This is a genomic window from Mesorhizobium sp. M0960, from assembly GCF_040319055.1.
In the GTDB taxonomy this organism is placed as follows: domain Bacteria; phylum Pseudomonadota; class Alphaproteobacteria; order Rhizobiales; family Rhizobiaceae; genus Mesorhizobium.
Map to the genome: position 1 here is coordinate 56,518 of NZ_JAMYNN010000005.1, position 115,343 is coordinate 171,860.

At 60.4% G+C, this 115,343-nt stretch carries 103 protein-coding genes and 3 pseudogenes (2 of these 106 only partly in view); 66 read left to right on the forward strand and 40 right to left on the reverse strand.

The window, feature by feature from the left end:
* From NKH63_RS12680 to NKH63_RS12695, 4 genes are all read right to left on the reverse strand, one after another.
* Window positions 1-317 carry the beginning of a PAN domain-containing protein gene (locus NKH63_RS12680; RefSeq protein WP_023680065.1) on the reverse strand. It extends 886 nt beyond the left edge of the window, so the window shows 317 of its 1,203 coding nt (coding positions 1-317); the start codon lies at window positions 315-317; its stop codon lies beyond the left edge, outside the window.
* Window positions 301-1,887, reverse strand: coding sequence for a hypothetical protein (locus NKH63_RS12685; protein ID WP_352797376.1), 1,587 nt, complete (start codon window positions 1,885-1,887; stop codon window positions 301-303). Before NKH63_RS12685 ends, NKH63_RS12680 begins: the two co-directional genes overlap by 17 nt.
* A 237-nt stretch (window positions 1,888-2,124) precedes the next feature.
* The gene (locus tag NKH63_RS12690) at window positions 2,125-2,823 is read right to left on the reverse strand and encodes a thermonuclease family protein (protein WP_352810641.1); all 699 of its coding nucleotides are present in this window, start codon (window positions 2,821-2,823) and stop codon (window positions 2,125-2,127) included.
* A gap of 123 nt (window positions 2,824-2,946) precedes the next feature.
* Window positions 2,947-3,219 carry a hypothetical protein gene (locus NKH63_RS12695; RefSeq protein ID WP_352517225.1) on the reverse strand — a complete coding sequence of 91 codons (273 nt, stop codon included), beginning with the start codon at window positions 3,217-3,219 and terminating at the stop codon, window positions 2,947-2,949.
* A 923-nt stretch (window positions 3,220-4,142) separates the two neighbouring features.
* Between NKH63_RS12695 and NKH63_RS12700 the strand changes: the two are divergent.
* Window positions 4,143-4,421 (forward strand): annotated as a pseudogene (locus NKH63_RS12700) (integrase core domain-containing protein); the annotation flags it as partial.
* A gap of 124 nt (window positions 4,422-4,545) precedes the next feature.
* Here NKH63_RS12700 and gmd read toward each other — a convergent pair.
* The 3 genes and pseudogenes from gmd to NKH63_RS12715 form a co-directional block, all read right to left on the reverse strand.
* Window positions 4,546-5,616, reverse strand: coding sequence for a GDP-mannose 4,6-dehydratase (gene gmd, locus NKH63_RS12705; protein WP_352479096.1), 1,071 nt, complete (start codon window positions 5,614-5,616; stop codon window positions 4,546-4,548).
* Between the two features lie 131 nt (window positions 5,617-5,747).
* Window positions 5,748-6,064 (reverse strand): annotated as a pseudogene (locus NKH63_RS12710) (nodulation factor ABC transporter ATP-binding protein NodI); the annotation flags it as partial.
* A 437-nt stretch (window positions 6,065-6,501) separates the two neighbouring features.
* On the reverse strand, window positions 6,502-6,906 hold the full coding sequence (locus NKH63_RS12715) for a hypothetical protein (RefSeq protein WP_352479097.1): 405 nt from the start codon (window positions 6,904-6,906) through the stop codon (window positions 6,502-6,504).
* 247 nt (window positions 6,907-7,153) lie between these two features.
* Here NKH63_RS12715 and NKH63_RS12720 point away from each other — a divergent pair, with 247 nt between their 5' ends.
* The 7 genes from NKH63_RS12720 (at window position 7,154) to NKH63_RS12750 (ending at window position 14,327) form a co-directional block, all read left to right on the forward strand.
* Window positions 7,154-7,309 (forward strand): hypothetical protein, encoded by a 156-nt coding sequence (locus NKH63_RS12720; RefSeq protein WP_352483792.1) that lies wholly within the window; start codon window positions 7,154-7,156, stop codon window positions 7,307-7,309.
* Window positions 7,310-7,702: 393 nt separating this feature from the next.
* The gene (locus NKH63_RS12725; RefSeq protein ID WP_352910875.1) at window positions 7,703-8,692 is read left to right on the forward strand and encodes a nodulation protein NodZ; all 990 of its coding nucleotides are present in this window, start codon (window positions 7,703-7,705) and stop codon (window positions 8,690-8,692) included.
* A 152-nt stretch (window positions 8,693-8,844) separates the two neighbouring features.
* Window positions 8,845-9,006, forward strand: a complete 162-nt coding sequence (locus tag NKH63_RS12730) for a hypothetical protein (protein WP_352479197.1) — start codon at window positions 8,845-8,847, stop codon at window positions 9,004-9,006.
* 55 nt (window positions 9,007-9,061) lie between these two features.
* Window positions 9,062-10,477: a mannose-1-phosphate guanylyltransferase/mannose-6-phosphate isomerase gene (locus NKH63_RS12735; protein ID WP_352479100.1), complete on the forward strand. Its 1,416-nt coding sequence runs from the start codon at window positions 9,062-9,064 to the stop codon at window positions 10,475-10,477.
* A 665-nt stretch (window positions 10,478-11,142) separates the two neighbouring features.
* Window positions 11,143-11,316, forward strand: a complete 174-nt coding sequence (locus NKH63_RS12740; protein ID WP_352479198.1) for a hypothetical protein — start codon at window positions 11,143-11,145, stop codon at window positions 11,314-11,316.
* A 347-nt stretch (window positions 11,317-11,663) separates the two neighbouring features.
* Complete coding sequence (locus NKH63_RS12745; RefSeq protein ID WP_352467057.1) at window positions 11,664-12,122, forward strand: (2Fe-2S)-binding protein; 459 nt, start codon at window positions 11,664-11,666, stop codon at window positions 12,120-12,122.
* A 3-nt stretch (window positions 12,123-12,125) separates the two neighbouring features.
* A complete protein-coding gene (locus NKH63_RS12750) occupies window positions 12,126-14,327 on the forward strand; it encodes a xanthine dehydrogenase family protein molybdopterin-binding subunit (protein WP_352910874.1) in 2,202 nt (733 codons plus the stop codon).
* 243 nt (window positions 14,328-14,570) lie between these two features.
* Here NKH63_RS12750 and NKH63_RS12755 read toward each other — a convergent pair whose 3' ends face one another.
* The 3 genes from NKH63_RS12755 to NKH63_RS12765 are packed head-to-tail and all read right to left on the reverse strand — an operon-like array spanning window position 14,571 to window position 16,256.
* Window positions 14,571-15,218 (reverse strand): hypothetical protein, encoded by a 648-nt coding sequence (locus NKH63_RS12755; RefSeq protein ID WP_352917938.1) that lies wholly within the window; start codon window positions 15,216-15,218, stop codon window positions 14,571-14,573.
* Window positions 15,219-15,231: 13 nt separating this feature from the next.
* Window positions 15,232-15,420, reverse strand: a complete 189-nt coding sequence (locus NKH63_RS12760; RefSeq protein ID WP_352483195.1) for a hypothetical protein — start codon at window positions 15,418-15,420, stop codon at window positions 15,232-15,234.
* On the reverse strand, window positions 15,417-16,256 hold the full coding sequence (locus NKH63_RS12765) for a helix-turn-helix transcriptional regulator (RefSeq protein ID WP_352483196.1): 840 nt from the start codon (window positions 16,254-16,256) through the stop codon (window positions 15,417-15,419). Before NKH63_RS12765 ends, NKH63_RS12760 begins: the two co-directional genes overlap by 4 nt.
* 148 nt (window positions 16,257-16,404) lie before the next feature.
* Between NKH63_RS12765 and NKH63_RS12770 the strand changes: the two genes are divergently transcribed.
* Both NKH63_RS12770 and NKH63_RS12775 read left to right on the forward strand, forming a co-directional pair.
* Window positions 16,405-17,463: a sugar phosphate isomerase/epimerase family protein gene (locus tag NKH63_RS12770; RefSeq protein ID WP_352483197.1), complete on the forward strand. Its 1,059-nt coding sequence runs from the start codon at window positions 16,405-16,407 to the stop codon at window positions 17,461-17,463.
* 9 nt (window positions 17,464-17,472) lie between these two features.
* The gene (locus NKH63_RS12775) at window positions 17,473-18,354 is read left to right on the forward strand and encodes an alpha/beta fold hydrolase (RefSeq protein ID WP_352483198.1); all 882 of its coding nucleotides are present in this window, start codon (window positions 17,473-17,475) and stop codon (window positions 18,352-18,354) included.
* Between the two features lie 114 nt (window positions 18,355-18,468).
* Here the strand turns inward: NKH63_RS12775 and NKH63_RS12780 are convergent.
* Window positions 18,469-18,672, reverse strand: a pseudogene (locus NKH63_RS12780) (FAD-dependent oxidoreductase); the annotation flags it as partial.
* Window positions 18,673-18,733: 61 nt separating this feature from the next.
* Window positions 18,734-19,546: a class I SAM-dependent methyltransferase gene (locus NKH63_RS12785; RefSeq protein ID WP_352483199.1), complete on the reverse strand. Its 813-nt coding sequence runs from the start codon at window positions 19,544-19,546 to the stop codon at window positions 18,734-18,736.
* 143 nt (window positions 19,547-19,689) lie between these two features.
* Between NKH63_RS12785 and NKH63_RS12790 the strand changes: the two genes are divergently transcribed.
* Genes NKH63_RS12790 through NKH63_RS12800 form a run of 3 tightly spaced genes read left to right on the forward strand, consistent with a single transcriptional unit; the run spans window position 19,690 to window position 22,701 of the window.
* A complete protein-coding gene (locus tag NKH63_RS12790) occupies window positions 19,690-20,799 on the forward strand; it encodes an ABC transporter substrate-binding protein (protein ID WP_352483218.1) in 1,110 nt (369 codons plus the stop codon).
* A complete protein-coding gene (locus NKH63_RS12795; RefSeq protein ID WP_352483200.1) occupies window positions 20,789-21,868 on the forward strand; it encodes a FecCD family ABC transporter permease in 1,080 nt (359 codons plus the stop codon). Before NKH63_RS12790 ends, NKH63_RS12795 begins: the two co-directional genes overlap by 11 nt.
* Complete coding sequence (locus NKH63_RS12800) at window positions 21,862-22,701, forward strand: ABC transporter ATP-binding protein (RefSeq protein WP_023718607.1); 840 nt, start codon at window positions 21,862-21,864, stop codon at window positions 22,699-22,701. Before NKH63_RS12795 ends, NKH63_RS12800 begins: the two co-directional genes overlap by 7 nt.
* Window positions 22,702-22,791: 90 nt before the next feature.
* Here the strand turns inward: NKH63_RS12800 and NKH63_RS12805 are convergent, their stop codons facing one another.
* Entirely contained in the window at window positions 22,792-23,670 is an 879-nt protein-coding gene (locus NKH63_RS12805; protein WP_023718606.1) for a GNAT family N-acetyltransferase, read from the reverse strand.
* A 238-nt stretch (window positions 23,671-23,908) separates the two neighbouring features.
* On the opposite strand from NKH63_RS12805, the gene argE reads away from it, so the two are divergent.
* The 5 genes from argE to NKH63_RS12830 all read left to right on the forward strand — a co-directional run bounded on the left by argE (window position 23,909) and on the right by NKH63_RS12830 (window position 29,056).
* Window positions 23,909-25,033 (forward strand): acetylornithine deacetylase, encoded by a 1,125-nt coding sequence (gene argE / locus NKH63_RS12810; protein ID WP_352483201.1) that lies wholly within the window; start codon window positions 23,909-23,911, stop codon window positions 25,031-25,033.
* A gap of 17 nt (window positions 25,034-25,050) precedes the next feature.
* A complete protein-coding gene (locus NKH63_RS12815; protein ID WP_352483202.1) occupies window positions 25,051-25,974 on the forward strand; it encodes a 2-hydroxyacid dehydrogenase in 924 nt (307 codons plus the stop codon).
* Window positions 25,975-25,988: 14 nt separating this feature from the next.
* Entirely contained in the window at window positions 25,989-26,345 is a 357-nt protein-coding gene (locus NKH63_RS12820; protein WP_023718603.1) for a cupin domain-containing protein, read from the forward strand.
* 173 nt (window positions 26,346-26,518) lie between these two features.
* Complete coding sequence (locus NKH63_RS12825; protein WP_023718602.1) at window positions 26,519-27,562, forward strand: tartrate dehydrogenase; 1,044 nt, start codon at window positions 26,519-26,521, stop codon at window positions 27,560-27,562.
* A gap of 18 nt (window positions 27,563-27,580) precedes the next feature.
* The gene (locus tag NKH63_RS12830; RefSeq protein ID WP_352483203.1) at window positions 27,581-29,056 is read left to right on the forward strand and encodes an NAD-dependent succinate-semialdehyde dehydrogenase; all 1,476 of its coding nucleotides are present in this window, start codon (window positions 27,581-27,583) and stop codon (window positions 29,054-29,056) included.
* A 156-nt stretch (window positions 29,057-29,212) separates the two neighbouring features.
* Here NKH63_RS12830 and NKH63_RS12835 read toward each other — a convergent pair whose 3' ends face one another.
* A complete protein-coding gene (locus tag NKH63_RS12835; protein ID WP_352483204.1) occupies window positions 29,213-29,902 on the reverse strand; it encodes a haloacid dehalogenase type II in 690 nt (229 codons plus the stop codon).
* Between the two features lie 322 nt (window positions 29,903-30,224).
* Between NKH63_RS12835 and NKH63_RS12840 the strand changes: the two genes are divergently transcribed.
* Both NKH63_RS12840 and NKH63_RS12845 read left to right on the forward strand, forming a co-directional pair.
* Complete coding sequence (locus tag NKH63_RS12840; protein WP_023718599.1) at window positions 30,225-30,461, forward strand: hypothetical protein; 237 nt, start codon at window positions 30,225-30,227, stop codon at window positions 30,459-30,461.
* Window positions 30,462-30,557: 96 nt separating this feature from the next.
* Window positions 30,558-31,934: an aspartate aminotransferase family protein gene (locus NKH63_RS12845; protein WP_352483205.1), complete on the forward strand. Its 1,377-nt coding sequence runs from the start codon at window positions 30,558-30,560 to the stop codon at window positions 31,932-31,934.
* A 326-nt stretch (window positions 31,935-32,260) separates the two neighbouring features.
* Here NKH63_RS12845 and NKH63_RS12850 read toward each other — a convergent pair whose 3' ends face one another.
* Complete coding sequence (locus tag NKH63_RS12850) at window positions 32,261-32,737, reverse strand: Lrp/AsnC family transcriptional regulator (RefSeq protein WP_023718597.1); 477 nt, start codon at window positions 32,735-32,737, stop codon at window positions 32,261-32,263.
* A 10-nt stretch (window positions 32,738-32,747) separates the two neighbouring features.
* Entirely contained in the window at window positions 32,748-33,821 is a 1,074-nt protein-coding gene (locus tag NKH63_RS12855; RefSeq protein WP_352483206.1) for a tartrate dehydrogenase, read from the reverse strand.
* An 846-nt stretch (window positions 33,822-34,667) separates the two neighbouring features.
* Here NKH63_RS12855 and NKH63_RS12860 point away from each other — a divergent pair.
* The 5 genes from NKH63_RS12860 (at window position 34,668) to NKH63_RS12880 (ending at window position 41,329) form a co-directional block, all read left to right on the forward strand.
* Complete coding sequence (locus NKH63_RS12860) at window positions 34,668-36,332, forward strand: ABC transporter ATP-binding protein (protein WP_352483207.1); 1,665 nt, start codon at window positions 34,668-34,670, stop codon at window positions 36,330-36,332.
* Window positions 36,333-36,355: 23 nt separating this feature from the next.
* Window positions 36,356-38,026 (forward strand): peptide ABC transporter substrate-binding protein, encoded by a 1,671-nt coding sequence (locus NKH63_RS12865; protein WP_031193878.1) that lies wholly within the window; start codon window positions 36,356-36,358, stop codon window positions 38,024-38,026.
* A gap of 78 nt (window positions 38,027-38,104) precedes the next feature.
* Window positions 38,105-39,055 carry an ABC transporter permease gene (locus tag NKH63_RS12870; protein WP_023718593.1) on the forward strand — a complete coding sequence of 317 codons (951 nt, stop codon included), beginning with the start codon at window positions 38,105-38,107 and terminating at the stop codon, window positions 39,053-39,055.
* A gap of 32 nt (window positions 39,056-39,087) precedes the next feature.
* On the forward strand, window positions 39,088-39,966 hold the full coding sequence (locus tag NKH63_RS12875) for an ABC transporter permease (protein ID WP_031193877.1): 879 nt from the start codon (window positions 39,088-39,090) through the stop codon (window positions 39,964-39,966).
* 112 nt (window positions 39,967-40,078) lie between these two features.
* Window positions 40,079-41,329 (forward strand): NAD(P)/FAD-dependent oxidoreductase, encoded by a 1,251-nt coding sequence (locus tag NKH63_RS12880; protein WP_502896329.1) that lies wholly within the window; start codon window positions 40,079-40,081, stop codon window positions 41,327-41,329.
* A gap of 278 nt (window positions 41,330-41,607) precedes the next feature.
* Here the strand turns inward: NKH63_RS12880 and NKH63_RS12885 are convergent, their stop codons facing one another.
* Window positions 41,608-42,546 (reverse strand): ornithine cyclodeaminase family protein, encoded by a 939-nt coding sequence (locus tag NKH63_RS12885; protein ID WP_352483209.1) that lies wholly within the window; start codon window positions 42,544-42,546, stop codon window positions 41,608-41,610.
* A gap of 121 nt (window positions 42,547-42,667) precedes the next feature.
* On the opposite strand from NKH63_RS12885, the gene NKH63_RS12890 reads away from it, so the two are divergent.
* The 13 genes from NKH63_RS12890 (at window position 42,668) to NKH63_RS12950 (ending at window position 55,518) form a co-directional block, all read left to right on the forward strand.
* Window positions 42,668-43,705 (forward strand): GNAT family N-acetyltransferase, encoded by a 1,038-nt coding sequence (locus NKH63_RS12890; RefSeq protein WP_352483210.1) that lies wholly within the window; start codon window positions 42,668-42,670, stop codon window positions 43,703-43,705.
* A gap of 11 nt (window positions 43,706-43,716) precedes the next feature.
* Window positions 43,717-44,895: an alanine racemase gene (locus tag NKH63_RS12895; protein WP_352483211.1), complete on the forward strand. Its 1,179-nt coding sequence runs from the start codon at window positions 43,717-43,719 to the stop codon at window positions 44,893-44,895.
* Between the two features lie 59 nt (window positions 44,896-44,954).
* Entirely contained in the window at window positions 44,955-46,226 is a 1,272-nt protein-coding gene (locus NKH63_RS12900; protein ID WP_352483212.1) for an NAD(P)/FAD-dependent oxidoreductase, read from the forward strand.
* Window positions 46,223-47,677, forward strand: coding sequence for an aldehyde dehydrogenase family protein (locus tag NKH63_RS12905; protein ID WP_352483213.1), 1,455 nt, complete (start codon window positions 46,223-46,225; stop codon window positions 47,675-47,677). Before NKH63_RS12900 ends, NKH63_RS12905 begins: the two co-directional genes overlap by 4 nt.
* A 492-nt stretch (window positions 47,678-48,169) precedes the next feature.
* Window positions 48,170-49,492 (forward strand): NAD(P)/FAD-dependent oxidoreductase, encoded by a 1,323-nt coding sequence (locus tag NKH63_RS12910; protein ID WP_352483219.1) that lies wholly within the window; start codon window positions 48,170-48,172, stop codon window positions 49,490-49,492.
* A complete protein-coding gene (locus NKH63_RS12915; protein WP_023718583.1) occupies window positions 49,492-49,695 on the forward strand; it encodes a hypothetical protein in 204 nt (67 codons plus the stop codon). The genes NKH63_RS12910 and NKH63_RS12915 overlap by 1 nt, the downstream gene beginning before the upstream one ends.
* 297 nt (window positions 49,696-49,992) lie before the next feature.
* A complete protein-coding gene (locus tag NKH63_RS12920; RefSeq protein WP_023718582.1) occupies window positions 49,993-50,637 on the forward strand; it encodes an NADPH-dependent F420 reductase in 645 nt (214 codons plus the stop codon).
* Window positions 50,630-52,129, forward strand: a complete 1,500-nt coding sequence (locus NKH63_RS12925) for an aldehyde dehydrogenase family protein (RefSeq protein ID WP_352483214.1) — start codon at window positions 50,630-50,632, stop codon at window positions 52,127-52,129. Before NKH63_RS12920 ends, NKH63_RS12925 begins: the two co-directional genes overlap by 8 nt.
* Complete coding sequence (locus NKH63_RS12930) at window positions 52,126-52,896, forward strand: type 1 glutamine amidotransferase domain-containing protein (RefSeq protein ID WP_031193870.1); 771 nt, start codon at window positions 52,126-52,128, stop codon at window positions 52,894-52,896. Before NKH63_RS12925 ends, NKH63_RS12930 begins: the two co-directional genes overlap by 4 nt.
* Before the next feature lie 144 nt (window positions 52,897-53,040).
* A complete protein-coding gene (locus NKH63_RS12935) occupies window positions 53,041-53,385 on the forward strand; it encodes a hypothetical protein (RefSeq protein WP_023718579.1) in 345 nt (114 codons plus the stop codon).
* 75 nt (window positions 53,386-53,460) lie between these two features.
* A complete protein-coding gene (locus tag NKH63_RS12940; protein WP_023718578.1) occupies window positions 53,461-54,255 on the forward strand; it encodes a helix-turn-helix domain-containing protein in 795 nt (264 codons plus the stop codon).
* Window positions 54,256-54,301: 46 nt separating this feature from the next.
* Entirely contained in the window at window positions 54,302-54,517 is a 216-nt protein-coding gene (locus NKH63_RS12945; RefSeq protein ID WP_036244599.1) for a YdeI/OmpD-associated family protein, read from the forward strand.
* 185 nt (window positions 54,518-54,702) lie between these two features.
* Entirely contained in the window at window positions 54,703-55,518 is an 816-nt protein-coding gene (locus NKH63_RS12950; RefSeq protein WP_031193864.1) for an MBL fold metallo-hydrolase, read from the forward strand.
* 82 nt (window positions 55,519-55,600) lie between these two features.
* On the opposite strand, the gene NKH63_RS31340 is transcribed toward NKH63_RS12950, so the two are convergent.
* Window positions 55,601-55,702 carry a DUF2274 domain-containing protein gene (locus NKH63_RS31340; protein ID WP_156948055.1) on the reverse strand — a complete coding sequence of 34 codons (102 nt, stop codon included), beginning with the start codon at window positions 55,700-55,702 and terminating at the stop codon, window positions 55,601-55,603.
* A gap of 98 nt (window positions 55,703-55,800) precedes the next feature.
* Complete coding sequence (locus tag NKH63_RS12955) at window positions 55,801-56,670, reverse strand: LysR family transcriptional regulator (RefSeq protein ID WP_031193862.1); 870 nt, start codon at window positions 56,668-56,670, stop codon at window positions 55,801-55,803.
* A 235-nt stretch (window positions 56,671-56,905) separates the two neighbouring features.
* On the opposite strand from NKH63_RS12955, the gene NKH63_RS12960 reads away from it, so the two are divergent.
* Window positions 56,906-57,061, forward strand: coding sequence for a YjiS-like domain-containing protein (locus tag NKH63_RS12960; RefSeq protein WP_084642594.1), 156 nt, complete (start codon window positions 56,906-56,908; stop codon window positions 57,059-57,061).
* 10 nt (window positions 57,062-57,071) lie between these two features.
* Complete coding sequence (locus NKH63_RS12965) at window positions 57,072-58,055, forward strand: aldo/keto reductase (RefSeq protein ID WP_031193861.1); 984 nt, start codon at window positions 57,072-57,074, stop codon at window positions 58,053-58,055.
* 167 nt (window positions 58,056-58,222) lie between these two features.
* On the opposite strand, the gene NKH63_RS12970 is transcribed toward NKH63_RS12965, so the two are convergent.
* From NKH63_RS12970 to NKH63_RS12980, 3 genes are all read right to left on the reverse strand, one after another.
* The gene (locus NKH63_RS12970; RefSeq protein WP_352917939.1) at window positions 58,223-60,292 is read right to left on the reverse strand and encodes a serine-rich family protein; all 2,070 of its coding nucleotides are present in this window, start codon (window positions 60,290-60,292) and stop codon (window positions 58,223-58,225) included.
* Window positions 60,293-60,673: 381 nt separating this feature from the next.
* Window positions 60,674-61,783, reverse strand: a complete 1,110-nt coding sequence (locus NKH63_RS12975) for an acyltransferase family protein (RefSeq protein WP_352484581.1) — start codon at window positions 61,781-61,783, stop codon at window positions 60,674-60,676.
* A 64-nt stretch (window positions 61,784-61,847) separates the two neighbouring features.
* Window positions 61,848-62,696, reverse strand: a complete 849-nt coding sequence (locus tag NKH63_RS12980) for a class I SAM-dependent methyltransferase (protein WP_352484582.1) — start codon at window positions 62,694-62,696, stop codon at window positions 61,848-61,850.
* 426 nt (window positions 62,697-63,122) lie between these two features.
* Here NKH63_RS12980 and NKH63_RS12985 point away from each other — a divergent pair, with 426 nt between their 5' ends.
* From NKH63_RS12985 to NKH63_RS13020, 8 genes are all read left to right on the forward strand, one after another.
* Entirely contained in the window at window positions 63,123-63,833 is a 711-nt protein-coding gene (locus NKH63_RS12985) for an AAA family ATPase (RefSeq protein ID WP_023718570.1), read from the forward strand.
* An 89-nt stretch (window positions 63,834-63,922) separates the two neighbouring features.
* Window positions 63,923-65,203, forward strand: a complete 1,281-nt coding sequence (locus NKH63_RS12990; RefSeq protein WP_352494504.1) for a hypothetical protein — start codon at window positions 63,923-63,925, stop codon at window positions 65,201-65,203.
* Window positions 65,204-65,481: 278 nt separating this feature from the next.
* Window positions 65,482-65,715: a Trm112 family protein gene (locus tag NKH63_RS12995; RefSeq protein WP_084642590.1), complete on the forward strand. Its 234-nt coding sequence runs from the start codon at window positions 65,482-65,484 to the stop codon at window positions 65,713-65,715.
* A 337-nt stretch (window positions 65,716-66,052) separates the two neighbouring features.
* Window positions 66,053-67,276 (forward strand): glycosyltransferase family 4 protein, encoded by a 1,224-nt coding sequence (locus NKH63_RS13000; protein WP_352484586.1) that lies wholly within the window; start codon window positions 66,053-66,055, stop codon window positions 67,274-67,276.
* Window positions 67,273-68,529 (forward strand): O-antigen ligase family protein, encoded by a 1,257-nt coding sequence (locus tag NKH63_RS13005; RefSeq protein WP_023718567.1) that lies wholly within the window; start codon window positions 67,273-67,275, stop codon window positions 68,527-68,529. Before NKH63_RS13000 ends, NKH63_RS13005 begins: the two co-directional genes overlap by 4 nt.
* 4 nt (window positions 68,530-68,533) lie before the next feature.
* Complete coding sequence (asnB, locus tag NKH63_RS13010; RefSeq protein ID WP_352484587.1) at window positions 68,534-70,531, forward strand: asparagine synthase (glutamine-hydrolyzing); 1,998 nt, start codon at window positions 68,534-68,536, stop codon at window positions 70,529-70,531.
* Between the two features lies 1 nt (window position 70,532).
* Window positions 70,533-72,755: a GumC family protein gene (locus NKH63_RS13015; protein WP_352917940.1), complete on the forward strand. Its 2,223-nt coding sequence runs from the start codon at window positions 70,533-70,535 to the stop codon at window positions 72,753-72,755.
* A complete protein-coding gene (locus NKH63_RS13020; RefSeq protein WP_352484590.1) occupies window positions 72,752-74,293 on the forward strand; it encodes a lipopolysaccharide biosynthesis protein in 1,542 nt (513 codons plus the stop codon). Before NKH63_RS13015 ends, NKH63_RS13020 begins: the two co-directional genes overlap by 4 nt.
* 182 nt (window positions 74,294-74,475) lie before the next feature.
* On the opposite strand, the gene NKH63_RS13025 is transcribed toward NKH63_RS13020, so the two are convergent.
* Together NKH63_RS13025 and NKH63_RS13030 are read right to left on the reverse strand one after the other, a co-directional pair.
* Window positions 74,476-75,558, reverse strand: coding sequence for an NAD-dependent epimerase (locus tag NKH63_RS13025; RefSeq protein WP_352484612.1), 1,083 nt, complete (start codon window positions 75,556-75,558; stop codon window positions 74,476-74,478).
* A gap of 305 nt (window positions 75,559-75,863) precedes the next feature.
* Complete coding sequence (locus NKH63_RS13030) at window positions 75,864-76,574, reverse strand: helix-turn-helix transcriptional regulator (protein ID WP_031193850.1); 711 nt, start codon at window positions 76,572-76,574, stop codon at window positions 75,864-75,866.
* 289 nt (window positions 76,575-76,863) lie between these two features.
* On the opposite strand from NKH63_RS13030, the gene NKH63_RS13035 reads away from it, so the two are divergent.
* Window positions 76,864-78,603, forward strand: coding sequence for a sensor histidine kinase (locus tag NKH63_RS13035; protein ID WP_352484592.1), 1,740 nt, complete (start codon window positions 76,864-76,866; stop codon window positions 78,601-78,603).
* A gap of 182 nt (window positions 78,604-78,785) precedes the next feature.
* Here NKH63_RS13035 and NKH63_RS13040 read toward each other — a convergent pair whose 3' ends face one another.
* A complete protein-coding gene (locus tag NKH63_RS13040; RefSeq protein WP_352484593.1) occupies window positions 78,786-79,460 on the reverse strand; it encodes a LuxR C-terminal-related transcriptional regulator in 675 nt (224 codons plus the stop codon).
* 511 nt (window positions 79,461-79,971) lie between these two features.
* On the opposite strand from NKH63_RS13040, the gene NKH63_RS13045 reads away from it, so the two are divergent.
* From NKH63_RS13045 to NKH63_RS13065, 5 genes are all read left to right on the forward strand, one after another.
* Complete coding sequence (locus NKH63_RS13045; RefSeq protein WP_031193847.1) at window positions 79,972-80,694, forward strand: nucleotidyltransferase family protein; 723 nt, start codon at window positions 79,972-79,974, stop codon at window positions 80,692-80,694.
* Window positions 80,695-80,741: 47 nt separating this feature from the next.
* Window positions 80,742-81,878 (forward strand): DegT/DnrJ/EryC1/StrS family aminotransferase, encoded by a 1,137-nt coding sequence (locus NKH63_RS13050; RefSeq protein ID WP_023718557.1) that lies wholly within the window; start codon window positions 80,742-80,744, stop codon window positions 81,876-81,878.
* On the forward strand, window positions 81,875-82,549 hold the full coding sequence (locus tag NKH63_RS13055; RefSeq protein ID WP_031193846.1) for a sugar transferase: 675 nt from the start codon (window positions 81,875-81,877) through the stop codon (window positions 82,547-82,549). The genes NKH63_RS13050 and NKH63_RS13055 overlap by 4 nt, the downstream gene beginning before the upstream one ends.
* A gap of 74 nt (window positions 82,550-82,623) precedes the next feature.
* On the forward strand, window positions 82,624-83,628 hold the full coding sequence (locus NKH63_RS13060) for an SDR family NAD(P)-dependent oxidoreductase (protein WP_023718555.1): 1,005 nt from the start codon (window positions 82,624-82,626) through the stop codon (window positions 83,626-83,628).
* A 66-nt stretch (window positions 83,629-83,694) separates the two neighbouring features.
* Window positions 83,695-84,957 carry a polysaccharide biosynthesis/export family protein gene (locus NKH63_RS13065; protein WP_023718554.1) on the forward strand — a complete coding sequence of 421 codons (1,263 nt, stop codon included), beginning with the start codon at window positions 83,695-83,697 and terminating at the stop codon, window positions 84,955-84,957.
* A 47-nt stretch (window positions 84,958-85,004) separates the two neighbouring features.
* Here the strand turns inward: NKH63_RS13065 and NKH63_RS13070 are convergent, their stop codons facing one another.
* Complete coding sequence (locus NKH63_RS13070; protein WP_245278562.1) at window positions 85,005-86,303, reverse strand: HlyD family type I secretion periplasmic adaptor subunit; 1,299 nt, start codon at window positions 86,301-86,303, stop codon at window positions 85,005-85,007.
* 242 nt (window positions 86,304-86,545) lie between these two features.
* The gene (locus NKH63_RS13075; RefSeq protein WP_023718552.1) at window positions 86,546-88,297 is read right to left on the reverse strand and encodes a type I secretion system permease/ATPase; all 1,752 of its coding nucleotides are present in this window, start codon (window positions 88,295-88,297) and stop codon (window positions 86,546-86,548) included.
* 408 nt (window positions 88,298-88,705) lie between these two features.
* Here NKH63_RS13075 and NKH63_RS13080 point away from each other — a divergent pair, with 408 nt between their 5' ends.
* Window positions 88,706-89,398: a N5-glutamine methyltransferase family protein gene (locus tag NKH63_RS13080; RefSeq protein ID WP_023718551.1), complete on the forward strand. Its 693-nt coding sequence runs from the start codon at window positions 88,706-88,708 to the stop codon at window positions 89,396-89,398.
* An 87-nt stretch (window positions 89,399-89,485) separates the two neighbouring features.
* Here NKH63_RS13080 and NKH63_RS13085 read toward each other — a convergent pair whose 3' ends face one another.
* From NKH63_RS13085 to NKH63_RS13125, 9 genes are all read right to left on the reverse strand, one after another.
* Window positions 89,486-89,752, reverse strand: a complete 267-nt coding sequence (locus NKH63_RS13085; RefSeq protein ID WP_023718550.1) for an acyl carrier protein — start codon at window positions 89,750-89,752, stop codon at window positions 89,486-89,488.
* 56 nt (window positions 89,753-89,808) lie between these two features.
* Window positions 89,809-91,365: a class I adenylate-forming enzyme family protein gene (locus tag NKH63_RS13090; protein WP_023718549.1), complete on the reverse strand. Its 1,557-nt coding sequence runs from the start codon at window positions 91,363-91,365 to the stop codon at window positions 89,809-89,811.
* Window positions 91,362-93,383, reverse strand: coding sequence for an asparagine synthase (glutamine-hydrolyzing) (asnB, locus tag NKH63_RS13095; RefSeq protein WP_023718548.1), 2,022 nt, complete (start codon window positions 93,381-93,383; stop codon window positions 91,362-91,364). Before asnB (NKH63_RS13095) ends, NKH63_RS13090 begins: the two co-directional genes overlap by 4 nt.
* Before the next feature lie 3 nt (window positions 93,384-93,386).
* Complete coding sequence (nadE, locus tag NKH63_RS13100) at window positions 93,387-94,370, reverse strand: NAD(+) synthase (protein WP_031193946.1); 984 nt, start codon at window positions 94,368-94,370, stop codon at window positions 93,387-93,389.
* On the reverse strand, window positions 94,367-97,105 hold the full coding sequence (locus tag NKH63_RS13105; protein WP_502896326.1) for an AMP-binding protein: 2,739 nt from the start codon (window positions 97,103-97,105) through the stop codon (window positions 94,367-94,369). Before NKH63_RS13105 ends, nadE begins: the two co-directional genes overlap by 4 nt.
* A gap of 268 nt (window positions 97,106-97,373) precedes the next feature.
* On the reverse strand, window positions 97,374-97,622 hold the full coding sequence (locus NKH63_RS13110) for a hypothetical protein (RefSeq protein ID WP_023718545.1): 249 nt from the start codon (window positions 97,620-97,622) through the stop codon (window positions 97,374-97,376).
* A gap of 12 nt (window positions 97,623-97,634) precedes the next feature.
* Window positions 97,635-98,066: a hypothetical protein gene (locus tag NKH63_RS13115; protein WP_352494498.1), complete on the reverse strand. Its 432-nt coding sequence runs from the start codon at window positions 98,064-98,066 to the stop codon at window positions 97,635-97,637.
* A 98-nt stretch (window positions 98,067-98,164) separates the two neighbouring features.
* A complete protein-coding gene (locus NKH63_RS13120) occupies window positions 98,165-99,064 on the reverse strand; it encodes a proline iminopeptidase-family hydrolase (RefSeq protein ID WP_352917941.1) in 900 nt (299 codons plus the stop codon).
* A 172-nt stretch (window positions 99,065-99,236) separates the two neighbouring features.
* On the reverse strand, window positions 99,237-99,962 hold the full coding sequence (locus NKH63_RS13125; protein WP_023718543.1) for a LuxR family transcriptional regulator: 726 nt from the start codon (window positions 99,960-99,962) through the stop codon (window positions 99,237-99,239).
* Window positions 99,963-100,264: 302 nt separating this feature from the next.
* Here NKH63_RS13125 and NKH63_RS13130 point away from each other — a divergent pair, with 302 nt between their 5' ends.
* The 10 genes from NKH63_RS13130 to NKH63_RS13175 all read left to right on the forward strand — a co-directional run bounded on the left by NKH63_RS13130 (window position 100,265) and on the right by NKH63_RS13175 (window position 110,959).
* Window positions 100,265-101,938, forward strand: a complete 1,674-nt coding sequence (locus NKH63_RS13130; RefSeq protein WP_352917942.1) for an ABC transporter substrate-binding protein — start codon at window positions 100,265-100,267, stop codon at window positions 101,936-101,938.
* A gap of 107 nt (window positions 101,939-102,045) precedes the next feature.
* A complete protein-coding gene (locus NKH63_RS13135) occupies window positions 102,046-103,074 on the forward strand; it encodes an ABC transporter permease (protein WP_023718541.1) in 1,029 nt (342 codons plus the stop codon).
* A complete protein-coding gene (locus tag NKH63_RS13140) occupies window positions 103,074-104,048 on the forward strand; it encodes an ABC transporter permease (protein WP_352917943.1) in 975 nt (324 codons plus the stop codon). The genes NKH63_RS13135 and NKH63_RS13140 overlap by 1 nt, the downstream gene beginning before the upstream one ends.
* A complete protein-coding gene (locus NKH63_RS13145) occupies window positions 104,038-105,030 on the forward strand; it encodes an ABC transporter ATP-binding protein (RefSeq protein WP_352917944.1) in 993 nt (330 codons plus the stop codon). The genes NKH63_RS13140 and NKH63_RS13145 overlap by 11 nt, the downstream gene beginning before the upstream one ends.
* A 26-nt stretch (window positions 105,031-105,056) precedes the next feature.
* Window positions 105,057-106,043, forward strand: a complete 987-nt coding sequence (locus tag NKH63_RS13150) for an ABC transporter ATP-binding protein (protein ID WP_023718538.1) — start codon at window positions 105,057-105,059, stop codon at window positions 106,041-106,043.
* A gap of 345 nt (window positions 106,044-106,388) precedes the next feature.
* Window positions 106,389-107,597, forward strand: a complete 1,209-nt coding sequence (locus tag NKH63_RS13155) for an ABC transporter substrate-binding protein (protein WP_352484604.1) — start codon at window positions 106,389-106,391, stop codon at window positions 107,595-107,597.
* A gap of 11 nt (window positions 107,598-107,608) precedes the next feature.
* Window positions 107,609-108,382: an ABC transporter ATP-binding protein gene (locus tag NKH63_RS13160; protein ID WP_023718535.1), complete on the forward strand. Its 774-nt coding sequence runs from the start codon at window positions 107,609-107,611 to the stop codon at window positions 108,380-108,382.
* Window positions 108,375-109,085, forward strand: a complete 711-nt coding sequence (locus tag NKH63_RS13165) for an ABC transporter ATP-binding protein (RefSeq protein WP_352484605.1) — start codon at window positions 108,375-108,377, stop codon at window positions 109,083-109,085. Before NKH63_RS13160 ends, NKH63_RS13165 begins: the two co-directional genes overlap by 8 nt.
* 7 nt (window positions 109,086-109,092) lie before the next feature.
* The gene (locus NKH63_RS13170; RefSeq protein ID WP_031193840.1) at window positions 109,093-109,980 is read left to right on the forward strand and encodes a branched-chain amino acid ABC transporter permease; all 888 of its coding nucleotides are present in this window, start codon (window positions 109,093-109,095) and stop codon (window positions 109,978-109,980) included.
* A 1-nt stretch (window position 109,981) separates the two neighbouring features.
* A complete protein-coding gene (locus NKH63_RS13175) occupies window positions 109,982-110,959 on the forward strand; it encodes a branched-chain amino acid ABC transporter permease (protein WP_352484608.1) in 978 nt (325 codons plus the stop codon).
* A gap of 19 nt (window positions 110,960-110,978) precedes the next feature.
* On the opposite strand, the gene NKH63_RS13180 is transcribed toward NKH63_RS13175, so the two are convergent.
* From NKH63_RS13180 to NKH63_RS13195, 4 genes are read right to left on the reverse strand one after another with little or no spacing between them, the layout of a single operon-like run.
* Window positions 110,979-112,151 (reverse strand): ABC transporter ATP-binding protein, encoded by a 1,173-nt coding sequence (locus tag NKH63_RS13180; protein ID WP_023718531.1) that lies wholly within the window; start codon window positions 112,149-112,151, stop codon window positions 110,979-110,981.
* Window positions 112,144-113,286 (reverse strand): extracellular solute-binding protein, encoded by a 1,143-nt coding sequence (locus NKH63_RS13185; protein WP_352484610.1) that lies wholly within the window; start codon window positions 113,284-113,286, stop codon window positions 112,144-112,146. The genes NKH63_RS13180 and NKH63_RS13185 overlap by 8 nt, the downstream gene beginning before the upstream one ends.
* A 22-nt stretch (window positions 113,287-113,308) precedes the next feature.
* On the reverse strand, window positions 113,309-114,130 hold the full coding sequence (locus NKH63_RS13190) for an ABC transporter permease (protein WP_023718529.1): 822 nt from the start codon (window positions 114,128-114,130) through the stop codon (window positions 113,309-113,311).
* Complete coding sequence (locus tag NKH63_RS13195) at window positions 114,127-115,005, reverse strand: ABC transporter permease (RefSeq protein ID WP_023718528.1); 879 nt, start codon at window positions 115,003-115,005, stop codon at window positions 114,127-114,129. Before NKH63_RS13195 ends, NKH63_RS13190 begins: the two co-directional genes overlap by 4 nt.
* Window positions 115,006-115,252: 247 nt before the next feature.
* Between NKH63_RS13195 and NKH63_RS13200 the strand changes: the two genes are divergently transcribed.
* A protein-coding gene (locus tag NKH63_RS13200) for an ArsR/SmtB family transcription factor (protein ID WP_352494491.1) crosses the window boundary here: on the forward strand, window positions 115,253-115,343 show its beginning. The gene runs 836 nt beyond the window's last position; 91 of the gene's 927 nt are visible here — the first part of the coding sequence; its start codon is at window positions 115,253-115,255; the stop codon falls past the right edge of the window.

The following is a 115,343-nucleotide window of genomic DNA, read 5'->3' on the forward strand; positions in this document are numbered from 1 at the left end:
TGCTCCTGAGTTGGCTTTGGAGTTGGAACAGGAATAGGCGGCTCATCTTTTGGGGAGGTGAGATCGCTTGGCTGCTCTATGGTCGGCAAAGCCGCCGGCTCCGGCAAGGTTTTGTCCCATAGACCAAGATTGATGCCTAGCCCAATCCCGACCGCCGCCACTGCAATGGCTCCGCCAGTCGCCATTCGGCGAAAGGCGGTCGCCCGGGCTGTCTTCTCTTGGGCCGCGGCTTGAGCCTGCAAGGTTGGAATCGCTGACCTTTTGACGGCGAGATCGACGGCTTGCTCGAGCAGGGTGGTGTTATGCCGGACGAGCACTTTTGCGACCCTTCATTGATACCGTCACGAGGTCTGAGACCTCAGGCGGCAAATCCTGGTCGAGGGCCTTGCGAAGGACTTCGGGATCATCGGTGAAGAGCGGAACATAGAGGATCTCTTTGACCACCTTTTCCACAGGCACCTCAACCCGCTTCTCAACCTCTTTCTCGACCATAACTTCGACTGGTACCTTAATCGTTCGAATTCGGCGCCACCGCCAACTCAGAAGCATTCTGCGGAGCAGCCTGGAAGTCTTGCTGTCTGAATTGTCCTCTTCTCGGGCGGCAATGCGCTGGAGCGCTAGAGCGACCATTGCCGTAATTGGTCCCGCGAGCGCGGCAATGAGCGCGAGCGAGCCGAACCAAATCACAGAGATTATTCCGGCCTGTGCCTCAGTCACCAGTTCAGGTTTGCTGCCGTACCACCGTGAGGCAATACGGCGGACCTGATCTGTCCGCGCCATTGGGATCCGCTCCTTGGCCAAGGCGCTGAGGGCTTTGGCAATCTGGTCCTGTCTGACCTGGTTTTGCGCCGAGGTGTTTGCCTTGTTGGCTTCTGCCGCCTGGGCATCTGCGAGCCGTTTGCCCGCTTCATCCAATCGACGCTGCCAAGCCGCGGCATCACTATCGCGCGTTTGCTCCAGAGACGAACGCCTATCGACAAGCTTCTGCCTCTGGTCAGTAGTCATAGGAGGGCTATTTGCCCGCAAACGATCGAAATTTTCGCGCAGCGCGGCAATCTCTTGATCGAGCGGGTCAATCTGAGTGTCGAACTTGGTGATAATTTTCGTGCGGGGGTTCGCAAGTTTAGCCACTTCCGATTCTAGCCTGCGTGCCGAGTCGCTGTCCCCTGAATCGCGCGCCATCTTGATACGTTCAACAAAGCTGTCGCGTTGGCGCTCAAACTGATCGACAGCCTCTTTAACTTCGCGATCACGCTGTTGAATCAGCGCCGATCGAACCGCGTTTTTCTCCTCCACTTGATCGCGAACACGCGAGGCTTCTGGGGTAAGGGCTGTCGTTCCCTCCAATTCCGCATTGGCCTCGGCAATTTGCGACTGAAAGGTCGCACGCGATTTTTCCGCAAGAGAAGTCAGCTGCTCAATTTCGGAACGGGCTTGATCGACCTGATCGGCTCTTCGACCAAGTTCGTCAGCAGAGGCGAGCTTTGTCGCTTCCTGCTCAAGGGCATCAATCTTGTTTACGAGCTCCTCATAACGCAGCTGACGCAATGCGCCTGCCCTCTCCATTCCCATAAAGACAGTTTCGAAAGTGATGCCTGCAAGAACCAGGAGGAAGACCAAGATTATGGGCTTCCAGAGCCAAGACGCGCTGAAAAGCAGTGTAGCTATCGGTATCTTGGTGAGCTCCGCGATTGCCACCATGAGAAAGGGTGCACTGGCGAGCGTCAAATCCATTGCAGTGACAGACTCGCTTGCAGAAAACGCTTGTACGCCTAATGCTACACCTGTCGTAAGACCAATCGCTGCGGCCGCAATCTCTAGGGCCCAGGCACCACGGTAGGTCCACTGGCCATAGCTTGCCAGCTTTTGACTCATCACAGTCTGCATTTTACTCGCCCCCCCCGACAGGGCGACATCACGCCTTGATCGCCTGGCAGCATACACTTAACGGTTTTGAAAGTCTTAGTTAAGGCGTCTTCTCTCTATTGTCGCAATAACTTTTTCTGCCCTTCAGATATAGAATACCTCGTCAAAAAATGGGGTTAGCAGACCGCGCCGCCCATGCATGGTCTTCGTTAGATCGGTGTAAGCGGAAAGCCGAACAGGCCGTAGCGCGCATTTCAGCTAGCAGAGTGTTTCGCATGGGATCCCATCCTTGTCGCGATCGAGTTTTCCGCCCCATGAGCAGTTTTGCAGGTACCAGTTGGCTTCGTCGCAGGAACCGATCTGCTTGCACGTTCTCCGCGGCTCGCAAGAATAGCCGCTCTGCGCGACCAGCTTACGGCTGATGATGCCCAGTGGGCGGCTCGACGGCGCCGCGCCGTCGGCGTGCGCAGCGCGCCATTCCCAGGGTGCCTGAAACGTCCCGGCCCACAGGCCGATCTTTGAGGCTTGGGCTTGCGCCTGCTGCCCCGCATAGGCGCCCTGACTGTAGTGAGGCCAATCCAGCGCCTGGCCGTGCTGGACCATCCAGGCGGCCACGCCCGCGCCGTCGGCGCGCCGACAATCGCCGACAAAGCGGTGGTAGCGATCCCACGTCACGAATGTGCATTCGAGCGGCCTCGACGCGGCCAGGAAAGTGTCCAGCGCTTCGGCCGATCGCCGGCCGCAAGGATACTCGGCGCCATTCGCATCGCGGCACAGCTGTCGGCTCTCTGGCGCGTCGATGCCGTTGAAGCGGACGCGCTGGCCGTGGATTTCGATCGTATCGCCGTCAATGACGGATGCGACACCGGTAAGCAAGGCGGGCGCCGCCCTTCGTGGGCTGGCCTTTGATGCATCGTCGCTGCGTTGCGCGCCCGACGGCGCCAGGAAGGCAGCCACTGCCGCCGCTGCCGTAAGACTGAGCATTGCCGGCACGCTCGCAAGTTTGCGCCGCCACAGCTTGGCACCGGTGGGTCTCTGCCACCGATTGGATCGATATTTGCGGTATGGCCTGCTCATCCGCTACGCCGACCAGCCCGGCCATGCGCTGTCGACCATGGGCAGGCCGGCGCAATAGTAATCGTCAACGAACCGCCCGGTGGACCGGTCGCGGCAGCGCCAGATAACGCTGTAGTTCTGGCCATAGAATTGGTCCCACGCGACGCCATAGATTTGTGGTGGCGGTGGCCGGTAATATGTTCCGCCTCCATAGCCGTTGTTGGCAGCGACACCCACAGCTGCGCCGCCGACAGCCGCGACCGCTATTCCTGTCGCGACAGCATTGTCGGTTTTCACAAGCCTGGTGCACTTCTCTGCTGTTGCGCGCCTGCGCACTAGAAGGGCCGCTACCCGACTACGATACTGTTCGTCCGTGCTGCTGGCGAGAACGTGACATAGCGCAACGGTATTCATTGCCGTGAGATCGCTGTCCGACACGACAGTGCTCGTAGAGCAGCCGCTGACGCACAGGGCTGCACTTGCGATGAGTGCTCCAATTTTCATGTGAATTCCCCCAAACAAATATTGGGGCGAGTCCGACCTAGAAGTCCAGAGTTTTGTTTTTCACATTGCTACGATTCACAGCATGCTGCGGCTAGCTGGCATCCACTGCAACCAACTCTTCCGCCGGTCGCTGACTGATGCTGGGTTGATCTCAGCCACTCCAGAACTTGCCCGCTGGCTCAAAACCGGCGGGCTTTTTTTCCGCGACGCCGGAAGGCTCTATCTCGCCGCATGTTGTGGTACATCGGCACGCCGTCATCGGGCCGTGCCGTTGACCAAGGTGGCCCCTCCGCCATGGTCGGCCGGCGCAGCCTTGACCGTCCGCGCGGGCTATCCCAATCAAGCCCGCTGGCTTCGGTCGGCGGCTTTTTATTTGATCCCCGGCGCCGTCGGCTTGGATCTAGATCCTCGCCAGTGCCGGATTTGAAGGTAAGCTGCGGCGGTATGATCGCACTTCGCGCGGGACGGACCATTGGTGTGCAGCAAGAGCGCCGAGTTCATTCGGCCAAGATTCTGCACTAGGCCGAGGTAGGTGAAGGCAGATAGCTATCCGGTAATCGCTGAGATATTGGAGATAATGTTCCCCCATGGAGGTGTGTACCAGTATTATAAGTTTCCAAACTTCATGTAGGAACGCCGTGGACGAGCTGCTGTGTGCGCTTGCCGTAAATCGCTTCCGCGAGTTCACAGTCGGAGGTTGGCTAGGACCCTAACGCGAGAGCTTCAACGGCCCCCTTCGCGATGAACTCCTCAACGAGACGCGGTTCACGTCCCTGGCCCAGGCCCGCGCGAGGCTCAATGTATGGCGCGCCGATTACAACGGCGCGCGTCCGCACTCGCACATCGGATGGCAGACACCCAACGAATGTGCATCGACCTTCAACCCGCGACGGTCGCTCGCGCTGCGCAACGTGAAACGCTCCGCGCCAGCACCCGTCGCGTCCACTGGCCATCAGGGCAAATCCACCCGCGGAAACGAACTCAAGACTGGATAAAATTTGGGGGAAACGTCAGGGCGGCCATAACTTTGCAGTCTTCAGACGCGAGGCGGCCTACAACAGCGCTGCCCACCATGCTTGTGGCCCGCGACCCACACGGCTTTTCCCTTCAGATCGTACATTATGCTTCCTTCATGATTACCGATGTCTGCATGACCTTGAGGTCTTCCCGCACCATTTCCGCGGCGAGCTCGCGCACGGATGTCTCATGCACCCAGCCGAGCTTCTCCTTCGCCTTGGTGGCATCGCCCAGGAGAAGATCGACTTCCGTGGGGCGGAAGTAGCGTGGGTCTACCTGGACTAGGCATCTGCCGGTCTCGACATCATAGCCCTTTTCGTCGACTCCCTCACCACGCCATTCGAGCTCGACGCCGACATCTTTGAAAACCCATTCGACGAATTGGCGGACAGGGGTCGTCTTGCCCGTCGCCAGCACGTAATCATCCGGTTGATCCTGCTGCATCATCATCCACATACCACGCACGTACTCACGCGCATGGCCCCAATCGCGTTGAGCATCGAGATTGCCGAGATAAAGCTTGTCCTGCTTGCCGAGGTAGATAGCAGCGGCGGCGCGGGTGATCTTGCGCGTCACAAAAGTTTCGCCGCGCAGTGGGCTTTCATGATTGAAGAGAATGCCGTTGGAAGCATGGATACCATAGGCCTCGCGATAGTTGACCACGATCCAGTAGGCGTAGAGCTTGGCGGCGGCGTAAGGGCTGCGCGGATAAAAGGGCGTTGTTTCGTTCTGCGGTACGGATTGCACGAGGCCGTAGAGCTCTGAAGTCGAGGCCTGATAGAAGCGGGTCTTGTCCTTCAGACCGAGAAGGCGGATCGCCTCAAGAAGTCGCAATGTTCCGATACCGTCGGCGTTTGCTGTGTATTCCGGCGTTTCGAACGACACCTGGACATGGCTCTGAGCGGCCAAGTTGTAAATCTCGTCTGGCTGGGATTCCTGAACTACTCGGATGAGATTAGTCGCATCAGTGAGGTCACCGTAATGCAAAATTAGGCGCGGATCGGGATCGTGCGGGTCTTGGTAGATGTCTTCGATGCGACCCGTGTTGAAGGAAGAGGAACGTCGCTTAATCCCATGAACGACGTAGCCTTTTTCCAGCAGAAGACGCGTGAGATAGGCACCATCCTGTCCCGTTATGCCCGTAACCAGAGCAACTTTCCTGTTCTCGCCCATTTTCTTCCTGCTCTATGGTAGTTGAAGTTTCGAATCTGGCTCGCCACACCGGCGGCCCGCCTCATACCCTATGGTAGGATTTCGACAGATGCGGCGCGGAGCTCGTCATTGACAGTGTCAGCCAGCGAGCACACCTGCTCCTGCTTCGAGGCATAGCAAAACAGAGTCTCGCCGCTAACCTGCCTAAGTCGCACATGCGGCCTGAGTGCCGAACTCAGCTCACGGGGTGAGCGACATAGATTTCAATCACGTCGCACCCGATTTGCTCATCAATCAGCGAGTTAGGACGCCCTTCTGGGATTCTACATCCGTTCTCAAGCACGCACAGTCGGTTGCCCAGCCGCTCCGCTTCTTCCACGAAGTGGGTGGCCAGTGGAATCGTATTGCCCTGCGCCAACAGGGCACGTAGCAGTTCCCAGATAAAATGGCGAGCATGTGGGTCCAACCCACACTAGAACTCCACCATCCCTCTTTTGCGCTGACCAAGTAATCTTTGCCTGCTTCAGCGTCTTCTAATGGAAATTGTTTTGATCAGTGAAATCGATTGTTTGGATGAGGTGCATCCATAAAATGGATTGTTTGACAGGGCAGCGCGGCACCATCGGCGGCACAAAGTCGTGGGCGCGAGGTTTCGCTCCGCGCGAAGACAAAGTTCGTGGCAGTCGGGGGCTTGGGCGAACCGCACATCTGAGACGGCGGCGAAAAGCCGGGTAGGGCATTACGTATTGACCTCAAGGAATTTCGGGCGCGCTAGCCCGAAAACGGTGGCTGGGCTTCAACGATGGGCGGGACGAGGCGACCATCAAACTGTGATTCATACTGTAGGCGATCGCAGTGCGGCGAATTTGAACGGCCGCCTTTGCCAGCCCTCGCCATCGCATCCGGCTACAGGTGCCGAAGATCTTCTCGATCCGAGTACAAATTCTGTGGATCGGTTGGTTCCAGGCGTCGAGCTTTCGGCCTCGTCGCGCCCCCACATAGCGGTTGCGACGATGCGCGGCCTTCGACCCTTGGCGCGCACCGCGTCGCCGAGATGATTGCCTCGGTAGGCGCTGTCGGCAAACACTTCGCCGGGATTGTCGGGCAGAGCATCAGGAACGGCGTTGCCGTCCTCGGTGTGGGCGCCGTGACGGCGATCTCCTCGACAAGGGCCGTATCGGCGTAGGCACCGAAATGGGCTTTGAAGCAATGAAACGCTGGTCGGCGCTTGTACTTGACCCAATGGCCCTCTTCATCATCTTCGCTGGCCGAGGCGATGATCGCCGCATCGACAGGCGTGCCGATCTTCACCTGGATCGCTGAACTGGCGGGTGATCTCGGCGAACAACAGGGTCATGAACCTCAAGGGCCTGTCGAAAACGGACGAGAGCGGGTTCGCACAGGTGTCCGCTCTGACACCGAGAACCCGCAGAACCGTCGGAACGATCCTCCACATGGCTGCAGACGCCAAAATTCCTCTCCCGGCCATCGTCGCACAGCATCGCGTGCCAGTCGCTCAGTCCAGCCGGCTCGAAAGCTATCCGGCAGGAGTTGCGCCATGTTGGCGCACTTGAAAGCGTCAGAGGGCGCCGTGTCGCATCTTTCGATGGGACCGGACGCCATGATGGCCATAAATGACGTGGATGGCCTGCGCCTGACATTCGACGGCTGGCGGGTCCTGCACATCCGTCCTTCAGGAAACGCCCGCAAATGACATGTTACGTTGAGGCAGTTAAGAATTGGACTTGAAAAAGGGACTTTGTGGACTGCCTCGACCGGCTGTTTCGCTTAGCAAAGCGCGGCCCCACGTCAGCAGAGGCTCATGGTCAAGGAACGCCTTAGTATCCATCACATGGATGGGCCACATTCACGCAATCAATTTTACACATGTCGCCGGGCGCATTAGAGAACGCTGAATTTAAACCGGAAGCGAGTGTACCCGGCGTCAAGATTTGCGAGCGTCACAGAGATAAGGATAGGCAGTGCTGAGGAGCTCTTCTGCCCCACGCGCAGCCTCTACCAAATCGCCCGGCGTAACGGTCGACTAGTATCGATTAAGAGATCCCAAGTCAGATGCAACCTCGTCTCTGAAACGAGATTTCCGAAAATGCAGGTCAGTGGATTGGTAAAGCGCAGGTTCGTCGTCTCTCAGAGGCGTACGGGGTTCGGTGATTGTCTGTGGTCGCTGGCGGCCGCTTGGCGCTACGCTCAGCGGTCGGGACGAACGCTAGCCGTCGACTGGCGCGGGTCCTGCTATCTCGACCAACCCTTCACAAATGCCTTTCCGGTGTTCTTCCAACCGATCAATGACATCGCTGGCGTACCGGCTATTTGCGACGACCGGATCAACGACTTTTCCTTCCCGGGTCCATTCTTCCCGGAGTGGTGGAATAGGCCAGCGATCGACTGCCTTTACCGCCCAGATGAGCAGATTTTCCAAGAGCGCGACGAGTTGGGCGAGCTCTTTCAGGCCGAACACGATGTCGAAGCGAACACAGTAGTGTGTGACGCTTGCTTGATGTGGCGCTGCGATGAGGATGCCGAGCGGCAGGTCTTCCAGAGTGTCAAGCCTCGGTCTGAAATTCAAACACGCATAGATGCCATTTACCAAGAATGTTTTGTGGGGCACAGCATCATCGGGGTTCATGTTCGACATGGTAACGGTGAAGACATCATGGACCATGCGCCCTACTGGGCCGATCCGGAGTTCGCCGTTCGACAAGTGTGCACTGCGGTTGATAAGGCTAAAGCGTTGCCGCACCCCAAGCCTGTGCGGCTGTTCTTGTGCACGGACAGCGCGCAAATCCTGGATCATCTCTCGGCCAAGTTTCCCGATCTTCTCACCGTCCCCAAGCATTTCCGATCCGATCAAGACGGCCCCTTACACACTGCAGCACTTGGGATGGACGGCGCAATTTCCGCCCTCGTTGAGATGTATCTTCTCGGGCGCTGCGATACTGTAGTTCGGTTTCCTCCGACGAGCGCCTTTACACGATATGCACGCCTTTTCGTACCGCGGGTAATTGAGTTCGATCTGAAGGACCCAAGTCGTTTGATTTTGATAGAAGGCAGCCAAAGAGTCTCTCATCTTGATTAAGACCGCTACCTGGGCAATTCGGCAAATGGAACGAACAGGCATAGAGACATCGACCGCAATCCACGAGAGGCGGGCCATGGCATACGCTAAATGTCCCGCAGCTGCTCAGCTTGATCCGCAGGCTTGAGGATCCGGACACACTGCAGCAGTTCTTGGCTCCATTCGGGACTGTTGCCGACGTCGATGAAACCAACGGCCTTAGGGCACGAATACAGAATGACGAGATCATTCATCTGCGGCCGTCCGGCAACGCGCCAGAACTTCGCTGTTACTCGGAGCGCCGCAAGACCATCCTAGAGCGACGGCGGTCGTGACGCTGACGCTAAGGGCGCGGGCAATGACGTCCAGAGACGAAATCGAGGTTGTTTAATGAAAGTGGTTCCCGTCATCATCAGCGGTGGAGCCGGATCGCGGCTATGGCCCGCTTCGAGGCAATCGCACCCCAAACCTTTCCTTAAAGTAGCAGATGGACATTCTCTCATTCAGCACACTGTGCTGCGCGTCGGTTCGATAAAGGGCGTAGTGGAACTCGTCGCCGTGACATCTGGGGAACACCTCTTCCTTACCAAGGACGAGTTCGACGAACTAGATTCCGTGGTCCTGCCACGCACCTTTTTGCTCGAGCCTGAAGGCCGGGATACGGCCGCAGCCGTTGCGGCAGCCGCCATCCATGCCAAGGCAACGCAAGGCCCTGACGCGATTCTATGCGTCTTCCCAGCCGATCACATGGTTGGCAACCTGCCTGCATTTTTAGACGTCATGTGCCGGGCCATCGAACATGCGAAGCTCGGGCGGATCGCCACATTGGGCATCACCCCAACCAGACCGGACACGGCATTCGGCTATATCGAAGCGGATGGTGAGAAAGTCGTCCGTTTCGTTGAAAAACCGGATCTGGACACAGCCAAAGCCTATGTCGCGTCCAAGCGCTTCTTCTGGAACGCCGGCATTTTCTGCTTTAGCGCACAAACCATGCTCGACGAGATGGCATCGCATTGCCCCGCGGTGATCCAGGCCGCCTCCGACAGCTACGAGAACGGGCGCTTCAGTCAAGGCGAAGGCTTTGCCAAAATCGAACTCGCGCCTGAGCATTTCGGCTCCGCCCCGCGAATCTCGCTCGACCACGCTGTCATGGAGAAGACGAACAAACTTGCCGTGGTTGCCTGCGACATGGATTGGAACGACATCGGATCCTGGAACGCAATGGCCGATTTGATCGCCCCCGACGAAAGCGGGAACAGGATACGCGGCGATGTGCATATGGTCGACACGACCGGCAGCTATGTGAGCTCCGACAAGCGCGTCATCGGCACGGTCGGTGTCAGCGATCTGGTGATCGTCGATTCCCCGGACGCTTTGCTTGTCGCATCCCGCGACCGCGTTCAGGACGTCAAGAAGCTGTTCGAGGGCCTCAAGGCTTCAGGACATGAAGCTCACCTGGTCCATAGCACGGTACACCGGCCGTGGGGTACCTACACGGTTCTTGAGGAAGGCGAGCGCTTCAAGATCAAACGCATCGAGGTGAAGCCCGGTCGGCGGCTGAGCCTGCAGATGCACTATCATCGTTCGGAGCACTGGGTCGTGGTCAGCGGCTCCGCGAAAATCGTCAATGGCGAGCAGGAGTTGTTCCTGGCGACAAACCAATCAGCCTACATCCCCTGCGGCCATAAGCATCGGCTGGAGAACCCAGGCAGAATTGACCTGGTGATCATTGAAGTGCAGAGCGGCGATTATCTCGGCGAGGATGATATCGTTCGCTTCGACGACGTATATGGTCGAACGTAGATTTCACCCGCATGACGAGAACGGTCAACGTGTCGCTGACTAATTACCACTAGGAAGGCCGTCTGCCCACTCAGGACCGGATGCTTGTGGAATCGGGAATTGACCAAGGCAGCGGCGAATGACCGCAATCGGCATCAGGGTGGGACAAATCAACCGGAAAAGACCGGAGAGCATAGTAACGCAACACAGTCCCACTGTCGAATAGCCTTTGATATTCTGACTTTCCAAGCACCCTCAGGGCCCACCAAAATTATATCAATGGCTTATGGCCGACTTCGCTCTGAAGTGGGCCAAATCGACCTCGCTATCCCCGCAGCACTCAGTTCGATTGTTTTCTCATGAAAACGAGCAAGGACCGGGGGAGGGCGATCTTGTGCTGGCTTCTATGTCCAATCTTGCTCCTGTTCGTCGTCAGGTTGTGTGCAGCCACATAGCGCGGCTATCGCGAGGCTGGAAGGCCTCCGATCGATAGGTGCGGCGAACGGCGGCAACGAGGTGCGAATAGGATGGCTGAGCGTATGATCGAGAATACCGCAGTTGCGGTCTAGCGCGAAATGCAGCGTCTGTGACTCATCGGTCATTGCAGCGGGAAATCATGACCCTAAGCCGCCCTTCATCAGCCCACCAGCGCCCAGAAGAAGGCGAAGATCCGTCACAATGCCTACCTGTACCAAGGCTTCAAGCAGTTCACCGCGAATGTGAAGACCGCCAGCCATTGCTTCTTCATTTTCGGCCATTCGCTCGCTACGAATGACGACCACATCCTTAACCGCATAGCGCGTGGCAAGTTTCTGGCATCTATGGTGAACCAGCATCCGCGGATAACCAGCGGATCATGAACCACGCGAACGAGCTAGCGGTGCAGCGCAACGAAAAACCGCCGCTTGATGTCGTCTTTTATGATGCTGCTACAGTTCATGTCTGGGGTTTAGGCTTAGAAGCGGAATGACTGCCAACCAGGTCATCGAGCCGGAAACTGACCGGCCGGTCGGCCCAAAAATGACATTCAGTTGCCTCCAGCCTTTCGACACGAGCCACTTCACGATCTCGCGATTGCCAGCTAGCGGCTTGTTGCTCGAGCTGCGCGATCCTAGTCTGTGGTCGCTATGCCTCAGCAAGAAGAGTCCGGTTCCTAGCCGGGCGGAGGCGCAACGAGATAGCCAGCTCAGGACAAGGAGAGCAAGCCATGGTCGCTTTTACCCTCAATGGCGAGGCGCGAACACTCGACGTCGATCCAGAGATGCCGCTGCTCTGGGCGATCCGTGACGGCATCGGACTCACAGGAACGAAATTCGGTTGCGGCCTTGCCCAGTGCGGCGCTTGCACGGTTCACGTTAACGGCATGCCGACGCGCTCGTGCCAGACCGCAGTCGGCGACATCGAAGGAGCCTCGATCACCACCATTGAGGGCGTGTCGGGCAAGATCGGCGAAACGGTCCAGGCCGTGTGGGCCGAGTTCGACGTACCTCAATGCGGCTATTGCCAGTCTGGCCAGATCATGTCGGCCGTGGCCCTCCTGACCGAGACGCCGAAGCCGACGGACGATGATATTGATTCGGCGATGAGCGGCAATCTCTGCCGCTGCGCCACCTATCATCGCATCCGCGCGGCCATCCACGAGACCGCCAACCGGCTGGAGACTTGAGGCATGTTGCAGTTTCTCCCGAAGCATAATGCCGTGGGGCCCACGCGCCGCCAGTTCCTCCTCGGCACGGCCGTCACCACCGCGGGCCTCGCCGTGGGTTACCGGCTAATGATGGCCGCGCCCGCCAACGCACAACCGACGCCTGCAGCGGTCCAGGCGAACCCCTTCCAGACCTATGTCGAGATCACACCGGAGAACCGAATCGTCATCCACTCGTCGCAGTTCGAGATGGGACAAGGCTCCTATTTCGGCATCGCCACCCTGGTTATGGAAGAGCTCGACGGCGCCTGGGCGCAGGTCCACGTGGTCGGCGGATATGGCAATACCGCGCTCTACGGCAATCTCGCCTGGGGCGGGGCCGCGCAGGGAACCGGTGGCTCCACGTCGATGAGTTCGTCGTGGGAGCGCTACCGCAAGGCGGGTGCTGCCGCACGGGCCATGCTGGTGGCGGCCGCGGCGCAGCGGTGGGACGTGCCAGCCGGCGAGATCACAGTCGCTTCCGGGGTCGTGTCGCACGCCTCAGGGATGCAGGCGCGCTTCGGTGACCTGGCTGAAGCCGCAGCGGGAATGCCGGTTCCCGACGATGTGCCGCTAAAGCCGCGCGACAAGTGGGCCCAGATCGGATCGGACAGCCTCAAGCGCTACGATTCCGCCGGCAAGACCAATGGCGCGCAGACCTACACGATCGACCTGAAGATGGATGGACTCAATACGGCCGTTATGATCCATCCGCCGAAGTTCGGCGCTGAGATCGAGAGCTTCGACGCCTCCAAAGCCAAGGCACTCGACGGCATTGTCGATGTCGTCCAGACGCCGCGCGGCATTGCCGTGGTCGGCAGGGACATGTGGACGGCGCTCAAGGGCCGCGATCTCGTGGAGGTGACCTGGAACGAAGAGAAGGCCGAAAGGCGCGGCACGGCCGAGATCATGGCCGAATACACTAAGGCAGCAGACGATCCGGGCGCGGCCACCGCGCGCGACGACGGTAACACTCCCGCAGCGTTGGCCAGTGCTGAGAAAGTCATCCAAGGGCACTACGAATTCCCCTATCTTGTCCATGCTTCGATCGAGCCACTCAACGCGGCCGCCCGAATCAACGAAGACGGCACCATCGACGTCTGGGGCGGACACCAGATGCCCGACCTTTATCAGGCGGCTGCCGCTCAAGTAGGCGGCACCACGCCGGACAAGGTGAGGCTGCACGTGATGAAGACCGGCGGCAGCTTCGGCCGCCGAGCGGTCTCGGACGCAGATCTCATTATCGAAGCTGTTTCCACAGCGCGTGCACTGGGACCCGGCAAGCCAGTGAAGGTGCAGTGGACCCGCGAGAACGACATGCGGGGTGGGCGGTACCGGCCGGCCTATGTGCACGCAGTCGAGGCGGGGCTCGACAAGGAAGGCAATGTCGTCGCTCTCCATGACCACATCGTGGGCCAATCGATCGCGGGCGGTTCGCCCTTTGCGGCGATGATCGAGAACGGCATCGATCCGACCTCCGTAGAGGGCGCCACCAACCTGCCCTATGCGATCCCGAACCTGAAGGTCGAGCTGACCACCACGGACGTGAAAATCCCAGTGCTGTGGTGGCGTTCGGTAGGCTCCACCCACACCGCTTACGCAATGGAAACCCTGATCGATGAGCTCGCCGCCGCTGCGAACCGTGATCCGGTCGACTTCCGCTTGTCGATGCTCGGTCACCATCCACGGCATGCCGGCGTGCTGAAATTGGCTGCTGAGAAGGCAGGCTGGGATAAGCCTCTGCCGGAAGGCCGTTTCCGCGGCGTGGCCCTGCATGAAAGCCTCTCGACTTATGTCGCCGAGGTGGTCGAGATCACCTTCAACGATGGAAATGATTTCAAAGTCGACCGCGTCGTCTGCGCGGTAGATTGCGGCACCGCGATAAATCCTGACCAGATCCGCGCTCAGATGGAGGGCGGTATCGGCTTCGGGCTAGGCGCGATCCTCCAGGAGGAGCTGACCCTGACGGGCGGTGTCGTAGACCAAGAGAACTACGACACCTATATGCCGCTCAGGATCGAGCAGATGCCGCGCGTCGAGGTGCACATTGTGCCGTCCGACGAGCCGCCCACGGGCGTTGGCGAGCCGGGTGTGCCGCCGATCGGCCCGGCCGTCGCCAACGCGCTACGGGCGGCGACGGGCAAGACGATCCGCAAGCTGCCGATCATAAAGAACTTGTCGGCATAGCCGGGAATGACACCATGAAAACGGCCGCGATGAAGATCGCGGTCGTAGGTCGTTTTTGAACGCCTCCTGACATGCGATCACCTCCATTCGATCAATTTCCGGCGGCTGCCCGGTCCAATATACGGTTTAGAGACGGTAACCCGTGTTCTGAACGACCGCAGACGGTCGTTGGTGCTGGTAGCACTAAAGATCCGCTTTCGAGACGGGCCCCATAACAGGACATTGATGTCTTCGCGCTGAGCGTCAGCAGTTGGCGCAAATGCCGCACGCAAATGACGCAAGGCGAAAGGAAGATCGCGTCGGTGTGCAGCCTTCCTGAGAAAGGTCGCGGTAGCCGCTTCTTGGCGCGAGAAGCGGCCGGTCCTCTGACGCGCAAACCTCCCTTCCGAGTGAGGCGTTCAGTGCGTCGGCTTGGTGGACTGAGGCACTTCTGAGTGGGACAACAACATTGAAAAACATTGGAAAAGATTTGAATGCTCTGAAGTCCCACTGATCTCTTACCAATTGATTTTTATGGCTTTCTGAATACCCTCCGGGCCCACCAAAGTCCATAATGGTGCCGACACGCTCGTCGTCGCGCCAGATCACCTCATTGCCGATCAGAATTGGCGCGCTATCGGCGCCGCCAAGAGAGAGAACTGAAGCAGGCGCGAGCGCGGCGCCTTGCCTCGCTGGGGCCTCCACGATATGGCGCCCTATGAAATCGTCTGGCTTGCTCCAACCGACAGCCAAGCCCAGGCCGGCCTCGATTGGGGTGTCCTCGGCGCCGATATCGATGCCCATAAGACGATAACCGCGCTCCAAGCGGCATGCGGCGACGGCATGAAGGCCGGCATAGCGGAGAGCGAATTGGTCGCCTGCCGATACGAGCAAGTCGTGCAGTAGCCGCACATCTCACATGGCCCTATACGTGGATCCCCTCTGCGAGAGGCAGGGTCTCGGGATCCAATGCGGCAATGCGCTCCAGCGAGGGCAGCGCCAGAGCCGTCCCCGCGATGTCCTGGACAATTCCTCCCAGATCGCGAATTCGCCCTTCCCGATCCAGCAGTCCGGGACGTTCGGCGCCGGCAGGCCCGTAGCGAAGCAGTTTCATGCATGTGTCTCGATTGTCACTCGTTTCTTACTGGAAATCGCTTGCCGCATTGCGCGGCGGTACTGCTTCGGCGCTACGCCGGTTTGCTGGCGGAAGAATCGTGAAAAATTCCCTTGGGCATCGAAGCCCAGATCGCCGGCTAGCCGGGTGAGGTTCGTTCCTTGCTGTCTCATGATCGAAATAGCGTGCTCGATGCGCAAGGTGTTCCAGTACGTACCTGGTGTGAGATCCATGTGGTCGCGGAACATCGAAAAGAAACGGGCCCGCGACATCCCGGCGTGGCGAGCGATCTCGTTAAGCGAATGCTCGCGGGCGATATCGCCCTGCATCAAGCGGATGGCCTTTGACAGGCGAAAATCGAGCGGGGGCCTTCCGTCGGCACTGTCTCGTCCGCCCTTCGCGGCGCCAAGCAAGCCGAGCAGCAGTGCTTCCATACGTGCGTCGATCTGGAGACCGTTGCCGCCGGCGAGGTCGCGCCCAATCCCGGCGGCAAGGGCCTGGCTTGTCCGGTCGAGCTTCAGTTCGACCGTCGTAAAACGGCTCGTCGGATCGGCCCCAGCGAGAATGGTCCCCAGCCAGCGCCGGTCAAGATAGAATGACAGCGTCTTAGCGCGGCCTCCCTGAGGTAGCGAGACGCTATGAGATACAAACGGCGCGATGAGCGTAGCCCGATCTTGATCGAACCCGCCGCGTTTCGACGCTACACTTAGCTCGACCGGGTCCCCTTCGAGCCAGACGCTGAGATTGGCCATCGAGTGCGCGTGCTCGGCTAGCGGATCCGAAAGCTCCAATACGCTCACATGGCCGAACGAGCCGTAGTGAAGCTCATAGATCAAGGACACGGCTTCCTCCCAAAGCGTGACCAATTGCTTCGCAATCAATCTATTCGTCTATTCTTGAGCGAGCGACCAATAATAGGATTGACTCGGCAGCGCAAGTGATTGTTTATCGATCGACAAACAAAGTGCACGAGGAGACCATGATATGAACACGATGAAGGGGCCTGGCCTGATGCTCGCCCAATTCAGTGCCGATGCCGCACCATTCAACAGCCTCGAGGGCATTGCCGACTGGTGCGCCAATCTCGGCTTCAAGGGTGTCCAAATACCGGCTTGGGATCGGAGGCTGTTCGACGTGGAAAAGGCGGCGGAAAGCCAGGCCTATTGCGACGACATCAAGGGTATGCTCGCTGAGCGTGGCATCGTCATCACGGAACTCGCGACCCATCTTTTTGGGCAACTCGTCGCCGTGCACCCGGCCTATGACGCGATGTGCGACGGCTTTGCCCCAGAAGCTCTGCGCGGGAAGCCCAACGAGCGAAGCGCGTGGGCCGTGCAGCAGGTGAACCTAGCGGCAAGGGCTTCGAGGAGGCTCGGGCTTAGCGCGATGGGAACATTCTCGGGAGCGCTACTGTGGCCCTATTTTTTCCCTTTTCCTCAGCGTCCGGAAGGGATCGTAGACATTGCATTCGAAGAATTGGCGAAGCGATGGTTGCCAATCCTGGAGGCTTGCGAGGAATCAGGCATCGACCTCTGCTACGAAATTCACCCGAGCGAAGACCTGCATGACGGCGAAACCTTCGAAATGTTCCTCGGTAAGGTCGGAGGCCATCGGCGCTGCAACATCCTCTACGATCCGAGCCACCTGCTGCTGCAACAACTGAAATACCTGGACTACATCGACATTTACCACGAGCGCATCCGGATGTTTCACGTCAAGGACGCGGAGTTCAATCCGACCGGTCGACAAGGCGTCTACGGCGGATATCGGGGCTGGACTGACCGGGCGGGCCGCTTCCGCTCGCTGGGAGATGGCCAGGTCGCGTTCCGACCGATCTTCTCAAAACTCGCGCAATACGGGTTCGAAGGCTGGGCGGTTCTGGAATGGGAATGCTGCCTGAAGAATCAGGAAGATGGAGCTGCCGAAGGTGCTGCGTTCATCCGTGACCACATCATCAGGGTCACCGACAAGGTCTTCGACGACTTCGCCGGAACGGGTGCCGATCGGGATGCCAATCGCTGGATGCTCGGGCTGGGCGTGTAGGAGGAAGTCATGCAACGCACAACTGTAGAGAATGACTCTGAGGCCGGCTTCGTTCACGGCTACAGCGAGGTCGGCGACGTTCGCCTGCACCATGTTTCGGTCGGCGATGGACTGCCGGTCCTGCTCATCCCCGGCTGGCCCCAGACCTGGTATGTCTGGCGGCATGTCATGAAAGGCCTCGCCGAGGCGGGTTTCAAGACTATCGCGGTCGATCCCCGCGGCATCGGGCAGTCGAGCCGGCCGGCTCGAGGATATGATACCGCGACCGCAGCGGCGGATCTGCACGGCTTGATGCGTTTGCTCGGATATGCGCGGTTTCAGGTCGTTGGCCACGACATCGGCAAGTGGATCGGCTACGCGCTCGCAGCCGATTTCCCGGATGCGGTGGAGCGCGTCGCTCTCATGGATGCGAGCATTCCGGGGATCGCCCCAAATGCCGAAATCTTCGGCCCTGTCGAGAAACTCAAGTTCCGCTGGCATTTCATGTTCAACCAGCTCTCTGACCTCCCAGAGATGCTGATCCAGGGTCGCGAGGCGCAATATCTCACCTGGATGTTCGAACAGTGGTCGGTTCAGCGCGAGGCGGTCGCGGTTGACACCTACATCGCCGCCTATTCAAGCCCGGGCGCCCTCAGGGCGGGCTTTTCATACTATCGAGCTATCCCGGAAACGATCGCCCAGAACACGGAGCGCCGGAAAACTCGACTGAAGATGCCGGTTCTGGCGATGGGCGGGGAGTTTTCCGCCGGCGACGGATCGCGCGCGATCCTCGTCGACGTGACAGAACAACTGCGCGGCGTCGTCGTGAAAGGTAGTGGCCACATCGGTCCGGAAGAGGCGCCGGAAGCCGTGCTTCGCGATCTTGTTCCATTCCTTGCGGGTACCGACTGAAATCTTGGGAATCTCTTTGGAGTCCCTTGAGGCCGGTCAAGAGCGAGAGGTGCCGATACGATGAATCCTTCTGTTGGCCGTGTCGGTCGGCCATATTGGGGCCTCTCGATGGAATCAAGTTAGCATGTCCTTTAGCCGATAATAGGTGCCTACCATCGGCAGGAACCACGGCCTGCCGGTATGCAGCGGGACTGCATTCCAGTGCATGCCATCGATTGGATTGGTATCCGTGCGGCCCATTGCAATGTCTGCTAAAACACTTCCGATCAGCGTCGATAATTGCGCGCCATGCCCCGAATAGCCCATGCCGTAGATCAGGCGGCACCGAGTAGCTGGGGGCTGGCGCCACCGGCCTCCGGAGCACGATGCCCGATGCTGGTCAGCATGTCGGCGAACCCATGCGCAAGGCCGGCTTCGTCACGCCGATCGCGTAGCGATGTTGCATCGACCGTTCCAGGACCTTGAAGAAGTTCATGTGCCGCGCCTGCGCGCGATGAATCGCGCCGAGCCGGGTGTCGACCACAGGTATTTCGAAGCCAGCCTCGACGAGAAGCGCGCAGACCTCGTCCGCTTTGGCGCCGTGCGAAAAGTGGAGCCGTGACAGGATGCTGCGATGGCGGCCCACCATCGCCTGATCCACTCCGTGGACTGGCCCGACTGTCCGGCCAACAGCCCTTTCCAGGACTTGTCGCAGAGGGGTAACCCAGGTCCTACTGACGAAATCACCATCAATGATCAGCAGCCGTCCGCCAGGCTTGAGCAGCGAGAACCATTCGGCGAACGCCGCTCGCGGATCCACCAACGTCCAGACGAGATGACGGGTGACGAGGACGTCGTAGCTTTCTCCTTTTTCAAGGGTGCGCTCGGCGTCGCCGATCAGAAACCGGATGCCGCTTTCCCTCTGCGTCGCCTTTGCACGCGCGCGGGCAAGCATGGCCTCTGACCAATCGAGCCCGGTCACGGCATAACCCAGGTCGTGCATGAGATGGGATACAACCCCGGTGCCGCAAGCGAGGTCGAGCGCGCGACGCCCATCCCCGGGGCCCAAGTGCTTGAGCATCAGCCTGTGCCAGGCCATGCGTTCCCGCTGTGAGAAGATTTCATGCCCCACCGAAAGGTCGAATGTTTCGGCGCGCGTCGACCAATAGTCGCGTATCTCGTCCCGCAGCGAATAATTGGGCTCGCCCGCCATTCCAGACCCCTTGTCGTCGTACCAGTCTGGAATTGCTCTAAAAGATATTTCTTGAGAATTGAAGTCATCTTTTATAAGGCACCTCTGGCTAATCCACTTCAAGAGAGGGCGCGATGAATTTCGGAAAGGTCCCAGCAGGGACGATGGCGGCCGCTATCGTCGCCCTGTCGATGACGCTGGCCGCCAGGGCCGAAATGGTTGCAGTGACTGACATCACGGGCCGCCAGGTCGAGGTGAACGTCCCGGTCGAGAGGGTAATCCTAGGTGAGGGCCGGCAGGTCTATCTCGTCGCGGCGCTCGACACCGAGGACCCGTTCAAGCGCATCGCTGGCTGGCGCGAGGATTTTAGCCAAGCGGATCCGGACAACTACGCCGCCTATCTCGAAAAATTCCCCAGGATGGCGGAGATCCCCACCTTCGGCGGTTTCAAGGACGGCACTTTCGACGTCGAGCAGGCGGTGTCGCTCAAGCCCGACGTCATCCTGATGAACATCGAGTCGAAGCAGGCCACGGAAGACGCCAAATATATCGAGAAGCTCGCCGCCGCCGGCATTCCGTTGGTCTATGTCGATTTCCGCGAGCGTCCCTTTACCAACACCGAACCCAGCACGCGCCTGTTCGGCAAGCTGTTCGGCAAGGAGGAGCGCGCCGAGGAATTCATCACCTGGCGCGCCGCCGAGATCGCGCGCGTTACCGACGTCATCGAGAAGGCCAAGCCGGAAAGGCCCAAGGTCTTCATCGAACGCGCCGGCGGCTATTCGGACGATTGCTGCATGAGCTTCGGCGACGACAATTTCGGCAAGTTCGTCGAGATGGCGGGCGGCGACAACATCGCCAATGACATCATCCCCGGCACGTTCGGCACACTCAATCCCGAACAGATCATCGCCTCCGACCCGGATCAGATCATCGTCACCGGCGGCTCGTGGGAAGCCTATGTGCCGGGCGGTGCCTGGGTCGGCGTCGGCCCCGGCCGTGATGAGGCAGAGGCGCTGCGCAAGCTGAAGGCGCTGACCGAGCGGCCGGCGCTGACCGGCGTGAAGGCCGTCGAGGACGGCGCCGTGCATGCCATCTGGCATCAGTTCTACAACAGCCCCTATCAGTTCGTCGCCATCCAGCAGATGGCGAAGTGGCTGCATCCGGATCTTTTCGCCGATCTCGATCCCGAGGCGACCTTCAGGGAGTTGCAGGAGAAATTCCTGCCCGTCGCATACAGGCCCGGCCACTGGGTCTCGCTGACCGATGTCGATTGAATCGACGGCCATCAGCACCGCGCTCGACAGCACCGATGGACGAGGGCGTTACCGCGCTCTCGTCTGGCGGCGGCAGTTGATCCTTGCCGGCCTCGGCGCTGCCCTGCTCTTCAGCCTGTCCGTCGACCTTGCGGTCGGTCCCGCCCGCTACGGACTTGCCGAGGTCGTGCGGGCGCTTGTGTTTCCCGACACGGTGCCGCAGCAGGTGCGCGTGGTGCTCTGGGACATCCGCATGCCGGTAGCCCTGATGGCCATCGTCGTCGGGGCGGCGCTCGCCGTGGCCGGCGCACAGATGCAGACCATCCTCAACAACCCGCTGGCGAGCCCCTTCACGCTCGGCATATCCGCCGCCGCGAGCTTCGGCGCCGCGCTTGCACTTGCCTTCGGGGTGAGGCTTATCCCCGCCGCAGTCGAATATGTAGTGCCGATCAACGCCTTTGTGATGGCGATGCTGGCGGCCTTCCTCATTCACGTGCTGAGCGTAAAGCGCGGCGTCACCGCGGAGACCATCGTGCTGCTCGGCATCGCGCTGGTTTTCACCTTCAATGCGCTGCTCGCGCTCGTCCAGTTTTTCGCGTCGGCGGAAGCGCTGGCGGCGGTCGTCTTCTGGACAATGGGCAGCCTCACCAAGGCCACCTGGCCCAAGCTTGCAGTCACCACATTCATTCTCCTCGCAGTCTTACCCATTTTCGCCCGGCGCACCTGGGCGCTGACGGCGTTGAGGCTTGGTGAGGACAAGGCGGCCAGCTTCGGCGTCAAGGTCGGCCGCCTGCGGCTTGAGACGCTGATTCTGGTGAGCCTTCTCGCCGCCATCCCCGTTGCCTTCGTCGGCACCATAGGCTTTATCGGACTTGTGGGCCCGCACATCGCGCGCATGGTCATCGGCGAGGACCAACGCTTCTTCCTGCCCGCCTCGGCCCTGTCGGGTGCGCTCATCCTGTCGGCCAGTTCGGTCGTCAGCAAGTCGCTTATCCCGGGGACGGTCTTCCCGATCGGCATCGTCACCTCACTCATTGGCATCCCGTTCTTCATCTCGCTCATCCTGTCTAGCACGAGGCGCTCATGGTGACGATCCGGCTCGAGGCGCTCGGCGCGCGCTACGGCACGAGCCTCCGGCTTCGGGATGTGACGACGCCAGCGTTCGAGGGCGGAGACATCGTGGCGGTGATCGGTCCGAATGCCGCCGGGAAGTCGACGCTCTTCAGGCGCATCGCCGGCCTCCTGCACGGACCGGGAGCAATGCATGTCGAGGGGGCCATTCGCGGGAAGAGCGGCATCTGCTACATGCCACAGGAAACGTCCGCCAACGCGGTGCTCACCGTCTATGAGTCAGTGTTGCTCGCCCGCAAGCAGGGTATGGGCTGGTCTGTGAGCGACGATGATCTGGCTCGCATCGACGAGACCCTGGCGGCGCTCGGCATCGCCGATATCGCTTTCCGCAACATCGGCGAGCTTTCCGGCGGCCAGCGGCAACTCGCCAGCCTGGCACAAACGCTTGTGCGTGAGCCCGAGGTCCTGCTGATGGACGAACCGACATCAGCACTCGATCTGTCGCGGCAGGTGGAAGTGCTCGGTCTCATGCGGGAACTTGCTCAGGCGCGAGGCATGGTCGTGCTGATCGCCCTGCACGACCTCAATCACGCCCTGCGCTTCAGCGATCAGACAATGGTCATCGCGGACGGCCGGCTGGTCGCATGCGGGTCATCGCCGGACGTCATCACATCCGATCTGCTGCGGGACATTTATCACCTCAACGCGCGCATTGAGCCCTGCTCGCGCGGCATCGGCCATGTCATCGTGGATGGCGTGGCGGATGGGCGTCGGACGGTCATAATGCCGGCAGCGGAAACCGAATCGGGGATTAGGAGCAGATTCGAAGCGGCAGCCGTTCCGGCCGCGTGATACGGCAACCGAATTATGCCGGTTGATCGACGCGCGCACTGATCGACCTGATCCTCTGGCCGCTGGTTGAAGGCGACAGTGTGCTTGCATTCAACTCAAGGCGTGGCCGGCCAATCCATAGACCCAAGGCCCATTGTCTTCCCGGTTCAGAAAGCGGTGCCCTTTGGACATGGTCGTAACGGTCTCGGCGATGCCGAGGCCGCACTGCTGGAGAAACGCGGCAAACACGCCATCCTTCTCGCGCGTATCGACGCGGGCGAACCGTCCTGCCAGTTCCTTCAGATGCACGGCTGTGAGATGGACCGCGTCTAGATCGTTGCGCGCGACCATGGGGCCGATCACGTGGCCACGCCCGAACTCGCGACACATGGAATAGCCGACGATCTCGCCGCCACGGCTCAAAGTGCAGATTGAGGCATCGGCCGCGAGCAACGCGAGCAGCCTCTCGCGGTTTGTCCCAAACGCGCGCGTATCCAACGCCGTGATCTCCTTCAGCCTGTCGCTCGATAGCGCCTGCAATTGACCGTCCAGGGCCGGCATTGTTGGGGGTGTCTGTGGGACCTCCCCCTGGCGCATGTATACGATCGCCTCGGTCGTGAAACCGAGTGAGACATAAAGAGGATAGGCAGCATGGGTAGCATTGAGTGCCAAGTTGCGATCGCCGCATTGCTCGAGCACCAAGTCCATGAGCCATCGGCCGCCTCCTTGCGCTTGCGTGCGCGGCGTTGTGATCACTACGCCGATGGTGGCGAAATCGTCCCCGTGGGGAAACCACATCGCGCTCCCGAAAACGCGTCCAATACCATCAACGGCAACAATGCCGCGGCCGGCGCGGCGCAGAAAGTCCCAATCCTTCGGCCGATGAGGCCAGCGGACTGAGATCGACAGCGCGTGCAGTAGCTTGACGTCGACATCATCAATGTCCCGCGCGACCAGTTCGAAGGATTTCAGGCGTACTGATCTCTGCATCTCAGTCGATCCGGTCCTTCAACGAATGCGCAAGGCACGCGGTGCTAAGGCTCCGATTGCCATGTTTGCGACAGGCCTCTTTTGCAGCATCTTTACAGGGGAAAGCCAGCAGGTTTCGCTGGTTTGAGGTGCTTTTTCGCAATCTTCGGCCAAAGCACGGCGCGATTCGGCAGGGAACACTTCTCCATACGGGTAGGCTGGTCGCGACCGGTGATAGTGTGCAAGCAGAGCGACCGCCATGAACGTGGAAGAAATCCTCGCGACTCTGGTTGCATTTCCCTCTGTTGTGGGCACGCCAAACAGCGCGATCGTCGATTGGATCCGCGACTACTGTCAGGCGGCAGGAGCCGAGGTGACAGTTCTCCCCGGACCCGAGGGTGACCGGTCCAACCTCTTCGTCACGATCGGCCCGCGCCAGGCTCGGGGCTATATCATCTCTGGACATATGGATGTCGTGCCGGCCGGCGAGCCGGAATGGAGCTCGGATCCGTTTGTCCTGCGCCGCGAGGGCGGCAGGCTTTACGGCCGCGGCACCACCGACATGAAGGGCTTTCTCGCCTGCGCATTGGCCGTGCTTCCCGAACTTTTGGCGATGAATCTGCGACAGCCAGTTCATCTCGCGTTCTCCTATGACGAAGAGGCGGGTTGCCGTGGCGTGCCGCACCTCTTAGCGGCGTTGCCGAGCTTATGCGAGAAGCCGCTTGGCGCGATTATCGGCGAGCCGAGCCGGATGCAGCCTGTGCGCGCGCACAAGGGGAAGGCGGCCGCACGGCTCGAGGTGATCGGGCGATCCGGCCATTCGTCACGCCCCGATCTCGGACTCAATGCGGTGCACGCCATGGCCGGTGTCATCACGCACGTCGTGGCCTATGGCCAATCCCTCGCCGACGGGCCGTTCGATGATAATTTCGAGCCCCCATATTCTTCCTTGCAGGTGGGCGTCATCGCCGGTGGACAAGCCGTCAACATCATCCCCGACCGTTGCACCGCTGACGTCGAGGTGCGTGCCGTGCCCGGCGTTTCTCCATCCTCCCTGCTTGAGCCGGTCAAGGCCCGGCTTTTCGATCTGCGCGACAGTGGCTTCGATGTGGCGTGGCACGAGTTGAGTTCCTATCCCGCCCTTGCGCCCGCGAATGGGAGGGATCTAGCGGCCGTTATGACGGAGCTGACGGGGCAGGAGCCGCTGACAGCCGTCAGCTTCGGTACGGAGGCCGGGCTTTATCAGCAGGCCGGAATCGATGCGGTCATTTGCGGCCCCGGCGATATCGGCCGTGCCCATCGTGCCGACGAATATATCGAGATCGGTGAACTCGCCGCTTGCCGGAAGATGATCGAGGGGCTCGGCGCGCTTCTTGCGGCCTGAAGGAAGGGGCGGTCACCATGGCGTTTCTTTTCAATTCCGATGCCGCGCGTGCCGCGGTCTTCCGCGAGATATTTGCGCGCCAGATCCCGGATCTGGAATTCCTCCATTCCGGCGATGAAATGGAGCCAGAGAAGGTGCGCTATCTCATTACCTGGACGGTGCCGGACGAGATTTCGCGCTACCGCAATCTGGAAGTGCTGTTTTCCACCGGCGCGGGCGTCGACCAGTTCAAGCAGGACGTGGTGCCAAGCCATGTGAAGCTGGTGCGCATGGTCGAGGATGGCATCATACGCATGATGCAGGAATACGTCGCGCTCGGCGTGTTGGCGCTCCACCGGCAGATGCCCGCCTATCTCGAGCAGCAGAAAAGGTGCCTCTGGCAACCGATTGCCGGTCGACAGGCGGCCGAACGCCGGGTTGGCTTCCTCGGCCTTGGCATGCTGGCCCGCGCGGCTATCGAGCGCTTGAAGCCGTTCCAGTTTCCGCTTGCCGGGTGGAGCCGCAGCGAAAAGCGGATAGAGGACGTCGCCTGTTTTCACGGCAGGGACCAACTCGCGGGCTTTCTGAAGCAAACGGATATTCTCGTCTGCCTGCTCCCGCTCACGGAACAAACGCACGGCATGCTCGATGCAGAGTTCTTCGACTTACTGCCCGTCGGGGCGCAGCTGCTGCATGTCGGCAGAGGTCCGCAACTAGACCAGGCCGCGCTGATCAACGCGCTCGACATCGGTCATGTATCTGCGGCGATGCTTGATGTCACTGATCCAGAACCGCTCCCGGAAGACCATCCGCTCTGGTCGCATCCGAAGGTGATGATAACGCCGCATATCGCCTCGGTGACGCAACCGCATACGGCGGCACAATCCGTCGTGGACAATATCCGGCGCCACCGCGCCGGAGAAGAACTGATCGGCCTCGTCGATCGGACACTCGGCTACTAACCAAGAAACATCACATGTCACTTCTGATCACGATCGACACAGTTCCAGACTTCGCGCCGAAGGAGGCATTACCGGCTCCGGAGCGGCTCATTTCCGGCACTCCATCCTTCAAGACCTGGGCGCAGGATGCCTCAAAAGGTGAGAAAGTTCTGACCGGCGTCTGGGAAGCGACGCCCGGCGAGACGCATTCGATCAAGGGAACTATCTACGAGTTCTGCCACATCGTTTCGGGTCTCGTCGAAATCGAGGAGAAGGGCGGTGAGACCAAGACCTACCGCGCCGGCGACAGTTTCGTGATGAAGCCGGGTTTCGTCGGCGTCTGGCGCACGATCGAGACCGTACGCAAGATCTACGTCAGCGTTTATGACTGAGTTCAGTGCTCAAGGTCCGGCCGAATAGAGCGCGCGGCGGTTCCAGAACAATCGGCTTTCCAAGTTCCGCCTGACGCGATTCGACGCCGTCGGGCGGCTCATCCTCGACCGAAAATGCGGCGGGCGATCCACTATTGTTCCGATGACGCTAGTGCGAACGAGGACCTCCATCAATGAAGACCTACAAGATAGCGCTCATCCCCGGCGACGGCATCGGCAAGAACGTGACGCAGGCGGCATGGCAGGTGCTGCAGGCGGCGGCTAAGCGGGGCGGTTTCGCCCTTGCTGACACAAGATTCCCATGGTCGTGCGCCTACTACCTGGAGACCGGTGCAATGATGCCGTCAGACGGCATCGAGACACTTCGAAAATTCGATGCGATCTATCTCGGCGCTGTGGGCTGGTCCGCAGAAGTGCCCGACTCAGTATCGCTTCACGGATTGCTCCTGCCGATCCGCAAAGGGTTCACGCAGTACGCCAACATACGACCGCACCGGCTGTTGCCGGGCGTTCAGGGGCCCCTCCGCTCCGATGGTTTCGACATCCTGTGCATCCGCGAGAATACGGAAGGCGAATATTCCGGCGCCGGCGGGCGCGTCCATTCCGGCACAGCCAATGAGGTCGCGATTGAGACAGCAATCTTCACGCGTGCGGGTGTCGAACGGATCATGCGTTTCGGTTTCGAACAGGCGCGGGCGCGCCGCAAGAAGCTGGCATCTGTCACCAAATCCAACGCGCAGAAACATTCTATGGTTTTCTGGGATGAGGTCACGCGCGAGATAGCGAAAGACTATTCCGATGTAGAGGTCTCGCACTACCACATCGACGCCATGGCTGCCCGCATGGTGCTGGCGCCGGAAAGCCTCGACGTAATCGTCGCCTCGAACCTGTTTGGCGACATCCTCACTGATATTGGAGCGGCCATCCAGGGCGGGCTGGGTTATGCCGCCTCTGCCAATATCAATCCCGATCGCAGCGCGCCTTCCATGTTCGAGCCGGTCCATGGTTCGGCGCCCGACATCGCGCATCTCGGCGTCGCCAATCCGATCGCCGCGATCTGGTCCGGTGCGATGATGCTCGGGCATCTGGGTGAGGGGCAGGCTGCGGCAGAAGTGATGTCGGCGATCGAGTCCGCAACCGCGCGGGGGATTGGCACGATCGCAGGCAAGGACAGGACTGAAACAATCACGCAGGCCGTGCTGGCAGGATTAACCTGAAAGAGCAGAGGAAAGACCATGAATGCGATGACGAAGATTGGTATGTTCAACGATTCCGACCTTTTCCGCCAGCAGGCGCTGATTGGCGGTGTCTGGTGGGATGCGGAAACGAAGGGCGTGGTCGATGTCATTGACCCTGCCAGCCAAAGTGTTCTCGGCACCGTTCCCGAAATGGCGGAGAACGAGACGAGAGCCGCAATCGACGCTGCGGCTGAGGCCTTCAAAGGCTGGAAGAAAAGGACCCATGCCGAGCGTGCAGGATTTCTGGAGCGCTGGCACGACCTCATCCGCCAGCACGAACAGGATCTCGCGCTCCTGCTGACGCTGGAACAAGGCAAGCCGCTTGCCGAGGCGTTGGCGGAAATCCGCTACGGCGCATCTTTTGTGAAATGGTTTGCGGAGGAGGCGCGCCGGATCGGTGGCTCGACCATTCCGTCACCCACGGCCGATCGCCGCATTCTGGTGCTGAAAGAACCCGTCGGCGTCTGCGCCATCATCACGCCGTGGAATTTCCCCAACGCGATGATCACGCGCAAAGTAGCACCGGCGCTGGCCGCAGGTTGCACGGTTGTCATCAAGCCGTCGGAATTTACGCCATTCTCGGCGCTCGCGCTCGGCGTCCTGGCGGACCGAGCCGGCATCCCGGCAGGCGTTATCAACATCGTAACCGGCATGCCGGCGGAGATCGGCAAAGAGCTGATGGCCAACGAGACGGTGCGCAAGATCTCGTTCACCGGTTCGACCCGCGTCGGTGCGCTGCTCATGCGTGGCGCGGCCGATAGCATCAAGCGGCTGAGCCTGGAGCTTGGCGGCAACGCGCCCTTCATCGTCTTTGACGACGCCGATCTGGATAAGGCAATTGAAGGGGTGATCGCATCCAAGTTCCGCAATGGCGGTCAAACCTGCGTTTGCGCGAACCGGATTCTCGTGCAGGAAGGCGTTTACGCCGCTTTCGCCGAAAAGCTGAGCCAGCGCGTCACGCGGATGAGGGTTGGCGCAGGGACCGACGAGGGCACTGAGATCGGCCCGATGATCAACGCGGCCGCGATCGACAAGATCGAGCGTCACATCGCGGATGCACAGGCGAAAGGTGCGCAGATCATCGCCCAGAGCGAGACGGTGCCGGAGGGCAAGCAATATGCACGGCCCGTCGTGCTGGGAGAGGCTACTACCGAGATGCTCCTGGCATCGGAAGAGACGTTCGGTCCGGTGGCGCCGCTTTTTCGCTTCGAGACGGAGGAAGAGGCCATCGCCATCGCGAACGGTACGCCGTTCGGCCTTGCCGCCTACTTCTACACCGACAACCTCCAACGGTCATGGCGTGTTGCCGAGGCGCTGGAGTTCGGTATGGTCGGGCTCAACACAGGCATGATCTCGACCGAGGTTGCGCCTTTCGGCGGTGTCAAGCAGTCAGGAGTGGGGCGCGAAGGATCGCAGCTCGGCATCGAGGAATATCTCGAGGTCAAGACGCTTCATGTTGGCGGGCTTAACTAGTTATCTTGCAAGCAGGTGGAAACACTTGCAGCCCCTAAAGCGTTGGAACAACAAAGAAAGGGGCGGTGAAAACCGCCCCTTTCTCTATTGCGACCAGTGATTATCAACGTTTTGGGAGCACCTCAGTCTGGCGCGACTGCGCCAGCAAACAGACGTTCAGGCGAATTCCCGAACGGGCTCCAGTCCGATGGCGCCGGCCAGACCGCCGATATCCTTGATTTCGGTATATTCGTAGAAGGGGTTTGCAGGCTCGTGGCCGCGGTTCACCCAGACCTTGCTCTTGATACCGAGATCATAGGCGGTCATGAGATCATAGCGAAATGAGGACGACACGTGCGTAATGTCCTCCGGGCCGCAGCCGAGCTTCTCGAACATATATTCGAAGCCCTTCATCAAAGGCTTGTAGGCGCCGGTCTCCTCGGCCGTGATGACCATGTGGAACGGCGCGCCGAGTTTTTCCACGTTCGACATGATCAGGCTCTTCATGGAGTTCGACAGGATCACCAGCGGGATTTCCTTGGCGACCTTGGCCAGGCCCGCCGGGACATCCGGGTGCGGACCCCATGTCGGCACTTCCGCATAGATGCGCTGGGCATCCTCGGGCCGGAATGCGACGCCGTTGCGTTTGCAGGTCCGTTCCACAGAATTGTGCACGACCTCGCTGTACGGCTTCCAGGCGCCAAGAACCTCATCGAGGCGATAGGCCGAGAAATCCCTGATGAACTGCGCCATCCCAGCTGGAGAGAGCTGCGCGCCGTATACGCGTCTCGCCGCGCCCGCCATGTCGAAGTTGGTCAGTGTACCGTAGCAGTCGAAGGTGATGTATTTCGGTCTGAACTGGGTCATGAGCGTCGATCCTTCCAATCCTGTCGGCACAGCGTGCCTTTAACAGCAAGGATCATAGTGAGAACCGAGAAGACTAGTCGCCGCATTCGATGTGCCCTGAAGCAGATTGTTTTGTATTGCGTGAGAGCTTTGGCAGAGAGTTGCGCCTGAGTTCGTTTCGAGCTTCGGCGGGAGCGCGACCTTTCAGCCGTGCGTCGGCATAAGATACGGCGCCAGCGGCAAAGGAAAGTCAAAACGCCTATCGCTCAGGTTCTGGTCGGGAGGAACTGCTGTCCGCGGCAGCCTATCTTGGGCCTAGGAGAATTCAGGCCCGGAATGAACCATGACCGCGCAGCAGATCACGCTGGAAACGATGACAATGGCGCATCTGAGCGGTGTTGTCGAACTGTCGCGGCAGGTTGGTGGGCCGGTGGTGGCGAGAAGCAATTCCGAAGCACCGAACCTGATCGACTTCCTGCTGGCCGACAGTGCGGGCGAGTTTGTCCGTATCGACACCGAATCTACAGATATCGGCGAATGGCTCACCCGTCCTGCCTGGCTCACGTCGTCGGTGGCATAATGATGCGACGAACCGCAGATGAGCTGAAGGACGAAACCACACCACACCGGACTTATGCTCTCGTCAGTCAGGCACTACGCTGAATCGGAGGAAGAAATGCTGGCAAACTCACTGATCGAACTCGATCGCGCAAATCTGGTTCACCCGTTTTCATGCTATCGGAGCCACGAGGAGACGGGCGTGCGGGTGCTCAAATCCGCCAAGGGCGCAACAGTGACCGATGCAAGCGGGAAAACCCTGCTGGACGGATTCGCCGGTCTATGGTGTGTAAACATCGGATACGGCCAGGAAAGCGTCGTTGAAGCAGCCGCAAAGCAGCTAAGAGAGCTTCCCTATGCGACGGGATATTTCGGGCTGGGATCCGAGCCTGCCATTCGCCTTGCTGCCAGGCTTGCCGAACTGGCGCCCGGCGATTTGAACCATGTCTATTTCACGCTTGGCGGCTCCGACGCGATAGACAGTACGATCCGCTTCATTCGCTATTACTACCATGCCACGGGTACGCCGCAAAAGGACCAGTTCATCTCGGTCGAGTATGGCTACCATGGATCCTCGACGGCAGGGTCAGGTCTGACCGCGATCCCGGCTTTCCATGCGGGTTTCGGCGTGCCATACGACTGGCAGCACAAAATTCCTTCGCACTACGCCTATCGCAATCCCGTCGGTTCCGACCCGCAGGCGATCATCGATGCATCGGTCGCGGCCCTGCGGGCCAAAATCGCGGAACTCGGCGCGGGCCGCGTTGCGGCCTTCTACGCCGAACCCATCCAGGGTTCGGGCGGTGTCCTCGTTCCACCAACGGGTTGGCTGAAGGCTCTGCACGCCGTGTGCAAGGAACACGACATTCTGTTCGTTGTCGACGAAGTTATCACTGCCTTTGGCCGTACCGGCCCCCTCTTCGCCTGTGAGGAAGACGAGGTCGTGCCGGATTTCATAACCACGGCGAAGGGACTGACCTCGGGCTACGTGCCGATGGGCGCCGTCTTCATGTCGGACCACGTCTACAATACCATCGCGGACGGAGCCGGCAAAGCGGCTGTCGGCCATGGCTATACTTATTCGGCCCATCCCGTGAGCGCGGCGGTCGGGCTCGAATGCCTCCGTCTCTATGAAGACAGCTTGCTCGAGAATGGGCGCAAGGCCGGGAAGCGCCTGATGGACGGCCTTCGCTCGCTCACCAACCACCCGCTGGTTGGCGACATCCGCGGTCGCGGCATGCTGGCAGCAATTGAGTTGGTCACCGACAAGGAGCGCAAAACGCCGCTGCCGGCGGCGGCCGATCCGGGGCGCCGCATCTTCGAGCGCGCGTGGGCGAACGGCCTTGTCATCCGCTCCTTCAACAGCGGCATCCTCGGCTTTGCGCCGCCGCTCTGCTGCACCGAGGACGATATTGATGGAATCCTCGAACGTACCCGAATGACGCTGGATCAAACCCTCGAAGACAAGGACGTTCGGTCAGCGATGAAGGGATGATCATTGCCATCGCCGAAGCGACCTCGGTCACTGCGGTAGACGCCTAATGCATGTCGCGCAAAAGTGTGCAGCGGTTTTGCGATAACGACATGCATCAAAACAAGAACCTAAAGAAAACAAGAACCTAAAGCGCGTCGCACGAGGCCGGTCGAACGCGACGCGCGTTAGCGGCCCCAAAGCAAATCCTCAGGTGATGCCGCCGTCTGCCAAGTGCAAAGCAATTTGCCGGTATGTGGATTCTCTTGCCGTTGCACAAGCGCAGCGAAAACAGCAACAGGGAGCGCTGGCGCGCGGCTCTCCAGGTCCAAGACTGCGGAGCAGCTTTCTCATTTGTCGAAAATGATGTCGAGAGGCAAATGGGATTTCACGATTGGGGACTTCAGCACGACGAAGCTGAAATATTTGTCGATTCCGATATCCAATTCGATCATGCGCTCCATGATCGTCTGGTACTCGCTGATGCCCGCTGTGACAAACTTCACTAGGTAGTCGTAACCGCCTGAAACCAGATGGCATTCGATGACAGAATCGACTTTCTGAATTGCGGTGAGAAATCTCGCGAAGTCGTTCTGTTGATGGTGCTTGAGCGTGACTTCGGTGAAGATCGTTAGAGTCTGTCCGAGCTTGGACACATCGATCTGGGCGGAATAGCCGGTGATGAAGCCTTCCGCCTGAAGCTTCTTCACCCGCATCAGGCAAGGGCTCGGCGAAAGGTTGACCAGGTCGGCTAGCTCGACATTCGTGACCCGCCCGTTCTTTTGCAATTGGGATAAGATCTTGATGTCGATCTTGTCGAGCTTCATTGGAAACCTGTCACACGTTCGAACCGCGGATCGTCCGGCAGACGGCGTCCGTCACTTCCTGCGTGGTCGCTGTCCCTCCCACGTCCGGCGTCAGCACGCCTTCACTCGTCACCGTTTCCACAGCGCTCATCAACCGGACGGCCGCTGCGCTCTCGCCCAGATGTTCGAGCATCTGGGCAGCGGTCCAGAAGGTGGCGACCGGGTTGGCAATACCCTTGCCGGCGATGTCGAATGCCGAGCCGTGAATTGGCTCAAACATCGAGGGATAGCGCCGCTCGGGATCAATGTTGGCGGTCGGTGCAACGCCGAGACTGCCCGCGAGCGCGCCTGCAAGGTCGGACAATATGTCGGCGTGAAGATTGGTGGCGACGATCGTATCTAGGCTCCGAGGTTTCAACGTCATACGCACTGTCATAGCATCGACTAGCATCTTGTCCCACGCGACGTCGGGGAATTCCCGCGCCACCTCGGCTGCGATTTCGTCCCACATTACCATGCCGTGACGCTGCGCGTTGGATTTCGTAACAACAGTCAGGAGCTTTCGCGGCCGTGACTGCGCCAGCCGGAATGCATAGCGCATGATGCGGGTGACGCCGACGCGCGTGAAGATCGCGACCTCGGTTCCGACCTCCTCGGGGAGGCCGCGATGGGCGCGGCCGCCGTGGCCCGAATACTCGCCCTCGGAATTCTCACGCACGATCACCCAATCCAGATCGCCAGGGCCAACGCCCGCCAGCGGCGAAACAATCCCGGGCAATATCCTGGTCGGCCGCACGTTGGCGTACTGATCAAAGCCTTGGCAGATCGGCAGCCGGAGGCCCCAGAGCGTGATGTCGTCGGGCAGATCGGGAGCGCCTACCGCGCCAAAGAAGATGGCGTCGAAGCGCTTCAGTTGCGCCACTCCATCTTCGGGCATCATCCGACCATGGGCCTTGTAATAGTCTGAGCCCCAGTCGAAGTGCTGGACGCGCAGCTTGAAGTCGCCGCAGCGCTGCTGCAGCGCCTTAAGCGCCTGGAGACCGGCGGCAATGACCTCTGGGCCGATCCCGTCGGCAGGAATGGCGGCAATCTCATATTCGCGCATCGTTACTTCCCTGTTTTTGGTGCTGGCCGCCTCGTGACCTCAATCTCGTGCGCGACCGATTGTACCTTGGCAAGACGGTCTTCTCAGAATTCAGTGACCTGGCCCCACGCCACGGTCTTCAGGCGCTTCGGTCAACTAGGACGCGGATCGACACTGGTCTTGCTGCCCAAGCGCAGCCTAGCGTATGGGCCTCAGCCGTAAGCCGTGAACTTTGTACGAGGGCGGAACATCCTGCCGTTTGAGGGATGAAAGACGGGCAATTGTTGCGACGAATGACCGGTTGGGTCGCACCTCACCTGCGGAGTCGATCATACACTCATTGCATCGGATCGACCCCGGATGAGTATGAGGGTGACACGGTAATGAAGTTTGCTTCCTACTGGCACGATACTTCGGTTCCATTGGCGGATCCGTGGCCGATCCGGTCTCGGGGGATTTCGAGGTGGCCGTGATTCACACCGGCAAGCCATGGTTTCCTCCCATGCCTCCCACGGTAGGCACATACTATCGTCTGAAGGATGCGGTCGCGTGACCCGGGCGGCGGAAAACGCGCAGAGTGAAATGCCAAATTTGGCCTCCTTTGCAGAAGTTCCTGCTGCCTGCGTGCTAAGTTTCAACGACTCTGCCGGCCAGAAGGGGTCACACTCATTGTCGACTAAGGTCCGTTACTCCCCGGACATCCGCCAAGAGGCAGGCAGGCTCCGCAGGGCCACGACAGGGAGGCTTGAAAGTGAGCCGGAGAGCTCACGATAGGGAACAGTTTGACCGATTGATCGCCACGAGGCGGAGATCGAAAACGCAATCCGCAGCGGGCTAAAGAGCGCGGCTGAGAAGGGAGAGGTCTCGATGATCGCCAGCATCCAAGCTGTAGCTCCTCATGAAGTTGCGCTTTCGGTGCGCGACCTGACCGTAAGCCTGCCGGCCGGCATGGAGCGGGTCCATGCGGTCGAGAATATCTCGTTTGATCTGAAACGCGGCCAGATCCTCTGCATCATAGGCGAGTCCGGATCGGGTAAGTCGGTCACGGCGAACGCGATCATGGGGCTTCTGCCAAAGGTGATCCGCCTCTCATCGGGTGTCATCCAGCTGGAGGGGATGAACATCATCGGCATGTCGCCAGACAAGCTGCGCAACCTGCGTGGACGGGTCGTATCGATGATCTTTCAGGATCCGCTCTCAGCGCTCAATCCCCTGATGACGGTGGGCGCGCAGATTGACGAGGTCATGGCCGCGCATGGCTTCGGTACGCCACAAACCTGCCGCAACCGCGCCGTTGAGCTGCTCACTGAAGTGGGCCTACCAGATCCCCAACTCATGTATCACCAGTATCCTTTCCGGCTTTCGGGCGGGCAACGGCAGCGCGTCATGATTGCCATGGCCTTGGCGCTCGAGCCGACGGTGCTGATCGCCGATGAGCCAACCACCGCCCTCGACGTCACCACCCAGGCACAGATCCTGCAACTGATCAGCGACATTCAGCGGCGCAAGGGCATGAGCGTGATGTTCATCACCCATGATTTCGGTGTGGTGGCAGAGATCGCCGACAGCGTCGTGGTGATGGAAAAGGGCCACATCGTCGAAAAGGGTAGCGCCGAGCAGGTGTTGAAGTCGCCCAAGCATCCTTATACCCGGCGCCTGATCGCGGCCGTACCGCATTTGACCGGCGAAGATCGCCCTCGTCTGGAGTCGGCCAGCAAGGAGCCGATCCTGAAGGTTGAGGGTCTGGTGAAGACCTATCGTGGTGGCAGCGCGCTGTTCGGCGCGCAGCGGACTGTGACAGCGGTGAACGAGGTCTCGTTCGAACTCGCGCCCGGCCGCACGCTGGGGGTCGTAGGCGAGAGCGGTTCGGGAAAGTCGTCGCTGGGCCGGCTGTTGATCAAACTGCTGGACAGCGACGGCGGCGGGATTTTGTTCGAGGGATCTGACATAGCCAAGCTTTCCGAAGCGAAGTTCCGCCCTCTTCGACCGCGGATCCAGATGATCTTCCAGGATCCCTTCGCGTCGCTGAACCCACGCTCAACGGTTGGCCACATCATGACGGTAGGGCCGGTGGCACACGGGATGCCTTATGCCCAAGCGCGCGAGGAAGCGCGTGCGCTCCTGGCTCATGTCGGTCTCGATGCCGGCGCCTTTGGCCGCTATCCGCACGAGTTCTCGGGTGGGCAACGCCAGCGCATCGGCATCGCTCGTGCGCTGATGTTCAAGCCGAAGCTGCTCATTGCCGACGAGGCGGTCTCCGCACTCGACGTCTCGATCCAGGCGCAGATCCTGCAGCTTCTGGACCAGATCCAGCGCGAGACCGGCGTGTCGATGGTTTTCATCACACACGACCTGCGCGTCGCCAGCCAGATCTGCGACGAAATCGCTGTGATGCAGAAGGGCCGGATCGTCGAGCGCGGACCGCCCTCGCAGATATTCCTGAACCCGCAAGCAGCCTACACGCGCCAACTCGTAGCGGCAATTCCAGGAGAGCGGCCGGGCAATGCCCGTCCAGTTGCAGCAAACGCATAAGAAATAACAAGAGAGGAACTACCATGACCAGAAATTCATCGACTACGTCCAACTACTCGAGGCGCGAAGCGCTGCGACTGATGGCGATAGGTGGGGCTGCAGGCCTCATCGCGCCCAACCTGCTGGGCAAGCCCGCCTTCGCCAAGACCCCTCCTGCGGGCCCGGCCGGTCGCGTCGTCGTCGGCCTCTCGCAAGAGCCGACCGTGTTCAATCCGTTGATGGCGCATATCGAAGTCGATGACGCGGTCCATTTCTCGGTTTTCGACGCGCTGGTCCGCATGGATCCCCAAGGTGGCCTACATCCAAACCTCGCAGCCGAGGTGCCAAGCCAGAAGAATGGCGGCATTTCGGAGGACGGTCTCAACTGGCGCATCCGGTTGCGTGACAATGCCCGCTGGCACGATGGTGAGCCCTTCACGGCCGAGGACGTGAAATTCACCCTTGAGCTCATCACGAACCCGAAGTTTCGCGCTTGGCGCACGAGCGGCCATTCGCTCGTGCAGGACATCACAGTGGTTTCGCCCACCGAGATCACTTGGCGGATGAAGGAGGCTTTTGCGCCCTATCTTTCGTTCTTGGCCGAAACCTTCATCGTGCCCAAGCACATTCTGGAGAAAGAGGCCGATCCGAATACAGCCGCGTTCAACCAGGCGCCAGTCGGCACCGGCGCATTCAAATGGAGCCAGCGCGTCGCGGGCGATCATATCGAGCTCGTCGCCAATCCTGAGTACGCGGGCGAGGGCCCCTATATCGAGCAGCTCATCTTCAAATACATCCCCGATATGACGGTGCTCTACACGCAGTTCAAGAGCGGCGACGTGGACCTGGTCGATCAGTCGTTCATCACCGCCGACCATTATACTGAAGCCCGCGAACTACCAGACCGCGTGGTGACACTGGAGACAGGGGCATCCTTGGAGTCGATCTACCTCAATTTGGGCCGCCCGCAGTTCAAGGAGTTGGCAGTGCGCCAGGCGCTCTACGCCGCGTTGGACAGGAAGGCGATCGTCGACACGATCTATTACGGCGTGGGCACTCTCACCGAGACCTTCATGCCGAAGGAGTCCTATTACTACGACCCGAACCTGCCGGTTCAGGAGTTCAATCTGGACCGGGCGCGCCAAATCCTGGATGAGGCCGGCTGGGCGCCGGGGCCGGATGGAATCCGCGCCAAGGATGGGGTGCGACTGTCCTTCTCCAACTCAACAACTTCTGGCAACAACCTCCGCGAGCAGACGCAGCAGTTCCTGCAGCAGACGTTTGCCGAGATCGGCGTCGAGATGACGATCTCGAATTTGCCGGCTGCAGTCATGTGGGGCGAGTTCTGGCTGAAGTCGCAATTTGACACCGCCATGGTGGGCGTCACCTATCTGATTGCCGCGGACCCCGACGCCACAAACCGGCTCCATACGAAGGCAATCGCCGCTCAAGGCGGACACGGTTCGAACACCGGGCAATATTCCAACCCTGAAGTCGATGCCCTGCTCGAAAAGGGTGCTCGCAGCTTCGATCCGGAAGAACGGCGCGGGATCTATAATCGCGTGCAGGAAGTGGTGCGCCATGATCTGCCCTTCCTGCCGCTGTTCGCGTACACAATCGTCCTTGGGCGCAAGAAAGGGTTGGACGGCTTCGAGCCCAACGCCAACACCCGCACCGCGTCGTGGGATGCCGCGGCCTGGCAGTGGAAGGCCTAATCCACGCAGTTGCCGCCGCCCGATCCACTGCGGCGGCGGCAACACACTAAGATCATCAACCCACAATGGAGGACTCGGATGCGCGGCTTCCTGCTCAATCGCCTCTCGCAGAGCCTGGTGCTGCTTGTGATCGTCTCGATCATCGGCTTCGGCATTCTGAACCTCCTCCCCGGCGGCCCCCTGGCACAATTCGGACTCGATCCCGGAATGACCCAGCAGGATATCGAGCGCCTCAAGGGGCTGCTGGGCCTTGATCGCCCTATATGGATCCAATATCTGGACTGGGCATGGCGGCTGGTGCGGGGCGACTGGGGTCACTCCTTCCGCGACGGAGCGCCGGTATTGGAGATCATTGGCAGCCATCTGTTCGCCACGCTGCTGCTGATGGGGTCCTCAACCGCGATTGCGATCTCCATTGGCGCCTGGATTGGAATTCGGGGCGCCACGCGCCGCTACTCACTATTCGACTATCTCGCAACCGTTGGCGCCATGGTCGCATTGTCGGTCCCTACCTTCTGGTTCGGCCTCGTAGGCATCTACATCTTTTCCTTGAAGTTAGGCTGGCTGCCCGCGGGCAATATGTCCGAGATCGGCGATAGCTCGATCCTGGGCTATCTCCACCATCTGATCCTGCCAAGTGTCGTATTGTCGCTGGTCCATGTCGCGATCTGGAGCCGCTACATGCGGACGGCGACACTCGACGCCATTAGCCAGGACTTCGTTAAAACGGCTCGGGCCAAGGGGTTGAGTGAACGCCGGATTCTGATGAAGCATGTCGTTGGCAACGCGCTTTTGCCGATGATTACCTTGGCCGGGATGCAGCTTCCCAGCATTCTGACCGGCGCGCTGGTGACCGAAACCGTCTTTACCTGGCCGGGAATGGGACGGTTGTTCCTCGATAGCCTTGGTTACAGCGACTATCCGGTTGTGATGGGGCTACTGATGTTCTCCGCCATCCTCGTTCTGCTTGGAAACCTGATCGCCGACATTGTCGTCGCTATTGTCGATCCGCGCATTCGTCTGGCCTGAGCGCGCAACTTCCCCGACAGGAGACAGCCGATATGACCGCTCTCACCGCAAATGCAGCTCCAAGCCGATGGAGAAACAACCGCGCGGCACTTCGTTTCATGCGGCATCGCTTGGCGCTGCTCGGGTTGGCGATGATCATCTTCCTGAGCCTCGCTTGCGTCCTCGGCCCCCATCTCCTGCCTTATGACTCCCTGTACATCGATCTGCGGGCCCGCTTTGCCCCGCCGCTGACGGGTTATCACTTTCTAGGTACCGATCCGCTCGGCCGTGACCTTGCGGCAAGACTCTTGATGGCGGGACGAATCTCGCTGCTGGTGGGTTTCTTCGCCATGGTGTTGTCGACGCTCATCGGCACGCTGGTCGGCGTGATTGCAGGCTATCGCGGCGGCTGGGTTGGGGCGGCGCTGATGCGCACCGTCGATGGATTCCTGTCGTTCCCATCGATCTTTCTGCTGCTGGCGCTGGCTGCGGCACTGAAGCCCAGTCCTGTGATGATCACCATCATTATTGCCCTCACCAGTTGGATGGAGGTTGCCCGCATCGTCGAAGCGGAGGTCCGCTCGTTACGCGAACGCGAGTTCGTCCTGGCTGGCCGAATGCTGGGGCTGAGCGGCACGCACATCATGTTCCGCGAGATACTGCCCAACGCAATGGGCCCGATTATCGTCGCTTCCACCTTGACGGTCGCGCGCGCCATTCTCATGGAAGCCTACATCAGCTTCCTCGGCTACGGGATCCAGCCGCCACTGCCCAGCTGGGGCAACATGCTCAATGGCGCCCAGCAATATCTGGGCAGCGCACCTTGGCTGGCAATCATTCCCGGAGCTGCAATCACCATCGCGGTAACCAGTTTCAATTTCATTGGTGACGGACTGCGCGACGCGCTGGACGTACGAGATGACCATATTTGAGGTACCGCGACCGATCGCTTTCTTAATCCCTGGAACATCAAGAGAAGTCAGTCACGTGCACGAGCCCAAAATCGAGAAGAACACGCCCTATTGGTGGGAAGCGGCGCCCGTCATGCCGCTGCCGCGGAAGCCCCTCGCAAAAAAGCTTGACGTGGCAATTGTCGGCGCCGGTTATGCCGGGCTTTCGGCCGGGCTTGTGCTGGTGCGCGAAGGACGCTCGGTCGCAGCCTTTGATACGATGAATCCGGGCGAGGGTGCTTCTACACGCAACGGCGGAATTACCAGCGGAAGCATCCGGCCGGACTATGCCACGATCACCCGGCGCTTCGGTGAAGAGAAGGCCATGGCGATCGAGGCCGAGGGCAAGATCGCGCGCGAATTCCTCTACGACTTCATCAGGACCGAAGGGCTGGACTGCGACTTCCGACTGGTTGGCCAGTTCAAGGGCGCTTTTGGATATCAACAGTATGAGAAGATGGCGCGCGGCGCCGAGACGCTGGCGAAGAAACTGGGGATCGAGTCCTTCGCCGTTCCGCATGCTGAGCAGCGAAATTATATCGGAACCGATTTCTACCGCGGCGGAACCGTTCGGATGGACATTGGCGCGCTGCACCCCGCAAAATTCCACGCTGAACTCCTGCGGGTGGCGCTCGCATCCGGGTTGACGGTCCATTCGCATACAGTGGTCAAGTCGATCGAGAGGAATGGTTCGGGGTTCCGCGTCGCGACTTCGGCAGGGACGGTGGATGCACGGCAGGTTCTGGTCTGTACCAACGGCTATACCGATGGCGCCGCTCCCTTCCTTCGGCGCCGCCTGGTTCCGGTCCGCAGCCGGATCATCGTGACCGAGGAACTTGCGCCCGATGTCATGGCGCGACTGATGCCGAAGCTGATGACGATCACCGAGAACCGGCAACTCGGTTTCTATTATCGTCCCTCGCCCGACGGAAAACGCATTCTGCTGGGGGGACGTGACAGTTCTCGCGTCGGCGACCCGGCGGCGCCGAAACTTCTCCTACGCAAGGGCCTCGTGAACCTTTTCCCGGAGTTGGAGAACGTGCGCCTTTCGCATTGCTGGTTCGGCAATGTGGCGATGAACCGAGACATGCTGCCCCGCATCTTCGAAAAGGACGGTATGGTCTATGCAACCGGCTTCTGCGGTTCGGGCGTGGTCTGGGCGCCATGGATCGGTATGCGTGCGGCGCACAAGCTGATGGGGCATGGCGAGCAGTCGCGCACGGCGTTCGACTTTCGACCGCCTTCGGCCATCCCGCTCTATCGTGGCAATCCGTGGTTCATGCCGGCGATTATCCAAGGCTATCGGTTGCAAGACCGTATCGCCTTCTGGCGCGCCAGCCGCTGATCACCGGAAATATCAGGACATTCTCCAGGTTGGATTCGGCCTGGATTGTAGCTGCCCTACCGTGGCTGGAAAGAAAGCATCACCGAACTGCGACACGCGCCCATTCCGATCGCAATCGGTTTTGCGACATCCGGGGCGATCGGTGGTTCATGCGGGCAACCCTTGGCGTATCCGCCGCTGACACGACTGCAGACTGGCGCGGGACACGTTGTTGCCGGAGAGCACTCAAGCAGGGCGGAAAAATCCGTCGGGGCCGGGACCTATCGGTGCGAAGCTGATCAGTGTTGGGACGCCTTTGCGCGGATCAGCGCGTCGGCCATGTAGAGGTCCTGTAGGGAAATACCGGAACTGTCGAAAACCGTGATCTCGTTGTCGAAATGGCGTCCGGGCGCACGCTTTTCAATGACGTCGCCGATTGGTGTTACCGCAAGCACGCCGGCGTCGATCTCGTCGCGCACGTGTTGGAACTCGCCGATCTGGACGGACTGGGAAAGCAGATCACAAAACAGACGTGCCTTGGGAAACAATTCGCTCGGCAATTCGCGCTTGCCTGGAACATCCGACCCCATGCTGGCGATATGGGTTCCGGGTCCCACCCAAGCGGCATCGAACAGCGGTTCGCGTGAGGGCGTCGCAGTCACCACGATGTCGGCCGCGCGCACGGCGTCTTCGGGCACGGCAGCGCGCGCATCCAGGCCTCTTTCGCCGATCTGATCGACAAGAGCGTCGCGTCGCGACGAAGGCCGGGCAACGACCAGCACGGTTTCGATTGGGCGGACGCGTGCCAGCGCCATCACTTCGAAGCCCGCCTGGTTGCCGGCGCCGAATATCGCCAGAACCTTGGCTTGCTTGCGCGCAAGAAGATCGGCCGCGACCGCGTCGGCGGCGGCCGTCCTGTAGGCGTTGACCTTCCCGGCCTCGATTACGGCGCCGAGCCGACCTGTATGCTGATCGAGCAGCACGATGGTGGAGTTGTGGCGGGGAAGGCCACGTGCCGGGTTGCCCGACCAGAAGGAGCCGATTTTCACTCCGGTCAGGTCGTCCGACGAACCGGATTTGATTGAGAAAGTATTGGTCGCATCATGCGTGCGCCCGAGAACAGCAGGAAAGACCCAATTCTGCCGCGATGCTGATGCCACGAGAGCCTGCCGCGCCGCCTCGAAAGCAAGTTCATGCGTGACGAGGGCGGCTGACTCCTCTTCGCTGATGTAGATCATCCAAAATTCCTCCTGAGCATCAAGCGTTTCATCGCCGGGGAGTGTTGCGGCTATGCCATTGCCATTGGGGATCGTGCGGACGTGACGCCGATCACGGGCAACCACAAAGCGGCGATTCAAAGTGCCAGGTATTCCTCGCCTGATTTGCGCGATTTGGCATGCCGAGGAACTGCTTAAAACGAACAATCCCGCTGATTTGAAGGGGCAAAACAGCAGCGAAATCTGTCCGCCGGGCGCGACTCTAAGGTCCGACTTCAATCCGACTCTGGATCAAGTGACAGCGTTGCACCTTATGACCGTTGAGCATGACAGAGATATCGTCAGCGCCCCGACCGAGCTGATGAAATTGGAAACCCGCCATTTGCCGGGCGCGCTGAAGCTGTCGCAGGAGATGGCCTGGCCCTACCGCCAGGAGGATTGGGAATTTGCCCTGATGGTCGGCAATGGCCTGGTCCTCGAGAGGGCAGGACAGGTGATTGGCACGGCCATGTCCTGGAATTACGGACATTCCTATGCCACGGTCGGGATGATCATAGTTACTGGCTCCGCGCAAGGCGGTGGCAACGGCGCCCGGCTCTTTGATGGGTTGCTTGAGGCGACACACGGCCGCAACGTGCTGCTCAACTCAACCGAAGAGGGGCTGGCGCTCTACAAGCGACGCGGCTTCACTGCCTGGGGCACGGTGCTTCAGCACCAGGGCTCGCTGACTGTCCCCGTGACGCGGAGTACCGGCGACGACATCCGTCAAGCGACAGCCTCCGACCTCACGCCGATCCAGGCCTTCGACGAATCGGCCACGGGCATGCCCCGGCTGGCGATGGTGGCTGCGCTCGCCGATGTGGGCAACGCACTGCTCATTGAGCGCAGGGGACGGATTGCAGGCTACGCTATCGCGAGGAGGTTTGGCCGCGGCTATGTGGTCGGCCCTTGTGCAGCCGAGAGCGACCAAGACGCGCGGCTTCTGATCCTGGCCCAGCTTTCGAAGCTTCACGATCAATTCGTTCGCATCGACGTCTATGCCGAGGATGGATTGGGTGACTGGCTTGAGAGCCTTGGCCTTCAGCGGTCCGGCAGTGCGACCGCCATGGTCAAAGGGCAACGGCCCGCCGTCGAGGGGCCAGCCCATATATATGCATTGGCAAACCAGTCGTTCACTTAGGAAATGAGATTATGAACAAGGTGGCGGCAAACCTGGCAGTGAGCGAGACGGCTAGGACGATCGACGCCTTGGTCACCCCGGCGCTGCTTCTGGACCGTGGCCGGCTCGAGCAAAACATCCAGGGTCTGGCTGGGCGCGCCAAGAAGCTTGGCGTGGTGCTGCGCCCGCATATGAAGACGGCCAAAAGCATCGACGTCGCCCGATACGCGTTCCACCGCGAACCCGGTCCGATCACGGTTTCGACCATCGCCGAGGCGGAGTATTTTGCGGGCCATGGCTTTCGAGACATGACCTATGCGGTCGGCATCTCGCCGGCCTCGGCCATGCGTGCCATGGAGCTTTGTCGCCGAACCGGCGCTGATGTGAAGCTGTTGCTCGATTCCGTGGAGCAGGCCGACGCCCTGGCCGGCGTGCGCGAAGCCACCGGCATGACGCCATCTGTTTTCATCGAACTGGACTGCGATGACCATCGCGGTGGCTTGAAGCCGGACGACCCGAAGTTGCTCGACGTGGCCAGCAGGGTCGTCGCTGCCGGTGCCAACCTCGCCGGCGTCCTCGCCCATGCAGGCGAGTCCTATGGCTTGAACACGCCCGATGCGCTGGTCAAGGCAGGCGAGAACGAGCGTTCAGCCACCGTTCGCGCCGCTGAAATCCTGCGCGCCCATGGCCATGCCTGCCCGATCGTCAGCGTCGGCTCGACGCCGACAGCGCATTTCGCCGACAATCTTGATGGAGTCACCGAGCTGCGCGCTGGAGTCTACATGTTCTTCGACCTCGTCCAGCACTGGGTTGGGGTCTGCAACCGCGACGATATCGCCATTTCCGTATTGGCCACGGTGATCGGCTCCAAGCCGGAAAAGGGATGGGTGCTGGTTGACGCCGGGTGGATGGCGCTTTCGCGCGACCGGGGAACCGCAAACCAGCAGATCGACCAAGGTTACGGGGTGGTCTGCGACGAAAAGGGACGGGTGCTTGAAGATGTGATCGTGGCCCAGGCCAGCCAGGAACACGGCATCCTCGCCATTCGTGCCGGTTCTGGAAAGTCCATGCCCGAGTTGCCGCTCGGGTCTCGGGTCCGGATTCTGCCCAATCATGCGTGTGCGATGGCCGCCCAGCATGATTTTTACAGCGTCGTCAACGGGGACAGCCCCAAGATTGAAGCGCGCTGGGAGCGGATGCGCGGCTGGTAGGCGCGCGCAACTATGCCTCGGATGTCGCCCCACTCCAATCAGCACTGGTGGTCAAGAAAATGAAGTTTACTTCTTACTGGCTGGATACGTCTCAGCCGTTCAGTGAAAGGTCGTCCAAACCGCTCGAAGGCCACTACGACGTGGCGATTGTGGGCGGCGGCCTGACCGGCTCCTCCGCCGCGCTGGCCCTTGCCAAAAAGGGCGCCAGGGTTGCCCTGTTGGAGGCCGAAACGATCGGCAACGCCGCGTCCGGCCGCAATGGCGGGATGTGCAACAACGGCTTTGCCCAGAATTATGCAATCATGGCTGGCAAGCACGGCAAGCCCGCCGCAAATGCGCTCTACAAGGCTTTCGACGCTGGCGTCGATATGGTCGAGCGGTTGGTGCAGGAAGAAAAGATCGACTGCAGCTTCTCCCGCGTCGGCAAGCTCAAGCTTGCCGCCAAGCCCGAGCATTACGACATGCTGGCGCGCAGCCAGGAACTGCTGGCGGCCAATGTCGATCCCGAAACGAGGATGATCGCGCGCGACGACCTGCGAACCGAAGTCGGCACCAACCGCTACCATGGCGGGCTGCTCTTTCCCAAGAGCGCGGGCATGCATGTCGGCCGGTTCGTCCGGGGCCTCGCGACCGCCGCTGCCCGGCGTGGCGCAGACGTCCATGAACGCTCGCCCGTAATGGCGATGCGCAAGGTTTCAGGCGAGCATGAGGTAACGACGCCAAAGGGCAAGATCGTTGCGCGGCAGGTCCTGTTGGCGAGCGGCATTTCCCAGGTTGGTCCGCTCGGCTGGATCCGCCGGCGCATGATCCCGGTCGGCGCATTTCTGATCGTGACCGAGCCGCTATCGCCCGACCACCTTAAGCGCCTCATGCCGACCGGGCGCATGGTCGTCGACACGCGCAATCTCGTTGTCTACTGGCGGCTCACGCCGGACAATCGCCTTCTGTTCGGCGGGAGGGCGCGCTTTGCCGTGTCCAATCCTCAATCCGACGAAAAAAGCGGCCGGATACTGAAGGCGGCGATGGTCGAGGTTTTTCCGGAACTGGCCGGCACCCGGATCGATTACTGCTGGGGCGGCATGGTCGATATGACCCGCGACCGCCTGCCGCGCGCCGGAGAGCGCGATGGCATCTATTACTCAATGGGCTATAGCGGACACGGGACCCAGATGTCGACGTTGATGGGCACCATCATGGCCGACGTCATGGACGGGCACCCCGAGCTCAATCCCTGGAAGAATTTCGACTGGCCAGCGATCCCCGGTTATTTCGGGCGTCCCTGGTTCCTGCCGATTCTCGGCGCCTATTACCGCATGAAGGATCTAGGGTGATGACGCCCCTCGAACACCTGTCCCGCAACGGCCACCTGGATAGGTTTTTCATCGACGGTCAATGGGTCGAGCCGAGCGGCACCGCGACGGGCGTCGTCGTCAATCCCGCCACAGAAGAGGTCGTAAGCCAGTTTCCGCTTGGCAATAGTGAGGACGTGGACGCGGCCGTTGCAGCGGCTCGCAGGGCATTCGCCCCCTGGGCTCGGACCACGCCAGAAGACCGCGCGGGTCTGCTCGATCGCCTGCAAGCGCTGCTCGAGGCGCGCGGCGAACTGCTGGCTCAATGCCTGAGCCTCGAAATGGGCGCGGCGATCGGCTATGCGCGCAGCTCGCAGGTGCCGCTGGCGATCGCGCATGTTAAGGTCGCTCGCGATGTGCTGACAGACTTTCGCTTCGTCAAGCAGCGGGGGCAAACTGCCGTCACCCACGAACCGATCGGTGTCTGCGCCTTGATCACTCCGTGGAACTGGCCACTTTACCAGATCACCGCCAAGGTTTCGCCGGCGCTCGCGGCAGGCTGCACGATCGTGCTGAAGCCGAGTGAGCTTTCTCCCTTGGACGCCCTGCTGTTCGCCGAGTCGATCGAGGAAGCCGGCTTCCCTGCCGGGGTTTTCAACCTCGTGCAAGGTGACGGTCCAGGCGTGGGTATGGGTCTCGCCTCCCATCCAGATGTCGACATGATCTCCATTACCGGGTCCACCCGCGCGGGCATTGCTGTGGCCCAGGCGGCAGCGCCAACGGTCAAGCGTGTCGCGCAGGAACTCGGCGGCAAGTCGCCGAACGTGATCCTGCCGGACGCCGATCTCGATCGCGCCGTTTCTCTGGGCGTAGTCGCCGCCTTCCGCAATCTCGGCCAGTCATGCAGCGCCCCGACGCGCATGATTGTGCCACGCGTGCTGCTCTCCGAGATCGAGGAAATCGCCAAGGGGGCCGCGGCCAAGATCGTCGTCGGCGATCCTCTTTCGGAAGCCACAACTCATGGTGCAATCGCCAACCGCGCCCAATTCGATCGCATCCAAACCATGATCGGCGTCGGCATTTCTGAGGGCGCCAGGCTCCTCACCGGAGGACCGGGTCGTGCGCATGATCTGAACGTCGGGTTCTATGTGAAGCCGACCATTTTTTCCGACGTGCGTACGAGCATGCGCATTGCCCAGGAAGAGGTCTTCGGGCCAGTTCTCTGCATCATCCCCTACGCCACAATCGAGGAGGCCGTCACCATCGCCAACGACACGGTGTACGGCCTGGGGGGCCATGTGCAGGGCGAAGATGTGAACGCCGTCAGGGACGTGGCCTCACGGATTCGCTCCGGTCAGGTGCATCTCAACTACCCGGCCTGGGATCCGCACGCCCCGTTTGGCGGTTTCAAGCAGTCCGGAAACGGACGCGAATATGGCATCGAGGGCATGTTGGAGTATCTCGAGGTCAAATCCATCCTCGGCTATTTCTAGGCGACATCTTCACCCAGCGCAGACGGCGGGATGCCGAGCAACATGGGCAATCCGGGCTCAACCCGGCGATGTATCGGCTCAGGAACCGGATCGGACGACCAGTCTGGCTCTGTCGTCGGGACCACATCCGTGTGACCGGACAAAATGCAGCCGGCGACGTCAGGCGGGCCTACCGTTGCGAAAAGGTCGCCGTCGCGCTGCCGGGCCGGGGCAACACAATCGCGGCAGCGCCGCAGCTGGCGGCATCTTGCTGGAGTCCACGATTTCCCCATTGAGCCTGCCAAGGACCGTGGGAAAGACACGAGGCGCAGCGATTTTTCGGCAGTCCACGGAGCACCAGGACAGTTCGAGTGGGAAAAACTGACACTACGAAAGAAGCGCGCGTTCCGTGTCACGATATTCGGCGAAAAATACCGAAAATCGGCGCCAGTTGGAGCATTTCTGCGGCACCAATCGCCGATACTGCTAGCTCCATTGATCGCCGAGGCCGCCATGTCCCCTGTTATCCACCAAATCAGTAGCGATAAAGCGCTACCCGAGTCAGGAGACGTCGTGGTGGTCGGCGGCGGGATTGTCGGCGCCAGCGCAGCCTATTTCCTGGCGCGGCGCGGCCTGTCGGTGGCGCTTGTCGAAAAGGGGTATGTCGGCTGCGAACAGTCGAGCCGGAACTGGGGCTGGTGCCGTCGGCAGAACCGCGATGCACGTGAGTTGCCGCTTGCCAATCTGTCGATGCGCCTGTGGGAAGAGCTCACCAAAGAGATTGGGCACGACCTTGGCTTCCGCCGTTGCGGGCTCACCTATGCGACAAACGATCCGAAGCGGCTCGCCGAATGGGACAAGTGGCGCGAGGTTGCGCGGCGGTTCGACGTCGATACGCGGATGCTTACCGCCGACGAGGCTGCTGCCGCCGTTCCAGCGGCGGGCGGCAAATGGCTGGGCGGCGTCTACGCAGCAGACGATGGCAAGGCCGAACCCTGGCTTGCCGCCCCTCGGATCGCCGAGGGCGCGCGCAAGCATGGCGCGACTATTCATCAGAACTGCGCGGCACGCGGCCTGGATATCACCAATGGGCAAGTGAGCGGCGTCGTCACCGAGAAAGGCCTTATCCGCACCAGCGCGGTGCTATGTGCCGCCGGCGCCTGGGCTTCTGCTTTCCTGCGCATGCATGCGGTTTCGCTGCCGCAGGCCAGCGTCCGTCAGACCGCCTTACGGACCGCTCCTGCACCGGATTTTGGCGAGGCTGTCTATACTTCCGACTTTGCCATGACGCGCCGGCTCGATGGCAGCTACACGATCGCGGTCAGCGGCAGGGCGACCCTCGAGATCACGCCGCAGGGGATCCGCTATGTCCGCCCGTTTCTGCCGATGTTCATGAAACGGCTGAAGGCCGTCGAGATCGGCATAGGCCGCTCGTTCTTCCAGGGCCCGGAAACACTCCGTCGCTGGCATCTCGACAGGCCGACCCCCTTTGAGCGAATCCGCGTCCTCGATCCTGCGCCGGACAAGCGAATGGTGGCAACCATCATGACGCGGGTAAAAGCCCTGTTCCCCACCGTTGCCGATGCCGGCGTCGTGTCCTCCTGGGGTGGATATATCGACTCCACACCGGACGCCGTACCCGTGATTTCACCGGTGGACAGCATCGGTGGAGTGTTCGTCGCCGCAGGCTGTTCCGGACACGGCTTCGGCGTCGGCCCTGGAATTGGCCATCTGGCGGCGGATCTGGTCGCAGGTGACGCGGCAAGCGTCGACCCGACTCCATTCTGCCTGTCGCGCTTCACGGACAGATCGAAAATTGAAGTTGGCGACTTCTGATGCAATTTTGCCGCGTAGCGGCAGCAAAGAGCGCTGAGCGATTGCGGGTCTGGCCGCATATCTACAGGCTCAAGCGCGATCTGGACCGTTTCGTGACCGCTCTGGCCGATGCGGTCGCACAGGTGCATCGCAGGGAGCTCGCACTGCAGGAGCTGACGGTCGCGGATACGTGCGGCCAGGCGATCAGAAGATGGGCGAGATGATCCGTGATCTTCCTGGCAACTATGCCGCGGTCTTCTGGCAAATCACGGCTCGGTATTGCAGCCCAAGACCTGGAGCGCGCCGTCGACGGAGCCGAGGAACTGGAGGAAACCGCTAACGTCTGCTGCAAGGCGCCGGAAGAGGATTCTCACGCGGGACCAGGTTGATGAACTGGTCCAAACATCCAGTTCCGCGGCCGATCCATGTGACGAGTGCGCCCGATCGTGCAAGGGCAATTCGTGAAATAAGCACGACTGCAATGGTGCTAGGCAAGCCCGATCGCGTGTCGGGAGGCAGTTGTGAAAGTTGCGATCATCGGACCAGGCTCGCTCGGGAAGGCCTTGGCGAAATGTCTTGGCCTCGCCGGGCACGAAATTCGCCTCAGCTTCAGTCGTGACGAAGGCAAGTTGCGCGCAATCGCGGCAACCCTCCGTGTCGGCTTCGGTGCCCCTGACGAAGTAGCGAGATGGGCCGACGTAATTGCCCTGGCGACGCCATGGCCGGCTCTCGAGTTGGCAATGGATGCGCTTGGCGATTTGTCGGGCAAGATCGTCTGGGACAATACCAATGCGGTCGCGCCGGATCTTTCCACGATGCTGGTCGGCACTACGACGTCGGTAGGCGAGGAGGTTCAGAGGCGCGCGCCGGGCGCGCTTGTCGTCAAGTGCATTCCGACCTTTGCCGAATTGCTTGACAGGGATGATCCGCGTCTCAACGGCGATCCGGTAACGAGCTATGTCGCCGGCAATGACGCAGATGCCAAGGCGGCGATTTGCCGGCTTCTCGCCGATCTACCGACAATGCCGGTCGATGTCGGCGATCTCACGGCCTCGCGCCTGATCGAGCCGATGATGCTGCTATTGGTCCAACTCGCCTATCGGCGCGGGATGGGGCCGAGAATTTCCTTCAATCTCATTCGACAGGACGGACCGGTTCATGACTGATTATCTACCCGCGCGGCGCAAGGCGATTCCAGTAGGACGTCTGCTGATCGATGGCCAATGGCGCGATGCTGTCAGTGGCGAGACGTCGACGACTTTTGATCCGACCACGGAGGCGGCGATCACCAATATTGCGAAGGCTGGCGTCACCGACACAAGCGATGCCGTCGCGGCCGCGCGGCGGGCTTTCGAGCAAGGACCCTGGGCGCGGATGCATCATGAGGAGCGCGCGAAGGTCCTGTTCCGCATCGCCGATCTGTTGGACGAGCGCGCCGAGGATTTCGCGGTGCGCGAGGCGATGGACATGGGTATGCCCTATCGCGATTTCCGCGATATCATCATGCCGCACTGCTCGGGACTGTTCCGCTTTCATGGCGGGCTCGCCATGAGCGCAATGGACGGCGCCTATCGTACCAGCTACGAACCAAATATCAGGATCCTGACGCGGCGTGAGCCGCTCGGCGTGGTCGCTGCGATCACCCCGTTCAATTTTCCCCTCGCGCTGTCCTGTTCGAAGATCGCGCCGGCATTCGCGGCGGGTAACACGGTCGTTCACAAGCCTGCGACCGACACGCCCCTGACGGCCCTCGCCTTGGCGCAAGTCATCCTCGACGCAGGCGTGCCGCCAGGCGTCTACAATCTCGTCACCGGCCCAGGCGGCACCATCGGCGACGCGCTGGTCAACGATGCCCGCGTCGACAAGATCGCCTTCACCGGGTCGACCGCCGTTGGCCAGGGCATCATGCGCAACGGTGCCGGGACGATGAAACACCTGACCATGGAGCTCGGCGGCAAGAGTCCCAATATCGTTTTCGCCGATGCCGATATCGATGCCGCGATACAGGCAGCCTTCTGGGGCATCTTCTGGAACAAGGGCGAAGTCTGCGTGGCCGGATCGCGCCTGCTGGTCGAACGCGCCTGCTATGACGAGGTCGTCGAGAAGCTGAGCGCCATGGCGAAGTCGGCGACGCTCGGCGATCCGCTGGACCCTGCGACGATGATCGGGCCGATCGCGTCGCGCGGCGAGTATGACAAGGTCTTGAGCTATATCGAAGAGGGCAAGCGCACCGCGCGACTGACCGCGGGCGGCGGCACCCGCCAGGTCAACGGCAAGGGCCTTTTCGTCGAGCCGACTATCTTCGCCGATGCGACCAACGACCTAAGGATATCGCGCGAAGAGATTTTCGGCCCCGTCCTGCCGGTGATTCCATTCGACAGCGAGGAGGACGCGATCCGGATCGCAAACGACACGAGCTACGGGCTCGCCTCGGGCATCCAGACCAGCGATCTCGGCCGCGCCTTGCGGCTCGCCGACCGGATCAAGGCAGGCACGGTCTGGCTGAACTGCTGGCACAAGTACCATACTAATGCGCCGTTCGGAGGCTTCAAGATGAGCGGCTATGGCCGCGAGCAGGGCCGCGAGGCGTGGGAAAGCTACACCCAATACAAGACGATTTGGGCGAATCTTGGCGAACCAGTCGAGATGGCGCGATGAGCGTGCGTGATCCCAACCCACTCGACCCGCTGCATCCAAAGCGGGTCGCGATGGTCCTTTCAAACCCGGCTGTATCAACCACCACAGGCTGGCCGGTCGGGTTTTGGTGGAGCGAGTTAACTCATCCCTGGCTCGCCTTCACGGAGCGCGGATACGAAGTCGCGATCTTCTCGCCTGAGGGCGGCAAATGCGAGGCGGATGTGTTGAGCGACCCGCGTGATCCGTCCGGCTATTCGGATACGGATCTGATCTCGCTCGGTTTCCTGTCGACGCCGAAACTGGCGGCGCTGGTGGAGACGACCCGGCCCATCGCAGAGCTGTCGTTCGACGCGTTCGACGCGATCGTCGTCGCTGGCGGCCAGGCGCCGATGTTCACCTTCCAAGGCGCGACTGAGTTGCAGCGGCTGTTCGTCGCCTTTCTTGCGGCCGGCAAGGTCGCGGCCGCCTTGTGTCATGGCGTCGCGCTGCTGCGCTACGCGCGCCTCTCAACCGGCGAGCTGCTGGCCAAAGGGCGCACTGTCACAGGTTTCGCCAATGTCGAGGAAGACTTCGCCGATAATGCCGTCTGGGAGATGGGCGCGCTGCCGCACGGTACGCATCTGATGCCATGGCGGATCGAGGATGAGATGCGTGCGCTCGGCGCGAACTATATTCAGGCCGGGCTGTGGCGCGATTTTGCCGTGCGCGACGGCAATTTGATCACCGGCCAGCAGAACTTCTCCGGAGCTGCGACCGCCCGTCTTGTCATCGAGGCGCTCGGTGGCTGAGGACCAAAGGCCGCTCCTGTGGGTGAACTTCGGGAGTCAAACTCGCGGTCAGGACAGCGATGCCAAACGACATCGGCCCAATAGATTCGGGGCCCGTCCAAGAACTCCACTTCAAACAACCACTATCAGCAGCGAGGATGAACCATGGCCGTAGTGACGACACTTGATATTGCCGGCCTGACGGCCGAAGATTATAGCCGCATCCTCGATCGGATCGGCGTGGAGAAACGGCCCGCTGGCGGCATCTACCAGCACATCGCGCATGCCACCGACGATGGCTATCGCATCATCGAGATATGGGACGACAAGGCAGGCCTGGAACTCTTCTTGCAGGACACATTGTTTCCCGCCGCACAGGAACTGCAAATTCAGCGTGAAATGACCATTATGACCCAGACACTGCACAACATCTTTGTGCCCCGGATCGGTGACCTGACTGCCCTGGCAAATGATGCCCCTGGTGGACCAGTCAAACGGGCAAAAGTGTAGGCGTCAAGGATCGAGGATGCGGCGATCGATCATCGAAGTCCTGGAGGAACTTGCGTCCGGACGCCCGGTACAACGATGGTGACCGCGGCAAGTGCAAAGAGGTTGTTCTTTCCTGCCGGCGACTATCGCCATGCACCGGCCGGAGTCGTTCAGCTGCGTGTGATTCGCAGCGGTTCATCCTATGCAGAGATCGATCTTGGCCGCGGGCTGCGGCGCGTCTTCACGCGCCCCGGTGATCTGCTGCTCAGTCTTCCCGAGCGGGCCACGCGGTTCAAGATCGAGGAGCCGCGAGAGCTGACGATGATCACCGTTGACTCCGCGCTGGCGTCAAGGCTCCTGGTATCCGCAGCCGGGACCCTTGAGGACCTGGTGATCCTGACCGATCGACCGATACGCGATTCGCTGGTGGCCGAGTTGTGCCGACGCCTCGAAGGCGACCCGCCAGCCAATGCCATCGTCCGTGAATGGACGCTGGGCCTGATTTTCGTGAACCTGCTCCGTCTCGGGCATGCACGCCAGCGGCGGCAGAAATCTCCGCTCCTGACCTCGCAGCGGTTCGACCGGGTCCTCGCTGCGATTGACGGCGATCTGGAAAAGGGGATCTCGATCGACCATCTTGCCGGAATCTCGGGAATGCCACGACGCGTCTTCACCGCCGCCTTTCGCGAGGCGACGCAATTGCCGGTACATCAATTCATTTTACGCCGCCGCGTTGATCGCGCGGTCGAGCTTTTGGAAAATAGCGATCTGCCGCTGGCCGAGATTGCTCAACATGCGGGTTTCACTCACCAGGCCCATATGAATCGCGTCGTGACCCGATTGAAAGGGCTGTCGCCAGGCCGGCTGCGGTCTCGCAGGCGCGAGGGCTGACTTGTGATCTATTCCATCATCAGAATTCGAATAGCGGAGACGTGATTTGCTGAAACGTCCGTTGGCTAAAATGCCCGACAGTTTGCGTGCAGAGCTCGAGGCCGCAAATCTGATGCCTGCTTTCAAGCAACGGCCTCCCTATCAGCGCAATGATTACTTGCACTGGATCGCGCGCGCCCGTCACCCGGAAACACGCCGAAAGCGCATAAATCAGATGATTGAAGAGCTTACGAAGGGAGGAATCTACATGGGCATGCAATAAGAGCTGGCATCGCCACGAAGCTAGCAGGTCGGTCAACGATCATTTTCCAATCCGTCGCTTATCGAGATCTGATGCTTTCCGGATTGATCTTCACCGGTTTCCCGACGACTTTGCGTAGAGGGTGCAGAGAGCCAATAGTGACAATCGAACCTATCCTCCATTTTCGTTTGCGGCAGGTGGCCTTAATGATCGTGACATCGCAAAGCAGCAACGTGCTTGGCAGCACGTCGGGAAGGTGGCGCGTCTGGTCGCTCTCGGACGGTTACATCGAGATGCCGGCGGACCTTCTGCGGGATCCGCAGGATAATCCGGTGCCGCAAGCTGCGCAGGCAGGGGCGCTTCGCCTGTCTGTCAATTGCTTCGCCCTTGCAGGTCCAGGCGTTGACGGCGTTCTTATCGACAGCGGAGGAGGGGGCTGGGCCCCGACAGTGGGGCGTCTTGAGCAGGCCATGGCGGAAGCCAGGATTGACCCGGCTTCGATCACGGTCTTGGCGCTCACCCACGCCCATCAGGATCATGTGCACGGACTTTTGACCCCCGACGGCCGAGCGCTCTTTCCAAACTTGAAGGCGATCGTAATTCCCGAGGCGGCTGTGGAGAGCTTTTTCGCTTACGCGCACCTTGCGCAGTTCCGGCCCCTGCTGAAGCCCGTCCAGAATGGCGACCAGGTGGGTGAGCGATTGAGGGCGGTCGCCCTGCCCGGTCATGCTGCCGGCCATACCGGCTACGCGTTCGACGCGGACGAGGACCGTTTCCTATTCTTCGGGGACATCGTTCATGTGCCGGCCTTGCAGTTCGGCAATCCCGCGTTCAGTTGGAGCTATGACGACGATCAGCTGACCGCGCGCGCAACCCGTCTAAAGGTTTTCAGTGACGCGGCCGAGGCGGGGACGTGGATCGCCGGCGCGCACCTTGGCTGGCCGGGCATCGGTCGCGTGGTGCGTAAGGGTGAAGCATACGGCTATGAGCCGGCTCGAGCGATGCCGCCGCGTTCAAAGTGATACCGCATCTTTCCCGTCGCGCTGTGCCTTGGCTAAACCTCGATCCCTGGCCATGAAATGCTCTATCACGGAGGAATGCGCTTTATGGGACGGGAGACGTGTTTGCCTGGCTCCAGCGCAGGACTTCAGCATAAGTAACCAACGCCCGATGCACCGCCGCCGAAAGCTCTTGCGTCACCTTCATTTTGGCACACGAAAAGATCAATTAAATCAACGGCAGCGGCATCTCGTCCGGCCCACCAAAGTATTCTTGATCCACTGCGGCCGATCGACACCTGAGGCTTACCGGAACGGCGTCTCGCCACGAAACAGCGGCTGGTGCGCCCGCATCAAGGCGACAATCCGGTCGGCGACTTTTCGTACCGGCGGCGAGTGACGTTCCTCGTGATGGGTGACGATCCATTGGTCGGTTTCGAGTTCGGGGATAGGCTGAGCGACGCGAACCAGCCGCGGATCACCGTCACCGACGAAGCACGGAAAGATCGAAAGGCCGGCGCCGGCGGCTACCAGTTCGCGCACCGAATGGGTGTTGTTGCCGCGAACGGCGATGCGGTCGCCGTGGTGGGCTTGCAGCCAGCGCGCCGAGGCAATGTTTGCCCCTTCGCCGGTGACGCCGACGAACAATCCGGCGGCGATGCCGTTGATCAGGTGGCGTCCGGAATAAATGGCGTGGGCGACCTTGCCGCTCAGACGGCCGGCCAGCCACTGCTCGGTCGGGCGCTCGCTGCGGATGCCGATGTCGGCGGCGCGGCGGCCGATGTCGACCCGGTCGGTGGTGGTGACGAGTTCCACCCTTATGCCATCATCGACCGTCCAGATCTCGCCGATATGGGCGGAAACGAAGGCCGAGGTCCATGGCCCAGCCGAGACGCGGACAATGCGGTCGGGCAGGTTTCCCTCGCGCCAGCGGGTCAGCGACTGCATTGCTGCCTCGACGTCTTCGGCGCGCCGCAGCAGTTCTTCCCCGACCGGGGTCAGCCGGTAGCCGGTCTGCTGGCGCACGAACAGCGGTTCGCCAATCTGCTTTTCGAGCGCGGTGACGCGTCGTCCAAGGGTGGCTGCGCTGAGGCGCGTGGTTCCCGTCGCTGCGCTCAAGCCACCCAGCCGCGCAACGTCGAGAAACAATCTCAGATCGTCCCAGACAATATCCATTTTGCAGAAATGAAAAACTCCTTGCGACCGTGGCTGTAGCGCGAAGCGGGCATCGCGCGCAAGTATGCAGGAATTGGAGGCGTTGGATAATCTTGCCTGACGGGACAGGGATAAGCGCCTCGGCTGGCCAAGAAGCGAGCGCCATCTTTTCGATCGAGCATGCGATTCGCGCAGATGCTTTGCGCTTTCGATCAACCCAGGCGCGCGGGCATTCTGCGCGCCAAAGGAGACGACCATGTTGTATGAACTTCGATACCGTTTCACCCGCTGGATTGCCTATCGCCAGACGCTTGCGAGCTTGAGGCAGGCCCCGGACAGCACACTGGTGGATGCTGGCATTTCCCGCGATGAGATCCGCGAGTGTGCCCGCCATGCCAGCCTGCGTCATTGAGGAAACGGGCATGGAGATGATGGAGCTTTGGGATGGCCGATCGGTGCCGCGCATCGGGATCGGCACCTGGGCAGCGGGGGGTGCCGCGCGCTGGCGCGACACGGCGACAATCTATGGCGAGGTCGACGATATCAGGTCGCAAGCCGCGCTGGCGATGGCCTATGACATCGGCGCGCGGGTGTTCGACACGGCTGCCGCCTATGGCGCCGGCAATGCCGAACTAATCCTCGGGCGGGCGTTGAAGGGTAAGGACGAAGCCGTCATCGTAACCAAGGTCGGCTATTTCGGCGATCCCGAAACGCGCAAGATCGCTCCCGAGGATGCCTCTGCCGCGGCGATCCGGACATCGATCGACAATTCGCGGCAGCGCCTGCAGCGCGATTTTATCGACGTCGTGCTGCTACACATCAACGAATATCCGATCGAACGCGCCGGCGAGGTGTTCGATACGCTCGGCCTGTTGCGCCAGGAGGGCAAGATAGGCGGCTTCGGCTGGAGCACCGATCACTGCGAACGGCTTGCGGCCTACGCGCCGCGCGAGGGTTTCGTCGCCGTAGAGAACGACTTCAATGTGTTTACCCCGGCGAACGAGCTGATGGCCGTTGCGGCGCGCGAGCACCTCGTCTCGTTCAGCAGGCTGCCGCTGGCAATGGGACTGCTCACCGGCAAATACACGCCGGCCATAAGGCTGCCCACCGATGACGTGCGCGGCGGGAATGCCGATTGGATGGTGTTTTTCAGGGATGGCGCCGCCAACCCGCACTATCTGTCAAGGCTCGCGGCAATCCGCGACCTGCTCACCTCGGGCGGACGCTCGCTTGCGCAGGGCGCGCTCGGCTGGATCCTCGCCAAGTCGGCAATCGCCTTGCCGGTTCCCGGCTTCACGCGGCCCGAGCAGGTCGCGGACAATCTCGGTGCGCTGGAAAAAGGGCCGCTGCCGGCAGCGGTGATGGCCGAGATCGACGCCGTGCTGAAAATTGCCGAGACCGCTTAGTGTTGCGAATCCGAAATTCGCATTGGTGATGATGCCGACCAACTTCGATCTCTCCGATGTCCGCCGGTATCTTATCTTCCCTTGGCCAAGCTTCCGTGGCGCAATTGAACAAAGACGGAGCGGCGGACCCGACTCCATTTGAAGGTCCGCCGCTCCGGGTTTTCAGATCACAAAGACTGATGCTGCCACGGGAAATGGGTAGCGAGCTGCGCTTGAGCTGCGCCGCCGACTTCATCGCTGTCGATAGAGAGCGATCCGGTTGTACTGTCAAAGATGATGTGGTGGGAACCATCATCGGCGGCCGTATCAGCAGAGGAAGCATGCAATGAAAGCCCGCCCGACTTAAGCTCGGTAAGAGCGGGTTGATCGAGGTGGAGCTTGTCCTGGAGCTTGCTGAAGTCGAAGGCGTCGTTGCCTCCGTGGCCGGACATGATCTCGGCGGCGCCATTTTTTGCCTGGGCGCCGACATTTTCATCGGGCTGGACGGTCTGCGCGAACCCGTGGCGAACCAGGCTGGTTGCCGTTGTGTCGGACGGGTCGTTGGTCGGGAGAAGCTCCGAGCCGGCCCAAAGAGAATGGTTCAACGCAGCCAATATGCGGTCAACGCTGCTGCCCTCGCTTACCTTGTCGCCGGCACTATCGTGGGTGGTGTCAGTCGAACTGCCGTCGCTGGCAAGGAGGTGCGAAAGCGCGGTCTTGCTATCACTGCCATCGCTTGTGGTGGCGCCGGAAGCGGCGGTATCAGTCGAACTGCCATTGCCAGCGAGGAGGTGCGAGAGCGCGGTCTTGCCATGACTGCTATCGCTGATGGTGGCGCCGGAAGCGGTGGTGTCAGTCGAACTGCCATTGCCGGCGAGGAGGTGCGAAAGCGCGGTCTTGCTATCACTGCCATCGCTTGTGGTAGCGCCGGAAGCGGCGGCCGCCGTGGAACTGCCGTCGCTGGCGAGGAGGTGCGAAAGCGCGGTCTTGCCATGACTGCCATCGCTTGTGGAGGCGGCGGTGTCGGTCGAACTGCTATTGCCAGCGAGGAGGTGCGAAAGCGCGGTCTTGCTATGATTGCTATCGCCGGTAGTGGTCTCGGCAGGGGCAGTCGCAGTCGAACTGCTATCGCCGGTGATGACCCCGGAAGGGGCGGTGGCAGTCGAGGTGCTGTCGCTGGGGGTGGCCCCGGAAGGGGCGGTGGCAGTCGAGGTGCTGTCGCTGGGGGTAGCCTCGGACGGGGCCGTGGCAGTCGGGGTGCCATCGCCGGTGGTGGCCTCGGCAGGGGCAGTCGAGGCGCTATCGCCGGTGGTGGCCTCGGACGGGGCCGTGGCAGTCGAGGCGCTATCGCTGGGGGTGGCCTCGGACGGGGCGGTGGCAGTCGAGGCGCTATCGTTGGGGGTGGCCTCGGACGGAGCCGTGGCAGTCGAGGCGCTATCGCCGGTGGTGGCTTCGGAAGGGATGCTCGCCGTAGAACTGGGATCAGTAGCGGCGGCTTCGGAAGGAGCAGTCCCTCCAGTGTTGAGATTGTGTTCCCGGAAAACGGCCTGCAGTTCCGAAGAGCTCTCCAACGCTGTGTCGCCTCGCTGCGAACCCCAGGCGTATGCGTAGTCGAAGGCGGGTGACGGAACCAGCTTGGCCCAGTGGTCCATCATGGTTTCCATCTGGGTGGCGGTGGGCACGACATATTTGCCACCCATGTCGGTGTTATAGTCGCCACCTCCAAACGTCTGGTAGCCTGGAATGATCTGGCTCGTCGGGATGCCCGATGCCTGAGCGGCGGCGACGAATTTGTCGATCATGTTGTAGTCGACCGCGCCATCCGTGCGGACAGGATAGACATCCACGCCGTAGTAATCGATACCCGTACTGGCGGGATTGTAGGTGTTCGAAAAATCTGGATTCGCCGACGTCCCCAGGCTCATCATCGTGATATAGGTCTTGGCATCCGGCACATTGGAATGAATCCAGTCGGATTCTGCCTTCAGATTTGCGGCAGAGGCGTAGGTACCCCATTGGCCGGTGGGATCCGGCTCGTCAACCAGGAAGAATCCGAACAGCTTTGGATTACCGATGAAGGGCGTGACCTTGTCGACAAAGGAGGAGGTTACTCCGTCGGTTTCGTTCAGATAGACCATGCCTTTCATACCGTCCGGCAGCGCATTGAGTTGGTCAACGGATGAAACGTCAGCCAGATTGAATCCGGCTTGAGCAATTTCCGTGCCCGATCCACCTGACGTGTAATGCAGAGTTGTCATCCAATATTCCTTTTTCTGTTTCGACAGCGCCCTACCTACAGACTGCGTATATTAGCGCCAAATCACATACCGGCACCCCGTGAGAGAAACTTTGATCGTAAGTTGATACACACAGTGCGACCTTCTCCCCGATAAGCCCTTCGATGCGGTGCCAGATCGCAAGAGAGTCTTGCGCCATGTGCCGGACCTGGCGTGCGCTATTTGGAGTGCGCTTCGCTGCTCTTGAAGCCTCGTCATGCGGGGTGCTGGGGAATCGGCTGAGCCGTCAATGAAACCGGAAGCGGGACACATCCAGTGTGCCGTACAGCGTGCCAAGCCTGGATACCCCGGTGTTTCGCGATTAACGCGAATCTTTCTGGCACACCCGCCGAGCGCTTCTGATCACGATGTTCGTGCGGACGAGGTTGGCCGGATTGGCTGCGACGCTGGTGCAAGGCGATATATCCCAGACACCAGAGCGCGAACGAGCGGCTTGCGTACCGGCGTCTCGATGAAGCGCCAGACGAGAAAAGAGGCAAGAAGAATCCCGGCAAAGACAACGAAGAATGCGGCGTTCTTTCCGACATGCGGCGCCAGCGCGTTAAGCGAGATGTAGCCAATATACTGATGCAAAAGATACAGCGGATAAGTCAATCCTCCGAGCATCATGACAACCTTGGATGGAGCAATCACGGAGCGGAGCAGTATCGCGCCAGAGAAGACTCCGTAGACCACTATATTGGCAGCGAGGAGAGCAGGATACGAAATGGCAGCGCCAAAGTGCTCATGCATCCAGTTGTGAGAGAAGATTATGGTCTGGCAAGACACCAGGAATGCGACGGCAAGAAGCAGGAACGCAGCCGGCGAACGGCCCCTTGCAACGATGTCTTCCGCGAGGATGCCGGCGGCAAACAAAGGCGCATAGTTTGTAATAAAGAGAATGCGTATCACCGCGTTCTCAAAGAAGAACTCGTTGCTTGCCGAAATTGCGAGCCAGATGGCAGCGATAGGTATTTTCCAGCGCTGAAAGGCACCCGCAAAGATCAGCACTGCAACCCAGCCGTAGAACAGGATCTCGAGCATGATCGACCAGTAGGCCCCATCCATGGATGGTCTGCCGAAGAGGCGGGCGAACATAGAGAGATTGGCTACATAGGTCGCAATATCGGTCGGAAAACGCTGGTCTTTGGCGACGACGAGAACAACAAAAGTTGCGGTCATGCAGACGAGGAATCCGGGATAAAGCCGGGCGAAGCGGGCGACCGCGAATTCCTGCCAGGTTCGACCTTCGGCCGACCACGCGATGACGAAACCGCTGATCAGGAAAAACAGATTGACGCCGAGATAGCCATAGATGGCGTAAGGTGCTGCGGCAGGATATTCCACATCGAGACTTCCGGCGATCGCGCCGCCAAAAAGATAATGATAGAGCACGACCGCGAGGGCTGCGGCCAAGCGCAGCAGGTCGAGTGATGCCATGCGCGCCGGAATGGCCTTGCCTGCCGGTTCCACAGCCACCTCCCGTCGCCGTTTCAGCTTTTGACACCCATCAGCGGCTTGATCCGCAATGCCAGTGCTAACGCAAAGGCTGCAAACCGGCGGCAGGCCACGCCTTTACCTTCTCAAGTACGAACAGCTGCTCGCAGGACAGGAACCGGAGGACGCTGAAAGAGCGTACCAGTTCGAGCCCCGCCTCTGCGAAATCCTGTCGTGCAACGTTAAGATTGACGGGATGAGGCGCCGACAGCCTTCCGGTGATTATCTTCCGCAGCCTTAGTCGCATTCTCTGGAGGCGGGTGCCAACGCCGTAGGATACGATCAGACGGCGGCTGGCAACGCGCGCGAGCTCCATGATAATGTCGCGCCTGAGATGTGGCGGGATAAGATGGATGAGGCGAAGACAGACCACCGTGTCAAAGCTTTCGTCGGCGAACGGCAGTTGCGTCACGTCACATCGGATGAATCCCCGAAATCCGGGCTGACCTTCATATGCTGACTTAGCCAGGGCCATCATTTCCATTGAAATGTCTGCAGCCAGCACCTGACAATCATGCCGGCCCAGCACGCCAGCCAGCTTCCCGGTTCCGCATGGGATATCGAGCACCTGGGATGGAGGCGGGCTGCACCTCTCCAGCGCCTTGGCGATGCAGCGCTGCTCCCGTCGCGCAATGACGTAGGATGCAATTGTAGACAGCTTCAAGCGGCCTGCATATCCGTCCAGGTACCAGCTCGCAAAGCTCGGATCCTGATATCTCTGCTTTGTTGGGAGATCATAGGCCGCGGCCGCGACTTCGGCGTCGTAACTAGTAGGCATAGCGGCTGTAGCCCCTGCTGACGGATATGACTTGAGGTCCTCGCTCATCTGCCCGCTTTCATACGATTTCTCCTGAGATGGAATCGAAGATTTTTTGTCCAACATATTCATTGGATGCCCCCAAGCTGTTCTATTGGCGATAGAGGCGGCAAAAGATCAGTTCTGGGTGGGGCCATCGCAGAGGTAAGGTTTCCAGATGGCTGGGTATCTCGCATCCCCCGAACGGATGAGACATGCCGAACTTATGACTACTGAGCCCCGTGGAGGTGCGCTGGGGCATTGGGCTACTGCACAGCCCTGTCGGGGACGGAACGGCAAACGGATGGAAGGCAATCGGGAAGGATAGTGACCGAAACGCACTCCTTCCGTTCACGATTATGGCCTTCGTCGATATCCTAACGTGACCACACCGTCATTCATACGGATGGCGCGAATTCCTGGCTCGTCGGCTAGACATCCCGGGAAGAGATGGGCGTTCGCTTCAGCAAATGGACATAACATCACTGCCGGAAGGCTTCCCTCAGTCTGGATTGAAAGATGATCTTGGAGCTATTTGGGCCGTCCGGTGCTGGTAAGACGACGTTGGCGTGCGAGCTGGTGCACGTTCTGCGAGCTCAGGGCTACTCTGTTGTTTTGCAGACCGGCGACCGTCGACACCCGGTTAGAAGAGCCGCCTTCAAACTAGTCTCCGGCTTGCATTCAAAGTGGATTGGACAGCGTTCTCTCGGTGCAGAAGTGCTTAAGATCCTTCCACCCAAGAATGAGCTGTGGGCGGCTCGTCTGAACTGGCATCTTGAAGCTCTTCTACAAGCCTGGCGCGCGGCAATAGCGTCCAAGGACACGATCTCAATTTTTGACCAGGGTATGGTGCAATTCGTGTGCTCGCTGGTTTTGTTCAGCGGCATAACGGATCGTGAAAGGGTGTCGTGCGCCCTCGAGCTTCTACCCAAACCGGACCTGCTTGTCCGATTGCAGGCGCCACGAGAGATTCTAGAGGCGCGGTTGAGGGAACGCCGGCGTAATCTCGGCATCATTCAGAAGTTCCTCGAAGTTGATCTGCAGAGCAGTCTTGATCATATCGACCACGTTAATCTTATCGAGGAACAACTTGGATCGTTCCCGGTACCGACAACTTGCGTTGAAAGCTTAGATTCAGACGGGCTCGCTGCCGCCACCGAAATAATAGCGCGTGGAGTAATTGACAAGTTTGGCGCGGCGCGGGCGAAATTTAAAAGGGTTGAAGCTTAGAGAGATACGGTTTTGAAGCGTCGAGAAGAAGGTGTCCAATAAAAACGGAAATCGAACTATTGAGACGGAACCGCGTGAGTTGACACGACATGCGCTTTTTTCGCTACCAAATTGTCTTGGCGTTGACGCTAGCTGCCAGCGCGACATCCATAGATCTGCGCGGAGCGGTGAGTGAAGAGGATGTGGCATCGACAAAGTTCGTCGCGCCGGTGGCCATGGACCTGCCTGATTACCTGCACCCGGCGAAGGATGCGGCATTTGGCACAACTTTCACGCGAATAACCAAACCCGGAATCCTCGGCGCCGGCATCGCATGCGGGAGCAAATATTGCAGCCACCGCTATTCGAGCGCTCAGGCCTGGAATTCGGATCAGAGCCTTCTTGTCATCAGCAACGGCTGCGGCGGCTTATGCTTCCTGGATGGGCGCACCTACGCTCCGCTTTTTCGCCGTGTTCGATCGATCGAATGCGAATGGCACCCTCGCGATCCCGACCTGATGATCTGCGTCGGTGGTCGGAAAATCTCGACGTGGGCGCCACGCACCAATCATGAGGAGGTCCTGTTTGTTTCGACTGACAGTAGTGATCTCCAGTTCGGCCCTTATAAAGGGAATCCGAGCCGTGACGGCAGCCGTATAGCCGTGCGCGCGGTTCGCGGGGACGGCAAAGCGGTCGTCTTTGCCTACGATCTCAAACAGCGGCGGAAGTTTCCGGAAATCGATCTCGCACAGCTTGTCGGGACCAACAGCGCCTGCTCAATCTCGCCGCTAGGCGTCAACATCTTATGCATTCAGTACCTAAAAGACGAAACTGAACAGACGTTCATCTTTTCGGTTGACGGCGTTCTGCGCCAAAAATGGACCGAGCATCATCGGCCTGGCCATGGGGACATGACGGTCGATGCCGACGGCAGCGAAATCTATGTGGGGATCAGTAAATCCGATCCGGACATATTCCAGGTGATCAAGCGAAGGCTGTCAGATGGGAAAGTCACCTCGCTGATGAGATATGGCGAAGCACAGCATGCATCGCTCAGGTCACTGGACAGGCCGGGTTGGGTGTTCCTTAGCTATTCCGGCGACCCGGACGAAGTATCGAAATATCCGAATTGGGCGCCGTATGCGCGGGAAGTCATCGCGCTGCGCATCGACGGCAGCGGAGAGGTTCGACGTATTGTGCAGACGAAGAACGCTCCATTCGACTACTGGAGTGAGACCCACGCCTCGCCGTCCCCAGACGGTTCACAGGTGGTCTGGTCAAGCAATTGGGGAGTACCCGGCGGTCCGGTTTACGATTTCGTCGCCCGTATTGACTGGCCGGAACGGTCAAACACTGGCTCGAGAGCATTAACCGCGAGCGGTCTTCAATAACGAAACCTTCCGGTCACCTATCACGGTTGTCTCCGATCGTGCTTACCCATTGTGCGTTCAACACCTCACCTCCAACTTCGCCGCCACGCAGCTCCGTTCAATGTCAATTCATTCAAACAGACGACGACAGGTGGCCAAGCCTGCACCTACCGTGAAAGTGCAGTTTGCAAGGCTTATGACACTTGCCGGAACTCTACGATTTACAGAAATGACTCGAACGTCGGGTGATGGCTTTTGTGCGAAAGACGCTCGCGTCGGAGCCGAGAAAGGAATAGCAGATGGATGCGGATAGGCGAGCCGAAGAGAATGCCTCTTTCAATCCTGAGTTGTTGAAACGGTTAGTATGCCCAGTGACCAAAGGCTCACTTGCCTGGGATGGGGATCGCGACGAACTCGTATCGAAGAGCGCAGGACTTGCCTACCCGGTACGCGACGGCATTCCGATCCTGCTAGCATCGGAGGCACGGGCGATCATCTCCCGCGTGGTCAAACTTCGCGCATCCAGAGGATGAGCTAGCCGCGCAAATTAGGCGGCATTCCGACGGCAACCAGCACCAAGACAGGAAAGTGCCGCGGAGCGCGAGCCGTTTGTCAACGGACCACTCCGTGCTCGGGCATCTGGGCAGTGCCGACCTTTTTGATGCAACGCGCGGCTACCTGAACCGGCTGGGCACGGCGATCCGTTTCCGGGACACGGTGTGTGTCATTCAAACAGACGAGGACAGTGGCAAGGCCTGCCCCTACCGTGATCTTGGGCGTGATGGGTAACGAAACCAACACTATGAAAGCAAATTCAACGGCCGGCCACTTCGCGCGATCGGGCTACGGCGAACGGTCAGGAGACGCAGGATGAATCCGCACCTCGTGTGTGTTGGAGGCGAGGATCACGCCCTGCGAATCCCCTTCCTGATGTCGCTGCGAGAGAAGGGATTCCAGGTTACTGCGGTTTCGAGCGGCGGTGAAGCCGCATTCCTGCGGCATGGCATTCCGCATCGCAGCTACGGTTTCGACCGCTTTTCCAGCAGCAGCGGGGAATGGGCCGCCATCAAAACCATTCGAAAGCTGATGGCGGAACTCCGGCCGGATATTATCCAAAGCTTCGACACCAAGCCCAACCTGGTGACGCCACTTGCGGTGCGCGGGAGCGTTCCAGTCGTGCGCACAATCAACGGTCTGGGCTGGACGTTCTCGTCCCTGGAACCGCGCGCCCTGGCCCTGCGCCCAATCTTTTGCGGACTGCAATGGCTTTCGTCCTTATGGACGGCCGCTACGGTGTTCCAAAATCGGGACGATCAGTCATTCTTTGAACGCTACCGACTGATCATACGTGGCAGCGGACGAGTGATCCGCAGTTCTGGAATCGACGTCGATGCGTTCGCCATGGCAAGGCATCTTGCCCCGTCGGCGATGAAAATGCGCGAGGAGCTTGGGCTCCAATCCGCCGAGATCGTAATTTTTGTCGGCCGGCTAACTCGCCAGAAAGGCATCCCGACACTCCTCAAGGCAGTCCCTCGCATTTTGGCTGAAAGGCCCGATGCCCGTTTCGTGCTTGTCGGGCCATTGGAATCCGAGGGCCCATTTGCGGTGGACAAGGCGGAGATTGATCGACATGCGCCCCATGTCATCGCCTTGGGCCCACGACGCGACGTTCCTGCCCTGCTTGGCATGGCCGATCTGTTCGCCTTTCCGACACAATATCGCGAAGGGATTCCGCGCGTCCTGCTGGAGGCAGGGCTTGCAGGATTGCCTATCGTCGCCTCAAGGATGCCTGGCTGCAATGAGGTGGTCGAAGACGGATGGAACGGCCATCTCGTCCCACCGCACGATCCGAACAGCCTTGCATCTCGAATTATAGACCTCTTGTCCGACCGCCGGAAAGGAAGGACCATGGGCGCTCGCTCTGTCGAGCTGGTCCGGACGCAGTTCTCGCTGCCCTGGGTGGTCGAGCAATATTGCGATCTCTACGACAATGTCCTTAGCGCCAAATCCCATGGCGGCTTCGCTCGACCGGCGTCGCCCGCGTTGCTTGAAGAGGCTGCTGCAAACCGCGCATTGGGTGGAGCGCGCCGATGATCCGCGACGCGTTGCTGGCCTGCGGCGTTGCGATGTCCTATGCGGCGCAGCTCACCATTCCGGGAGTGCCACTCGGCTATGGCGAGCTGTTTCTCGCGCTTTGGATCATGCTGTCGATCGGCCGGGTGCTCGCCGGCGGTCATTTGGTAGTCAGGCCCGCCCTGATCCGTGTCGCGGGCTTCTGGCTGATCATGACGCTTGCTCTGGGGATTGGCACCATCGTCGGCTATCTGACCACGGTGCTGTACCTGTCGGTGGTGATGCACGATATGATAGCCTACCTGCTGCTGATCTGCGTCACCTGCCTAGCCGCCGCGGAGCCCGAGGCTGATCGTCATCTGCGCAGTACTGCCTGGTGGGTGGTCGCGATCGCGAATGCAGGCTTTATTGTTCAGCTGGCACTTGGATGGGGTTGGATCCACCAATCCGGCGTCGATCCGTGGTACTGGGATCGCTTCCGCGGCTGGTCCGAGAACCCGAACCAGCTCGCGCTCTATTGTGCACTCTTTGGCCCATTCGCCTTGCATCTTGCGACGACCACAAGCAATCCGTGGGCGAGATTGGCCGGGCTCAGCAGCCTTATCCTGACCATCTATATCGGAAGGCTGACGAAGAGTGATACCTATCTGTACACGACGGTCCTGGCCTGCTTGATATTTCTTGGGCTGCGGGTTCGGACATGGCTCGCAACCGGTGACGGCAAGGCCAGCTTTTCCCGGCAAGTTACCCTCCTGTTGATGATTGGCTTCCTTCCGTTGGCCTTGTCGATGACGCCCTACATTCTCACGGAAGCGGGCAGCGTCGAACAGTTCGCCTTAAGTCTCACCAAGGACAAGGGCGGCGACGCAACCGCCGAAACCGCCGCACTTCGCCTCCATCTCTGGGGAGATGCATTGGGCAAGGGCCTGACGTCAGGATCCCTGGGCCTTGGTCCTGGGCCGCATCTGGAGCGCCCGCCCATTTCCTACAGCCAGTTTCTGCCCCGGCCTTTCGAGGCTCACAACACGATTCTCGATCTATACACTCAAGGTGGTTTGATTGCGGTCCTAGCCCTGGCCTGGATTGTCGGCGCGGCGGCTTTATGCGCATGGCGTGCAAAGCTCGATGCCCTGTTCGTGCTCGTCGTGTCGATCGTTATCTTCGGGATGCCACATCTGATCATCCGCCATCCAATCGTGTGGTTTGCGCTGACCATTTGCCTTGTTGCCGGAACGCCGCAAACGGTTTCGGCAACCTCGAGCGACCGGAGGTGATGGCATGTGTGGGATTGCCGGAATTCTCCTTGCACCCGATGCAGCCAGTGCCAGGCCGCTCACGGCCATAGGGCAGATGACGACGGGCCTTCGTCATCGCGGGCCTGATGGTGAAGGCTTCTGGGTCAACCGTGAAGCCGGCATCGCCTTCGGCCACAGGCGTTTGGCTATCGTCGATCTATCGGAGGCGGGACGCCAACCAATGCATTCGGCAAGTGGCCGATATGCCATTACGTTCAACGGCGAGATCTACAATTTCCGCGATCTGCGCCGCGAACTTGAAGGCGCTGGCCATCGGTTCCGTGGCGCCAGCGATACCGAAGTCATGCTGTGCGCAATCGAGAGTTGGGGTCTCGACACCGCACTGACGCGCCTCGCTGGCATGTTCGCATTTGGATTGTGGGATCTGAAGACCAGGACCCTCCATCTCGCCCGCGACCGAATGGGCAAAAAGCCGCTCTATGTTGCTGCAACACGCGATGCGCTTGTTTTTGCCTCCGAGTTGAAGGCGATCAATCGTTTTCCAGGGTTCTGTCAGGAGCTCGATCTCGACGCGGCTGCGACGATGCTTTCGAAGGGATGGGTGCCGGGTAACAGTTGCATCTGGCAAGGCGTATTCAAGTTACCTCCTGGCTCGGTTCTGTCTGTGACGGCGGCAGATTTTGCCGAGGCGCGCAGTGCCGCATCCCTTTCGCAACGCGTCCGACACTGGTGGTCGCTGCCTGAAGTCGCCGCGAACGGTCGACTGAATCCAATCGCCGGCACCGACGAAGAACTGACCGACGAACTCGACGACCTGCTGCGACTTGCCGTTCGGGAACGCATGGTAGCCGATGTGCCGCTGGGTGCCTTTCTGTCTGGTGGCATCGACAGCTCCGCCGTTGTGGCGCTGATGCAGGCTCAGTCGCCGAAGCCGGTGCGCACATTCACGATTGCTTTCGGAGAAGGCGGGTTTGATGAGGCTCCCCACGCCGCGGAGGTTGCGCGGCATCTGGGCACCAATCATACTGAACTACACCTTTCGGCCGCCGCTGCGCGCGAGGTCATTCCAGAATTGCCGCAGATCTGGGACGAGCCGTTCGCCGACGAATCGCAGATACCAACTTTGCTGGTGGCGCGGCTCGCCCGCCAGCATGTTACCGTGGCCCTGTCAGGCGACGGTGGCGATGAATGCTTCGCCGGTTACGCCCGCCACTTCATGGCGGCGCGGTTGAAACGACAGCATGCGCTGCCGTCGCCGCTGCGTCACACGCTTGCTGCAGGGGTCGAATTGCTGGCCCGTGCGGCGCGCTACGATCTCGTCAGCAAGCTGCCGCTTTCGGCGAGTGCACGGCTCGCGCTGCGGAGCGATCGGCTGCACCGCCTCGCTCGGCTGCTCGCCGCAGCAGATGAGGACGAATTGTATCAACGGCTGACCGGAGTATCGACCGAGAGCCTCACACTCCACAAGCCGCCCACATCAATTCAAGAGTCACCCCGGCTTGATGGCCTGCTGTCCCGTCTCTTGTACGACGACATGGCCGGCTACCTGCCCGACGATATACTGGTGAAGTTGGACCGTGCCAGCATGGCCAACAGCCTCGAGGGCCGGTGCCCGCTTCTCGACCATCGGGTTGTCGAATTCGCTTGGCGGCTGCCCGCACATGCGAAGGTTCGCAATGGCAAAGGCAAGTGGATACTTCGTCAGTTGCTGAGCCGCTATCTTCCGCAACGGCTGATCGACCGGCCGAAGCAGGGTTTCGATGTTCCCATAGCGGTCTGGCTGAGAGGCCCGTTGCGCGACTGGGCCAGCGATCTGGTCGCCGATATGCGCCTCTCCGGAGATGGGATCTTCGACTTTGCGAAGGTCGCGATGTGCTGGCGCGACCACCTTGACGGAACACAGGACCATTCTCGTGATTTGTGGCCCGCATTGATGTTCCAGGCCTGGCGCAACGAGGCCGGGCGGCCCCCAGGGCCGGCAACGGGCATGTCTACAGTGCTCGAACTGACAGGAGTATAAGATGGAAGGTTCCATAGTCAGCCGCATTCACCTTCCGCGCGCCACTGAAATGCACGTGCCGACGCGCGAGATCAACCCGCGCATGAGGCCATTCCTGCGCGAACAGATCGACGCGCAGACCCCCTTCCATCAACTCCTTATTACCGTCGCGAGGAGAAAATGGTTCCTGCTTGCAATGGTGATTTTGGGCGGTGTGTTGGCTGGGCTTGCGGGTTTTGCGCGTCCCGTCCTGTTCGAGTCGACCGCACAGGTGATTGTCGATGCTCCTGGCAGGAATGCGGCTCCCGGAGGCGCAGATTCTGCGCAGGAGATGCTGGATGCGAGCATTGATGACCACTTAACCATGCTCTCTTCGCAGGGGCATCTGCGTCGCGTGGTGGCAGCCCTGCGCAAGACGGAGGTTGGTAACATTGCTGAGCAAGGGGATGTCGTAACCGGAAATTCACGCCCCGCTCCGGCCGGCGGCGACTTGCAGAACATACGCACCTTCGCAGCCGGTCTGCTGGAAAGCATTTGGCCGCAGGGCAAGCCGGCGGCCGCCGATGAAGACGAACTCAAGGCATTACGGAAGGGCATGAGGGTTGGACAGGAACTGCGATCAAGAGTGATCACGGTCGGCTTCACCGACAACGATCCGGCGCGAGCCGCCCTTGTGGCCAATACGTTCGTCCAAGTATACATCGACGATCTCGCACAGAAGCGCAGGGCGTCAGACAGACTGGAACTCGCCTCGATCGTCGCTAGCCTACCGGTCGTACAAAGCGACTTGGCGAAAGCAACCGACCGCCTGGAAAAGTATCGGCTGAGCCATGGCGCGGTCGATCAAGGTGCGGCGGACAACGCTGCCAAGGAGACAGCCGAGCTCAGCCAGCAGATATCTTTGTCGAAGGCGGATCTCTCCGCAACGGAATCTCGCCTTCAACACATCGAGGCTTTGCGAAAGGAAGGAGCATCGGTCGCGGCGCTCGCCGAAGCGATCGGGTCACCGGTACTGGCCGACATGGCGGCTCGCCAAGCCAACGACAATGCGGATGCGGGCCTGAGTACTGCAATCAACCGCGAGATCGAACAAGGCACTGGTCGCATTGCTGCGGAGGCGAACATCTACCGTGCCCAGATTGCGGCTCTGGAGGGGCGCAAGAATGTGCTTGATGCGGTGGTGGCCGACACAGCCGGCCGGCTTTCCGGCTTGCGTGCGCTCGAGCCGCAGGTCAGCATCTTGACGCAGCGATACAACCAGCTACTCACGCAACAACAGGATCTGGTGCAGCGTATCGCAACCCCCTTGCCCGGAGTCTCGATCCTTTCAGCGGCGTGGCCGCCGACGAATCCAAAAACCCTGCCGCCCATCTTCCTTATTCCGCCCGGCATGATCGTGTTTGGTCTCATTGGCGGGATCTTCGTGATGGTCCGCAGCCGCCTCAATCAGACCTTGTGCGGCGAGGCCGAAGCTGAAGCCGCGCTCAGGGTCCCATGCCTGGGGCTGATACCGGAAGCGCCCACAATACACGCGAAACGACTTCAGCAGCTGGTTCTTGGCCAACGAAAGTCCAGCTACAGCCGAGCCATCACTTCCCTCCTCGTCACCGTGACACTCAACAAGGCGAGGGGCCGCGCTTCGCACGTCATCCTCGTAACGTCCAGTATCCGGCATGATGGCAAGACCGAGCTTGCATGGAGCCTGGCGTTGGCAGCTACCCGACTTGGGGGACGAGTGCTTTTTCTCGATCTTGGCAGCACGGGGGCCCGCCTCACGAACGAGTTCCTGAACGAATTCGGCGCGCTCCGGCCGCATAAATCCTTTGGAGACTATATGAACGACCGTTGTCCCCTGCACGACGCGGTCACGGGAATGCCTGAAATTGGAATCGACTTCATGGCGCTGGCACCATCAGAGGATCTGCTGCCGCAGCTGTCCATGATCGACGGATCCCTGGTCACAGATGAGCTGCGCTCAATCTACAGCGTCGTCATTATAAATGGACCGCTGGGACTTGGAGGACCTGAGGCCAGGCTACTGACGGGCTGGGCTGACGCGGTTCTGTTCGCCGTTCGCTGGGGCAGGACGCGTCGCAGCATCGCGCGCGGTGTTCTGCAGCTGCTGACGGAGGACGAGACGGCTCAGGTCCCCGTAGGCAGCGTTCTCACGCACGTCAATCTACAGAAACACGCTGGCTATCGGTTTGGGGACAGCGCAGATCTCTTGCTCGAGAGAACATCATGAGTGTCACATGCGGGCTTCCGCGTAACGACCGTCGCGGCAGTCAGTCTGTCGAGCGGAAGATAATATCGAAGAGTTCGCAGACCGGAGCTGGGCCCGCCGGCGCAAGAGACATCGACGATTGCAGCGATCCGAAGCTCGCCCGCTTCCCTGCGGCCTCCGTTGCTCCAACAAATATGGTTTTGCCGCACAAGGAGGACACGGGCCGGGGTCTCGGCTATGCCAGCATCTTCGCTCTTTTGGTCTATATCGGGGGTGCGGGCTTGACCAGCTTGGCGCAGTTATTGATTGCGCGCATCGTTGGCTCCACCAGCTATGGCATCTACTCCTATGTTCTGGCCTGGACCTCGGTGCTTGCCTATCTTGCAACGCTTGGGTTCCATGTATCCTTGCTGCGTTTCGTCTCCGCCTACAGTGCCAAAGGGCGGCTTGACCTGGTACACGGGGTAATCAGGTTTGCTCTGCAAAGGTCGCTGGCGGCAGCGACACTATTCGGCATCATTGGCGCCGCCTTGGTCTTGTTCTTTTCGGATTCTTCTCACAAGGAGCTTCAAACCAGCCAGCTGCTAGGCATGGCAGCAGTGCCTTTGGTCACCGCCTACGCGTTGGGCGCAACACTTGTTCGTGCTTTCGGCGGCGGTGTCTCGGCCCTCATGCCGGAACGCATCGTGCGCGACGGCCTATTGTTGACGTTGCTGGGAATGGCGGTCTTATCCGGATCATGGACCCCCAACGCACCGCTGGTGATGCAGGCGGTGCTGGCAAGTTCAGCCATCACGGTCGGCCTGGTGTTCATCATGGCGGCAAAATTTCAGCCGCCCGGCTTGCGGCAGGTTCAGCCAGGCAACGAGTCGCGGGAATGGTGGTCCGCGGTTCCGCCAATGATGCTCATGGCCGGGCTCGATGTTTTCATCAGCCGGGCCGGGGTCATGGTGCTGGGCTGGACGCATCACATTCGCGAAGCGGGCATTTTCGCCTTGGGATTGAACGTCGCATTGCTTGTGAGCCTTTCCCTGGTCGCTGTCTCGACGATGTTTGCGCCGACAGCGGCCGCCCTTCATGCCCGAGGCGATCGGATGGCTCTGCAGCAGCTTTTTTCACGGGCCGCCCTACTTTCCTCTGGCGGCGCCATAGCGATGGCCATCCCGATGCTTGCGATTATTGAACCTCTGTTGAGCTGGTTCGGCGGAGATTTCAGTACAGCGGCACCCGTCGCGCGGATACTCATTCTCGGATATGTCTTTGTCGCGCTATGCGGACCCCAGATGCTCCTCTTGATGATGACTGGAAACGAATGGGCGGCAGCCGCAACCATGATCGCCGGCGCCGCGGCCAGCATCATGGGCTGTGCCGCAGGAATTGCACTCTACGGCGCGCCGGGCGCCGCAGTGGGCCTCGCGCTTGCGTTGGCGATTTGGAATGTGGCGATGTCGATTTATATCAGCAAACGGCTGAAAATTATCCCTGGGCTGATCTTTGCGCTGGCGTCGCTCAGAACGCGCGCAGTCGAAGGCCAGCCGCCTCATTGGTTCCTGCGCTGATCTGATGTTATCGCGCCCGATACTCGACGGCATCAGCGTTCAGGAATTTCGAGTCCAAGATTGTGTCGGATAGAGGCTGGCGGGGGCGGCTTTGGGGCCGACACTCGCTTTATTCTCTGTCCGAAAAAAATGCGAAATCTCAAATTTGCCGAGTGGCAGATCGTTGCCCGACAAGGCGCGGCCTACACTGTGGCCTCATCATTCACCGACGTTTGTTGCCGTATGCTGACCGCGGCATCCGTTCCATGAAAGTCCCGGTACCATTCGACAAAGCGTTGCACTCCGTCCTCAAGCGGTGTCGCCGGGGCGAAGCCGACGGCCTTGCGGAGATCGCTGACGTCGGCGCGCGTCTCCAGAACGTCGCCAGGCGGCAACGGCACATCCACGCGAAGCGCCCGGCTGTCAAGGGCGGTCTCGATGATCGAAATCAGCCGGTTGATTTCCTCGGGCCGGTCGTTGCCGATATTGTAGACGCGACACGGCGCGGAACTTGTAGCAGGGTCGGCGGTGCAAGGGTCCCAATTCGGATCGGGCCGCGGCGGTGCAGCGAGTGCCCGAACCACGCCCTCAGCGATATCGTCGATATAGGTGAAGTCTCGCCAGACGCGGCCGGCATTGGCTACTTCGATTGGCTTGCCCTCGATGATCGCGCGCGTGAACAAATAGACTGCCATGTCGGGCCTGCCCCAGGGGCCATAAACGGTAAAGAAGCGCAGTCCCGTCACGGGCAGGTCGAACAAATGGCTGTAGGAATGCGCCATGAATTCATTCGAACGCTTGGTGGCGGCGTAGAAGCTGACGGGATGATCGGCGCCGTGGTGCTCGGAAAACGGTATGGTTCGATTTAAGCCGTAGACGGAGCTCGAGGAGGCGTAGACGAGATGACTGACGCCGTAATGCCGGCAGCCCTCAAGGACGTTTAGAAACCCCACTATGTTCGATTGCACGTAGGCGTGCGGGTCAACAATTGAATGACGCACGCCGGCCTGAGCCGCGAGATGGACAAAGTGTGAGGGGCGAACGTTTGAAAACAGCAACTGAACGCGCGCGGCATCCGCCAGATCCATTCGTATCGGCGTGAACTCCGCCTCGCTACAGAGGCGTGCAAACCGCGCTTCCTTGAGCCGCAGATCGTAATAGGGTGTGAAATTGTCGACGCCCACGACTTTGACACCCAGACGCAAAAGCCGCGAGGCCACGTGAAAACCAATGAAACCTGCTGCGCCGGTGACGACGATCGGTCCTGTCCGTGCAAGTCTCTTCACCGCTTGATCCGAACGCGATCGGGCGATTTCCACCTTCTCCGTTGCGGCAAGGACAGACTCGCTGCATAGATCGTTGTCCAACTTGTCGCCTTTCGAATTCCATTCGACAGTACCGAATTGCCGGTCCGAGATTCCAGCTTCCGATATTTACGTCAGCGCATCGAACCTGGTGGAGTTCAGGCAACGTCGGTGCCACGAACCGCGCAACGCGATGCACGACCTGCCAAATCATGACACTCCAAATTGCGTCGTCTGGATCCCGGGCGGACGCCGACGTCCGGCGATTGCATTTAAGTGGCGGGCCCTTATGGCAGGACCGAAATACGCCCAAGAAGGGCCACCAGTTCCGCCTGGCGTTTCGTTTCGGTCTTGGCGAACAGCGAGGCAAGCTGGGAACGGATCGTGGTGCGGCTGAGACGCCAGCTGCGAGCGATCTCCAAAGGTGCGTCGCCCTGAGCCAAACGCAAGGCGAGGTGCGTTTCTGCGCTCGTCAAGCCAAACATTCTTTGCAACGTGCGAGGATTTGGCCCCGACCTGTTGTCCCGGTCCAGCAACGCCACGATGCTCGTTCCGTCGGGAGCAATAACTCCGTTCTCGTTCAGTATCACCGGCCGGTCGCCCCTGCTGCGGATTACCACCCAGGATAACGAGCCCGGCAGGAATTGGCCCGGAACATTCGCGATCAGCCGCCTTAGGGCGGCCGTAAGCCCGCTCGCCGTGTCAGCCGCTTCGCCCTGGCGCTCAAGCGTGGTTTGGGCGGCTGCGTTCCACTCGACTACTTTTCTTTCGCGATTCAGCACGAGATAGCCACAGCCAATGCGATCAAGCACGCCGGTTATGGATTCCAGACTGCGGCCTTTTGGTTCCCCGAGCCTTGCGTCCAATGGATCCGATGCGCGATCGGGAAGGTGACCAGAAGAGGGTCGCGTATTCCGCGCGTCAAAATCGTACTTGGTCCTCGTAGCAATGTACCTACCGCCCGAAGAAGCATCAACATGTCTATCGATCAGATTCATTTTCTACCCCTAACCCAAAGTTTCACACAGGCCCGAAAATAAGTATTCGGGATTCGGATAATCTTTTATGTTTAGATGGATTCTAGTCTTCTATGCGCTGACGGATAACGTGTTCATCACCACCTTGAAAACTCAATATGATCTGACAGTTCTAAGGCAGCTCATAGCCCCTGCTGCATCCGATAAAATGCGCGCTATGATAGCGGTATGGCAATCCGGCAGTGGTACTAAGCTGTACGTTTTTTGCTCTAGTCTCGACGGGCTAGTCAGAAGGTTGTAGTCTGTGTCCATGAGCTCGCAGTCGCGCAGGTCGAATTCGAACCCGTCGGGCAGATTGCTAACTCATATTGCCTCTGCATCCGTACTAGCTGCCACGCTGATATTTGAAATAAAATCGTCAGCCTATATTGGGCAAGGCGCCAGTTTTCTGGAATTTGTTCCGGCTATTATTATTATCGCTTATCTCGAAGATCGTGTGCCTGCGCTCGCTGCGACCATTCTGATGGTGGCGGTCGGCCTTTGGGCGCGAGGATACGATCAGATTTCAAATGGCGATTGGGCACGCGCAATCCTGCTTCTGGTTTCGGGTGGGGTGATTGCCATGACGTTCCATCGCCTGCGGCAGGACTTGCGTGAGCTGCTAGAAGTCGCGGAGGCCAGGCTCGCTGCCGTCGAGGCGACCGAAAGCCGCTATCGTTGGGCCTTCGAACGTGCTGCCATGGGATTCGCGAACACCAACGAGAAAGGTGAGTTGCTGCAATCCAACAGACGCCTTTGTGAGATGACCGGGTACAAGGAGGAGGAGCTTGCCCAATTGCAGCTCGATACGCTCGCCCACCCGAACGACCGGGACACCTTGGCGCAATTGTTGGCGAGCCTAGGCAACGACATTGCTTCGTTCGTTTCGGAGGTCCGTCTTTTAAGAAAGGACGGTACGGCATTCTGGGCCAGGCTAACGCTTTCTTCGTCCGTGCCCGAGGGGGGACTCTCGGAGAGCATCTTCGTGGTGGTCGACGATATTTCGGAACGACGAGCTGTTCACGAAGCGCTTCGGGCTCAGAAGGAATGGCTAGACCTCGCTCTGTCTGCTGGACGCTTGGCCACGTGGCGGATCGACCTTAAAGACGGGACAGTCACAGGCTCGGACACGTTCTGGGACGTTCTCGGCTTGGCCCAGGCCAATAGCCGCAGTTTGGAGGAACTATCAGCTGTCGTTCATCCGGCGGACTGGCCAAAGCTGGCGGCATCGAGCAAGTCCGCATCATCGGTCATGAATTACGATGTTGAGATACGCGTCCGCCGACCCGACGGGCATATCCGCTGGGTTGCCCTGCGCGGAAGGGAGGAAAGACAGGGTGATGGAGGACAGCGGCTTGGAGTGGCTGCCGACCTGAGCGAGAGACGACAAACCACGCTGCTGCGCGCCGCGGCAAAGAAGCGGGAGCGCATTATGCTCGAACAACGCCACAGGTTCGGCAACGTTTTCGCGGTGATCACGGCGCTCGTGAAAATGGTCGATGTTCCTGGAAACAATGTTGCCAAATACAAGGAAATGCTGATCGACCGGATACGCGCGCTCGAGGCAACCCATCTGCTTCTTTCACGCAACGGCAGCGTATCGGGGGCGCTAAACGATCTCGTTGCTCAAGAGTTGCAACCATATATGGGAACACGCGCCATATCGGTCAGCGGTCCTTCCGTGGTGATGTCGGGAGGGGCCGCCGAGAGTTTTGCAATGATCGTCCACGAGCTTGCCACCAATTCCATGAAATATGGAGCGCTTGGCGATCCAAAAGGCCGGATCGACGTAAGCTGGACATTTGCACCTGAAGACACAGGCAGTGAGATCGTGTTCGAGTGGGTGGAATCGGGACGGCGGCGGACCTCGAGCGTAGTCCGTCATGGCTTCGGTTCCATGATAATCGGAGTAGATGGAGCGCCGCTTGTCGGTCACTCTCCCAAACTGGAAATGACTGACCACGGGTTGCGGTATTCGCTGCGGCTGTCACGCAAGGAAATCGGATCCTAGTGCAGTGCTCCGATCGAAAAGCAGATACCTAAAAGACGCGTCGCGCTGAATGGCCTTGGAGATGCGCTTAGGTTCTTTTCCAGGGATGTCGTTGGCCAAAGGCCGCAGCGCAGTTTCGGTATATGCAGTATATGCATGAAACCTTGGGCGCCGTTTGCATGTCCAAAAGGACGCGCGGCGCTCTAGCTGGCATGTCTCGAAAGCCATGTCTTCAGCATAACCGCAGCTTCTGTCCGATTGCGTACCCCCAACTCACGCAGGACCGCAGCAGCGTGGATTTTCGTGGTCGCCTCTGCGATTTCCAGGTCGCGAGCAATTTCCTTGTTTGAATAGCCTTCCGCCATCAGCTTGAGGACTTCCTTTTGCCTCGAGGTCAGCCTGCCAAGGTTGAGGCCTGTGGTACGTCGCTGTGGGCCTTTCTCGGAGTGTGTATGCGCGTGGGTTGTTTGCGTTGCACCCGGGCGTGACAGAAGTGCAGGAACATAGATGCGGCCGGAGAGGATTTCATTGACAGCCAAAACGACCTCTTCGTCCGTCTGCGACTTTACGATGTAGCCGTGAAGCCCGATCGAAAGAGCCGTGAGTATTTCCGAGCGTGAATCGTTTCCGGAAACGATCGCAAATCGCGTGTCCGGATAGGCGGACAGGATCCCGCCGAGCACCTCCTGATTGAACAGGCCCGGCATATTCAGGTCCAGGATCGCAAGATCCACGAACGATTGCTCTGCCAGCAAACTGAGCACCGCGTCGAAACAAGACGCTTCAAATATCTCCACACCTGGAATGCCTGCGGTCAGTGCCAATCGCAAGCCACGACGATACAAGCCGTGATCGTCGGCGATGACGATTCGATACATTGAACTACCCCAACGCGTATCTGAATGGATTGAACGGTGATGGGCCTGAAAGTCGTAGCCATTCACTCGTCGATTCATCCAGCCGACGCCGCGGCACCCCAACGCCGCAAACGCCAGATTTCTAATATAATCTTAAATGACGGGAAACGCTCCTCTTTTTTTGCCCCTTATGAGCGAAACCCGCCGAACGTCGTCGAACATGTGTTCTGACCTCTTGGAAAGCTGACAGACCGGCTGGTCGTTCAGCACTGCCATAGGTCTGTAGGTATAGAACAGCAAAACGGCTGAATTGTTACCATTCGAATGCACGACGACATCCACCCCGACGGCCACATACCATCCAGATGCAATGTCCGGATCAGGGATCGGTGGGGAAATCTCACCGGTCTTCTACGGGAAATCTCACCGGTTCTTCTGAGGGGACAAGAACGCGTTTCCCGGGTGCTGACCAGGGTAGGATAACCGGCCCGTGACGATGGCGTTCAGGCCGAATGAACAAGGGAGGACCAGGATGAAAGCGGTGATTCAATGTGGTGGAATGGGAACACGCCTCCGCCCCTTCACTTCGATCTTGCCGAAGCCGCTCATGCCGATTGGCGCACGGCCGGTTCTCGAGATGCTTCTGAAATGGTTGCGACGCAACGGTATTCAGGAAGTCTATATTACAACCGGGTATCTCGGCCACTTGATCCGCACCGTGTGTGGAGATGGCTCGCAGTGGAACCTGAAAATTCGATACACGCAGGAGATGGAGCCGCTGGGCACCATCGGGCCATTGTCTTTGATCAGGGACGAACTGACGGAGCCATTCATCGTTCTCAATGGCGATGTCCTTACGGATCTAAGCCTCAGTCGATTTGTAGCAGCGCACCGTAAGCACACCGATCCAGTGACGATCGCAACAGCCTGTCGCCTGATCAAGATGGATTTCGGCGTCATCGACGAAGTCGACAATACCGTGCAGACCTTTCGCGAGAAACCGACGCTGTCGCATCTGGTCAGCATGGGGATTTACTGCATGAATCCAGACGTTCTGCAGTTCATCCCGTCCGGCATACCCTTTGGGTTCGACGACCTGATGCTCCAGATGATGCAGAACGGCACAACCGTGCACGTGTACAAGCATGAAGGTCTCTGGCTCGATATCGGGCGCGTCGACGACTTTCAGAACGCACAGACCATTTCCTGGGAAGACCAGTCGGCCTCGATCGAGGTCACTGCGACGGCTGCATGATGAAGTCACCAGCGCGGTTCCCACAGTTATCAGTCTAGGAGGTTGTGATGCTCTTGGTCAGTGCCCCGATCTTGGGTGTGCCGGAGAAGACTGCTTTGACCAAGGTCATCGACAGCGGCTGGCTGACCATGGGGGAGCAGGTACGAGCCTTCGAACAAGCCTTTGCCGACGTGCATGGTGCGGAGGATTGCGTCGCGGTCAGTTCTTGTACCGCAGCGCTTCATCTCATTTTGCACGCACTTGGTATCGGCCCGGGCGACGAGGTGCTGGTCCCATCCTTGACTTTCGTGGCGACCGCAAATGCGGTCCTCTATGTTGGTGCGACCCCCGTTTTCGTCGACATCGAGTCGGTCGATGTGCCGCTGATGTCCATCGCGGAAGCCGAAGCGAAATGCACGGCCCGCACCAAGGCAGTCATTCTCGTCCATTTCGCCGGCTACCTCGCCGATCGGGAACAATGGCAGAAGTTCGCCCGTGCCCGTGGGCTGCATATCGTCGAGGACGCGGCGCATGCGCCCGGCCTGAAGGAGGTGGGGACATTTGGTGCCGCGGCCGCCTTCAGCTTCTACGGCAACAAGAACATGACCACGGCGGAAGGCGGGGCGGTGATTGCCAGGGATGCCGGTCTGCTCGAGACGATCCGCCAGGCGCGTGGACATGGGATGACCACCGGGACACGTCAAAGGCTGAACAGCCGCACCCCGCAGTATGATGTCACCATGCTCGGATTCAATTATCGCATGGATGAATTGCGGGCTGCGATCGGATTGGTCCAGCTGCAAAATCTGCAGGAGTGGAATGAGATCAGGCGTATCCTAGTGATGCTGTATCGCCGTCTCATCGCGAAGCATTGCCCGGCCGTGACCATCCCGTTCCACGAGCCGCGGACGTCGGCCTACCACATCATGCCTATCCTTTTGCCGCGTTACGCCGACAGGCAAGACGTCATCGACGCACTGCGCGCGCAAGGGATACAAACCACTATCCACTACCCGCCGGTGCACCAGATGACGCTCTATCGTGAGCTCATTCCCGGTACTCATTTACCGCGCACGGAAGATTTCGCCCAGCGCGAACTCACTGTACCGCTGCATCCGCAGATCACCGCACCTTTGGTCGAAACGGTAGTGGTCGCTCTTGCCGCGGCGGTCAATAACTGCGCTCAGACAGGAACAGCCGCATGAATGCCCTGGACCTAGCCATTCACCGGCCTAACGTCTCGAGCGCCGCCCATGGGGCTGTGAGACGAGCAATCGATCTCGTCATTGCTGCAGCCGCGGCGATCGTCTTCGCTCCGCTGATGCTGCTGATTGCCCTGGCGCTGCTGCTGGAAGGCGGTCGGCCAATCTTCTTTACGCAGACCCGCGTCGGGGCCGGTGCTCGCCCATTCCGCATGTACAAATTCCGCAAATTCAGAGTGCGATGCGATCCCGGTGGCCTGGCGCTGACCATGGCCGATGACAGCCGCATGACGCCAATCGGGCGGTTCCTCGCCGCCACCAAATTCGACGAGCTGCCGCAGCTATGGAATGTCTTCAGAGGCGAGATGGCAATCATCGGTCCACGCCCGGAGAGCCTTGCCTTTGCCGATTGTTTTCGCGGGGGCTTTGAGGACATTTTACAATACAAGCCAGGCTTGTTGGGTCCGGCCCAGGTTCTCTTCCGGAATGAAGCGCATTTTTATCCGCGATCCGTGGACCCGCTATTGTTCTACCGCCAGGTTCTGTTTCCTGCCAAGGCCAGGCTCGACCTTTCCTATTATCCGCAGCGCACGATCGTCTCTGATGTCGTCTGGATGGTGCGCGGCTTGCTGGCGGTGCTTGGCGTCGTTTCGCCGCCTCCGATCGGAACGTGAGAGCAGGTGGAATACCCGCGCTCTCGTGGATTTGCAAAGTCAGTGCCTCACGTCATAGGGGGAACGCTTGGGTCATGGCATACAAGGGCAGGAAAGTTCTGGTTACCGGTGCCGATGGGTTCATCGGGTCGCATCTCACCGAAGCACTCGTCCGTAGCGGCGCGGACGTCACTGCGCTGGCTCTCTACAATTCGTTCGACAGCCACGGCTGGCTGGACGATTTGCCGGACACCATTCGAAGCCAGCTGAACCTGATCCGCGGTGATGTTCGTGACAGCGCGTTCCTTAACCGGATCGTGCGTGGCCAGGCGGTGGTGTTTCATCTCGCCGCACTGATCGCGATCCCATATTCGTATGCCGCGGCCCAGTCCTATGTAGAAACCAACATCCTGGGCACGGTCAACGTCCTCGAAGCGGCGCGGCAATGGGAGACGGAGCGGGTGGTGCACACCTCGACAAGCGAGGTTTATGGCACCGCGCTGACAATGCCCATCAGCGAATCACACCCGTTGCAGGGACAGTCACCATATTCGGCATCCAAGATCGGTGCGGACATGATGGCGGAGTCGTACGCCAGATCGTTCGACGTCCCCGTGGTCATCATGCGGCCCTTCAATACGTATGGCCCACGCCAGAGCGAGCGGGCCATCGTACCGACCATCATACGTCAGGCTCTCGACAAGAAATGCTCGGCGATCATGGTGGGAGACACCAGCCCGATCCGCGATCTTACTTTCGTGGAAGACACTGCGGCGGCGTTTTTGACCGCAGGTTCGGCCGAGCTCGAATTTGGCCATGCCTACAATGCCGGAAGCCAGCGCGCCGTGACGATCTCGGACATATTGGATCTGGTGGTCGAGTTGAGTGGCTGCAAGAAACCAATTCACCGCGACGAGCGCCGCCTGCGGCCGCAGAATTCAGAGGTGCGTGCCTTGCTGGCTGATTCTTCGCTCCTCGAAAGCAAGACTGGATGGCGCGCCCAGACCAGCCTGCGCGAAGGGTTGGAGCGGACCATCGGATGGTGGCAGGGACGCCTCAGCGAAGGCCGGGTGCGCCATGAGATGGGTTACATGACATGAGCTTTCGCCTGGGTGGATTGGCTCCGCCGTTGTCGCTGGATTCGAACCAGAAGGAGATTGTCACCAATGGTCCTTGTTAACCGAATCCTTCTTGTCGTGCTCGGCATGCTGGCTGCCATGGATACGGCCGCTGCAGCGGAAGCGCAGGTCGCCTATCGACTTTCCGCCGGCGACACCGTCGAGATAGGAATTGCCTCCATCCCGGAGCGAACGCAACGTGCCGTGGTCCAGATGGACGGCACGATCGCGCTTCCCGAAGTCGGGATGGTTTCGGTGGGCGGCCTAAGCCCGGCCGAACTGCAAACACGCATGCAGACGATCCTGCCAACCAAGATATTCCACCATCGTCTGCCTGACGGGCGGGAGCAAATGATCGTCATCAAGCCGACAGACGTGACCGCCGTGGTCGCAGAATATCGGCCGATCTATGTGACAGGGGATGTGCTCACTCCCGGACAGCAGGCCTACCGGCCGCTGATGACCGTGCGGCAGGCGATTGCCGTGTCAGGTGGTTTCAGCCTTTTGCGGTCCCGGGCAAACCAGGTTGGCCCCGATCCGGTGGATCTGCGGCGCGATTACGAATCGCTTTGGGGGGAATACACGAGAGACTACTATCACAGCGCCCGCATTCGCGCCGAACTTCAGGGCAAATCGAGCTTCGACATGCAGCCACCACAAGGATCGCCCTTGCCGGCAGTTTTTGCATCGGCGATCGCCCAGGCCGAAGCAGAAGGGCTGAAGCTCTCGTTGGACAACTTCCAGCAAGAGCAGAGCTTTCTCGATAAAAGTGGCAAGGATGCCGCTGCACAAACCGAGACCTTGCTCAAACGCGAGCAGGCCGAAGCGGATGGCGTGAAGGCGGACGAAGACGAGCTGGCGCGCGTAAGGAAAGCGTTTGAGTCCGGAAATCTCACCAATAACCGGCTCGCCGACGTCCGGCGCGCTTTGGTACTCTCTTCCAGCCGGGCACTCGAAACGTCGGTTGAACTTATGAGAGCACGACGTCAGCAGGCTGATTTTGCCAGACAGCACGAACGCAATGACAACCAAAGAAGGATAGGTCTGCTGACTGAGTTGAAAGATACCAATGTGCGTCTTGCCGACATCAATGCAAGACTTCGCGCCGCCAGCCAGAAGTTGCAGCCCACGGGAGCTGCCGCCCTGCCGTTGCCGGTTGCCGGTGAGACGATCCAAGCCGAGGTCACGATCGTTCGCAGGGTCGGCGAAGAATGGCGGAAACAGCCGGCCCAAGAAGACACCGAGGTCATGCCGGGAGACACGATCGAGGTAAGGTTCAGCAGCGCTCTCGAGAGCGCGGCGATCCGATAGATCGGCTGCGCCTCGAGCCAAGCGGCCGCCACTGGGTTGGCAGCCGCTTACTGCCTGAAAGCTCTGGAAAATTGGTCGGTAAGAGGTTTCATCAAGTAGGACCAGACACTGCGCTCGTCGGTTCTTATATGGACTTCGGCGGGCATGCCCGGTTTGAGGATTTTCTCTCCTGTCAGGCAGGTCGCTTCGTTCTTGACATCGATGCGCGCCGAAAAATAGGAAAGCTGACGTTGCTGATCCTTGATCAGATCTGCGGAGACGCGGTTGACCGAGCCTTCGCAAGCCGGTGTAGTGCCGGCGTCGAACGCCGGAAAGCGGATCGACACCTGCTGTCCGGGATGGATCTCATCAATGCGCGACGGAGGAATGGAAGCGTCTACGACAAGGTTGTCGGAATCGGGCACAATCATCATGAGCACCTCTCCGGCGCCAATCACGCCTCCGACGGTGTGGACCGAGGATTCTTGTACCGTGCCTGATTGCGGGGCGCGAATGTCTGTCCTGCCGAGCTCGTCTTCGGCCACCACCTTGCGCTCACTGAGTTCGGTCTGCTTGGCTTCCGTTTCGCGAAGTTCGTTGGTCACGTCGCTCCGCATTTGTTCGTCGAGCTGAAGCACCTGCAGGTCCGTTTCACTGATGTGAGCTTGTACCTCCGCTATCGCTGCGACAAGGCGTCCCGATTCGCCGCGAGTCCGGGTCTTCTCCAGGCTGACAGTGCTCAACCTCTCCTTGGAGACCAACTTCTTTGCGTAGAGAGATTCAACGTCAGCAAGGTTCTTGGTCAGCAGATCCAGAGACTCATCCGTCGCAGACTGCTGCGATTTGAGGCCATCGATCTGACGTTCCAGCTGCTTCGCGCGGCTTTGCAATTGTGCCTTCTGGCCAGCCAGCGCCGCAGCACGGCTTTCGAACAAGGCACGTTCGCCACTGACAAGCGCCGCCACTTGCGGGTCACCCATTTGAACCCGAAGGCCAGGCGGGATCTGCATTTCCGGCAGACCCTGGCGCTCGGCTTCCAGCCGGGCCAGACGAATGGTGGCTCGATTGAGGTCCTCGGTGATTATCTGCAGGTTTGCTCGGGTCAATGTGTTGTCCAGCCTGACCAACACGTCGCCGGCCTTCACGTGATCGCCGTCCTGCGCGAAGATTCCGCCGATGGTGCCGCCGGTTTGATGCTGGACTTTTTTTATGTTGCTTTCGACCACCACAGTTGCAGGCGCAATCACCGCGCCGGCAATCTTGGTCAATCCCAACCACAGCCCTCCGCCAAAGATCAACAGCAAGCTGGTTGCCAAGCCCAAGAGCAGATTGGCCCGGATGCCATCCGGATCCGGCTTCGTTTCCAACGAACGGCTTTCGCCACCGGGCGCGGCGTATGGCGACACGGTAACAGTAGAGCGATACCTCACATATGCCCGGCTGCACCTCTGTGCAGCGGAACGAGAATGTTCTGCCAGGCTCCGGAGCAGATTGCCCCAGGGTAAATTGGCTCGAATGCCATCCGGCTCTGGCTTCGCCCCGGTCGGCTGGCCTTCGCCAGCGACCGCAGCATATGACGACATGGTCACGTTAGACACTAAGCAATACCTCACGCATGCCCGCTTGCACCGTGCTGCAGCGGAACGACAATGTTTGGCTTGTCCGGACGCGGGAAGGGCCGGATCACATTTGCCAGAACGTCTTCGCGCGAACCGAACGAATGGAGCATCCCGTTCGACAGGACGAGTACCTGATCGATGTTGACGAGAGCGGAGGGGCGATGCGCAACGACGATCACGATACCGCCGCGCTGACGCACTGCCAGGATCGCGCCGGCCAAAGCAGCATCGCCGTCTGCATCCAGATTGGAATTTGGTTCGTCAAGAACGACGAGGAATGGATCACCGTAAAGTGCCCTGGCAAGTCCGACGAGCTGCCTCTGCCCAGCCGACAGGGCTGCGCCGCCTTCTCCGATGCGTGTTTGAAAACCCTGCGGAAGACGCATGATCATCTTGTCCACGCCCGCAGCTTTGGCAGCTGCCAACACGCCCCTTGCGTCGCTTTTGCCGCCGAACCTTGAAATGTTGTCGGCGATCGTGCCGTCGAACAGCTCAACGTCCTGCGGCAGGTAGCCAATATGAATGCCGAGCAGCTCTGAATTCCACTGATCGAGCGAGGCGCCGTCCAATCTTACCGTTCCTCGAAGCGGCTTCCATGCCCCGACCAAAGCGCGCACGAGCGTGGTCTTGCCGGAGCCGCTCGGGCCGACGACCGCCAACCCTGCGCCCCTCGCCAAGCGGAAGCTTACATTGAAGATTGTTGGCTTCTGCAGACTTGGTGGCGCGACCGTCAATTCCTCGACCGCAAGCTCCGCCTTGGGGCGTGGCAGTTCCATTGGCTCTTGCTGGCTATCAAAAGCATCCAGCGCTGCCGCCAGCTCGGAATAGCTTTTGCGGGTTGCCAGAAACCCTCTCCAATTTGCGATCGCCACATCGACCGGCGCCAGTGAGCGGCCCAGCAATATGGACGACGCTATGATCACACCCGGCGAGGCCTCGCCCCCGATCACGAGGTAGGCACCAAGCCCCAGCACGCATGATTGCAAGGCCATTCGGAGCGTCTTCGACAGTGAGCTCGCTGCGCCAACGACGTCGGAGAGCCGTTCCTGGTTCTTCAGATAAAGATGACTGACCTCGTTCCAGCGCCGGCTAAGCGGGGCGGACAGGCCCATAGCCTGAACAACCTCTGCGTTGCGGCGGCCGGAATCGGCCAGAAGCCGCTGCGCAACGAGTGTTTCAGACGCACGAGCCGCAGGTTTGCGGCCGATGATCTCCGCAGCCACCGTCAAAAGCACAACGGCGCATGCGCCGAGCGTTGCCAGCACGCCAAGCGCAGGGTGCAGCAGATAGATGACCACCATATAAAATGGTATCCAGGGAGCGTCGAATAAGACTGTCGGGCCCAGTCCGGAAAGAAAGCCACGTAGCTGGTCCAGATCACGAAGCGGATGTACCCGGTTCGCATCCGGCCCGGCAACGAGGGGCAGGGAAAGCGAGGCTGCGAACGCCTTTTGCTGCAGATTTCTATGCAGGCGGCTGCCGATGCGGACCAACAGGCGAAGCCTCACGAAATCGAGGAGCCCGTAGGCCGCGTAAAGTCCCAGCATCCCGACTGTAAATCCGACAAGAGTCGGCACGCTCTGCGAAGGCAGCACGCGATCGTAGACCTGGAGCATGTAGACGGAGCCGGTCAAGGCGAGGATATTTATCAATGCGGAGAAAACGCCTACGCCAACGAGGCCGTGCACACAGCCGAACATCGCGGATCGTAGATCGAGCGAGCGCCCTTTGGTTGACTTCATGATATGCGCTCTTTGACGCGAAATTGCCGCGCAATCTCGTCGGTTCTTTCGATGAGGGACAAACTTTAACCTTCCGGGAAGCAGCAGCTCCGCCCTTCGCTGCTGGAACATTACGAATTGCTTACATATGTGCCTTCTTTGATTAAAATGTAGCAAAATCGTGACGCCAGGCTGAGAATTCGGCAACTGGCTCGCCAGGCTGGGGATAACCGGGTCTGGTAAGGAGATATTCCTAATCATGACACAGCGCAGAAGCTTATGGTCATCTTTGTAGCATCAAGGCGTCGAAGCGTCTGGGGACGGATGGGTTTTGATTTTGTCGATCGAGAGTTAAACGGTTTTGAGATACACTTCATCGGAACGCAATTGTCGGCCACCAACGCCGGCTAAAACGGGGAGGCGAGTGTCGTGAGCGAAGAGATCAATGTTGCCGACGCCTACGGCAGGGGCCGCAGCACCTTCATGGGATTGCAGCTGCTGGTCTCGCCCGGTGCGCTTGTTCCTCGGCCGGAAACGGAACTGCTCGGCAACGCCGCTCTCGATGTTCTGAGCCAACTGAACTTGCCGGTGCCTCGCGTTGTCGACATGTGCTGTGGGGCGGGCAATCTGGCGTGCGCCATCGCGCACCACGCTCCCACCGCGCGCGTGTGGGCAAGCGATCTTACCGACGGATGCGTGGAGGTCGCGCGCCGCAACGTCACCCATCTTGATATGGAGGAGCGGGTAACGGTGCTTCAGGGCGACTTGTTCGGCGCCTTCTCCGGCTTGGAGCTTGACGGCACGATCGACGTGATCGTTTGCAACCCGCCCTATATTTCGGAAAAACGGCTCGAGGGCGATCGTTCGCATTTGGTCGAGCTCGAGCCGCGTGAAGCGTTCGCAGCCGGACCCTACGGTCTGAGCATCCATATGCGAGTGCTCAAGGACGCGCCGCGTTATTTGCGGCGCGGAGGCATCCTGCTTTTCGAGGTTGGGCTTGGCCAGGACCGGCAGGTCATGAGTTTGCTCGAGCGTTCCAAGGCTTATGAGAGTATCCGGGCTGTCACCAACCAGGCCGGCGAGGGCAGGGTGGTTGTGGGGCATACGAAGGCGCAGGCGTAAGCACCGCCGTCGCGACAGGCCTAGACGCGCTGTCGCAACCGGAAACGGTCGGGGACTTGAAACAGAGTTGCGCGAGATGTCGGCAAATCAGTTTCTCTTGCGCATGACATATTGCGCAATTCCCTCGATGGAATCGAGATTCTCGGGCAGCAGCTCGCTGTCTTCGACCGTGATGCCGAAGGTCTCCTCGATGAAGCCGATAACCTCGAGCACCCCCGTCGAGTCCACGATGCCTTGGTCGAGAAGCGAGGTGTCGCTCTCCAGGCTCTCTGGATCGGCTATATAGAAATTCGACGCCAGGAAAGCGCGAATTTGATCGCTGCAGGTATCGGTTCTATCCTTGGTAGACAACATTGATTTCGCCTCCGGTACAAAAAATGAATGCTGATCAACTTCGCCCTGATACCGACTCATGACAGGGCGGTTTTTTTGAGTTTGCCCGTGTCGGTCATCGGCAGACTGGGTACGATGACGATCGACTTTGGAACCATGAAGTTTTCCAGTCGTCTCTGGCACTCTTTCTGCAACTGCTTTTCACCGATCATGCTTCCTTGCTCCATCACGACAAATGCCTTCACTGCTTGTCCAAGCAACTCGTCCGGAACGCCGATGACCGCGGCTTCCCGTACGCCCGCAATCTCCATCAACACGTTTTCCACCTCCTTCGGCGCTATCTTCTCGCCCCGCGATTTTATGATCTCGTCGCCGCGACCGACAAAGTAGAGGTAGCCCTCGGCGTCCATCCGGCAGTAATCGCCGGTGTACAGGACCTGCTCGCCCGGCAGCGGTCCGGGCTTGAGCTTCCTGGCCGTCGCCTCCGGCTTGCCCCAGTAACCCTTCATCACCGTCGCTCCGCGGATGACGAGCTGGCCAACGACACCGTGGCCGACCCGCCTGTCATGCTCGTCGACAATCCACATTTCCGTATTGGGGATGGCGATCCCGACGCTCAACGGCTTTCGCTCGAGATCCTCCGGCGGCAGGTAGGTACAGCGCTTGCATTCGGTAAGGCCGTACATCGAATAGATACGGGCACGAGAAAATAGCTCCTGAAGCAGGAGAATGTGCTTGAGCGGCAGAGCGGCCGCAGTGTTCGTGACATAGCGAATACTCGAAAAATCCTGATCCCTGAGAGACTTGAGCTCCCCGAGTGCGGCGAAGATGGTCGGTACGCCGGGAAAGCCCGTCACCCTTTCTTGCTTGATCAGCCCAAGGATCTGCGCGGGGAAGGCGAACGAGCGTTCAAGCACCAGCCGGGCGCCCGCGCCGAATGCCATGATCATCTGGTACAGGCCGTAGTCGAAGGCGAGCGGCAGGACGTTGAGGATCACCTCGTCTTCAGCAAGCGCCAGGTATGAGGAAATCGAGGCGCACGCGGCAACCATGTTTCGGTGCGTCAGCATCACGCCCTTGGGCTCGCCCGTCGAGCCGGACGTATAAATGATTGCAGCAAGATCGATATCGATGCAGCGGCGCGCGGGCGGCGTGCTGCGGGCTGCCGCGACCGCAGTTTCCCAGCGCACAGCATGCGGCAGTTCTTGCAGGTCGTCGCGTTCGATCGGCCCGGAGACGATCATGCAGCGCAACGATGGGCAATTCCGCGCCGGCTCCCTGAAAATCGAATGCAGGTGGTTGTCGGTGATCAGTGCCGTCGGGCGGCAATCGTTGAGCAGATAACCAAGCTTGTCGCTTTTGGTGAGTGGATTGACGATGCACACCACGGCGTTGGCCTTGAGCACGGCCCAGAAAGCGACGACGGCCTCGACAGTGTTGTCGGCGAAGATCACCACCCGATCGCCGCGCGCGATTCCGGCCTGGCTCAAATGATGCGCTATGGCGTTCGAGCGCATATCGAGATCGCCGTAGGTGACACGTTGATTACCGCACACCAGGGCCACCTTCCCGCCGAGCCGGCTGGCAGAGTGGATGAGATAGTCGTGCAGGAGCGGTACGGCGCCATGCATCATGCGAGCACCTCTGCGCGATGCTCGCGGTCGATATCGACGCTGAGCTTGAGCGTGCGAGCTCCACTTGGTCGGCTCGCGATAAATTGCTCATGAAGAAGCTGCGTCGACAGCACCCCGACCAGCGCCATATTGTCGGAGTTGGACAGGTCGGCGCCGCCGGCGCTGGCCTGGCACTTGCTCAGGAGACGGGCAACCGACTTAGGATCGAAGACGTTTGCCTCGCGCAGCGCCGCCTCCGAAAGTGCTTCGCGAATATAGGCCGGAGCGCCATCGGCGACGAAGCAAAGCGCGTTGGGGGCCCGGTAGGGCTGCTTCTTGCGAGTGACGATTTCCGACGGCACAATCGGTTGCGCCACACGCTTCAGAACATGCTTTTCATCGAGCACGCGCAGCTTATAGGCGGCCGGAAGCGAATTCGCGAGCCTCACGAGTTCATGATCGAGGAATGGGAAGCGCCCCTCGACGGAATGGGCCAAGAGCATCCTGTCCCCTTGCGATGAAAGCAGGTATCCCGACATCAGCGTCTGGATCTCGATATGCTGGTCCTGCGCAAGGGAGCCCCATCGCGAAAACTCCGCCGGCAGGCGGGCAAGCAGCTCGGACACGGCGTTGCGGCGCTCCGTTTGGGCCCGCATGTCTGCCGAAAACAGCCGCTTGATAGCGCTCGTGGTACGCCAGCGCGTGCCATGCGCAAAACCAGGCGCGTCATGGGCGTGGATGTCGCGCCCGAAGAACTGGCGTGCCATCGCCTGCTGTTGCACCGGCGAGCGGCTGAGATAGGGATAGAGGCGCTCCAGCAGCCGGGAGCGTCGCGTCGAGGCGGGCTGGCGTCCCCAGAAACGGCGGACCTTGCCCTCGCGGAACAGATCGTAGCCGGCGAACATTTCGTCGGCCCCTTCGCCGGTCAGCACGACCTTGATGCCATGCTGACGCACCAGTCTCGATAGCAGGAACAGCGGCGCCGGCGCGGTCCTGAGGATTGGCCGCTCGGTGTGGTAGATCACCTCAGGGAAGATGCCAGCGATATCGCTGCGCGAAACAACCACCTCATGGTGCTCGCTTCCCGCCACGCCGGCAACCAGGCGCTGGAAATGAGTCTCGTCATACTCGGCGTCGGCAAAACGCAGGGAGAAAGTCTGGAAGCGCCCGCCGGCGAAGCGTCTTCCAAGCGCGGCGACCAGCGAGCTGTCGAGCCCGCCGGACAAATAGCAGCCGACCGGCACGTCGGCGCGTACTATCCTGAGCGCCGTAGCGGCTTCCAGGGCGCCGCGCACTTCCTCCACCGCGTCATCAAGTGAACCGGCGAATTCGTCATCGCCGGGTCCGTCAACCTCTGGATAGCTTGGCTTCCAAAAAGCCCGCTCGCGAACGATGCCACTGTCATAAATGCGAATGTGCCCTGGAGTGAGTTCGCTTACTCCTCCAAACACGCCTTGTGGCGGCACGACGGTCCAGAGCGTGAAAGTCTGATCGATGCCGGCTGGATCGAAGGCGCGGGGTATATCCGCATCGGCCGCGAAAATGGCCTTCACCTCGCTGGCGAAGTAAAGCCGTCCGCCGTGCTCGCAAAAATGCAGCGGACAGATGCCGAACCGATCCCGCGACAAGACGAGTCGACCCGCCACGGAGTCCCAAATGGCGACTGCCCATTGCCCATTCATCCGCTCGAAGGCGGCCTCGCCCCAGGCATGATAGGCATGGACGATGACCTCCGTGTCGCTGCGTGTGCGGAAGCGATAACCGAGCGCGACCAGGTCTTGTCGCAGCTCGATGTAATTGAAGATCTCGCCGTTAAAGACGATCCACATTGTGTCGCCCGCGCCAGCGAGTGGCTGCTGGCCACTGGCGAGATCGATGACGGACAGACGGGCATGCGCCAATCCCGCACGTTTGTCCCGGTAAAGACCGCGCTCGTCCGGGCCGCGATGCGCCAGTGTGCCTACCATGCGCATCAGCGCATCACGGGAAGGGGGCGCCGCGGCGGCGCTCAGCGACACAATTCCGGCGATGCCGCACATCGCCTAGCCCTCGCCCATTGAAGAGGACACCAACGGCCGCGCGTGAAGATAGCGTGCGGCGCGCCGTTTGCTGTCGATATCCTTGAAAACTTTCTGAACCTGCACCACGGTGAGACCGGTGGCCTCGGCGACGTCTTCGCTAGCGATCCCGTGGTTTAACCCGTAGAGGCACAAATCCATCAGATAATAAGGCAGTGCGAAGTAGAACTCCTCCTGGCTCTGCGCCATCGAGAAGGTGTCCGTGGTGGGCGGTCTGCGCCGGACCTCTTCCTCCACCCCAAGATATTCGGCCAACTGGTAGACCTGGGTCTTGTAGAGGTGAACGATTGGCATCAGGTCGGCGATTCCGTCGCCCTGCTTGACGAAGAAGCCCTGGTCGTATTCCAGGCGGTTCGGCGTGCCCGCTACCGCGTAGTTGAGGCGGTCGGCATGATAGTACTCGGTCATCTTGCGCAGGCGCTGCTTGTAATTGGTTGCGGCGACGATCTGCAGATAGGCTGCCGACGGCAGACGCACCGTGTCGGTCCTGCCCTCAGGGTCCTGAACCGTGAGGCGCGTGATGTTGAGACCATTGCTCTCGAGAACTGAGGCCAGCACCAGCTTGCATTTCCAGCCGTCCCCATAGTCGGGAACGACAGTCTGGATTGCCTCGGTCTGCCGACAATAGGCGCCGATCGCTTCGAGGGCCGGTGTTATGTCCTCCAGGATCGCATCGATGCCAAGCTGTGCGGCGACAGTGCGGCCAAGCCTTAGCGAGTCACCGGAGGAGTGGCGCTCCGGCATGAATATTCCGAGGACCTTGTCTTTCCCAAAGGCGCGAACACACAACGCCGCGACGACGGAGCTGTCGATGCCGCCTGAGAGGCCGACAACCGCGCCTCGACGTCGCAGCGTGCCAAGGACCTGCTGGCGCAGGATCTGGACGATGCGATCGACCTCCGCAGCAGCGTCGAGCACAAGCGCGTCCTTGCTGAATGTTGAGATCAGGTCGATAGCTTGTACTCCAGTTTGCGAGACTCGGTTGGCGAATAGGTTTGCGCCACCGCTTTTTCGATAAGCGGGCGGTTGGTGGCGAGGTGAGGTTCTACGACCAGATCGATGTGGCTGCCGACGATCGGAATCACGTCCAGATGTCCGAAAGCGCGATCCCAGCCGATGGCCAGAGGCATTCCGGGTCGAGCACAGCGGAACAGGGTGCCTGTGATCGGCAGCGCCGGCTTTGGCTCGGCCACCCACTGGAAGAAGGCTCGCGCGCGCAAAACCTCTTGCAGTTCCAGTTTGGTTCTAAAACTCGTCGCGTTGAACTGTCCCTGAGCGAAACGATCGAGAAACCGGACCAGTTGCGCCTCGCGCCGCATTGCCACGGCGACTTTCGCGAGGGCCCGGCAAGCCATCCGATAAGCGGATACGCGGTTGGTTCGGATTCGATTGAATGTGCGCGTAAACGTCTCCCAGCGAGCGCTTCGCTCGCCGACGAGACTGGTGTCGAGAATGCCAAGGAACCTTACGGTCCGCCCCGCGGCCAGCAGCCGCGCCGCAACTTCGAAAGCGACAGCACCGCCGAGCGAATGACCGAGAAGTCGTATATGACCCGCGGGTTGAGCGCGGCGGATCTGCTCGACGGCGGCATCGGCCATGTCGGAGAGGCTGTTTTGCCCGCGCAGGATCATGGTCAGGGCTGGGTACCTGATCGGGGCAACGCGGGTGATCTTGCCCATCGCTGCTGCAAAGGCAGCAAGGCTCGGGCCGTAGCCGACGGATCCCGGGAACAGAAAAAGAATTGGAGGATCATGCTTCTGGGCGCGCGCGCTTTGGTCGCCTGCCTGTGCAGACGCGACCGCCTTGACCATCTCGTCCAGGCTCATTCCAACGGTGAACGCCTCAAGGCCGAGTTCCTGCCCGATGGCGCTTTCGATTTCCATGACGCAGTGCAGCAGCTTCAGCGAGTCTCCTCCGGCGTCATCCCAGCGTCCCGCCGCTACGCGCGTATTGAGGATGCTGGTCCACGCCCGCTGGACGATCTGCTGCGCCGTCAGCTTGCCTCGCGGCTCGAGCGGACGCGCCGTCGCTGCCGTCCCTCTGGCTGAAAGATCCATCTCTGCAAGTGTCGAGATGTCCACCTTGCCGCTTGGCAGACGCGGGATCTCGGCGATCGTGTGTAACCGCAAGGGACGCAGCGGCGGTGGCAGATTGGTCCTCACAAGCTGGCGAAGCTCGTCCGAAAAGCTCGCTTCGGCCGAGCGCCGAGGAACGGCAAAGGCGACAAGCTCATTGGCCGCAGTCACGATTGCCACGGCATCCGCAACAGCAGGCGCGCAACGCAGCACCCGTTCGAGTTCGGCTGGCTCGACGCGTCGACCGTTTATCTTTACCTGCCGTCCCTTGCGACCGACGATGTGCAGTAAGCCTTGATTATCAAGTCGGACGAGGTCACCTGTCGCGAAAATCCGAAGGCCTGGATCGTCCGGATCTGATGTCGCCGGCATAACCGCCCCGTCCTCCCAATGGCCAAGCAAGACATACGGGCTCCTGATCAGAAGCTCTCCGCTGCGGCCCGATTGAACGCAGCGGCCCGCTTCGTCGACAATTGCGAAGGTGATTCCAGGCAGCAGCCAACCAACTGGAACCGAATCTCCATGCTCCGGCCAGTCTCGCGGCAAGAACCATTGTGAGCCGGTGGTCTCGGTTGACGAGTAACCGATCTGGATGAGGCACGTATCGGAGACGGCCTTGCGCAGCAGTGCGATGTCGGTCCAGGGCACCTTCTCGCCACCGATCCGGGCGACTCTAAGCGAATGGAACGCTTCAGCAGGTCCGTCGGCCATGAGCGCGCGAAGCAGCGCCGGCACCAGATAGGTGATTGTCACGCCTTCGGATCGCACTAGGCGCTGAACGGCGCGCAAGCCGACCGCTTCGACTTCGACCAGATGCAAAGTGGCCCCGGTGAGAAGGGCTGCAAGAATCTCCCGGTACCCGGCGATTGTGGCGGGTCCGGTCAATGGCAGGAAAACATCATCCGAGTTGATGTGGCATGCATCGACATATTGCTGGACCCGGCACAGCAAGCTGCGCTGGCTGTTAACGATGCCTTTGGGGCGGCCTGTGCTCCCTGACGTATAAAGCACGATGGCGGGCGCATCGACCGAGACGGGGTAAGGCTGAGGCACTTGTACCGATTGCGAGGCCGCACTGGTGGGCACATCGATCCAACTGACTTGGTGAGGCAAACCGGCGGGTCGGACATTGCCCTCGCCCAGGATGGCCGAGAGCCGCGCCCCCGCCACGATTTCCAGGATCCGCGAGCTGGGATCTCGCGCGTTGAGTGGCACCGAAAGTCGCCCAGCCGTCATGCTTGCCAGCATGGCGATGGGATACCAGGCCGAGTTGGCCTGAAGAATCCCTATCGCCTGTCCGTCTGGGACGGCGGCAGCGATCTGGTAGGACAGCGTCTCAACTGACCGGAGAAGCTGGGAATAAGTCAGACGATTGGCGCCGTCGCTGATTGCAAGCTTGTCGGGGTACTGGCGGACCATATTTCTCAGGTGATCGAATACGGCAACGTTGGTAAAATCGGTGCCCAATCCTTGAAATGGGCGCAGTACCGGACCACCCTGATCCAGTGCGTATTGTGGAACACTTGACCATTTATTGGAGGTCGTTGTCTGACAATCCACCGCTAGATCCTGATCCGCGACTTCTGATCCCAAATATGCCGAAGACATGAGTTGCCCACGCTAAGATTAGGATCACTTATCGCCTCCCGCCCCAATCTTTTCATCGATCATTCTGATGATGCCCCGATCTTCGCCCAAGGACGCTTGGTTAGTCACTTTCGCCTGTTTCGCAAGCCGCCGGCAGAGCCAATCATGCCGGGCTCGCGTGGTGCGCTTGACGCAGCGAGCACTGGCGTTCGTGCCAAGTTGGCAACGCCTGTTACACATCTGCCAAGGTGGGATCGAAGACGGAATCGCCGCTATTCAGGCACATTGCCTATTCTGTGGTTCTCCCGGGCGATACCGGCAATGGTTCAGTATCGGAGTAGCTGCCGGCGACAAAACAATATGCATAGATCTGTCCCCGATTTTCGTCAGTCACGCGGATCCAGTCTTTTTCCCACTTTCGGAAGGTAATATGTCCATCGGTCACCATGGCCGCAGCCTTGAACGGACTCGGCGCGTTGACGACGCGCACCGAGATCACATCGTCGCCGTCCATACGCTCGACGAGATACGTCTGCATGAAAGCCTCCCGCTAAACCACCCGCACTTTAACGCCGGCTAATAGATTCGGTTGCAACGTGCTTGGCGAAACTTGGGGTGGACACGTTCCATACCTGCAGGCACCTTCGCACTCGGCGTCGGCCGCGATGGTCTCGCCTGTCGGCAACGGTTCGCGCGCCCTGAGCGTCGAGACCAAAAGAAGCTCAAGACAGCTCAGCGGGCTGAGATATCGGCCGGATGGCTGAGCGCGCAGCCTGCGCGCCGCCCAGACCGGCACCATCGCCGCGCCGATTTCGGACGTCACCAATCCCTTTTTCGCCGAGTTCGTACGCGGACTGGAGACGCAGCCCACCAGCGCGCCGAGCGCTATAATATTCTGCTGTTCAGCACCGAGGAGAAACACGGCACGCGAAGCGCGCGAGATCGACCGGGTGCTGGAGCGCCGCATCGACGGCATCGTCATGGCACCGGCGGCGGCAACGAGGAGTTGCTCGCCGACCTCGCCGAGAGCGGACTGTCACTCGTCTTCGGCCACCGCAGGCTGAAGGGCGTGCTGGAACGTCAGTCGTATTTGGCCAGGAAGCGCCCGACGGCGGCGAGGCAGTCGTGCTTTTCCTCGACATGCGGCATGTGGCTGGAATTCGGGAAGACCAAACCTTCGACGTGCGGGATAAGATCCAGAAAGGGCTGGACGCAGGCCTCGGTCGCTTCGTCGTAGAAGCCGCGGAAAACCAGGGTCGGCGCCTCGATCTGATGCAGGCGGTCGACGATGGTCCAGTTCCGCATCGTGCCGATGACGTGGAACTCATTGGGACCATTCATGGTGTGATAGACGGTCGGATCTTCCTCGATTGCCGCAAATGTCCGGGCGACCTCTGGCGGCATCGGAACGACGCGACAGACATGGCGGTCGTAGAAAGCCTTCGTCGCCGCAACATATTCCGGATGATCGGTGGTTCCTGCCGCTTCGTGCCGGTCGAGCGCGCTTTGCACATCGGCTGGCAGCCCGGCGCGCAATTGCCGGGCTCCTTTCACCCACAGCACCATCGAGGCCAGCGAATTGGCCAGGATCAATGCCTTGAGCCCCTCCGGGCGGCGCACCGCGTGCTCGGCCGAAAGTATGCCGCCCCAGGATTGGCCCAGCAGGGCGTAGCGGCTGGCAATGCCGAGATGGGCGAGCAGCGCATCGAGTTCGCCCAGGAAGAAATCGACGGTCCAGAAGTCACCGCCCTTATCCGGCAGATGGGTCGATTTGCCATTGCCGATCTGGTCGTAGTGGATGACGGCTCGTCCGGTTTCGGCAAGCTCCTTGAATGAATCCACATAGTCGTGCGTGCAGCCCGGTCCACCATGAGCGACGATCAGGGGCAGCTTGCCCGAGGTGAGGTTTCCGGTCACTCGGTACCAGGTGCGATAGCCCTGGTATTGGCTAAATCTTTCGGTGATCGCATGCGCCGTCACAATCAAAGCTCCGCATCATGGCGCGGCAGGAGCCGAAGTGTGGACCCTCCCAAGCCTTGTTTTGCGGCCGACGGTACTAAGCGGCCCGGCGCATTTACAGCTAGCACTATTTATAGGTTTGCCGGTTATGAGTTTGCCCGAGGCAAGGCCGATCGCCCGCAGGTCGAGAGCCTCAATGCTCCGGTTCAAGCAGCCGGTAATGGGCGGCGAGCGCGATGGCATGGAAGCGGTTGCGCGCGCCAAGCTTTCGCGTCGCCGCGTTGAGGTGCAGCGTTGCGGTAGGCACCGCGCGGCCAATCTCACGCGCGACCTGCTTGGCCGTCAGTCCGGCAGCGGCCAGGCGCAGGCACTGGCGTTCGCGCGACGTCAGATGGACATGTTGGCAGGTGCGGATTCCAGCATCGAAACCGGCATAGACGGAATCATGCAGCAGATGACCCAGATCGCCGATCTCGGCGATGAAGGGTCTGGCTTCGGCCTCGAACCCGGCCTCCGGATCGGCACGGATAGCGGTGAAGGTGGCGAGATCGCCGCCGGCAAGGCGAATGGGTACGGTGACGCCGCAGGTCATCCTCGTGTCAAGCAGATAGCTGACCACAGGATCGTGCTTGGACTGAAGCACACGCTGCATGACGTTGCTCTGAACGCCGTTGTGCGACCAGAGAAACGGTCTCGATACCGCGAGCGCGGCCTCCTGCACCGGGTCGAGCTGATAATATCCGCCCTTGCACCAGAGATCCTGCATGTCGCGCGGCACGTTGCGCAGAGCCATCAGCGAGGGCGTGATAAGCTCGCCCTTGTGGCTGACCGGCACCGGCGTATAGTCGTAGATGAATGCGGTGAAACCGATGGGCTCCAGCACCTCCGTCGCCATCGCCATGGCAGCGTCGATGCTCATTCCAGTTCGGAACCGGCTCTCTAGATCGCCTGGAAGGCTTTGCATCCGGCAAGCTTACCCGCTGATGATTGCTTGTCAAATAGCCATGTCGGGCGACTGCTCAACAATATAGGCGGGAATAAGCCTGTCCGACCCTATCTATCTTAATAGCTATCCCGTCCGGCTTCGCTCGCCGTAGTCTTTTGCGATTGGGCGAAGTAGCGAACGCCGTTCGCAAACCCAGGACTGTTTTCAGCCGCGCGGCGGTCGATCGACCGGATTCAGCGCGGCAAAAGCCGACACGCCTCCATGAGGGAACAAATATGCGACCCCAAAAAGCATTTGCAGCGTTGATACCCGGGCTGGCTCTGCTCGGCGTGACGATGATGTCGCCGGCAAGCGGTGCCTTGGCCGCCGAGGGCAAGCCAGGCGGCACGCTCCGATTGCTGGCCAATGCCGCGGCAGGCACCGCCGATCCGCACATCAATTACACGCTGCAGTATTTCCAGATCAATTATGTCCTCTACGATGGCCTGGTGACCTACAGGAAGGCCGGAGACAAGACCGGCTTCGAGGTCGTCGCGGACCTGGCGGAAAGCCTCCCGCAGGTCGAGAACGGCGGCAAGACCTATGTCTTCAAGCTGCGCAAGGGCATCAAGTTCGCCGATGGCTCGGACGTCACGACCAAAGACGTGGTCGCTTCGTTCCAGCGCATCTTCAAGATCAGCGGGCCGACGGCCGGGACCTTCTACAAAGGCATCATCGGCGCGGATGCATGCTTGAAGGCGCCCGCGACATGCTCCCTCGAAGGTGGCCTGTCTGTCGACGATGCGGCCGGAACCATTACCTTCAACTTGGTCCAGCCGGATGCCGAGTTCCTGCAGAAGCTTGCCGTTCCACACGCGTCGATCCTGCCGGCGAGCGCGCCGCTCAAGGACGTCGGCACCGATCCGATTCCGGGCACCGGACCCTATATGATCGCCAGCTACGACCCCAACAAGCTGATGAAGATTGTGCGCAACCCTCACTTCAAGGAATGGAGCAAGGAAGCGCAGCCGGCCGGATATCCGGACGAGATCGACTATGAATTCGGCCTTACCGACGAGGCGGCGGTGACGGCGGTCGAGAATGGCCAGGCGGACTGGATGTTCGATCCGCCGCCGTCCGACCGTCTCGCCGAACTCGGCACCAAATATGCCAAGCAGGTCACGGTTCACCCGCTGACGGCGATGTGGTACGCGCCGATGAACACCAATCTGGCGCCGTTCAACGACATCCGCGTTCGCCAGGCGGTGAACTTCGCCATCGACCGCGCCGCGATCGTCAAGCTTTTCGGCGGCAGCAATCTGGCGCAGCCGGCCTGTCAGATCCTGCCGCCGGGCTTCCCGTCATTCGCAGCCTATTGCCCGTTCACCGCCAATCCGGGTGAGAAGTGGTCCGCGCCGGATATGGATAAGGCCAAGCAATTGGTTGCTGAATCGGGAACCGCAGGTCAGGAGGTGACGATCATCACCGAGGACACCACTGTCTCCAAGGCGATCGGCGTCTATCTGCAGGACGTGCTCAACCAGCTTGGCTACAAGACGTCGGTCAAGCCGATTTCGCAGAACATCCAGTTCACCTACATCCAGAACACCAACAACAAGGTGCAGATTTCGATCTCGCAATGGTTCCAGGATTACCCGGCGCCATCGAATTTCCTGCAGGTCTTGTTCAGCTGTGCCTCGTTTACGCCAGGTTCCGACGCCTCGGTCAATATTTCGGGGTTCTGCGACAAGTCGATCGACGCATCGATGGACGAGGCAGAGGCAGCCACCATCGCCGATCCGGCCAAGGGCGCGACACTCTGGACCGCCATCGACAAGGCGGTGACGGACAAGGCGCCGGTCGCCGTCCTGTTCACGCCGAAGCGGGTCGATGTCATCTCGTCCAGGCTGAAGAACTTCACCTTCAGCCCACAATTCTACTGGATCGTCAGCCAGTCTTGGGTGGAATAACCTCCCGGAGCCAATGCGACGGAGCGCCGCCGGCTCTCCGTCGCATTTCCTTTTCCGGCGGATCAGCGCATCTTTCAGGCCGAGATTTTTCCTAGGCAATCCTGTTCATGGTCAATGTCATTGCGGATCAGCCCGCCATCTCGGTTCGCCGGGCCACCGATGGCCCGTGGCGCACGGCATGGCGCAAGCTGAAAGGCGATCGTTCGGCAATATCGGCATTCGCCGTGCTCGTCGTCGTCGTGATCGCCTCGCTCGCGGCGCCGCTTTATGCGCGGTACGTCTCCGGCACCGATCCATTTGTGACCAATCTCAATGGCGAGGTCGTCGTCGATGGGGTGACCCAGCCGGTGCTGCAGCCCTCCACAGAAGGCCTTGGCCTCGGCATGACGCCGATCGGGCCGACGTGGCGCATCGGTCCCTACCTGCTCGGAGCCGACAACCAGGGCCGCGACGTCGCGGCGCGGCTGCTTTACGGCGGACGGGATTCGCTGTTGATCTCGGGTGCTGCAGCCGCGCTGTGTCTCGTCCTCGCGACGTTTCTGGGGGTCGTCTCCGGGTTCTTCGGTGGCATCGTCGACATCGGCCTGTCGCGCATTCTCGACGTGCTCTGGGCCTTCCCGATTTTCCTGCTGGCGATCTCGCTGTCGATCGTGCTGATTGCGCAGAGTATCCAGATCGGTCCATTCGAAATCCGCTCCGGCAGCCTGTGGCTACCGGTCTTCATCATCGGCATCGTCTATGTGCCCTATGTGGCGCGGCCGATCCGTGGCCATGTCCTGACCTTGATGCATGCCGAATTCGTGACCGCTGCGATCGGCCTGGGCGCGTCGCCCTGGCGCATCCTTTTGCGCGACATCATGCCCAATGTGGTGACCCGGATCATCGTTTTCGTGCCGTTGATCCTGGCGCTCAACATGATGACGGAATCCTCGCTGTCGTTCCTGTCGATCGGCGTGCAGCCGCCGGATGCCAGCTGGGGCACCATCATCCAGGACGGCCAGGGCCTGCTCTATTCGCGGCCGGTCGTTGCACTGGCGCCGGGGCTGGCCATCGTCATCACGGTCCTGGCCCTCAACATTCTGGGCGACAGCGTACGCGACGCGCTCGATCCGAAATCCTCCCCGAGGGGCGTCTAGTGGTTGCCGCGCTCGGCTTCCGGCTTGGCCAGATGGTGCTGGTCATGTTCGGCATAAGTGTCGTTGCTTTCCTGATTTTCTTTGCGACGCCGGGCGCCGATCCGTCGGCGCGCATTGCCGGCCGCAATGCTTCGCAAGAGACGTTGATCCAGGTGCGCCACGATTTCGGTCTCGACCGGCCATTGCCTGTGCAATATGGGCTGATGATGAACCGGCTTTTTGTCAGCCGTGATCTCACCTCCTTCGTCAATCGCGGGCAGCGCGTCATCCCGACCGTGATAAGCGCCATTCCGGTGACGCTGTCGCTGGTCGGCGGCGCGGCAGTGCTGTGGGTGCTGGGTGGACTGATTGTCGGGGTGATCGCAGGCGCAACGCGCGGTACATTCGTTGATCGCGCGCTGATGATCCTGAGCCTGGTCGGCGTGTCGATCCCGGTCTTCTGGCTGGGCGAGGTCGCCAACCTGCTGACACAAAGCCGCTGGCACGACAGCTGGCTGTTTTCCTGGGTTCCTCCGCTCGGCTACATCCCCCTGACCGAGAATCCCTGGGGCTGGTTCAAGGCGCTCGTCATTCCGTGGTTCACGCTGGCAACCCTCTATATCGGCCTCTATGGACGGGTGCTGCGCGCAAGCCTGATCGAGATGATGCAGGAGGATTTCATCCGCACCGCCCGGGCCAAGGGGATCGGCGAGCGCCGGGTGTTGCTGCATCATGGCCTCAGGACCTCGCTGGTCGCGTTCGTTACCATGTTCGGCCTCGATTTTGGTGCCCTGGTCGGCGGCGGCGCACTGTTGACCGAAGTGGTCTTCGGATTGCAGGGTGTCGGGAAACTGACCTATGAGGCACTGCAGACCCTCGATCTGCCGATGATCCTGGCCACGGTGATCTACGCCGCCTTCTTCGTGGTGATGGCAAACTTCATCGTCGACGTCGTCTTCGTCATCATCGACCCGAGGGCACGCAATGTCGGCTGATGCTCCTCTTCTGGTGGTCAAGGACCTCACCGTCTCCTTCCGCAGCGACGAGGGCCTGGTGCGGGCGGTGGGAGGCGTCTCGTTTGCCGTCGAGCAGCGCGAGATCATCGGGGTGGTCGGCGAATCCGGTTCGGGCAAAAGCCAGACCTTGCTCGCCATCATGGGGCTGATCGACAGCCCCAACGCTATCGTCTCCGGTTCCATCCGTTTCATGGGACAGGAGCTGATCGGGCTCAGCCGGCGTGCGTTCGATGCCATTCGCGGCCGCCAGATCGCGATGATCTTCCAGGATCCGATGTCGGCGCTCACTCCTGTGCATACGATCGGCAACCAGATCGGCGAGCAGGTGCGCGCGCATGAAAAAGTGTCGGCGGAAGCCGCGCGGGCGCGGGCCGTGCAATTGCTGGATGCGGTCGGCATCGCAAATCCGGATCGGGTCGTCGACAGCTACCCGCACCAGCTTTCCGGCGGCATGCGCCAGCGCGCGGTGATTGCCATGGCACTCTCCTGCAACCCGGCGCTGCTCGTCGCGGATGAACCGACCACAGCCCTCGATGTTACCGTGCAGGCGCAGATCCTCGAGCTGATCGGACGATTGCGCGACCAGTTCGGCTCGGCGGTGATCCTGGTCACGCATGATCTTGGCGTCGTTGCCGAAGTCGCGGACCGGGTGCTGGTGATGTATGGCGGACGCTTTGTCGAGGAGGGCGGCAAGAGCAGCGTGTTCCGGGCGCCGCTGCATCCCTACACATGGGGCTTGTTCGGCTCGATCCCGCCGATGGAGGGACCACGTCCGGCCCGGCTTGCCGCTATCCCGGGGATTCCGCCCTCGCTCTCCAACCTGCCGAAAGGCTGCGCCTTCGGCCCCCGGTGTGCCTTTCGCCACGACGCCTGTCTGGTCCAGCTGCCGATCATGCAAGGCGAGAGCCATCGCGCCGCCTGCGTGTTGCCGGAGTCCACGCGCAGACAATTCGCTGTCTAGAAGGCTGGCGGCGTGGAGATGCAACGATGAATGCCGTGCCGCGCCCGCTGCTTCGCGCCGGCGATCTGTCGAAACGTTATAGCGTCGGCCGCTCGATCTTCCCGGCACAGCGCCGGACCGTACATGCGGTCGATAAGGTGTCTCTCGACATCTGGCCCGGGGAAACGCTCGGCATCGTCGGTGAGTCCGGTTGCGGCAAATCGACGCTTGGCCGGTGTCTGGTGCGTCTGACCGAAATCAGCTCGGGGTCGCTGGAATTCGAGGGCCGCGACATCAGCGATGCCTCCCAGCGCCAGCTTCGTCCGTTGCGGCGGCAGATGCAGATGGTCTTTCAGGATCCCAGCGCTTCGCTCAATCCGCGCCGGCGGGTCGGCGATCTGCTGGCCGATCCATTCCGTATCCATGAACGCCTCTCGGCATCGGAAATGGCGGATCGCGTGGCCGACCTTCTGCGCCGGGTCGACTTGTCGCCCCAGCACGCATCGCGCTATCCGCACGAATTCTCCGGCGGCCAGCGCCAGCGTATCGGCATCGCCCGTGCGCTGGCGCTGCGGCCACGACTTATCGTGGCCGACGAGCCGGTCTCGGCGCTCGACGTGTCGATCCAGGCGCAGATCGTCAATCTGCTCGCCGATCTGCGCGAGGAGTTCAACCTGACCTATGTGTTCATCGCTCACGACCTTTCCGTGGTGCGTCAGATCTCGAGCCGTGTGGCGGTAATGTATCTGGGATCGATCGTGGAGAGTGGGCCGACCGACGAGGTCTTTGCGGCGCCCAGACACCATTACACCGCGGCGCTGCGTTCCGCCGTTCCGATACCCAGCATCGACCGGGCGCGGCGCGGGCGGTTGGTACTCAAGGGCGACCTGCCCGGCCCGATGAACCCACCTTCGGGATGCCGGTTCCACACCCGCTGCCCAGCCGCCACCTCCCTCTGCCGCAGCGAGCGTCCGCTTCTTCAAAGCATCGGCGATGGCCGCCTGGTTGCATGCCATCATCCAGCCGGCGGTTGAGAACACACGTTTCTCGTTCAGCTGCATCATCTGATCACGACCGCTCGGGCCGGGATTTCATCACGGCACGTCGGCTTCAGAGAGATCAGACGCCATCTGGACCCTGCACGATCCGGCCCTATGTTGCGCTTCGACGTCCGCGGCATGGGCACCGCGAGCCTAATACTAAAGTAACTGTTCTCGCGTTGCCGCGCGATGCTACGATTTGAGGGACGGGCATAGGCGGCCGTACAGCGCTGCGATTTTCCGCCGGAGAGGACGGAATATGGGAGGCCACTCTTCGTGCCGCAGCAGGCAGCCGCCGACATGTTGCTCGGTTGTCGACCATAAGGGAGGAAGTCACCAATGAAGATATCGTACCTGGCCTCGGCCGCGCTTCTTGCAGCGACTGCGATGCCTGCCGCAGCCGCCGAGATTTCTGACGGCAAGGTCAAGATCGGCATTCTCAACGACCAGTCGGGCGTCTATGCCGATTTCGGCGGCAAGTGGTCGGTCGAGGCCGCCAAGATGGCGGTCGAGGATTTCGGCGGCAAGGCACAAGGCGCGCCGATCGAGATCGTCAGCGCCGACCACCAGAACAAGCCGGACATCGCCTCCAACATTGCGCGGCAGTGGTATGATACCGAACAGGTCGATTCCATCATGGAACTGACCACCTCCTCGGTGGCGCTGGCCGTCCAGGGGATTTCCAAGGAAAAGAAGAAAATCGACATCGTCACCGGCGCCGCAACCACCGAGCTGACCGGCAAACAATGCTCGCCCTATGGCTTCCACTGGGCCTATGACACGCATTCGCAGGCGGTAGGAACCGGTGGCGCTCTTGTCCAGCAAGGCGGCGACAGCTGGTTCTTCGTCACCGTCGATTATGCATTCGGCTATTCGCTCAAGGAGCAGACCGCCAAGTTCGTCGAGAGCCATGGCGGCAAGGTGGTTGGCGAGGTGCGCTATCCGCTCGGCTCGACCGATTATTCATCCTTCCTGCTGCAGGCGCAATCGTCGGGCGCCAAGGTCGTCGGGCTGGCGAACGCCGGCCTCGACACCTCCAACTCGATCAAGCAGGCGGCCGAGTTCGGTATCGTGCAGGGCGGTCAGCGGCTTGCAGCGCTTCTGTTCACGCTGGCCGAGGTGCATGGGCTCGGCCTCGAGGCAGCGCAAGGCGTGGTGCTGACCGAAGGCTTCTACTGGGATCGCGATGACAAGAGCCGCGAGTTCGCCCAGCAGTTTTTCAAGCGCACCAACCGCATGCCGAACATGATCCAGGTCGCCACCTACTCGGCAGTGACGCAGTATCTGAAGGCGATCGACAAGGCCGGCACCGACGCGACTGAAGCCGTCGCCAAGGAATTGCATTCGATGCCGGTGAACGACGTCTTTACGGCGAACGGCAAAGTGCAGTCCGACGGCAACATGGTCCACGATATGTATCTTTATCAGGTCAAGTCGCCGAGCGAGAGCACCAAGGAATGGGACTATTACAAACCCCTTGCCACGATCCCCGGTAACGAGGCGTTCCTGAGCCCCAAGGAAAGCGGCTGTCCTACGGCCAGCGAGTGATTGGCGGGCCGATGGCGCCGCCCGAACCGAATGGGCCGCGGGTGGTGCTTTCCGCCCGGGGCCTGCGGCGCGACTTCGCCGGTTTCGTCGCGGTCAGGAATGTCGATCTCGACCTCTACCATGGCAACATCCACGCGCTGATCGGGCCCAACGGCGCCGGCAAGACCACCGTCTTCAACCTGCTTACCAAGTTCCTGCCGCCGACGAGCGGCAGGATCGAACTGCTCGGCCACGACATCACCCGCACGTCGCCGGCCAAGGTCGCGCGGATGGGCCTGGTGCGCTCGTTCCAGATATCGGCGGTGTTTCCGCATCTCAGCGTGCTCGACAATGTGCGCGTTGCATTGCAGCGGCCGGGCGGGCTCAGCGTTCAGTTCTGGCGCTCGCTGGCAGCGCTCGATCGATTGACGCCGCGCGCCGAGGAGCTTTTGCGGTCTGTCGGCCTCGACGATGCCAAGAACAGGCCCGCCGCCGATCTCTCCTATGGCAGGAAACGCGTGCTCGAGATCGCCACGACGCTGGCCCTCGATCCGAAAGTGCTGCTGCTCGACGAACCGATGGCCGGCATGGGGCAAGAGGATGTGCGCACGGTTTCAGACATCATCCGCTCGGTCGCCAGGGATCGCGCCGTGCTGATGGTCGAGCACAATCTGACTGTTGTAGCCGATCTTTGCGACTGGATAACCGTCATGCAGCGCGGCGAAATCCTTGCCGCCGGCGACTATGCCACGGTCAGTCGCGACGAACGGGTGAGGATCGCCTATATGGGCACCGCCGATGAGTGACGCCGCGCCTCTTCTTGCAGTCCGCGGCCTCAACGCCTGGTATGGCGAAAGCCACGCGCTTCACGGCGTCGATCTGGAGGTCTTTCCAGGTGAAACGGTGACATTGCTGGGCCGCAACGGCGTCGGCAAGACCACGACATTGCGCGCCATCATCGGGCTGATCCGCCAGCGGACCGGCCAGATCGCTTTCGACGGCAAGGATCTGATGCCCCTGCCACTGCACCGGACGGCGCATCAAGGCATTGGCCTGGTGCCGGAGGAACGCGGCATCTTCGCGACGCTGACCGTGGACGAGAATCTGGTCCTGCCGCCGATCGTAGCCGAGGGCGGCATGAGCGTGGAGGAAATATTCGATCTCTTCCCCAATCTGAAGGAGCGCCGCAACAGCCCCGGCACCAGGCTGTCGGGCGGCGAACAGCAGATGCTGGCGATCGCGCGCATGCTGCGGACCGGCGTGAAAATGCTGCTTCTCGATGAACCGACCGAGGGACTGGCTCCCGTTATCGTGCAGCGCATCGGCGATCTGCTGGCGACGATGAAAAAGCGCGGCATGACAATCCTGCTGGTCGAGCAGAATTTCCGCTTTGCCAGCCGTGTCACCGATCGTTTCTATCTGATGGAGCACGGCAAGGTAGTGTCGGGCTTTCCGGTCGGCGAACTGCCTGATCGCATGACGCTGCTGCATGAAGTGCTGGGTGTATGATGGCGCCATGACGATGATCTTCGGAATACCCGTTCAGGCATTCCTCGGCCAATTGCTGGTCGGCCTCATCAACGGCTCTTTCTACGCCATGTTGAGCCTCGGCCTGGCTGTCATATTCGGCCTGTTGCGCGTCATCAATTTCGCTCACGGCGCGCTCTATATGCTCGGCGCCTTCATCGGCTATCTGCTGCTCACCCGGTTCGGCATCGGCTATTGGCCGGCTCTGATCCTGTCGCCGCTGATCGTCGGCGGCTTCGGTGTCGTGGTCGAGCGCCTGGCGCTGTCGCGGCTTTACGATATCGACCCGCTTTACGGTCTACTTTTCACCTTTGGCCTCGCGCTCGTGCTCGAAGGCGTGTTCCGGTACTACTATGGGGTATCGGGAAGTCCTTATTCCGTGCCGCCGCTGCTGTCCGGCGGCACCAATCTCGGCTTCATGTTCCTGCCAAATTACCGCGGCTGGGTGGTGGTCGCCTCGATGATCGTCTGTTTCGGCACCTGGGTGCTGATCGAGAAGACCAAGCTGGGCTCCTATCTGCGCGCGGCAACGGAGAACCCCCGCCTGGTCCAGGCTTTCGGCGTCAACGTGCCGTTGCTGCTGACCCTTACCTACGGCCTCGGCTGCGCTCTTGCCGGTCTCGCCGGCGTTCTCGCCGCGCCGATCTATCAGGTAAGCCCGCTGATGGGATCTGACCTCATCATCGTCGTGTTCGCCGTTGTCGTGGTCGGCGGCATGGGATCGATCCTCGGGGCGATCGTTACCGGTTACATGCTTGGGCTCGCCGAAGGCCTGACCAAGGTTTTCTATCCCGAAGCCTCCAATCTGGTGGTCTTCGTCATCATGGCGATCGTGCTTCTGGTCCGGCCCGCCGGTCTTTTCGGAAGGGACGTCTGAGATGGCCGAACTCTCACTTCGCGGGACGCGCGCCAAAAGTTCGGTATGGCTTGAATGGACGCTGGTGGGGCTCGGCATCCTAGCGCTGCTGGTGGCGCCTTTCTTCGTCTATCCGATCTTCCTGATGAAAATGCTGTGCTTTGCGCTGTTTGCCTGCGCGTTCAACCTTCTGCTCGGCTACACCGGGTTGTTGTCCTTCGGCCATGCGACGTTCTTCGGCGGGGCAGCCTACTTCAGCGCATATGCGGTCAAGGTCTGGGGCTGGCCGCCGGAAGCGGGCATCCTGCTCGGCGTCCTGGGTGCCGCGCTGCTTGGCCTTGTGATGGGCTTCTTTGCCATCCGCCGGCAAGGCATCTATTTCGCCATGATCACGCTGGCGCTGTCGCAGATGTTCTTCTTCTTCTGCGTGCAGGCGCCGTTCACCGGAGGTGAGGACGGCATCCAGGGCGTGCCGCGCGGCAGGCTGTTTGGAATGCTCGACCTGAACGTCTCGATGAACATCTACTATTTCGTTCTGGCGGTCTTCCTGATCGGCGTGTTCGCCATCTGGCGCATCATCAACTCGCCTTTCGGCATGATCCTGCGTTCCATCCGCGAAAACGAGAGCCGGGCAATTTCGCTTGGCTATTCCGTCGCCAACTACAAGCTGGCGGCTTTCGTCATGTCGGCAACATTGGCCGGGCTGGCGGGCGCGCTCAAGGCGATCGTTTTTCAGTTTGCCACGCTCACCGACGTCACCTGGCAGATGTCGGGCGAGGTGATCCTGATGACGCTCCTCGGCGGCATCGGCACCATGGTCGGGCCGATCATCGGCGCCAGTCTGGTCGTCGGCCTGGAAAACACGCTCGCTACCTCGAATTTTCCGGTGACCATCGCCACCGGCCTGACCTTCATGGTCTGCGTGCTGGTTTTCCGGCGCGGTATTGTCGGTGAGGTCTATGCGCGGTTTCTCGGGCCAAGGGGTGACGCGAAAGACTGAACGGCTCAGCGCCTCGTCGCTACGCGATACGTACGCCTTGCGCGTCGAGAAGCACGCAACCCAGCGGGTCGAAGCAGACATCGACCGTTTCGCCTTCACGCAGCGGCTGGCCGTCGATCAGCGTGTTGGCGCGCAACGGCGTGCCAGCGCCGATGTCGATCTCGTAGACCGCATTGCCGCCGAGATAGGAGGTCGAGACTATTCGTCCCGACAGCCTGTTGGCAGCACCGGCGGTGCCGACGGTAAGCTTCTGCGGGCGAACGACGACGGTGATCGCGCTGCCGGCCGTGAGCGCCTTCGGTGCGGCCGCCTTTACGACATGGCCGCTGGCCAGCGCGATCGTTGCCATGTTGCCGTCCATCGCCGTCACGCTGCCGGGCAGCATGTTGGCCTTACCCAGGAAATTGGCGACGAATGCGGTGGCCGGCTGGTCGTAGACCTGCGCCGGGGAACCGATCTGCTCGATCAGGCCGGCGTTCATCACGACGATGCGGTCGGACATCGACAAGGCTTCTTCCTGGTCGTGCGTCACAAAGATGGCGGTGATGCCCGTCTCCCGCTGGATTTTCTTGATCTCGACGCGCATGTCCTCGCGCATATTGGCGTCGAGCGCCGACAAGGGCTCGTCTAGCAGCAGCACTTCCGGTTCGAAGACGATGGCGCGGGCCAGTGCGATGCGTTGCTGCTGGCCGCCCGAGAGCTGTGACGGCAGCTTTGTCTCACTGCCGGGCAGCCGCACCATATCCAGCGCCTTCTTGACCCGGCGCACGATTTCCGGTTTCGGCACGTTCCGGTATTTCAGCCCGAATGCGACGTTGTCGAAGACGTTCTTGTGTGGAAAGAGCGCGTAGTTCTGGAACACCAGGCCGATGTTGCGCTTGTAGATCGGGATGTCGTCGACGCGCTTTCCGCCGATCGAGATCTGCCCGCTGGTGATATCCACCAGGCCGGCGATCGATCGCAGGATCGTGGTCTTGCCGCATCCGGACGGCCCCAGCAAGGTGACGAAACTGCCCTTGCGGATCGCCAGTGAAAAATCGCGCACGGCGGCGAACTTGCCGTAGAAAATATCGATGTCGCGAAACTCGACCGCAGGCTTTCCTGTCGGCTGGCTTTCGCCCCGAGCGAGCGGGTCGCGATCAGCCCCGGCCGATGCCGGCCGGGGCTGATCGTGGCTGTTATCGTCATGCACCTTTCGACACCCTGTCCCATTGCTTGGTCCAGGCGTCTTCGTTCTTCGCCCAGTAGAGCGGATCGGCGAAGGTCAGCGACTTCATCGATCCGGTCGGGTCGAAGGCCGGAAGCGCTGCGATCTTGTCGGTCAGCTTCACCTTGGTCGGATCAAGCGAGGGTGGATAATTCTGGCCTTCGGCGACAGCGATCGACGTGGCCGGATCCAGCATGAAGTTGATCAGTTCCTCGCATTCGGCCATCGGCGATCCCTTGAGCACCAGCATGTCCTCCATCCATGCGTATGAGCCGGCGGGGTCGAGATAGCCGATCGGCTGGCCCTGCTGCTGCAGGGCGGCGACGCGTCCGGACCAGGCATCGGTAACGACGATTTCGTTGCGCGACAGGAGGTCCATCAGTTCCGCGCCGGAACTCCAGAACTTCTTGGCCAGGTCGCGGGTCTCGCGAACCTTGGCCCAGACCGCATCCATGTCCTGGATGTTGTTGGGGTCCTGTTTCGTCTGCAGCGCCGCATACCAGACGCGCGTCGTCATATCGGCGTAGCCGCCGACCTTGCCGGCATATTTCTTGTCGGTAAGCAGGTTGGCGCCCTTTTCCTTGGCTTCCTCCGGCGAGATAACCTTGTTGTTGTAGGCGATGCCGGTGGTGCCGTAATCATATGGCACTGCCGACAGCTTCGGCGTGATCTTGCGGAACGGCTCGATCATGGCGGTCAGCACATTCGCCATGTTCGGAATGTTCGCCTCGTTGATCTCCGAGTTGAAGCCGCCATTGACGTATTTGATGTAGTAGTTGACGCCGGAAGAATGGACGATCTGGAAGTCGCCCGGCTTCGACGTCTTGATCTTGGTGATGATCTCGTTCTCGTCGCCAAAGGTGCCCTGGACGACCTTGACCTTGGACTTGGCGGTGTAGGGCTGGAACGCGTACTTATCGATCGCCTCCTGCACCACGCCGCCCCATCCGTCGAAGCGCACTTCCGAAACCGCGGCCAGCGCGCGTCCCATCCAGGGCATGGAAAGCCCGGTGGCGGCGGCAGCGGCGGCCGTCAGCGTCAGGAATGATCGCCGGCTGATGTCGCCATTGGCATAGCGTTCGTTGAGCCGTTCCAGTCGTTTGGTGGTTGTCAGTTTCATTTTCATTCTCCCATTTTCATTTTCACTTGCCTGCCTTGAACCAGGTGAGGCTTTGCAGGATGAGCCCACCAGCCAAGGGAATGCCGACCGTCAAAAGGATCATGACAGTGCCCAGCGCGTTCACCTCGGGGCTGATCGAGATCTTCAGCATCGAGAGGATTTGCGTCGGCATGGTCTCGACGCCCGCCGGTCGCCAGAACAGGCTGGCCGAGGTGTTGTCGAACGAGATGGTGAAGGCGAGCAGCACGCTGGCAAGCACTGCGGGAATGAGCAGCGGCAGCGTGATCTCGCGGAATGTCGACACACGCGGCGCCCCGAGCGACAGTGCCGCCTCCTCATAGGAACGTTTAATGCCGACCATGCGCGCCTGAACGATCAGCACCACGTAGGGGAGCGTGAGCAGAATGTGGCCGAGCACCAGAAGCGTCATGCTGCGCGGTTGGTCGACGGCTTTGATCATGACCAGCAGGCCGACGCCCAGTATCGTCTCGGGGACCAGCGCGGGAAGAATGACAAGCGTGTTGATCGCCTGCTTGCCACGGAACTCGAAGCGCACCAGCGCCAATGCCGCCATGATGCCGAGCAGCGTCGTCACCGTTGCCGTCACCAGGGCAATCCACATCGATGTCCGGAAGGCATCGAGGACCGGCCCGTTGGTGAGCAGCTTCTCGTACCAGCGCAGGCTGAAGCCGGTGAGGGGAAAGCCGCCAAACATCGAGGCGTTGAAGGAAAGCACGACCGTGGCGAGGATCGGCGCGAACATGAAGACATAGACGCACACCGTGATCGCGCCGGTTAGCCGCCACGCCCATCTGCCTTCGCGATCGGGATGCTCCGCTCTCATGCACTGAGACCCTTCATGATCTGCGACAGGCCCATATAGCGGCTGTAGGCGGCCGCGGCCGCACCGAGCAGAACGAACAGGACGATGGAAAGCGTGGCGCCCATCGGCCAGTTGAGCTGCCCCATGATGGTGTCGTAGATCAGGTTGCCGAACAGCGCGTCGCGGCTTCCCCCGAGCAATTGCGGCGTCACATAGGAGCCGGCCGCCAGCACGAAGCAGAGCAACAGTCCGGCGCCCAGCCCCGGAATCGACAGCGGCAGGGTCACTTCGCGGAACGCCTGTGCGCTGGTGCAGCCCATCGAGCGGGCGGCGGCGATCAAGGTGCGGTCGATGCCCTCCAGGCTGACATAGACGTTCAGGATCATGTAGGGCAGCAGAAAATGCAGCAGCCCCATGATGACGGCGCCCTCGGTGTAGAGCATCGGCAACGGCTCGTTGATGACCCCCAGCCGGATGAGCACGACGTTGATCAGCCCCTGTTCGCCGAGAATGTGGATCCACGAGAATGTCCGGATGGTGAAGCTGATCCAGAACGGCACGATGAGCAGCAACAGCAGCAGCCATTTGTGCTTGAAAGTCGTGGCCCAGATGAAATAGGCGGGGAAATAGCCAAGGATCGCGCAGATCACAGCGGTGATGGCGCCGACGCGAACGGTCTTCCAAAGAAAGCCGTGATAGTAGCTGTCGGTGAGGAATTCCTTCCAGTTGTCGAAGGTCAGCACCGCCGACTCCACCCCAGCGGTAACGAAGGTGAAAAACGTGTAGACAGTCATCATCGCGATCGGCAGCAGCAGAAGCAGGGTAAGCAGCAAAAGCACGGGCGCGACGAGGACCCAGGCCAGTCGCTGATCATATAATTTCCACCCTTTGGTCACGACCCGTCCAACCACTTCATGTCCAAGCCGCCATCACCGGGCTCGGCTCCGGACTAGATTGGGCGATCGGCGTTCAGGTGTCCACTCTGCATATGGCTCCTGCACAAATTCTGTGCAGGGCCACCGCGCGACCGTCGCCCTGCTGGATTTAACAAATTGCTCGGGTTCGCCTGCGCATTGATTAAATCAGATATCCCGATATACAGGATAATTTCGGATATAGATTTGGCATGGGCCCGGGCATTTCATGAGTCGCAATTTTCTGGTGATTGAACCTGAGGAAGGCATTGCCGTGCTCAAGGGGCTTGCCTCCTCGGCGCGTATCTCGATGCTGAAAC

What these genes read in the sequence shown, in the direction of transcription:
- NKH63_RS12685 (WP_352797376.1), bottom strand. Translation starts at nt 1,887, where the DNA reads ATGCAGACTGTGATGAGTCAAAAGCTGGCAAGCTATGGCCAGTGGACC.
- gmd (WP_352479096.1), bottom strand. Translation starts at nt 5,616, where the DNA reads ATGGGCGAGAACAGGAAAGTTGCTCTGGTTACGGGCATAACGGGACAG.
- NKH63_RS12720 (WP_352483792.1), top strand. Translation starts at nt 7,154, where the DNA reads ATGTTGGCGCACTTGAAAGCGTCAGAGGGCGCCGTGTCGCATCTTTCG.
- NKH63_RS12725 (WP_352910875.1), top strand. Translation starts at nt 7,703, where the DNA reads ATGCAGGTCAGTGGATTGGTAAAGCGCAGGTTCGTCGTCTCTCAGAGG.
- NKH63_RS12735 (WP_352479100.1), top strand. Translation starts at nt 9,062, where the DNA reads ATGAAAGTGGTTCCCGTCATCATCAGCGGTGGAGCCGGATCGCGGCTA.
- NKH63_RS12745 (WP_352467057.1), top strand. Translation starts at nt 11,664, where the DNA reads ATGGTCGCTTTTACCCTCAATGGCGAGGCGCGAACACTCGACGTCGAT.
- NKH63_RS12750 (WP_352910874.1), top strand. Translation starts at nt 12,126, where the DNA reads ATGTTGCAGTTTCTCCCGAAGCATAATGCCGTGGGGCCCACGCGCCGC.
- NKH63_RS12760 (WP_352483195.1), bottom strand. Translation starts at nt 15,420, where the DNA reads ATGAAACTGCTTCGCTACGGGCCTGCCGGCGCCGAACGTCCCGGACTG.
- NKH63_RS12770 (WP_352483197.1), top strand. Translation starts at nt 16,405, where the DNA reads ATGAACACGATGAAGGGGCCTGGCCTGATGCTCGCCCAATTCAGTGCC.
- NKH63_RS12775 (WP_352483198.1), top strand. Translation starts at nt 17,473, where the DNA reads ATGCAACGCACAACTGTAGAGAATGACTCTGAGGCCGGCTTCGTTCAC.
- NKH63_RS12785 (WP_352483199.1), bottom strand. Translation starts at nt 19,546, where the DNA reads ATGGCGGGCGAGCCCAATTATTCGCTGCGGGACGAGATACGCGACTAT.
- NKH63_RS12790 (WP_352483218.1), top strand. Translation starts at nt 19,690, where the DNA reads ATGGCGGCCGCTATCGTCGCCCTGTCGATGACGCTGGCCGCCAGGGCC.
- NKH63_RS12795 (WP_352483200.1), top strand. Translation starts at nt 20,789, where the DNA reads ATGTCGATTGAATCGACGGCCATCAGCACCGCGCTCGACAGCACCGAT.
- NKH63_RS12800 (WP_023718607.1), top strand. Translation starts at nt 21,862, where the DNA reads ATGGTGACGATCCGGCTCGAGGCGCTCGGCGCGCGCTACGGCACGAGC.
- NKH63_RS12805 (WP_023718606.1), bottom strand. Translation starts at nt 23,670, where the DNA reads ATGCAGAGATCAGTACGCCTGAAATCCTTCGAACTGGTCGCGCGGGAC.
- argE (WP_352483201.1), top strand. Translation starts at nt 23,909, where the DNA reads ATGAACGTGGAAGAAATCCTCGCGACTCTGGTTGCATTTCCCTCTGTT.
- NKH63_RS12815 (WP_352483202.1), top strand. Translation starts at nt 25,051, where the DNA reads ATGGCGTTTCTTTTCAATTCCGATGCCGCGCGTGCCGCGGTCTTCCGC.
- NKH63_RS12820 (WP_023718603.1), top strand. Translation starts at nt 25,989, where the DNA reads ATGTCACTTCTGATCACGATCGACACAGTTCCAGACTTCGCGCCGAAG.
- NKH63_RS12825 (WP_023718602.1), top strand. Translation starts at nt 26,519, where the DNA reads ATGAAGACCTACAAGATAGCGCTCATCCCCGGCGACGGCATCGGCAAG.
- NKH63_RS12830 (WP_352483203.1), top strand. Translation starts at nt 27,581, where the DNA reads ATGAATGCGATGACGAAGATTGGTATGTTCAACGATTCCGACCTTTTC.
- NKH63_RS12835 (WP_352483204.1), bottom strand. Translation starts at nt 29,902, where the DNA reads ATGACCCAGTTCAGACCGAAATACATCACCTTCGACTGCTACGGTACA.
- NKH63_RS12840 (WP_023718599.1), top strand. Translation starts at nt 30,225, where the DNA reads ATGACCGCGCAGCAGATCACGCTGGAAACGATGACAATGGCGCATCTG.
- NKH63_RS12845 (WP_352483205.1), top strand. Translation starts at nt 30,558, where the DNA reads ATGCTGGCAAACTCACTGATCGAACTCGATCGCGCAAATCTGGTTCAC.
- NKH63_RS12850 (WP_023718597.1), bottom strand. Translation starts at nt 32,737, where the DNA reads ATGAAGCTCGACAAGATCGACATCAAGATCTTATCCCAATTGCAAAAG.
- NKH63_RS12855 (WP_352483206.1), bottom strand. Translation starts at nt 33,821, where the DNA reads ATGCGCGAATATGAGATTGCCGCCATTCCTGCCGACGGGATCGGCCCA.
- NKH63_RS12860 (WP_352483207.1), top strand. Translation starts at nt 34,668, where the DNA reads ATGATCGCCAGCATCCAAGCTGTAGCTCCTCATGAAGTTGCGCTTTCG.
- NKH63_RS12865 (WP_031193878.1), top strand. Translation starts at nt 36,356, where the DNA reads ATGACCAGAAATTCATCGACTACGTCCAACTACTCGAGGCGCGAAGCG.
- NKH63_RS12870 (WP_023718593.1), top strand. Translation starts at nt 38,105, where the DNA reads ATGCGCGGCTTCCTGCTCAATCGCCTCTCGCAGAGCCTGGTGCTGCTT.
- NKH63_RS12875 (WP_031193877.1), top strand. Translation starts at nt 39,088, where the DNA reads ATGACCGCTCTCACCGCAAATGCAGCTCCAAGCCGATGGAGAAACAAC.
- NKH63_RS12880 (WP_502896329.1), top strand. Translation starts at nt 40,079, where the DNA reads ATGCCGCTGCCGCGGAAGCCCCTCGCAAAAAAGCTTGACGTGGCAATT.
- NKH63_RS12885 (WP_352483209.1), bottom strand. Translation starts at nt 42,546, where the DNA reads ATGATCTACATCAGCGAAGAGGAGTCAGCCGCCCTCGTCACGCATGAA.
- NKH63_RS12895 (WP_352483211.1), top strand. Translation starts at nt 43,717, where the DNA reads ATGAACAAGGTGGCGGCAAACCTGGCAGTGAGCGAGACGGCTAGGACG.
- NKH63_RS12900 (WP_352483212.1), top strand. Translation starts at nt 44,955, where the DNA reads ATGAAGTTTACTTCTTACTGGCTGGATACGTCTCAGCCGTTCAGTGAA.
- NKH63_RS12910 (WP_352483219.1), top strand. Translation starts at nt 48,170, where the DNA reads ATGTCCCCTGTTATCCACCAAATCAGTAGCGATAAAGCGCTACCCGAG.
- NKH63_RS12915 (WP_023718583.1), top strand. Translation starts at nt 49,492, where the DNA reads ATGCAATTTTGCCGCGTAGCGGCAGCAAAGAGCGCTGAGCGATTGCGG.
- NKH63_RS12925 (WP_352483214.1), top strand. Translation starts at nt 50,630, where the DNA reads ATGACTGATTATCTACCCGCGCGGCGCAAGGCGATTCCAGTAGGACGT.
- NKH63_RS12930 (WP_031193870.1), top strand. Translation starts at nt 52,126, where the DNA reads ATGAGCGTGCGTGATCCCAACCCACTCGACCCGCTGCATCCAAAGCGG.
- NKH63_RS12935 (WP_023718579.1), top strand. Translation starts at nt 53,041, where the DNA reads ATGGCCGTAGTGACGACACTTGATATTGCCGGCCTGACGGCCGAAGAT.
- NKH63_RS12940 (WP_023718578.1), top strand. Translation starts at nt 53,461, where the DNA reads ATGGTGACCGCGGCAAGTGCAAAGAGGTTGTTCTTTCCTGCCGGCGAC.
- NKH63_RS12950 (WP_031193864.1), top strand. Translation starts at nt 54,703, where the DNA reads ATGATCGTGACATCGCAAAGCAGCAACGTGCTTGGCAGCACGTCGGGA.
- NKH63_RS31340 (WP_156948055.1), bottom strand. Translation starts at nt 55,702, where the DNA reads ATGAAGGTGACGCAAGAGCTTTCGGCGGCGGTGCATCGGGCGTTGGTT.
- NKH63_RS12955 (WP_031193862.1), bottom strand. Translation starts at nt 56,670, where the DNA reads ATGGATATTGTCTGGGACGATCTGAGATTGTTTCTCGACGTTGCGCGG.
- NKH63_RS12960 (WP_084642594.1), top strand. Translation starts at nt 56,906, where the DNA reads ATGTTGTATGAACTTCGATACCGTTTCACCCGCTGGATTGCCTATCGC.
- NKH63_RS12965 (WP_031193861.1), top strand. Translation starts at nt 57,072, where the DNA reads ATGGAGATGATGGAGCTTTGGGATGGCCGATCGGTGCCGCGCATCGGG.
- NKH63_RS12970 (WP_352917939.1), bottom strand. Translation starts at nt 60,292, where the DNA reads ATGACAACTCTGCATTACACGTCAGGTGGATCGGGCACGGAAATTGCT.
- NKH63_RS12980 (WP_352484582.1), bottom strand. Translation starts at nt 62,696, where the DNA reads ATGAATATGTTGGACAAAAAATCTTCGATTCCATCTCAGGAGAAATCG.
- NKH63_RS12985 (WP_023718570.1), top strand. Translation starts at nt 63,123, where the DNA reads ATGATCTTGGAGCTATTTGGGCCGTCCGGTGCTGGTAAGACGACGTTG.
- NKH63_RS12990 (WP_352494504.1), top strand. Translation starts at nt 63,923, where the DNA reads ATGCGCTTTTTTCGCTACCAAATTGTCTTGGCGTTGACGCTAGCTGCC.
- NKH63_RS12995 (WP_084642590.1), top strand. Translation starts at nt 65,482, where the DNA reads ATGGATGCGGATAGGCGAGCCGAAGAGAATGCCTCTTTCAATCCTGAG.
- NKH63_RS13000 (WP_352484586.1), top strand. Translation starts at nt 66,053, where the DNA reads ATGAATCCGCACCTCGTGTGTGTTGGAGGCGAGGATCACGCCCTGCGA.
- NKH63_RS13005 (WP_023718567.1), top strand. Translation starts at nt 67,273, where the DNA reads ATGATCCGCGACGCGTTGCTGGCCTGCGGCGTTGCGATGTCCTATGCG.
- asnB (WP_352484587.1), top strand. Translation starts at nt 68,534, where the DNA reads ATGTGTGGGATTGCCGGAATTCTCCTTGCACCCGATGCAGCCAGTGCC.
- NKH63_RS13015 (WP_352917940.1), top strand. Translation starts at nt 70,533, where the DNA reads ATGGAAGGTTCCATAGTCAGCCGCATTCACCTTCCGCGCGCCACTGAA.
- NKH63_RS13020 (WP_352484590.1), top strand. Translation starts at nt 72,752, where the DNA reads ATGAGTGTCACATGCGGGCTTCCGCGTAACGACCGTCGCGGCAGTCAG.
- NKH63_RS13030 (WP_031193850.1), bottom strand. Translation starts at nt 76,574, where the DNA reads ATGAATCTGATCGATAGACATGTTGATGCTTCTTCGGGCGGTAGGTAC.
- NKH63_RS13035 (WP_352484592.1), top strand. Translation starts at nt 76,864, where the DNA reads ATGAGCTCGCAGTCGCGCAGGTCGAATTCGAACCCGTCGGGCAGATTG.
- NKH63_RS13040 (WP_352484593.1), bottom strand. Translation starts at nt 79,460, where the DNA reads ATGTATCGAATCGTCATCGCCGACGATCACGGCTTGTATCGTCGTGGC.
- NKH63_RS13045 (WP_031193847.1), top strand. Translation starts at nt 79,972, where the DNA reads ATGAAAGCGGTGATTCAATGTGGTGGAATGGGAACACGCCTCCGCCCC.
- NKH63_RS13050 (WP_023718557.1), top strand. Translation starts at nt 80,742, where the DNA reads ATGCTCTTGGTCAGTGCCCCGATCTTGGGTGTGCCGGAGAAGACTGCT.
- NKH63_RS13055 (WP_031193846.1), top strand. Translation starts at nt 81,875, where the DNA reads ATGAATGCCCTGGACCTAGCCATTCACCGGCCTAACGTCTCGAGCGCC.
- NKH63_RS13060 (WP_023718555.1), top strand. Translation starts at nt 82,624, where the DNA reads ATGGCATACAAGGGCAGGAAAGTTCTGGTTACCGGTGCCGATGGGTTC.
- NKH63_RS13065 (WP_023718554.1), top strand. Translation starts at nt 83,695, where the DNA reads ATGGTCCTTGTTAACCGAATCCTTCTTGTCGTGCTCGGCATGCTGGCT.
- NKH63_RS13075 (WP_023718552.1), bottom strand. Translation starts at nt 88,297, where the DNA reads ATGAAGTCAACCAAAGGGCGCTCGCTCGATCTACGATCCGCGATGTTC.
- NKH63_RS13085 (WP_023718550.1), bottom strand. Translation starts at nt 89,752, where the DNA reads ATGTTGTCTACCAAGGATAGAACCGATACCTGCAGCGATCAAATTCGC.
- NKH63_RS13090 (WP_023718549.1), bottom strand. Translation starts at nt 91,365, where the DNA reads ATGATGCATGGCGCCGTACCGCTCCTGCACGACTATCTCATCCACTCT.
- asnB (WP_023718548.1), bottom strand. Translation starts at nt 93,383, where the DNA reads ATGTGCGGCATCGCCGGAATTGTGTCGCTGAGCGCCGCCGCGGCGCCC.
- NKH63_RS13105 (WP_502896326.1), bottom strand. Translation starts at nt 97,105, where the DNA reads ATGTCTTCGGCATATTTGGGATCAGAAGTCGCGGATCAGGATCTAGCG.
- NKH63_RS13110 (WP_023718545.1), bottom strand. Translation starts at nt 97,622, where the DNA reads ATGCAGACGTATCTCGTCGAGCGTATGGACGGCGACGATGTGATCTCG.
- NKH63_RS13115 (WP_352494498.1), bottom strand. Translation starts at nt 98,066, where the DNA reads ATGACGATGCCGTCGATGCGGCGCTCCAGCACCCGGTCGATCTCGCGC.
- NKH63_RS13125 (WP_023718543.1), bottom strand. Translation starts at nt 99,962, where the DNA reads ATGAGCATCGACGCTGCCATGGCGATGGCGACGGAGGTGCTGGAGCCC.
- NKH63_RS13130 (WP_352917942.1), top strand. Translation starts at nt 100,265, where the DNA reads ATGCGACCCCAAAAAGCATTTGCAGCGTTGATACCCGGGCTGGCTCTG.
- NKH63_RS13135 (WP_023718541.1), top strand. Translation starts at nt 102,046, where the DNA reads ATGGTCAATGTCATTGCGGATCAGCCCGCCATCTCGGTTCGCCGGGCC.
- NKH63_RS13145 (WP_352917944.1), top strand. Translation starts at nt 104,038, where the DNA reads ATGTCGGCTGATGCTCCTCTTCTGGTGGTCAAGGACCTCACCGTCTCC.
- NKH63_RS13150 (WP_023718538.1), top strand. Translation starts at nt 105,057, where the DNA reads ATGAATGCCGTGCCGCGCCCGCTGCTTCGCGCCGGCGATCTGTCGAAA.
- NKH63_RS13155 (WP_352484604.1), top strand. Translation starts at nt 106,389, where the DNA reads ATGAAGATATCGTACCTGGCCTCGGCCGCGCTTCTTGCAGCGACTGCG.
- NKH63_RS13160 (WP_023718535.1), top strand. Translation starts at nt 107,609, where the DNA reads ATGGCGCCGCCCGAACCGAATGGGCCGCGGGTGGTGCTTTCCGCCCGG.
- NKH63_RS13165 (WP_352484605.1), top strand. Translation starts at nt 108,375, where the DNA reads ATGAGTGACGCCGCGCCTCTTCTTGCAGTCCGCGGCCTCAACGCCTGG.
- NKH63_RS13170 (WP_031193840.1), top strand. Translation starts at nt 109,093, where the DNA reads ATGACGATGATCTTCGGAATACCCGTTCAGGCATTCCTCGGCCAATTG.
- NKH63_RS13175 (WP_352484608.1), top strand. Translation starts at nt 109,982, where the DNA reads ATGGCCGAACTCTCACTTCGCGGGACGCGCGCCAAAAGTTCGGTATGG.
- NKH63_RS13185 (WP_352484610.1), bottom strand. Translation starts at nt 113,286, where the DNA reads ATGAAACTGACAACCACCAAACGACTGGAACGGCTCAACGAACGCTAT.
- NKH63_RS13190 (WP_023718529.1), bottom strand. Translation starts at nt 114,130, where the DNA reads ATGAGAGCGGAGCATCCCGATCGCGAAGGCAGATGGGCGTGGCGGCTA.